Here is a 115,343-nt window from a genome sequence, read left to right on the forward strand (position 1 = left end):
CTTATACGATTGGAATATAAAAAATGGCAGACCATTAGATAAGTATTTAGATTGGATAATTAAGAATAAAAATAATCTTGGCAAGGAGTTAGAGGCAATTATATTTACAAAACTTGTAGGTGAGTTTGGAAAAGGTGCTCCAGGAATAATTTCAGATATACTTACAAATGTTTTGTATGATAAAGAAGTTACAGTTGAAGTGCTAAAAGAAACTCTGGAAAAATATATTAAACTTGATAATGTTTTTGATAAAATGCTAGCTGAATTAAACGATATGAAGGAAAAGTTTGTAAGTGATTTAGAAGATGATGTAGAAAAAATTGAGGATGAAGTAGAGAATGAGTTTTTTGATGGAGAAAATGTTGATTTTATTAATGATATAGAAAGCACAGTAGTGGCAATTGCAGATGAAGGCTCTAAGGCTTTAAGTGAAGAAGTTCAGAAAGTAGAGAGTGTTATAAAAAGAGGTTTTTCAAGTGGTGATGGCATTTATGGTGTGGCATCTATTAGAACGCGCATATATGTGGATTTTGGCAAGCTAAGGGAACATGCAGACAAGCTTCAGCACTTAAGAAGAAGTGCTTGTGACATAGAAGAAAGAATAAATGAATTATATTTTAATGCAGATATAGATTTTAGCAAAAATATATTAAATTTATTGAAATCAAGTTATATGGAATACAGTAGTGATAAATTTAGGGAAAATATAGATTACTTAAATTATGCAGCTGATACATTTCAAAGAGCTGAGAGAACGCTGCTTAATATGGCAAGTAGATAATTTTTAAGAAAGGAAGGCAATTTTATGGATAACACTACAAGACAGAAAGTAGATGGAATAGTAACGGATTTAGACCATTTAATAAAGGAACTTAGAATATTATCATCAAATATATCTAAAGATTTTGAGGGCTTGGGTGAAGAATCATGCTCATCAAGTATAGAATCTATGGCAAATGGATATGAATGCATAAAAAATCAACTTTCAGAAATTAATTAAAAGGATACAGATTTTTAAGCATATCTAATCCAAGAATTTCGTTTATAGAAATGCCATGTAATTTTGCATATATTTATTTTGAAGAATTCGAGACAGTTAGGAAACTTCCTACAAGTAATAAAAAAATAACATTATTTTCAACAAGTTTTACATATGAATTTGGAATTTATCAAAAGGGAATAAAAAAATATGAACATAAATTTGTTTTTTTAATGGGCTGTTGTATTTAGCTAAAAACCGCTAATGCAAAAGCCCTTTTTATTCTTATCTCAAAAATCTTATTTTTTCTTGATTCATGCGTATCAAGAAATTTATTGTCTAGAAATGATTCACCGTAATTTTTAAAATTAATAATATATAAGTAAAGAGAAAGACGAATAATCATATTGAAAAAATAAACTGTTTATGATAACATATTAATAAAAAAGAGCGTAATTATTTAATAAAATGCAAAATTAAACTTGACAAATGGGAGGTTTACATATGAAAATTAAAGCATTATTTACTAATGATTTTGAAAAAGATAAAATAGACAAATTAAAAGATTTAGGATATGAAATAATTATAAATAAGGATCATGAAATAAAGTATTCAGATGAATTAAAGGATATAGAAATGCTATTTACCTATGATGCTTTTAAAAGTTTGGATATCAGTAAAATGAAGAGCTTAAAATGGATTCAGCTTGCTAGTGATGGTATTGATCATGTACCAAAGGAAAAGCTTAGAGGAACTTCTATCACTTTAACAAATAATAAGGATAGTTACAGTATACCTATATCAGAATGGATAGTATCTGCAATTCTTGATATTTTGAAACAAAGTTATAGTTTTTATAGAAATAAGGAGAAAAAACTGTGGAAATTAAATTTTTCACTTAAAGAATTATATAAGAGTACTGTAGGAATAATAGGAACAGGGAGTATAGCAATTGAGACAGCAAAAAGATTAAAAGGATTTGATGTTGAAGTTTTAGGACTTAACACTAATGGAAGAGATGTGTTTTATTTTGATAAATGCTATTCTAATGTTGAAATCCAAGTTATGCTTAAAAAATGTGATATTGTAATTTGTTTGCTGCCTCTTACTAAAAATACAGTTCACTTTATAGGTGAAAAAGAATTTTCGTTTATGAAGGAGGGAGTTGTTTTTGTAAATGCATCAAGGGGTGAGGTAGTCGATGAAAAAAGATTAATCGAAAACATTGAAAATAAAAAGATAGGCGGAGCTGCTTTAGATGTTTTTGAGAAAGAACCCCTTGAAGAGGAAAATCCATTATGGGATTTTGAAAATGTAATAGTGACTCCACATAATTCGTGGACTTCCCAAAATAGGGACAATAGATTGTACGAACTTATTTATGATAATATGGTGAAATATAAAAATGGTGAAGGACTAAGTAATATAGTGAATATAGAAAGAGGTTATTAATATAGAATTTTAGTAATAAATATCCAATGATGGAGTTAATTTTATGCATAAAACATTGATTGATGGTGAGTTTTTGTGTATAATTAATTCAGAAATTGTATAAATACTTAAGCTTAATTTGAATAAAAATGCGACAAGCATATATGAGAACCAGCGGCTTTGAGCTTTTTAAATATACTTATAAGTGGCTGATGGAGGGAGATTATTTTTATGGATTTTGGTTCACTAAATAAGGTGCTGCCAGTACTTTTAAATGGAACTGTTGTAACTGTTGAACTTACTGTCATAGCAATTGTATGTGGATGCATAATTGCACTTATAATTGCTATATTAAAGATTTCATCTAATAAGGTGTTAAATTCTATAGGTGCCTTTTATACATGGATATTTAGAGGAACGCCACTTTTGCTTCAACTTTATGTGTTTTATTATGGACTTCCTGCTTTAGGAATTCAAATTACAGCTATGCAGGCAGCTATACTTGGACTTAGTTTAAATTCAGGAGCATATGTTGCTGAAATAATAAGAAGTGGTATTTTGGCTATAGATAAAGGACAATTTGAAGCTTCGAAGGCACTTGGATTTACTTATTTTCAAACTATGAAAAAGATAATTTTACCGCAAGCTTTCAGAGTAATAATTCCGCCAATGGGAAATGAGTTTATTGCTTTAATCAAAGATACTTCCTTAGTTTCAGTAATAACAATGGAAGAACTTTTAAGAAAAGCTCAGCTTTTTGTATCAGCTTCTGGTGATGCGGTTACTCCATATTTTGCAACAGGTGTTTTCTATCTTATAATGACAACTGTATTTACTTTCTTATTCTCACGTGTAGAAAAGAAATTATCGGTTTATTAAGGGGAGGATTATTATGTTAATGGCAGAAGCTAACGAGATAGCTAGTACGTTAATGATAGAAGCTAAAGGGTTAACTAAAAAATTTTGGAAAACTTACTGTTTTTCAAAATTTGAATGTTAATGTTAATAAAGGAGAGGTTCTTGTTATAATAGGACCTTCTGGTTCAGGAAAAAGTACTTTTTTAAGATGCTTAAATCATCTTGAAGTTCCAGATGAAGGAGCAGTAACTATTGAAGGTGAAACTATAAATTTAAAGGATAAAAAAGGATATAGAAGAATCATAGAAAAGACAGGAATGGTTTTTCAAGGTTTTAATCTTTTTCCACATATGACAGTTGTACAAAATGTTATGGCAGCGCTATTACTGTGAAAAAGGAAAATAGTGCGGTGGTAAGAGCAAGGGCAGAAAAGCTTATTGCAAAAGTTGGACTAAGTGATAAGTTGGACGTTTATCCTTCAAAGCTTTCTGGTGGACAAAAGCAAAGAGTTGCTATTGCAAGAGCACTTTGTATGGAACCAGATATAATGCTTTTTGATGAACCTACATCTGCTCTCGACCCAGAACTTGTTGGTGAAGTTCTAAATGTAATGAAGGGACTTGCAGAAGAAGGAATGACAATGGTTGTTGTTACTCATGAAATGGGCTTTGCAAGAGAAGTTGCGGATAGAGTAATGTTTATGGATGGTGGCAAGATTGTAGAAGAAGCCGCTCCAGAAGAAATTTTTACAAATCCTAAAGAAGATAGAACTAAGGCATTCTTAGATAAAATTTTATAGAAGACTAAGATTATAAGCAAGCACTTGGGTTTAATGGTGCTTGTTTTTTGTGCGTAATGAAGTGAATGTACATTATATAAATATTGCGAAGTAACAGTATCTTGGAATATTAAATAAAATTAATAAATCTAAGCAGCAAATTGTTAAAATCTTAAGAGCTTTCTGGTGCTAGTATAATATTGTAGACACGAAAGACCGAACACATTAAAATATAGATAAGAGAAGGATGTGTTTATATGTTAATAGAGAAAAAGCAATATACAAAAAACCTTCACCTTTGACAAGCAAAGCTATGTCAAACCCTTCACTTTTCACATAAGTGAAAAAAGTTAGTTTTTTAATGAGCAGGGCGAATTAAAAACCCTTCACTCAGCTTGACAAATTGTAATTTATAAGGATAAATTTGACATTGGTAATTTAAACATTTCAGCTTGTTTATCTATATATTTACACAATTTGAAAAGTGAATAATTTAACGTAAATATCAAATGCTAAACAATAGGTAAATGGAAACCGGGGTGAAACTTAATAGTTGAACTGGTATCTATATAATTTATTTGTAGAGGAGAATATTTATGGGAAATGTAAATGACAAATATCTTAAATCCTATTGGATAGAATCAACGAAAGGTACAAATTATCCTTCTTTAAAGGAAGACATAAAGGTAGATGTTGCAATTGTAGGTGGTGGAATTGTTGGAATAACAGCAGGTTTTCTTTTAAGTAAACAAGGAGTAAAAATTGCTGTGCTTGAAGCCAGTAAAATACTTCAGGGAGCTACTGGTTTTACTACTGCTAAGATTACATCACAACATAGCTTAACATACGATAAGTTAATAAATTCCATGGGAGTAGAGCGTGCAAAACAGTATGCTGATGCTAATGAAGCATCTATAAGTTTTATAGAAAACACAATAAAAGAATTAAATATAGATTGTGATTTTGAAAAAAATGCCTGCAGGTGTATACACAAATGAAGATAAATATGTTAAGGATATTGAAAAAGAATTGAATGTAGCTACGATGCTTGGAATAAAAGCAAAAATTGTAGATAATCTTCCAATTAATATTCCTATGAAATCAGCACTTATTTTTGAAAACCAAGCACAATTTCATCCTAGAAAATATTTATTACCATTAGCAGAGAAAATAATTAAAACAGGAAATCAAATATATGAGAATACAGAAGTATTTGAAGTTAGGCCAGGAAATCCGATTGAACTTGTTGTGACTAATGGAAAGAAAATAACCGTACAAAAGGTTATTATTTGTTCTCATTTTCCATGCTACGATGGAATGGGACTTTACCTAACAAGATTAAGACCAGAGAGATCCTATGCTGTTGCGGTTCATATTAAGGAAAAATTCCCAAAGTTTATGCTTATAAATGCAGAGAATCCTACACGTTCTTTAAGAGCTCAAAATGATGGAGAAAAGGAACTTATATTAGTTGGAGGAGAAAATCATAAAGTGGCTCATGGTGATAATTTTGAGGAGCATTATGAGAATTTAGAGAAATTTGCTAAGGATATTTTTACAGTAGATGATATTGCATATAGATGGTCACTTCAAGATTATATAAGCGTCGACAATGTGCCATATATAGGAAAGATAATGAGTTCAAAGGAAAATATATATGTTGCAACTGGCTTTAAAAAGTGGGGTATGACAAATGGAACAGCAGCTGCTAGAATACTCACAGATGAAATTCTAGGGGCAAATAATCCATGGAAAGAGGTATTTGACCCGACGAGGAAATTTACAGCACAGGCATATGGAAAGTTGTTTGCTGAAAATTTCGATGTGGCAAAAGAGCTTATTATAGGAAAAATAAAATCTGGAGAAGACGGAATAGACATTAAAAAGGATGAAGGAAAAATAGTAGAAATAGAAGGTCACAAATATGGAGCATACAGAGATGAAGATGGCAAACTTCATATAGTTAATATTACCTGTACCCATGTTGGATGTGAATTAAAGTGGAATGATGCTGAAAAGTCGTGGGATTGTCCTTGTCATGGTTCTAGATTTACTTATGATGGTGAAATACTTGAGGGTCCAGCTACTCACAGATTAAATCATTATAAAGAAGAAAATAACAAAATAGATTGGAATTTATAAAGAGTTTTATTATGCTTTATAAAAATGATACATAAATTTAAAAAAATAAAGGAATATTCATTGCATTTATAGAATAAAGTTAATTAAATTTGATAAACTAAATAAAATATAACGAATGGAGTGATTTGAATTGTACAATATTAGAATGGCAAATTTAAATGACGAAAATAAGCTTATAAATTTAGTTAAACCAAAGTTGTTAGATGAAAAAACTGACAAGAATGCTAGAAATGTATTAGATGAATTTCTTAATAATAATAAGTTCAGAGTTTTTGTGCTTAGAGAAGATGATGTTTTAAAAGGTTTTTGCAGTATTGAAATTAAGTCAGATGCAGGCGAGAATAAAGAAGAATCAGCAGAAATTGTTATGCTAAATGTTAATAATGATTCAAAAGAAAAAAGTTATAAAAAAATGTTGATGGAATATATTGAAGATTACTTAAAACAAATAGGTATTAAAGGAATGTATTTAAGATTATGGAGAATGGCATACTAAAAATCACTTATTGCTAGTAATCGTATTCAAAAAATACATTTAAATTACAGGGGGTGCAATGTCCCCTGTAATTTTTTTATGGAATTTATACTATAATGCATTATAATGAAAGAGGATATAAAGTATTTAAATACAATAGATTTTTTAACATTATGTTAAATTTTATGAAAATTAAGTTGAGGTGTAAAAGATGGTTGATTTTATAGGTACAGGAAGTGCTTTTAATACAAAGCTTGGCAATAATAGTGCTTTTTTAAAAAAAGGCAGCAGCTTAATTTTAATAGACTGTGGAGGATCTGTCTTTAGCAAGTTAAGAAAACTAAATTTATTAAATGGTGTAGAAAAAATGTATATTATAATTACCCATACACATCCAGATCATGTTGGAAGTCTTGGAGATTTAATATTTTACTCATACTACATTTTAAAAAATAAGGTAAATATATTTTTCCCACAGGAAAGTTTAATAACAAATTTCTTGGCTAACATAGGGGCGAGCAGTGAACAATATAATCTTAATAGTTGTGATAATCCAGAAATAGATGATGTGGAACTTGGAAATATTAATGTGAAATTTTTATCAGTTACTCATACTAAGACAATACCAGCATATGGGTTTATAATGAATTTGGGTAGAAAATCATTTTATTACAGTGGTGATTCAAATAGCATAAGCAGCCAAGTAATTGATAAACTTAAAAACGGAGAAATTGAAATGATTTATCATGATACTTGTGGTCTGGACTATAAGGGCAATCCTCATTTATCTATTAAAAAGCTTTGTGAAGCAGTACCTATGGAACTTAGAAACAAGGTTTATTGTATGCATCTTGATGAAAATATAACAGAGAAGCAAATAATGGATAGTGGATTTAATGTTGTTCATCCATATTTTATATAGTTATTTTGCAATTGAATACTATCTTTTTGAATACTAGCTAACTATAAAGTGCATACTTTAAAAATATGCGATTTATATTATATAATTTTAATAGTACGTATTATATTACTATTTATTAGTATTTAGGAGGCAGGTATTATGAATGAAATAATAAAAGCAATTTTGAGTAGAAGGAGTATAAGAAAGTTTAAGTCTGAACAAATTAGCGATGATGAATTAAATTCAATACTTGAAGCTGGAAAATTTGCGCCAAGTGCAATGAATCAGCAATCATGGCATTTTACGGTAATTCAAAATAAAGAAATAATAGCTAAAGTCAATGAATTATGCAAAAAAATATGAATAGAGCTGAAAATAAGGATTTAAATCTTTTTTATAATGCACCAACGCTTATAATAGTTTCTGGAGATGAGAAGGCAGTGGCACCTGAATGTGACGCTTCACTAGCTCTAGAAAACATGTTTTTGGCTGCAGCATCATTAAATATAGGTTCATGCTGGATTCATTCGCCAAGAGCTTTAGCTTCTTCAGACGAAGGCAATAAATTAATAAGCGAGCTTGGAATACCAAGTGGATATAAAATAGTTGGATCCGGAATTTTTGGATATAAAGCTTCTGAAGCGCCTGCATCTGCTAAGAGAAAAGAAAATTCCGTGAATATAGTAAAATAATGCTTAATTAAAGAATATATCTAGTTAAATTAATGTGAGGTTATAATGATTTAAGTGACTTCACATTATTTTTTTATAAGTGCTACAGTAAAATTATAATTTTATCTCTAAGAAATACTAATAGGTATAATAAGAAATATGTATTATACTTATTAACTATAAAAAGGTATACTATTTATAGAGTTCTGCAATAAGTGTTAGAAATGAGAGTGATATATAGTGAAAAATTTAAATGAAATTTTACTAGAAGAGGTTAAAAGTTTTAGAAAACTCGGACATAAATTCTTGAACGGTGAAGTAAGTAAGATGGATTTTAAGGGTGCTTCTGGAGGAATGGGAGTATATGCTCATAGAAGCGGTAAAGAGTTTATGATAAGATTTAGAATACCATCTGGAATAGCAAATAGAAAAGACTTAGAATTAATTTATGATTTTGCTAAAAGATACGAATTGCAGTGGATACATCTTACAACACGTCAAGCAATCCAACTTCATGGAATTAGTATAGATGAAGTTTGTGATGCTATGGAAGAAGGAATAAATAAGGGATTATATTCAAGAGGGTCAGGCGGAAATTTTCCTAGAAATGTTGCTATATCTCCATTGTCAGGAGTAGATAAGGATGAAGCTTTTGATGTATCACCATATGCTTTGGCAGTTGGTAATTACTTTTTAAATAAAGTGTACACGTATAAGCTTCCTAGAAAGCTAAAGGTTGCTTTTTCAAATAATGACAGAGACTTTCCACATGCAGGAGCTGTTGATTTAGGTTTCTTTGCAGTAAGAGAAGGAGACAAAGAATATTTTAAAGCGTATCTTGGAGGAGGTCTTGGGAGAAATTCAAGGGTTGGTGTAGAATTCCCGGAACTTATAACACCAGAAGATGTTTTGTATCATGTGGAAGCAATGACACAGCTTTTTATAGATGAAGGAGATTACAAAAACAAAAATAAAGCTCGTATAAGATATATAGTTGAAAGAATGGGAAAAGAAGAGTTTATACAATGTTATAAAAAACATCTTGAAGAAGTTACACAAGCTAATAAGCTAAAAATTAGTGTCGAGGAAAAAGTATATGATAAACCTGGAATTGAAACTTTAGTACAAAGTAAAAGATTGGTTGAACAAAAGCAAAAGGGGTTATATAGTGTATATGTTCATCCAATAGGTGGTCAACTATCAATAGGTGATTTTAAGCTCATTTTAGATGAAACAGAAAATATTCAGGATTCAGAAATAAGACTTGCTATGACAGAAGGCTTATATATTAGAAATTTAGATGGAAAAGAAGCTGAAAAGATGCTAGATATTACAGAGCATATTGGAGGAGAAAATAGATTAGAACAATCCATAGCTTGTATTGGAGTGCCTACTTGCCAAATGGGTATTTTAGATAGCCAGAAGGTGCTAAGAGAAATTATAATTTATTTTAGAGAAAAGAATTTTCTTGAAGATGTTCTCCCTATAATACATATATCAGGATGCCCGAATTCCTGCAGTGCTCATGAAATAGGTGGAATAGGTTTTTGTGGAAAGAAGAAAAATGTTAATGGACAGATTCAGGAAGTATTTGAGGTGCATTTAGGAGGAAAACTTGGTATAGGTAAAGCAATACTTGCTGATTACTATGGAGATATATTAAGAGAAAGATTACCAGAATTTTTATATGAAATTGCATTAGAACTTAAAGAAAAAATCAAGATTTTTATGAATGGGTAGAGAGAAATCAATGTGATATGAAAAAATACTATATAAATATAGAGTATAGTATTTTAAAGATATAAAAAGCACTATTTTGAATTTTTTAGGAAAATATTTATCTATAATTATGATAATTCAGGTAGATTTGTATAAACAAGTCTACCTGAATTTTTTATGGTTTTAATTACAGCAAGATCCTGTACCAGTTTTGTTTTTACTTTGAATAACTGAATTTTGAACATTTGAACGTGATTTATTTTTCATTGAGGTATATGCATACAAACTAGCACTTGCCAGCAAAACAACTGCTGCTATAATTGAAATTATAATAATAGATTTTTTCTTATTCATATTTTTTCCGGCTTTCTACTCAATGAAGGTATCTTTTACGAGTTTGTCTATATCTGTGTTTGAATCAAGTATATTCTGCTTCTTCATTGCTTTTAAGGTATTTGTAAAGTCTTGCTTTGCTTTCTTTTTATCTGCAATAAATTCATAATTGCTAATCAATTTGCTATTTTCGAGTTCATCTCCACTACTTACATACTTTTTATCTACGGTTATCTTAGCAGCTTCTTCAGGGTGTTTTTCAACCCAGGCTGTAGCTTCTGCCCATGCATCGGTTATTTCTTTTGCAACTTCAGGATGTTTTTTTGCAAGAGTTCCATTTACCCCTGTATAGCAGCAATAAGTATCCTTAGCAGTATTTTTAACATTATTGTTACCAAATATCTTTCTTGCTTTTCCTGAGTTTACTGCCAATGCACCATAAGGGTCCCAAGCTCCAAAGGCATCTATTTCACCTTTTGAGAGTGCTTGCGCAAGTTGAGCTTGTGGGTATACTCTCCAATCTACGTCTTTCTTTGCATCTATTCCGTATTTACCTAGTTCAATTGATAAAAGTACCATTGGAACACCACCAATAGCATCTATTCCGATTTTTTTACCTTTTAAATCTTTAACTGATTTTATTGAAGAATTTACAGGAACTACAGCTTCAATACATCCTGTATGAATTCCATTTGTAAGTTTTATATTGAGGCCTTGTTGAATTGATTTAAACATTCCAGCAGAAATTTGTGCACCATCTATTTTACCTGATGCAATTCCTTCCTTAAGTGTTTCTGCATTTATATTTACAATTTTAGGTGATAAACCATGTTTTTTAAATATACCTTTTTCAATTCCGATATATAGTGGTGCTTCACATGTACCATTGTAAGTTCCAAGAGTAACTTCTGTTAATCCACTATTAGTTTTCTTTAATGTAGATTTGTTATTGCCACATCCGGCAAGTAATATAGCAGTAACCGCTACAATTGACAATATACTTGTCGCTCTAATAAATCCTTTTTTCATTGCAATTTCCCCTAAATATTTATATTAATTTTTATTCAGTAAAATTTAATATATCTAATATTTTTTTCTTTGATTCTATGAATTCATTACTTTCTCTTTTTCTATTTCTTTCAATATCTATATTGACGATCTCTTCAATTTGACCTGGATGTGGTGACATTACCACAACTCTATCACTCAGATATATTGCTTCTTCTACATCATGAGTTACTAAAATCATAGTGTTTTTTCTTTCTTTCCATATTCTTAAAAGTTCATTTTGCATATGGATACGAGTGAAAGCATCTAATGCTCCTAGAGGTTCATCCAAAAGAAGAACTTTAGGATTATTAACCAATGCCCTTGCTATAGCAACACGTTGAGCCATTCCACCAGACAGCTGATGAGGATATGCTTTTTCAAATCCATCTAATTTTACAAGTTTTATATATTTAGGTATTTCATTTTTTCTTTCCTTATATATTTTTCTTGCTACTAGACCGGTTGCAATATTATCATGTACATTAAGCCACGGAAATAAGGTTGGATCTTGAAATACAAATCCTCTTTCATAACCAGGTCCGTCAATTTTTTCACCATCTAATTTTACGATGCCTTCTGTAGATTTTTGAAGTCCAGCTATTATTCTAAGTAAAGTTGATTTTCCGCATCCGCTTGGACCTACAATAGATACAAATTCTCCTGATTTAATACTTAAGTTTATATTTTTTAGAGCAACTGTATCATTATTGTTATGGTCAGTAAAATTACATCTTATATTTTCTATTTCTATATTGCCTAAATTGTTTACCATTTAATTAACCCTCTCTGCCATATTAATACTTTGTCTCTAACTTTAAATAGTAATGTTATAATTGTTGAGAATATTAGAGACATAACCACGAGACTAGCATATACTTTGCTGTATTCAGCCCATCCTTGTGCCCAGTTGATGTACCAGCCAAGTCCAGCCTTTACTCCTAGCATTTCAGCAACAACAAGTGTTACAAATGACATTCCAAGTCCCATGAAAAGACCTATAAAAATATTTGGTAGTGCTGCTGGGATGGCAACTTTAAATATAAGATATCTTTCTCCAGCACCAAGTGTTTGTGCAACCTCAAAGTATGACTTCCTAACATTTGCAACTCCTGAGCTTGTCATTACAGTTACAGGAAACCATACTGCAAGTGCTAATATGAAGATACTAGCTGTAAAGGTTGTTGGAAATATGGTCATAGCAATTGGAATCCAGGCAGTAGCTGGTATAGGTCCAATAATTTTTTGAAGTGGCGATAACCAATAGTTTAATTTTTTATTCCATCCAATCATAACGCCAGTTATAAGCCCTAAAATTGCGCCAACAAGAAAACCAACTGCAAGTAGTCTTAAAGAGTAGAGTGCACTTACTAAAATCCTATTCCAATCAGTTATAATTGCATCAATTACTTGGCCAGGAGCTGGAAAGTACGGAAGCGGTAAAATTGCAAGCTTTGATGTTAGTATTTCCCAGAAAGATAGTATTAAAATTAAGACTGACATTATTGGAGCCTTTTCATTTAATTTGGTAAACACTTTTTTTATTAATTAATGAAATTATATTTATAATTACAAATACTACTAAAAGTATTATAAGAAAAGGAATCCAAAATTTAGTTCCATATGCTGTAAGTCCATCAGGAACTAATTTACTTATACAAATAGCTATTATGGCTGATACTATCGGCATAATATTTTTTAAAATTGTTTTTTTCATTTATATCCCTCTTTTCAGTTTAAAAATAAAATTTTTAAGTCAATCAATATGTAAACATACTAAAATAATAAGAATAATAGGTATAAACAGCATGTTAACATTTTATTCACAATCTGTCAATTAAGTCATAAAATCAAATTAACTTATATTGAACTTTTTATAATAAAATTTTAAATTAAAACATAATATTCATATTAAATTGATAGGAAAATAACTGTAAAAATAATTAAATTTATACTAATGGACAAATTATTTATTATAGGACTGTCGCACTAAATATAAAAAATTGCAAACTAATTAAAGTGAAAAAAAGAGCATTAGTTTTATTGATGGTGTATTGAAATTAAATAAAATTTGTAGTAACATTTAAACTATAATTGAATACGGTGGTTTTAGGTATTTTTATTTAAAAGGGAAAGTGGTGAAAATCCGCTGCAGCCCCCGCTACTGTATACGGGAACAAATCCATAATTGCCACTGGCATTTTATATAATTTTAATTAGTAATTCATTAGTCGTTCTTATAAAATTTTGAAGTTTCTAAGAATTTTGTGAGAAATAAATAATTTACTTTAAAATTTATATAGCTGGGAAGGTTGGAGGAGAATGATCCGTGAGTCAGGAGACCTGCCTAAAATAACAGTATTGCCTCGGAGGGAGGTATAGTACTATGGTAAAGCGATGAGAAGCTTAATTTTAATGGATTAAAATATAAATTTGTATTGAAATACTTTACCATATATAAAAAGGCTCATTTTATATGAGTTTAGTTTTGTGTACGAAAACTCCGAGAATATCGGGGTTTTATTTTTTGTTTTAGGAGGTTTGGTCAAGTATGAAAAAATTTAAGCAGTGCCTTGCTTCAATAGCACCTGCAGATGTAGAAAAAGAAAAATTAGCAATGAGAAGAATAGATAATTTATCTAAACCAATTGGAAGCTTAGGAACACTTGAAAATATAGTTTCAAGAATAACGGGGATAACAGGGAACTTTAATTACGAAATAAAAAAGAAAAATATCATAGTAATGTGTGCAGATAATGGAGTCGTAGAAGAAGGCGTAAGTACATGTCCTAAAAGCAGTACAGCAGTACTTACAAGTAATTTAACTACAGGTGATACTGGAGTTGTAATTTTATCTAAATTTACAAATACAGAAGTGACAGTTGTGGATATAGGTGTGGATGCGGTGTTCAACAATCCTAAGATTATAAATAAAAAAGTAGCCATGGGAACAAAGAATATTTCAAAGGGACCAGCTATGACTAGTGGACAAGCTATTCAGGCTATTGAAGCTGGTATAGAAATTGTGGACGAGCTTTGTAAAAATGGCTGTGCTATTTTTGGAACAGGTGAAATGGGTATAGGAAATACTACAACTAGCGCAGCAGTTTTAAGTGTGCTTTCAAGTTTATCTGTTGATACAGTAACAGGAAAAGGGGCAGGATTAACAGAAGAGCAATTTGAAAATAAGAAGAAGGTAATTAGAGAGGCCATTTTAGTAAATTCTCCAGATAAAAAGGATATTATAGATGTACTGTCAAAGGTCGGTGGTTTTGATATTGCGGGGCTATGTGGATGTTTTCTTGGTGCTGCAAAGAATAAAAAACCCATAGTAATAGATGGGTTTATATCTGCTGCCGCCGCTTTATGCGCTGTGAGGCTTAATAAATATTCTAAGGACTACATGTTTGCCTCACATTTGTCTGATGAACCTGGAGCAAAATACATGATGAGGGAAATTGGACTAGAACCAATGCTTAATTTACACATGAGACTTGGAGAAGGTTCTGGATGTCCACTTGCCTTTCAAATAATTGAAGCTGCCCTTTATACATTAAATAATATGCCTACTTTGAACAAGCCTCTATTAATTCAAAGGATTATGTGGATATAAGATGATAACTTTGGTTACAGGAGGAGCAAGGAGTGGAAAGAGCTCCTTTGCAGAAGGATTTTATAAAGACAAAAAAGATGTAGTGTATATTGCAACCTCAAGGGCAGAGGATGTTGAAATGAAAGAAAGAGTTAAAAAACATAAAAAATCACGACCTGATTATTGGAGAACTTATGAAGGAACCTATGATATAGCAAAGGCTGTTGAGAGAGAAGAAAATTATATTTTGGACTGTTTAACAGTACTTACCTCAAACGTTATGTTTGATATGTCAGGAACTTTGGAGAGAATAGACAGCGGGCTTGAAAAAGACATAGAAGATAGAATTGTAGAAATAATTGAGAATTTTGTTAAAAAAGCCAAAGATAGAAATGTTGTTATAGTAACAAATGAAGTTGGGAGTTCTATAGTTCCTGAAAATCATATAGCAAGGGTTTTTAGAGATATTGCAGGAAGGGTAAATCAAAGAGTTGCAGCACTTTGCAATGAAGTATATGTAGTTTTTTGTGGAGTGAGCCTTAAAATAAAATGATAAAGGGACTTATTGCAGCACTTCAGTTTTTAACTAGAATTCCCATAAATATACCTGTAGATTTTAACAGTAAAAATCTTTCAAAATCGACTTTTTTCTTTCCGTATGTAGGGATGCTAATAGGTTTAATTTCAGGGGCAGTAGGCCTATTTATGAACTTTATAGGCGGTAGTGAAGTAGGTGCAGCCTTTGTAGTTCTCTCTCTGGTTATTGTTACAGGAGGGCTTCACATAGATGGTCTTTCAGATACCTCTGATGGTTTTTTTCAGCAAGGAAGAAAGATAGAATACTTGAAATAATGAAGGACAGCAGAACAGGCACCTTTGGAGTTATTGCTGTTGTTATGGATTTGCTGCTTAAATTTGTGATTATATCAAGGCTTAATTCATCAATATTTTTACCTGCTGTGGTACTAGCTTCGGGAAATGCTAGGCTTACAGTAGTTATGCTTATGAGCTATACAAAGAATGCTAGACCTGGTGGAATGGGAAGCATGTTTTCAGATGGAAAGCCAAAAAAATATTTTTGTTTTGGGCTTATAACTTATTTGGCGGTTTTAGTTTTTGCTTTTAGCTATAAATTTTTACTGCCTTTAGCAGCAGCTTTTACAGCGTCGGGACTTATAACTTTAAAAGCCTATAAAACTATAGGTGGACTTACGGGAGATGTGTATGGAGCAAATATAGAAATATGTGAAATAGTTAGTTTACTAGCTTTTATGGTGGTGCAGTCATGGATATAGTTTTTACGAGACATGGAAAATCAGAAGGAAATGAAAAAGAGGTATATCATGGAAGATTGGACTTGCCATTAACCTCCGAGGGAAAGAAGGAAGCTATCAAAGCAGCAAATTTAATTGAAAATATTCAATTCGATGAAGTCTATATAAGTTCACTTGAAAGAGCTAGGGAAACTGCAAAACTTCTTGGGTTAAGTGGAAAAAGCGATGATAGAATCTTGGAAAGAAATTTTGGAATTTTTGAAAATTTGAGCTATGACGAAATTTTGAAAGCTTATCCAAAAGAAGCACAAAAGTGGAATAATGATTTTGTAAATTACAGAATACCACAGGGTGAAAGTTTAAAGGATGTATATAAAAGGACCAAGGCTTTTATAAAAGATATGTCTTTAAAGAAAGGTAAAGTATTAGTAGTTACACATGATGGGGTTATAAGGTGTGCACTATCATCAGTTTTTAATGCTCCAGAATACTTTTTCAAATTTAAAATAGATTACTTAAAATTAACACAGCTTTCAATAGAAGAAGGTTACAGCTATATAAAAGCCGTAAATTCTATAAATGTATATTAAATGGAGGCAAAAAATGCCAAAGAAACTTAAAGATAAAAAGCTCATAGAGGATTGTTATTTAGAGAAACCTATGAGAAAAGGATATTTAAAAAAGGACCCTTCAGTGCCTAAAAATAAAGAAGAACTTTTTAAAATGATAAATGGAGGACAGAAAATTGAAAAGAGCTGTACTAGTTGTTAGTTTTGGAACAACCTATGAAGACACCAGAAAGCTTACTATAGAAGCTGTAGAAAATAGGATAAAAAATGAATACAGTGACTATGAGGTTAGAAGAGCATTTACTTCTAAAGTTGTCATAAAGGTACTTAAAAATAGAGATGGAATATTTGTTGATACACCGCAGGGGGCTCTTAAAAAGCTCTATAGGGAGGGATATGAAAAAGTATTTATTCAACCACTCCATTTAATTCCTGGAAGTGAATATAACAATTTAAAATCAATAGTTGAAGAATTTCAGGGAAAAGAATTGTTTAATGAAATTGACCTCGGGACTCCTGCTATATATAAACGTGAAGATTATGAATTGTTAATAGAAGCAGTAAAGGACCTTATAGAGAAAAATAAAACCTTAGTCTTTATGGGACATGGGTCTTATCACTACTCAAATGCATGTTATTCAGAGCTTCAAATGTCTTTAATAGACAGAGGCTACAAAAATGTATTCATAGGTACAGTAGAAGGGTATCCATCTATAGAAAATGTTATGAAATGGATTGAAGAAAACAACATAAAAGAGGTAACTCTTGCTCCTTTTATGTTAGTTGCTGGCAATCATGCAAAAAATGATATGTGTGGAGAGAATGAAAACTCCTGGAAAAGCATTTTAGAAAAGGCCGGTATAAAAGTTAATATTTATTTTCATGGCCTTGGAGAAAATCTTAAATTTCAGGAAATATACTTAAAGCATTTAAAGGAAATTATAGGATAGGTTGGTGATGAAATGTCAGGTATAATGGTACAGGGTACGGCCTCCTCTGTGGGAAAAAGTCTTATTTCAGCTGCCCTTTGCAGAATTTTTTATAAAGCTGGTTACAAAGTATGTCCATTTAAATCTCAAAATATGTCCCTTAATTCTTATGTTACTATGGAAGGACTTGAAATGGGACGAGCTCAAGTACTTCAGGCTGAAGCTGCTGGAATTGAGCCGGCAGCATATATGAATCCAATTCTTTTAAAACCAACCTCTGATAGGAAAAGTCAAGTTATTATAAATGGAAGGCCATATAAAACTATGGATGCAGTAGAGTATTTTGAATTTAAAACTACGTTAAAAAGTATGATAAAGGAGACTTACAGAAAAATTGAAAAGAAATTTGATTTTGTGGTTATAGAAGGTGCAGGTAGTCCAGCTGAAATAAATTTAAAGGATAATGACATTGTAAACATGGGCATGGCAGAAATTGCAGATGCTTCTGTGATTTTAGTTGCTGATATAGATAAAGGCGGAGTTTTTGCAGCTATATATGGGACTGTGATGCTTTTGGAAAAAAGTGAAAGGGAAAGAATTAAGGGAATAATAATAAATAAATTCAGAGGTGACAAGGCTATTCTTCAAAATGGAGTTGATATGATAGAAAAGCTTGTAAATATTCCTGTGGTTGGAATAATTCCTTATATGAATGTGAAGCTTGATGAGGAGGATGGAGCCTCAGAAATAAAAAGTGCTGTAGGTGGAGAAGTGCAAATATCAGTTATAAAGCTCCCAAGGATATCAAATTTTACGGATTTTGATGCTTTTAAATTTGATGAGGATGTGACAATAAACTTTATAACTTCGCCGATTGAAATAGGAGATGCAGACATGCTTATAATACCAGGAAGTAAAAATACCATAGAAGATTTAAGATGGCTAAAAGCTTCAGGCTTCGATGTGGCAATTAAAACCTTTAAAGGTATTGTATTTGGTATATGCGGTGGTTATCAAATTATGGGAAGTAGGATAATAGATGTTGAAGGCTGGGAAGTTGAAAGAGGAGAAGTTGAAGAGGGACTTTCAATTTTTGATACAGAAACTCGTTTTGAAGGGGAGAAGATAACTAAAAATGTTGAAGGTATGGCTTTGGACTGTAAGGTATATGGCTATGAAATACATTCAGGGAGAACAAGTGAGAATAAAAATCCTTTTGTAAATATAAAAAATAACACTGGAGAGACGGCTAATTATTTTGATGGTGATATGGCAGCTGATAAATACTATGGAACCTATCTTCATGGGATATTTGATTCAAATGAATTTAGAGGAAAAATATTAAATAAAATTAGGAAGATAAAAAATATAAAAGAAAAAACAAGTTTGGATTTAAGAGAAAAAAGAGAAGAAGAATTAAATAAACTTGAAAAAATTGTACGAGAAAACATTGACATTGAATATATGTACAAGCTTTTAGGAGAACAGATATGATAGATTTTTTATTGGCAGTAATATTAGATTTTTGTATTGGAGATCCGTATTTTCTTCCACATCCTATAAAACTTATGGGAAATGTAATAAGCTTTGAAGAAAAAAAAAAGGTGAGAAGTACAGCAAAAAATAATAATATGATGAAGCTTCTTGGAGGAATTGTAGTTATCATAAATTTGTTCTTAGCTTTCTTAATTCCTTTTTTAATGCTTAAAGTTTTGAAAAGCTACAGTTTAATCTATCATATTGTAAATACATATTTTTTATATACGTGTATTGCAGCAGGTTGTCTTCAAAGAGAGGGGATGAAGGTAGCTAAGGCATTTGAAAAGGGAATAGAAGAGGCTAGATATAGACTTTCCTTTATTGTAGGACGTGAAACTGGAAATTTAAGTGAAAGTGAAATAATAAGAGCAGATATAGAGACAATAGCAGAAAACACCTCTGATGGAGTTATAGCTCCAATGTTTTACGCAGCAATTGGAGGAGCACCTTTGGCTTTTTTATATAAAATGGTGAATACTATGGACTCTATGCTTGGGTACAAAAATGAAAAATATCTTTACATAGGGCATTTCCCAGCTAAAGCGGATGATGTTTTTAACTTAATACCAGCAAGGCTTACTGGAGTTTTGATGTGTCTTGGCTCTGTACTTAGATTTGATGTTTTAAATGGTTTAAAAGTGATGATAAGGGATAGAAAAAATCACAAAAGTCCAAATTGCGCTTATCCAGAAGGAGCGGCGGCAGGGCTTCTTGGAGTTCAGCTTGGAGGAGACAATGTCTATTTTGGTGAAATTATGAGGAAACCTAAAATAGGAGATAAGAAAAGAGAACTTGAACTTTTGGATATCAAAAAAACTATAGAAATAATGTATAGGGCAGAAATTTTATTTACAGCAGTGTACTTTATTGTATTAGGTGGTGTGTTTAATGTTTCATGGTGGTGATACCTTCACTTATAAAGATGAATTTCAGGGAAAAATAATTGATTACAGCAGTAATATAAATCCAATGGGGCCGCCTAAGGCACTTAAAATTGAGTTTTTAAAGGCTTATGATGAACTTGCATATTATCCAGATATTCAATATAGAGAACTTAGAAAAAATATCTCTAAATATCTAAAGTGCGATTATGAAGAAGTAATAATAGGCAGTGGGGCTATGGAAATCATAAGTAATATGTGTCTTTTGTTTGATAGAATTGCGGTCTTTGTTCCTTGCTTTGGAGAATACATTAAAAGACCTAAAATTTTAGGTAAAGAGGTTGTAAGGTTTAAATTTAATGAAGAATTTAAAGTAGATTGCGGAGAACTTGAAAAAAGTCTAATAAAAGGTGATTTGCTTATTTTGGGTAATCCTAACAACCCTACAGGTTTAAGAATAGAAAGGGAGGTTCTTTTAGAAATCTATAAGCTTGCTTATGAAAAAGGAGCATTTCTTCTTTTGGATGAAGCCTTTTATGAATTTTGTCCAGAAGACTATGATAGCATTGAGCTTTTTAGAGGAAAAGAAAAAGTGTGTATAGTAAGGGCGGCAACTAAGTTTTTTGGTCTTCCTGGTATACGTCTTGGCTATGCGCATGTAAGCGAAAGCTTTAGAAAAAAATATAAAGAAATAGAAAGCCCCTGGAGCGTAAATTCCTATGCAAATGCAGCAGGAAGAATAATATTTAAGGATAAAGCCTATATTAAAGAAACCAAAGAGGAGACAGAGAGAGAAAGGAACTATATGCTGCATGAACTTTCAGATATAAATTGGTTGAAACCTTTTAAAAGCCATACTAATTTTATATTGATAAAGCTTTTAAGTTGGGATGAGGATGAAGTGTTTAGTAAGCTCATTTCAAAAGGCTTTATGATTAGAAAGGCCTCAAGCTTTGAAGGACTTGATAAAACGTATATAAGGCTCGCAGTAAAGGACAGAAAAAGCAATGAAGGTTTAATAAAGGCTCTAAAGGAGATAAAAATATGAAAGGTATTATGATTACAGCGCCAGGCAGCGGCAGCGGGAAGACAATGATAACGCTTGGAATAACAAGAAGGCTCTTGAATATGGGAGTTGATGTATGCGGTTTTAAAATAGGACCAGATTATATAGATACTGCATATTTAAAGTTAGCCTCAAAAAAGGATGCTGGTAATCTGGATATTCACCTTCAAGGTAGAGTTGGAATGAAAACCTCTCTTTCCATGGCAGAAGGAGAAGCTGCAGTCATAGAAGGTGCTATGGGGTATTTTGATGGGATTTACAATACCTTTGACAATTCAAGTTATGACATGGCAAAAGAAATTAAAGTAAATGCAGTGCTTGTATACACACCAAAAGGTGAAATGTTTTCTGCTATTCCTAAAATAAAGGGAATGGCGGAATTTGAAAATTCAACTATTAAAGCTGTGATTTTAAATAAAACTCATGAAAAAATTTATAAAATGTTAAAGCCGCAAATAGAAAAATATACGGACTTAAAGGTGCTTGGTTATATACCTAAAATAGATGATGTGGAAATAAAAAGCAGGCATTTAGGGCTTGTACAAAGCATAGAAATAGAGGATTTAGAAGAGAAGATAAGTATTATGGAAGGCATAGTAGAGAAGAATATAGATATGGAGCTTTTGCTTAAACTTATGAAAAAGATGAAAATTGAAAAGAAAATTGACTGTGTTTATAAGTCAGATATAAAAGTTGCAGTGGCTTTGGATAAGGCATTTTCTTTTTATTATAATGAAAATTTAAAGCTTCTTGAGAGCTACTGTAAGGTTGAGTATTTTTCACCTTTGAGTGATAGAAAGCTTCCAGACTGTGACTTGTTATATCTTGGAGGAGGCTATCCGGAGATTTTTAGAAAAGAACTTTCTTTAAATAAAGCTATGTTAGGTGATGTAAAAAGCTATGCAGAAAGGGGTGGATGCATTTATGCTGAGTGTGGAGGTTTTATGTACCTTATGGGTTATATAGAGGAAAGCAAATTGGTAGGCATTTTTAAGGGGAAAAGCAGTCTAACAAATTCACTTCAAAGATTCGGTTATATAAATGTTGAACTAAAGGAAAGCTGCATGCTTGGAGAAAAAGGAGATACACTAACAGCCCATGAATTTCACAAATCAGTGACAGAAATAAACGAAAAGGCTGTGTTTAATATAAAAAAGACAATGGGAAGCGAGGATTGGGAATGTGGCTACCGATATAAAAATGTTCTTGCAGGGTATCCACACATAAGTTTCTTAGGTAATATGAAGGCTTTTAACAATATGCTTAAATTTGTAGAAAATGCAAAAAGGGAGGGAGAATTGTGTATATAAAAAATCCAGCGTTAATAGAGAAAGTGAGCATGGAAATAATAGATGAAGAGATAAAGAGAAGCAGCTTTAAAGAAGAGGAACTTCCCATCGTAAAAAGGATGATTCATACCACAGGGGATTTTGATTATAAAAATATAATTGATTTTAAAGGTGAAGCTGTAAAAGTTGGAGTGGAGCTTTTAAAAAGTGGAAATAAAATTTTTACGGATACTAGAATGGTTTGGTCTGGAATAAATAAAAAGGCATTAAAGAAGTCTAATTCTGAACTTTTATGCTATATAGATGATGAAAAAACTTCAAAAATGGCAAAGGACATGGAAACTACAAGGTCATCAGTTTGCGTAGATATTGCTGTATTAGAGAAAGCAGAAATTTTTGTGGTTGGAAATGCTCCAACTGCGCTTTTTAGACTTGGAGAGCTTATAACTGAAGGTAGAGCAAAACCTAAACTCATAATTGGAGTGCCTGTTGGTTTTGTTGGAGCAGCAGAAGCAAAAGAATATATAAGAAATTTTGATGTGCCAAGTATAACTACAATAGGAACAAAAGGAGGAAGTAATGTAGCAGCTTCTGTAGTAAATGCACTCTTGTACATGACGGTAGGAAGATGAAAGAATTTTATGTTGTAAAGGAAGGAAAAAGGCTTAGATGTGGCTATACTACTGGAAGCTGTAGTTCTGCAGCAGCTAAGGCGGCTGTAATTATGCTCATAGAAGGAAAAACAATAAAGAGTATCAAAATAGATACACCAGCTAATATACCTCTTGACCTTCAAGTTATGAAGCCTGTAATAAATAATTATTATGCAGAGTGCTGTATAGTAAAGGACAGTGGAGATGATCCGGATGTAACTGATGGAATAGAAATTTACGCAAGAGTTTCAAAGCGCTCTGATAATTTAATTGTCATAGATGGAGGAGAAGGTATAGGAAGAATTAAAAGAAAAGGTCTTTTTGGAAAAATAGGACAAGCTGCTATAAATCCCGTTCCAAGGAAAATGATAGAGGAGGAAATAAGAAAGGTAACGGATAAAGGTTTTGATGTTCTTATATATGCACCAATGGGAAAAATAATTTCTGAGAAAACCTTCAACAAAAATATAGGTATTGAAGGTGGAATATCTATAATAGGAACTTCTGGAATAGTGGAACCAATGTCTGAAAAGGCACTTTTAGATACAATATATCTTGAAATAGAGACTATATTTAATGATGGCTTTCATGAAATAATTTTATATCCAGGAAATTATGGAGAAAAAATGGTGAAGGCTTTAAAATTTAAAGGCAGAGGCGTTAAAATTTCAAATTATGTGGGAGATGCTCTTCTTTATTGTGTTTATAAGGGCTTTAAAAATATAACTCTTATTGGTCATATTGGAAAGTTCTCAAAGCTTTCTATTGGAGTTTTTAATACCCACAGCAAGGTTTGTGATGTTAGAATGGAAGCCTTTGTTTATTATCTTGCTCTTAGGGGAGCAAAAATTAGAAGTTTTGAAGAAAGTCAAGAATTGCATTACCACAGAGGAAGCTCTTGAAGTAGTTTATAAACATGGCTATAAAATTGCGATAGAGGATATGAAAAAGGGAATCGAGGACAGACTGCGTGGTTACATAAAAAATGAAGAAGTAAAATTAAAGATATATATGTATTCAATGAAATATGGGGTGCTTTGATTATGATAAGAGTTATTGGAATGGGACCTGGAAATATAAAGTACCTACCAACTTATGCCTTTGAAATAATAAAAAATTCAAAATGTTTGGCTGCTTTTGGGAGATTTTCGAGGGACATAGAAAAGCTTGGTTTAGAGGTTAAATGCATAGAAAATGTTGGTGAGATTTTAAATATTGCTAAAGAAGCTAGAAATTTAGATATATTAGCTTCTGGAGATCCTTTATTTTTTGGAATAGTTGATTATTTAAAAAGGAATGGTGTAATAATAGATGAAATTATACCGGGCATATCCTCTTTTCAATATATGATGGCAAAGCTTCAAAAAAACTGGCAGAATTTTAAGCTCATGAGCTTTCATGGTAGGGAAGAAAATTTAGAGAAGATATTAAAGAAAGGAACCTTTATTATACTGATGGATGAAAAAATACTCCTAAGGATATATCAAGCAAGCTTTATGCTTTAGGTGTGAGAGGAAAAATTTATGCGGGGTTTAACCTGTCTTACGATGATGAAAAAATAATAATCAGGAGTATTGGAGATGAGATTGAGGACGTTTCAAAGCTTTCTGTGGTGGTGGTAGAAAATGAAGTGGATTAAAGATGAGGAATTTTTAAGAGGAAAGGTTCCTATGACAAAATTTGAAGTTAGAATAGCAGCACTTGCAGTAATGGAGATATGTGAAGAAGATATTTTAGTTGATATAGGAGCAGGGACAGGTTCTATATCCATTCAAGCAGCGCTTTTTGGATCTAAGGTTTATGCTGTAGAGCAAAATGAAGAAGGAGTAAATTTGATTAAAGAAAATAACTTGAAATTTAATACAGAAATTAAAGTTATAGAAGGAAAAGCTCCAGAAAAGCTTTCGGAGGTAAGAAAATTTAACAAGGTATTTATAGGAGGAAGCAAGGGAAATTTAAAAGAAATTCTTAGTTATGTAAATGGGCATATAGAAAAAGGTGGAATTGTAGCAGCAAATTTTATAACTATGAATAACTTAAATACTTTTTTAAATTTTATAAGAGAAAATAGTTATGAAGATATAGTGGTAAAGTTAATTCAAGTATCATACATGGACAGGATGGGGCTTTTGAAGGCGAATAATCCTGTATTTTTAGTTAGGGGGAAAAAGCCGTGAAGAAAATATATGGAGTAGGAGTTGGACCGGGAGATAGAGAACTTATAACACTTAAAGGTTACAGGCTTATAAGAGAAGCTGAAGTTATATTTGTACCCAAAAGTAAAGGAGTAAGTACAGCACTTAAAATTGCAGAGGAATTTGTTTCAGATAAAAAAATAATAGAATTAGAATTTTCAATGGGAGAAGACAATAGCGAAAGCTACAAAAAAGCAGTAGAAATAATAAAAGAAACTTTAGGTGAAGTAGGAATATTTTTAACTCTAGGTGATCCAATGGTTTATAGTACCTTCATACATCTTTTAAGAGAGCTTGATAAAATTGGAGTTTATGCAGAGTCTATACCAGGAATAACCTCCTTTGGAGCAGCTTCAAATAGAACTAAAATTCCAATAGCAGTTAAAGGAGATAATTTTTATCTTTGTGATGGAAAAATTGATGAAAATATATTGGAAAAAAGTGACAGCATAGCGATACTTAAAACCTATAGAGATAAAGAAAAAATAATTTCAAAACTTGAAGAAAATAACTTTGAATATGCTTATGTAAAACGCTGTACTACAGAAAATGAAGCTATTTTATATGAAAAAGATAAAATTTTGGTAGATAAAGATTATTTGTCATTAATAGTTGGAAGGAGAAAAAGTAATGGTTAGTTTTATAGGAGCAGGTCCAGGAGATGTGGATTTAATAACTGTTAAAGGTAGAGAAAAGCTTGAAACTGCCGATGTAGTAATATATGCTGGTTCTCTTGTGGCAAAAGAGCATATGAATTTTTGTAAAGCAGAGGCAGAAATATTCAATAGTGCAAAAATGACACTTGAAGAGGTTATTGAAGTTATGAGGAAAGCTGATGCCTTGGGTAAAAAAGTTGTACGTCTTCATACAGGAGACCCAAGCATATATGGAGCTATAAAGGAGCAGATGGATAAACTTGCATATCTTGGAATTCAATTTGAGGTGGTGCCGGGAGTCAGTTCCTTTACAGCTAGTGCAGCAGCGATAAAAGGAGAATTTACACTGCCAGGAGTAAGTCAAACCGTTATAATAACAAGACTTGAAGGGAGAACTCAGGTACCAACCAGTGAAAGCTTGGAGCTTCTTGCAGCACATAAGACATCAATGGCGATATTTTTATCTGCACAAAGCATTGAAAGTGTAGTAGAAAAGCTGAAAATAGGATATGAAAGAGAAGATGTGCCAGTTGCAGTTGTGTACAAGGCAACCTGGAAAGAGGAAAAGATAATAATTGGAATTCTTTATGATATAGTGGATAAGGTTAAAAAAGCACAAATTAAAAATTTTGCCCAAATTCTTGTAGGAGATTTTATAAATGCGAATTATTATAGATCAAAGCTTTATGATCCTACCTTTACTCATGGCTTTAGAGAGGCTTCAAAATGAAAATTGCAGTTATTTTTTTTAACGGATAAAGGAGAAAAAATTGCAATTAAAATAAAAAAAGCTATGGAGAACGCTGTAATTTTTAAAGGTAAAACTGATATTAAAGATATTTTTGATGGATTTCAAGGAATAGTTTTTATATCAGCTGCAGGTATAGCTGTCAGACTTATTGCGCCATATATAAAATCTAAAACAGAGGATCCAGCTGTTGTGGTTATAGATGATATTGGCAGATTTTCAATAAGTCTTTTATCTGGACATTTAGGTGGTGCAAATGAACTTGCTCTTAAAATTTCAAAATTGATAAATGCTGAGGCGATAATAACGACAGCCTCGGACGGTAGAGGGATAGAAGCTCCAGATATTTTTGCAAAAAGATGTGGATTTTTAATTGAAGACATGGAAGCTTTAAAGAAATTAACCTCGATCATGGTTAATTGCGGAGCTATAGCTTTTAAGTCTGAAATGAAAAAAATGATAAATTACAGCAATATAGTGAAAGAAAATTATGATGGAGCTTTATATGTTACATCAAAGGAAAGAGTAGAGGAAGAAAAGCCATATTGTATTTTGAGACCTAAAAATTTGGTGGTTGGTGTAGGCTGCAAAAGGGGAAAGCCCATGGAGGAGATTTTAAGTTTGATAACCCAAATTTTTAATGATAATAACTTGAGTATGAAATCTATTGGGGCTATATGCAGCATGGATGTAAAGAAAAATGAAAAAGGGATAATTGATTTATGCAGTCAGCTTAAATGTGATTTTAAAACCTTTTCTATGGAAGAGATTAAAGCTGTTGAAGATAAATTTGACAAAAGTGATTTTGTGGCAGCTAAGGTTGGAGTTTCATCTGTTTGTGAGCCGGCAGCATATCTTGGCAGTGGAAAAATAATAGTTAAAAAAACTGCGCAAAAGGGAATTACAATTGCGGTTGGAAGGAGAGAAGAGCTATGGCAAAGCTTTATGTGATAGGAATAGGTCCAGGAAGTATAGAACATATGACTTTGATGGCATTAAAGGCAATAAAAAAATCACAGATTGTCGTTGGATATAGTTTTTATATAGATATTTTAAAGGATATACTTGAGGAAAAGAAGGTAATAAGTACAGGTATGAGAGAAGAGATTGAAAGGTGTAAAATTGCCATTGAAAAGGTTCGTGAAGGCTTTGACACTTCTATAATAAGCACAGGTGATGCAGGGCTCTATGGTATGGCAGGACCAATCTTGGAACTTGCTTCTGGAATTGAGGTAGAAGTAATTCCTGGGGTTACCAGTTCTTTTGCAGCAGCTTCAGAAATTGGTGCACCAATAATGCATGATTTTTGTACCATAAGTTTAAGTGATCTGTTAACGCCTTGTGAACTAATAGAAAAAAGAATAGAGTGCGCGGCAAAAGGTGATTTTGTAATAGCAATCTACAATCCAAGAAGCAAGGGACGTGAAGATTATTTAAAAAATGCAGTAGGTATAATTATGAAGTATAAAGATGCTGATACTCCTGTGGGAATAGTTAAAAATGCAGGAAGAGAAGGCAGGAAAAAGCTTATAACTACTCTTTCAAATATAAATTATGATTTTGTGGATATGAAAACCGTGGTTATTATAGGAAACAAAGAAACCTACATTAAAAATGGAAAAATTATAACTCCGAGAGGCTATAAAATATGATTTGGATAATTGGAGGAACTTCTGAAGCTGTTGAATTCGTAAAAAGGATAAGAGATAAGGAAAAATATGTAGTCACAGCGGCAACAGTGTCTGAAAGAGAATTTTTGGAGGATGAGCATTTAATAATAGGCAGAATGGATGAAAAGTCTATGGAGAAATTTATAACAGGTTACTCTATAGATACAGTTTTAGATATGTCTCATCCTTATGCTGTTGAGGTTACTAAAAATGCAAAAGAGGCTTCTAAAAAGTGCAAGGTAAAATACAAAAGGTATGAAAGACCTAAGACAAAAGTCAAATATAAAAATTGCATTTATGTAAATTCAGTGGAAGCTTGTATGGAATATTTGAAAAGCCTTGGAAAAATAAAAGGCAGTGTGTTTTTTACCACTGGCTCTAAAAATATAAAGGATTTTGAAACTATACGAGGTAATAATAGATTTATTTACAGAGTGCTTCCAGCAGTGGAAAGTATTAAGTTTTGCAGAGAAAGCAAGGTTAAAATGAAGGATATTATTGCAGTACTTGGGCCTTTTAGTGAAGAAATTAACATGGCTTTATTTAAGGAATATGCTGCAAAAATTGTAGTCATGAAGGACAGTGGGAAGCTAGGTGGAACAGTAGAAAAGTTAGAGGCTTGCAGGAAGCTTGATATTACTGGAATTGTAATTGAAAGATAAATAGAAAAATTTTTTCGCAATTGTTTATGATGGTGATTTATGTGATATATAGCAGTTTTTCTAATACATTATTTTATTAATTTTTTGTTGGAAAAAGACATAGTCTGTGTTTCTTCATAGAGTTTACACAGACCATGTTGTATTCTTGCAAGCTAATAATTAGGACGACAGTTTTTTTCTAAATTTTACTCAAGCTTCAATATGCATTTTTGGAAGGGAGACATATTAATAATTAATTTATTAGCTTCTAAATAATAGTTTGTATTATTATATAAATCCATCACTTTAGTGCCAGCAATATTTAGAACAATGCTTTTTTTAGCAGCGTTATTATTAAAAATATTTATTATATTCTCATCTGTTGTGAACCTTTTATATGCATAAACGTTGTCGCTTGCATATATAGTTTTGAATTCACCGTACTTTAAAGCGGCACTATTCTTTCTAATAGATATAAGTTTTTTATAATAATTAAAAAGTTCTTTATTTCCATTTTTAAAATCGATGGTTCTTCTGGAGTCAGGATCATTACCACCTGTTAATCCTAATTCATCCCCATAGTATACCATTGGTATTCCAATAGAAGTCATTTGAAAGAATACAGCCATTTTCAATGACTCTATATTTTCACCTGCTTCATAAAGAAATCTGCTAGTATCATGGCTGCCAATAAGATTTAGCATCTGGTTTCTTATTGGTTTTCTATATCGTGCAAAAAAGGTTATTTATATATGCATCAAATTCATTTATAGTGAAAGAGTTTTTAGCAAAATAATTTATTAAAGCATACATGAAAGGATAGTTCATTACAGAATCATACTGATCTCCATTGAGATAACTTTCAGCACCGTCCCATGCCTCGCCTATTATGAAGGCGTCTGGTTTAACACTTTTGATTTCTTCTCTAAATCTTCTCCAAAATTTATGGTCTATTTCATTGGCAACATCTAATCTCCAGCCATCAATATGAAATTCTTTGATCCAATATTTTGCTACGTTTATAGCATACTCTGCTGCTTCACTGCAAGCAGTATTAAACTTAGGCATATTTTTTGAAGAACCAAAGCACTCGTAGTTATTTTTATCCTTAAAGAGATACCAATTATAGTATTTAGAATTACTTCCTTTTTCGAGTACATCTTTAAAGGCAAAAAAAATTGATTGCTTGTATGATTGAACACAGCATCAAGAATAATTTTAATGTCTTTTTTATGACACTCATCTATTAAAGTTTTTAAGGTCTCTTTGTCACCAAAGCTTTTATCAATAGTATAGTAGTCAACAGTGTCATATTTATGATTGCTTGGTGATGAAAATATTGGGGTTAGATATATGCAATTAACACCTAATTTTTCAAGATAATCAAGTTTGTTTAATATTCCCTTAAGATTCCCACCATAAATATCGTTTGCTGTAGGTAGTTTGTACCAACTTTCATCAATTCCATCCTTGTAAAATCTATCTACAAATATTTCATATACTATCATATCTTTCCAATAATTATATCCCTTGTATATGTCTGCTTTACATATATATGCGAACATAAACAGCTGATTTCGCTCTTTTGGAGGATTATTTAAGAACCTTCCTTGAGATATATAACTTTTTCTTTACCAGATATAAGTTCGAAGTAATATCCTATTTTATTAAAGGAAGGGGTAATTTGAACTTCATAATAATCATACAAGTCATCAGTATAAGTAACATCCATTTCTTTTTTATACATTGTTATTTCTTTGACTGGCTCATATCGATCGCCATAGTATAAATTAACTTCATCCATATCACCTTTTTTAACTCTTATTTTTAAGATCAATGAATATTTGCCTATACTGTAGGCAAACGTGCTGTCACTCATGTGTAAAATTGCTTCTTTTAACATGTTTATTCCTCCTTATTAAGATGTTATTTTAAGCTCCAACTTCTATTTTGTGTTGTCAATATATTCTTGTTCTTTAAACTTAATCGTTTAAGTACATATTTTTAAGCAGATTTTACTCTGCTTGCAGTATGAGATATCTATTTCCCCTGTACTTTTGTTCTAAAAGTTCCTTCATTAATTCCACGGATTTTTCTGCTTTATTTAATATATTAAATTCAAGCAAGTTTATATCTTCAGGCAAAAAGTATGAGTCACCACACGTAGATATAACTGTAAGGTTTTTGTAATCAACATATCTTTCAGCTAGTAAGGCAACATATTCACTTATTACTATTCCCTTATTATCTTTCCTTGTTTTAAGAAAATTTTTTATACCTTCTTTAGATTCCATTATATATAAATTATGCTTTTTTTTATTGAAAGTATTAATTATGGAGTCCATAACTTTAGTACTATTAAATTTTTCAGTTATGAGATAAGCTTCTTTATCATTAATGTCTTCTAAGGCTTTATTTATAGTATACTGAAAATTTGGTAAAATTTTGTAAAATAGATTATCTTCTATAATACTATCTAGAATTATTATTGGAACGGTAAAATTTAATTAGAAATTTTATAAGAAAAATTTTTCATCAACGTCAATAACAAAAACAGCTTCAAGTTCTCTTTGCAAAATAATATTTAAATTTGGTTTATCTGAAGGAACATTAGTTATAAGTAAATGATAGCCTTGTTTATTAAGCAGTCTTTCAAGGGTATTTATATAACTACTGTAAAAGTTTTTTTTCCATGGTCCTTCGGTTTTATAATCTCGTACAACTATAACACCGATAAGTCCAGATTTTTTATTAACTAGAGAACGAGCATTTAAATTTGGAACATAGTTAAGTTCTTTTGCTATTTTAAATATTTTTTCTTTTGTTTCATCATTAATTTTTTCTTTTTCATTATTATTTAGTACATAAGACACAGTAGCTAAAGATACGTCTGCGCGTATTGCAATATCTTTCATAGTAACTTTTTTCATTTTTATCCCACCTGATGATACCTATTTTTATTACTTAAGCGTTTAAGTTAATTCCATTATAGCAGGTTCAATTTAATTTGTAAATATTTTCATAGAAATGTATTAATTAATTATGATTGAAAAGTGATAATGTCTTAGTGTACCACATTTGATTATGTCCTCAAAAACAAAATTTATAGTATAATAAACCTCATTGCTAGAAATGAGGTGTTGGGATGGTTTAAATAAAGCTTTATAAATCTTAGATGATAAATCGTAAAAGTCTTAGAGAATTTAATCTGTTTGAGCGTATGCGAGTTATTAAATTCTCTTAGATTTTTAGGATTTATCGTCTTAGATTTATTAGCTTTATTTAATATCCCAAATCAATATCACCTCGCTAAATTCCAGTTTGTAAGGATAACCTGGATATTTATAATCTTTAAGTCGTCTGTAGTAAAAAGTATCACTTGGTATCTTGCATTATACACTACTAAGTGATATATTATAGTTGTACAAAATAAACAAGGAGAGTAATGATTATGAATACGCAGTTAAAAAAGGGAATCCTGGAACTTTGTGTACTCGCGGTATTGGATAAGAAAGATTGTTATGGATATGAGTTAGTAAATGAAATATCCAAGGACATAGAGATTTCAGATGGAACTATTTATCCTATTTTAAGAAGATTAAGCAAAGAAGGCTATTTTACAACATATTTGCAGGAGTCTACAGAAGGACCTCCTAGAAAGTATTATAGATTAACTGAACTTGGGAAGGAAACGAGAAAAAAGCTTACAGATGAATGGGAAAACTTTGTTGAGAAGGTTAATAATATTTTAAAGGAGGCTGATATTGATGAGTAAAAGGGAAGAATTTATGGATGCCTTGAGACATTATTTAAGCGATTTTGGTAATGATGAAAGGGAAGAAATTCTTTACGATTATGAAGAACATTTTAGAATTGGGATGGAAAGCGGTAAAACTGAAGATGAGCTTATAAAGGAACTTGGAAGTCCAAGGGACATAGCTGCTCAATATAGAAATACAGATGATAATAGTAAAGTTAATTCAAATCAGTCAGTTGGAGGATCTATAGGAATTTTTATTGCATTAGTATTTTTTAACCTTGTATTCATTTTAGGACCGTATCTTGGAATATTAGGGGCACTTATCGGAATGTGTTGTGGAGCCATTGGTGTTTTAGTAGCTGGAGTTGTTACAACTATTTGTACTATATTAAGACCAATATTTCCTGGACTTGTTAGTACGCCTAATGGTATCCCTGACATATCAATATTTTTTGTGGGTATAGGAACAACTGCGTTAGGAATTTTGTTTTGTATAGGAATGTTTTATCTTGTGAAGTTTTTTATGGGAATTACAGTTAAGTACGTTAAGTGGAATATAAAAACAATAAAGGGGGAGTAGGAGGTTATGGATTTTAAGAATAATTTTAATGTAAAAAAAGTTGTTTTGTGCTTGCTTGGAGTAATGTTAGTATCATATGGTATAGCAGCTTTAACATTTTTTTCTTTTGGGAATTTTTCATTTACTACTAATGATAAGCTTGGAGGGCATGGTCTTTTTCAGCTAGCTGGTAACAGTTATAATTATCACGCTAGTAAAAGTATGGATCTTGATGGAATAGATGAAATATCAATTGATTTTTATTCTGGCGATATAAAATTTAATAATGAAGGTACAAATAGTATTAAGGTAAAAGTAGATGGAGAAATAACTGCAAGTAATGCTTATACAGAACCAGAACTTAAATGCTATAAGGAAGGTAAAACTTTATATGTGGAATTAACTAAAAAACATATGGGTTTTTTCTTAAACTATAGCTCGGATATAGTTGCAAATATAAGTTTACCGACTTCATATAAAAATAGTCTAAAGGTAGTATCTTCAGCAGGAGATGTGAATATAAACGGATATGAGCTTAAAAACTTGGATTGTAAACTTAGTGCAGGTAAATTACAAATGAAAAATGTGTCAGCAACTACCTTCACATATAAGAATTCGGCTGGAAATTTAAATGCAGACAATTTAAAAACTAGGAGTTCAAATTTAAGGGCATCAGCAGGAAAAATTCAAATTACAAAGTTTACTGGTGATATAGAGGGATCAAACTCTGCAGGTAATACAGAGATTCAATACGATAAATTTAATAATAATGTTGATTTTTCAGCCTCTGCTGGACGAATAAAACTGACACTTCCTAAAGCTTCAGCATTCAAGTTAGATGCAGAAGCAAGTGCTGGAAGTATAAAAAGCGATTTTTCTAGTATAAATATAAATGGTGAATTCGGTGAAAAAACGGCAAAGGGAGAGGTAGGAAAAAGTAATAATATGATTCAATTAAAGGATAGTGCCGGTAGTATAGAAATAAACAATATTAAAAGCAATTAAGGAAAGCTAAAAATAGCTTTCCTTGATTTTATATTAAAGTATTAAATAGTTTTTCTAATTCTTTAATATCTTTTTGGCTTCTATCGGCATAATCTTCTAATTGGTCTCTTCCAATTTTATTTATTGTAAAGTATTTAGCTTCTTTATTTGCAAAGTACAGTCCGCAAGTACTTGAAACTGGATCCATCATGTAATTTTCAGTTAAGTTAACTCCAATATCTCCTTCTTCGTAAAGCAGCTGAAATAATTTTGCTTTTTCAGCATGATTATTGAGACAAGGATATCCAAAAGCAGGACGAATTCCTCTGTAAGCTCCTTTAAGCAAATCTGGAAGAGATAAGTTTTCTTCTGGTGCGTATCCAAAGTAAGACTTTCTAACTTCAAGGTGAAGTATCTCAGAAAAAGCTTCTGCAAGCCTATCGCATAATATTTTTACCATGGCAGCGCCGTATTCATCACCATTATTCTTTAATTGTTCAGAGTATTCCTTTGCACCAATACCAGTAGTTACAATAAATCCACCGATATAATCCTTTATTCCACTTTCTTTTGGAGCGATGTAATCTGAAAGTGATTTGAAATAATTGTCTTTCAATATTTGCTGCTGGCGAAGCATATTAAAGATTACAGTTTTTTGGTTATGATATACTTCAATGTCGTCACCAATTGAATTTGCAGGAAAGATTCCAAGGACACCATTTGCACTTATTATATTTTCATTTTCAAACAAATCTAACATTTTATTAGCATCATATAGAAGTTTTTTTGCTTCAGCTCCGTATTTTGGATCCTCTAATATTTTAGGATAAACCATTTTCATATCCCAAGCTGTAAAGAAAAAAGTCCAATCTATATATTTTCTAAGTTCCTTTAAAGGAAAATTTATAATCTTTTTTATACCAATGAAGTTTGGAGTTTTAATTTCAGTTTTTTTCCAATCAATATTAAATTTATTTTTTCTTGCCTTTTCTAAAGTTATAAGGTTTGCTTTGTGCTCAGAAAATGTTTTGCGTATATCATCATATTCTTTGTGAATTTTAGTTATATAGTTTTCACTTTTAGAACTCATAAGGTTTTTAGTAACCTCTACTGCATTGGAAGCATCTGTACTATAAATTACTTTTTCATATTTAGTTGCGATTTTTAAAGCTGTATGAGTTTTTGAAGTTGCTGCGCCGCCAACTATAAGAGGAATATTTAAGCCTTGACGTTTCATTTCTTCTGCAACATGACTCATTTCATTTAGGGACGGTGTTATTAAACCACTCAAGGCTATTATATCTGCTTTTTCCTTTATGGCAGTTTCAAGTATAGTTTCGCATGGTACCATGACACCAAGGTCTATAACCTCAAAATTGTTGCAGGAAAGCACTACAGAAACTATATTTTTTCCTATGTCATGGACATCACCTTTTACAGTTGCAAATACAATTTTTCCCGCACTGGTGCTGCTGCCTTTTTCAGCGTTTATATATGGAAGTAAGCATTCAACTGCTTTTTTCATAACTCTAGCGCTTTTAACAACCTGAGGTAAAAACATTTTTCCTTCACCAAATAGCGCTCCAACCTTTTTCATTCCATCCATTAGAGGGCCTTCTATAATCTCTAAAGCACTTTTGTATTCTTTTCTTGCATCTTCTATATCTTCAGCTATAAATTCTACATTTCCTTTAACTAAAGCATGGCTTAGTCTTTCACTGGAATTTTTAGATCTCCATACATCTTCAGTTTTATTTTTAGTTTTTTCCGAACTTTTGTAATCTTGGGCAAATTCGAGGAGTTCTTCAGAGGCATTATGTTTTTTATTTAGTATTACAGCTTCAACTTTAGATAAAAGCTCTTTGTCTATATCATCATAAAGATCAATCATTCCAGGGTTTACTATTCCCATGTCCATTCCTGCATTTATCGCGTGATATAGGAAAACTGAGTGCATAGCTTTTCTTATTACATTATTTCCTCTAAAAGAAAAGGAAAGATTGCTTACGCCTCCGCTTACTTTTGCATAAGGTAAATTTTCTTTTATCCATTTTACAGCTTTTATATAATTTACAGCGTAGTTATCATGGTCTTCTATTCCTGTTGCAATAGCTAAGATATTAGGATCAAAAATAATATTTTTCTGATGGAAAGTTTATTTTTTTAGTTAGGAGTTCATAAGCTCTTTTGCAAATTTCTATTTTTCTTTCAAAGGTCTCGGCTTGACCATTTTCGTCAAACGCCATAACTACAACACCAGCGCCAAAGTTTTTAATTATTTTTGCTTCCTCTAAAAATCTTTTTTCTCCAACCTTAAGACTTATAGAGTTTACAATTGCTTTACCTTGAATTGATTTAAGACCAGTTTCCAAAACCTCAAAATTGGAGGAATCTATCATTACTGGAACCTTTGAAATTTCAGGGTCACTTGCAATGAGACGTAAAAATGTTTCCATCTCAACCGTAGCATCTAAAAGAGCATCATCAAAATTTACATCTATTATCTGAGCCCCATTTTCAACTTGATGTTTTGCTACAGATAAGGCTTCCTCATAATTCTTCTCCCTTATAAGCCTTGCAAATTTTGCTGAACCTGCTACATTTGTTCTTTCACCTACATTTACAAAGTTACTTTCCTTGTTTATTCTTACAGCTTCAAGACCGCAGTAAATTGTTTCTGGTTCTAATTTAGGAATTTTTCTTGGTTTTATGCCATCAACAGCATTACTTATGGCTTTAATGTGATTAGGGGTGGTACCACAGCAGCCTCCAACAATATTGATGTTTCCGTCTAGTGCAAGCCTTTTAACAAGAGAAGCTGTTTGTTCTGGAAGTTCTTCATATTCTCCAAGTGAATTTGGAAGCCCAGCATTTGGATAAAAAGATATATATTTATCTTGAGTATCAGAAAGTTGCTTTATAAAAGGTACGAGTTCTTTTGCACCAAAGGAACAGTTAAGGCCTATGGCAATCACATGCTCATTTTTCATGCTTTCTGCAAAAGCTTCAAGTGTTTGACCAGAAAGAATTCTTCCACTTTTATCCGCTACAGTTCCAGATATTATAATAGGAAGGACACGAGATTTTTTTTCAAATACGCTTTCGGCAGCCAATATAGCGGCTCTTGCATTTAAAGCATCGAATATAGTTTCTATAAGAAGTAAATCTACACCACCGTCTATAAGACCTTCAATTTGTTCGCTGTATGCTAAAACAAGATCATCAAAATTTACATTTCTAAAACCGGGATTTTCAACGTCTGGTGACATGGATAAGGTTCTGTTTGTAGGACCAATAGAACCAGCTGCAAAACGAGGTTTTCCTGGAGTTTTTTTAGTGAAGGCATCAACAGCTTCCTTTGCAAGTTTAGCTCCAGTAAAATTGATTTCGTATATTTTACCTTCCATGTTGTAATCACTTTGAGATATTCTGTTTCCATTGAAAGTATTGGTTTCAATGATGTCAGCCCCAGCTTCAAGGTATTTATTGTGAATAGCTTTTATTACCTCTGGATTTGTAAGATTTAAAATGTCGTTGTTGCCCTTTTGATTTATATGGCAGTGAAGAGATCCGCAAAAGTCATGTTCATTAAGGTTAAAGCCTTGAATACACGTTCCCATAGCACCATCAAGCACAAGAATTTTCTTGTTTAGTAAGTCTACTATATTTGAATTCATTTATTAGCCCCCTTTATATCAGTTCACAATACACAATTCACAGTGCGCGGTTTTGAATAATTTTTTTGTTTTGACAGAAAATCTTAAATCCTCACATAACAAAAACCCGAGAAAAATCTCGAGTAATTACTCTAAGGATTATTCTCATCTATCAGCCTATAAGTATAAAACTTACCTAGCTGCTGGAATTAGCACCATATACTACATGTATAAGTACTGGTTGCCGGGCTTCGAAGGGCCAGTCCCTCAGCCTCTCTTGATAAGATTGTAATTAAAATTTTACTTTATTATATTAGTTAAGATTGTAAATGTCAATAAAATTTTATTTTGTAAAGTTTATGAATATAAATATGAAAAAAAAAATATATATTTTGTATGAAGATTATATTTTATGGCTTGTAATTTTAAATTGCCATTAGGAGGTGCGTTTATGGATTTTAAAGAGATAATAAAGAATGATAGGGAAAACTCAAATAAGATTAAATTTGAAGGTACATTTCTTGAATATCTTGATATAGTTAAAAAAAAATCCCGATGTTTGTAAGCTTGCACATAAAAGGATATATGACATTATAAAGGAAAAAGGATTTGAAGTATTAAAACCAGAAGAAAATCCAAGGACAAGAAAAATATATGGGAACGAACCTATAAAGAAATACAACTTTTTTTAAAGATGACTTTTTTGGAATAGATAAAGTTATAATGAAACTTGTAAATTATTTCAATGCTTCCTCAATGAAAGGGGAAGAGGCAAGGCAGGTACTTTATCTTGTTGGACCTGTTGGAGCAGGAAAATCATCATTAGTTGAAGCTATAAAAAAAGCACTTGAAGCTTCGCAGCCTGTTTACAGTCTTAAAGGATGTCCTATGAGAGAAGAACCGCTGCATCTTATACCTAAGCATTTAAGGGGAGAATTTGAAAAAGAACTTGGTATAGAAATAGAAGGAGATTTGTGTCCTGTTTGTAAGTATAGACTTACACATGACTATAAGGGTGAATACGAAAAATTTCCAATTACAACCAGTGGCTTTTCAATAAGATCAAGAAAAGGTATTGGTGTAGTTCCACCAGTAGATCCTAACAATCAGGATACTTCAATTTTAACTGGTTCCATAGATATATCAAAAATGGATTTATATTCAGAGGACGATCCAAGGATATTCTCCTTAAATGGAGCTTTCAACGTTGGAAATAGGGGTATGGTAGAGTTTATAGAAGTATTTAAGAATGATGTTGAATATCTTCACACAATAATAACTGCTACTCAGGAAAAATCTATACCATCGCCAGGAAAAGGTGCAATGATATATTTTGATGGGCTTATTATAGCTCACTCAAATGAGGCAGAATGGAATAAGTTTAAATCTGATCATACAAATGAAGCTATACTTGATAGAATAGTAAAAATTGAAGTTCCGTATTGTCTTGAACTTAATGAAGAAATAAAAATTTATGAAAAGATACTTAAAAAGAGTAATTTTACAGCGCATATAGCTCCTCATACTTTGAGCACAGCAGCTATGTTTGCAATACTTTCAAGACTTAAGCCTTCCTCTAAAGTTGATATTATAACAAAGCTTAAAATATATAATGGTGAAGACATAGTAGAAAATGGAACAACTAAGAAGGTTGATATAAATGAACTTAGAGAAGAAGCTGGAATAATGGAAGGAATGAATGGAATATCTACAAGATTTATAGTAAAAGCAATAGATAATGCACTTTCTAGTTCTGAATATGACTGCATAAATCCTTTAAGCATAATGGAGAGTATTATAAAATCTGTAAAGGAACTTGATATATCCGAAGATGAAAGAAAGAAATATCTTGGATTTGTTCAAAATGTAATAAGAAAAGAATATAATAAGGTACTTGAAAAAGAAATAACAAAAGCATTTATACAAAGTTACAGAGAGCAGGCAGAAACTTTGTTTAATAATTATCTTGATAATGCAGAAGCATTCGTAAATAAGAATAAAATAAAGGATAAGTCCACAGGTGAAGAACTTAATCCAGATGAAAAGTTCATGCGTTCTATAGAAGAGCAAATTGGAATTTCAGAAAGTTCTGCAAAAGGATTTAGAATGGATGTAACTTCCTATATGTTTTATGTTGTAAGAAATGGTGGAAATATAGCATATGATGCATATGAACCTCTTAAAGAAGCCATAGAAAAGAAGCTCACGGCATCTGTAAAAGACCTTTCAAGGATTATAACTAAATCTAGAGTTAGAGATAAAGAACAAAATGAAAAATACGATTCAATGGTTGAAGAAATGAAAAGAAATGGATATTGTGATTCCTGCTGTGATGTAATTTTAAAGTATGCAGCCAATAATTTGTGGAAGGATTGATGGTATGGCAATATTTAGAGATTACAATATCAATCCAACGGATCATGATAGAACCATAGGAGATAGAAGAAGGCATAGAGAGCTTGTTGAGAAAGCTATTAAGGAAAACTTGGCTGATATTTTATCAGAAGAAGTATCATAGGCGAAGGTGCAAACAAAAAAATTAAGATACCAATAAGAGGACTTAAAGAATATGAATTTATATATGGAAAAAATTCTCCAGCGGTAGGCAGTGGAGATGGAAGTGAAAAAAAGGAGACAGTCTTGGAAAAGAAAGAGTAAAAGCTGGTAAGGGAAAAGGTGGAGCAGGTAACGAAGAAGGAGAAGACATATATGAAACGGAAGTTACCATAGAAGATGTAATAAACTACTTAATTGAAGATATTAATTTGCCTAATCTTGATAAGAAAAAGTATTCCGAAATAGTTACAGAAAGCTCGAAGAAAATGGCAGGTTATCAAAAGTATGGCATAAGGCCAAGACTTGCAAAAAAGAAAACTGTAGTTGAAAAATTAAAGAGAGAGCAGGGGAGGAAAAGAGCCATACGTGAGGCGGAATTAGATGAGAGCAAGGAGAAGGATAGATTTCCATTTAGAGAAGAGGATTTAAGGTATCACAGAATAAAAGAAAAACCTAAAAAGGAATGTAATGCGGCTATAATGTGTATTATGGATTGTTCTGGTTCAATGGATACAACAAAAAAATATCTTGCCCGTTCCTTCTTTTTTATATTGTCAAGATTTATAAGACTTAAATATGTAAGTGTTGAAATAACTTTTATATCTCATTCTACAGTTGGGCATGAAGTAAATGAAAATGATTTTTTTCATAAGGTAGAGTCTGGAGGAACGTATATATCAAGCGGGATAAATAAGGCACTTCAAATAATAGAAGAAAGATATAATACAGAGCTTTGGAATATATATGGTTTTTATGTAAGCGATGGTGACAATTTTACAGAGGATGATGAAAGGGCTTTAAAAGCTTTTAATGATCTTTGTAATGTATGTAACATGGTAGGTTATGCTGAAATTTTACCATATACCTATTCTGGAACTATGAAATATAAACTTGATTCAAATATGAATAAAAATAATTTTATATCTTCAACAATAAAAAATAAAGAAGATTTATGGCCAGTATTAAAAGCAATGCTTATAAAGGATTTGAAGGAGGGAGAGTCATAGAAAATTATACTTTGAAGGATTTAGAACAGTGGAATGAAAAGATTGAGAAAAAAGTACAAGAGGAAGGGCTTGATTATTATGAACAAGAATTTGAAATTGTAAGTTATAATGATATGCTTTCTTATGAAACTTATACTGGAATGCCGTCAAGGTATCCACATTGGAGCTTTGGAAAAGCATATGAAAAACAAAAGACACTGTATAATTATGACCTTGTTGGACTTCCTTACGAAATGGTAATAAACTCAGATCCGTGCCTTGCATATTTAATGAAGGAAAACACACTTTTACTTCAAATATTAACGATGGCACATGTTTATGGTCATAATGATTTTTTTAAAAACAATAGGCTTTTTGCTATGGGGACTGATGCTAGTTATACCATACAAATGTTTAAAAATGATGCTGATATAATAAGGGGATATATAAATGATCCATCTATAGGAAATGCTAGAGTAGAACATATTTTAGATGCAGCTCATGCGATAAGATATCAAACCTCAAGGGTAGTAGGAGTTAAAAGGTTATCTGATAGCCAAATTAAAAGGAATATTATAAATGATTTTAATAAAAAAATTGAAAATAGAAACCAATATGAACCTATAAGAGAAGCTAAAGAACCTGATCTAAATAAAATTCCTATTGAACCAGAAGATGATGTTGTTTATTTTATTCAAAATCATGCTCATCTTGAAGAGTGGGAAAGAAATATAATAGAAATTGTGAGGAAAGAAACTTTTTATTTTATACCGCAAATTGAAACTAAAATAATGAACGAAGGATGGGCAAGTTTTTGGCATTATACCATATTAAATGAACTTGATCTTCCGACAGGGCTTCATCTTGAATTTATAAAGAGGCATAATGATGTAATTGCTCCACTTTTTGGTTCGTTAAATCCATACTATCTTGGATTTATGCTTTTGAAGGATATTGAAAGGAGATATGGAAGAGATAAAATTTTTGAAGTAAGAAAAATTGAAAGAGATGAATCATTTATAAGAAGATATCTTACAAGAGAAATATGTGAAGAACTAAATTTGTTTCAATATTCAAATAAAAATGGTGAATATACTATCGATGATGTAGCTGACGAAGATGGGTGGATGAACATAAGAAATTCAATTTGCAATTCCTGCGGCATGAATAATATACCACTTATACGTGTGATAGATATGTCACTTAAAGACAATACTCTTACCTTGCAACATGTTTATGATGGAAGAGAACTGAATTTAAATTATGCCGAATCTACACTTAAATATATGGTTGATTTATGGAAAGGTAAAGTAATACTTTTAACAAAAGTTAATGGAAAAGAATATAGAATAACTTGTGATGAGACTAAAAGAATTTTTGAAGTATAATTCTTATGCGAGAAAAATTTCAAATCAATAAGTTTATGGATGCCAGGAAATCATTTTTAAAATTGTTTTCTGGCATTTTCTATAATTGTATAATAGTTGAAAACGTAGATGAATTTTATTACACATAATGATATAATTGACATGTGCATAATTGTAAAACAATTATTGAAGGTTTATAAGGGGTTGAAAATTTATATAGAAGGTGACTGGTTAGAAAAAAGTTGGGAGTGTGGTTTATTGTGGTAGGAATAGTAGTAGTTTCGCACAGTTTTGATCTTGCTAAGGACATAAAAAAGCTATGTAAGGAGATAGCCTCTAATGCACATATAGCAGCAGCGGGTGGTACAGAGGACGGTAGGTTTGGAACAGATGTAAAGAGAATTATTGACGCTATAAATGAAGTATATTCTGAAGACGGAGTAATAATAATTTTTGACATGGGAAGTGCATATAATAGCGCAGAAATGGCAGTTGATTGTATTGATGAATGTAAAAAGGATAAGATTGAAATTATTGACACGGCATTTGTTGAAGGATCGCTTACAGCAGCGGTGGAAGCTGGAATAGGAAAAAATATAGACGAGATTAAGAGAATCTTAAATACTATGTGCTTAAATAAGATGCCGTGAATAAAATTAAAATTACAGCTCCACACTGTGTACACAATTATAATGTGTCTGGATTTAGTTTAACTAATACTGAACTATATAATTTGATTTATTTTAATTATATAGTTCAGTATTTTTATAAGCTTTTGCTTTATAACACAGCTTTTTATAAATATTATTTTATTGATAAAGTTAATACTTATGTTAAAAATGTTAATATTGACATTAATTTTATCAATATAAATATAAATATTGATAAATAATTTTAATATAATACTTGAAAATGTTTAATGGCAGTGTTATATTATATTCATAGGAAGGAAGTGATAACTTGGCCTACAAAATTTTAAATAAATGCCCAGTTTGTGGAGGAAAACTTAATATAACAAAACTTGAATGCAGTAAATGCAAAACTGTAATTGAAAATAAATTTGAATTATCAACTAGATTTGAATATCTTACAAGTGACCAGCTAAATTTCGTTGGTGCGTTCCTTAAAAATAGAGGGAATATAAAAGATGTTGAAAAAGAACTTGGAATATCGTATCCAACGGTTAGGGCAAAATTGGATGAGGTTTTAACTGCTCTTGGGTATAATGTTGCTCCTTCCACTTCAAATGTGGATAAAAAGAAAGTTATTGATATGCTTGATAAAGGAGAGATAACTCCTGACGAAGCAATTAAAATGTTAAATGAATAAAATGGAGGAGTTTATTATGAATGAAGAAATATCAAAAATTTTAAAAATGGTTGAAGAAGGAAAAATAACTGCGGATAAAGCACAGGAGCTTATAGAAGCTATAGGTGATAAAAAAACAAGTACCAGCGTTCAGTTAGCTCAAGATGATGACATTATAAATAAAACACTTAAAATAAGAGTTAATTCGCATGAAGGTGATGTAGTAAATGTAAATTTACCAATTAAGTTTATAAAAACTGTGCTAAAAACCTTCGGGAAAATTCCTATAAATACTGATGTTAAGGGGATGGAAAATATTGATTTAAACCTTATAGCAGAAGCGATTGACAATGGGATTTCTGGAAAAATAGTAGATGTAAATAGTGCTGATGGAGATATTGTGGAAGTAACTATTGAATAGGAGTGAGGCATATGCGTGTATATGTTAAAACAAATGGAAGAAGATTTTTTGTGCCAGTTCCATTATGTCTTGCAAATTTAGGTATATCATTGATACAGGCTCCATTTATACAGAAATATATACCTGAAAAGGATAGAAAGTATATGGATATGATTGATTATAGAGCATTAAGAAAATCTATTAATATTTTAAGACATTACAGAGGCTTAAGACTTGTGGAAGTGAAAGCTAAGGACGGAACAGAGGTTACAATAACAATCTAAGGAGATATGGTATGAAGAATAAAAGAAATTTTATATTATATTTGGCGGGAAGATTTATATCGTATATAGGTACAGGCGTGCAGCAAATAGCACTTCCGCTTTTTATACTTGATTTGACGCATTCAGGAGCACTCATGGGAGTGTTTTCTGCACTTAATCTACTGCCAAATCTTATAACATCACCTTTTGCAGGTATATTAGGAGATAGAAAAGATAGAAGAAAGATAATGATTGCATCTGACTTTGGAAGAGGAATTTTAATATGCGTACTTGGATTTTTAGCTTTTGGTGGAAAGATTAATATATATATTCTGTTTGGATGTCAAATTTTTATATCGATTATGGATAGTATATTTAATTCAGCTTCAAGTGCAATTATAGGGGAATTGCTTGATGAAAATGAACTTATGAAGGCAATGTCTGCAAGAGGAGGCCTCGATGCATTTTCTATGGTAATAGGGCCTGCACTTGGTGGTATTATTTATGGTTTTTTTGGTATAAAAGTAGTTTTTCTAATAAATGGCTTATCTTTTATAATATCAGGAATAATGTCTGCGCTCATAATATATGTATGTAAAAATCACAAGCAAGAAAAAATGACCATATCATTATTCTTTAATGAAAATGGAGAAGTGCTTACCTTTATAAAAGGAGATAAAGGACTAATGCAGTTATTTATCTTTGCAATGATATCAAATTTACTTGTAGCTCCATTTGTGGATATAATTATGCCATATGTGATTAAAAAAGCTATTGGTTTTACATCACAGCAGTATGGTTATATTATGGCGACATTTACTGTCGGAATGTTAATTGGAAATATAGCATTAGGTATATTTTCTAAAAAATTAAAAACAAAACTTGTCATGAATTTAGGATTGATTGTAGAAGCAGTGATGTTTTTGACTTTAGCCATAGCTGTTTTCCCAAGTGAAGTTAAATTGCTTGGAGGTCATTCTTGGATATTATTTGCCTTTCTTGCTTTCATATGTTTGATAATTGGAATTTTTAATGCTTGTGTCAATACGCCAATAGGAGCAAATCTTCAAAAAATGGTTCCAAATGATATGCGTTCAAGGTTCTTCTCACTTCTAGGAATATTTTCGCAAGGAGCGGTTCCTTTGGGTTCAATGGTATATGGAATTTTGCTTGATAAGTTTCAATATTATTATATTTTAATTGTGGTGGTAATATTAAATGCTGTGGTTACTGGAAGGTTTATTATTAGAGCAGTTGATGAAGTTTATGAACCCAAAGTAGACGAAGGAACAGTATTTCAAGGTATTAAAGAAAATTAATAAATCTAAGAGACAAATTTTTTGATTTCATGTTTGGAAAAATAAGAAAGCTAAAGGTTCGTAGAGGTAACAAGTAAAATTATTAAGGGGTGCTTTATTTATTAGGGCATCCTATTTTTGATAGCTTTTATGTAATTTTATATGGTAAATAAAATATACACAATGATAACTGCATTTATTAATTAATTTATCAAAAAATAACTATTATATTTGATAAATTATTGACATTGCATTTTGCAAAAAGTATAATAACATTATAAATCTATAAAATGGAACTTGAGTTCCGAAAAACGGAATGAACTAACTTGTGCAAAAATGTATGTTATATTTGGGGGGAAAAACAAATGTATAGTATTGATTTAAATAGTGATTTAGGTGAAAGCTTTGGAATATATAAAATTGGACTAGATGAAGAAGTATTGAAGTATGTTACATCTGTTAATATAGCCTGTGGTTTTCATGCGGGAGATCCTTCCGTGATGCATAAAACAGTGGAAATGGCAATTTTGAATAAGGTGGCAATTGGAGCACATCCCGGGCTTCAAGATCTAATTGGTTTTGGAAGACGAAACATTGTAATTTCACCAAAGGAAGCATATGACATAATGGTATATCAAATAGGTGCTTTGTATGGTTTTGTTAAGTCTGAGGGAGGAACAATGCACCATGTAAAACCGCATGGTGCTCTATATAATATGGCTGCAAAAGATAAAGATTTAGCAGAGGCAGTGGCAGAAGCAGTATACAAGGTTGATTCTGAGTTGATTTTGTATGGACTTTCAGGAAGTGAACTAGTAAAGGCTGGAGAAAAGATAGGTATTAAGACTGCAAGTGAAGTATTTGCAGATAGAACTTACCAAATTGATGGAACGCTTACTCCAAGAAAGCAAATTGATGCAATGGTGACAAATAAAGATGAAGCAGTGTTAAGAGTAGAAAAGATGATTAAAAATAAAAAGGTTATGTGTCAGCAAGGCAAAGAAATAGATATAAAAGCGGATACTGTATGTATTCATGGAGATAGTTCAAATGCTCTTGCATTTGCTAGTAAAATAAATGAACATCTTAGGAAATCTGGAATTTTGATTAAAGCGTTTTGAAGCTGCTATCTTCACTGTACTCCCTACTCTCTACTCTGATTTACAAATCAAGTTTGTCAGGATAAACTTGGAGTTTATAATTTTTAAGTTCCAAGTTGTTCATATATATCTATAAATAAGGGGGCTTTTAAATTGGAAGAATTAAAGGATGTAAGAAATAATGAAGATAAGGTGGTAGGCATAAAAAAACCTAATTGGAGTTTGCTTCTAGGAGCGGCATTTTTGATGGCTACTTCTGCAATTGGACCTGGATTTTTAACTCAAACTACGGTATTTACTCAAAGCTTGGGGGCTAGCTTTGGATTTGTAATTTTGATATCAATATTATTGGATATTGGAGCACAGCTTAATGTTTGGAGAATAATATGTGTTTCAGGAAAAAGAGGACAGGAAATTGCTAATATTATTTTGCCTGGACTAGGCTACTTGGTTTCTTTTTTAATAGTATTTGGAGGAATTGCATTTAATATAGGCAATATTGCGGGAGCAGGCCTTGGAATGAATGTACTTTTTGGAATTTCAACAAAAACAGGTGCTGTTATTAGTGCCGTTGTTGCTGTTTCAATATTTTTATATAAAGAAGCTGGAAAAGCTATGGATATGTTTGCAAAGATATTTGGTGGGATAATGGTTCTTTTGACTATCTATGTTGCCTTTTCATCCAACCCACCTGTAGGGCAGGCGGTTGTAAAAACTTTCATTCCTGATAAAATAAACATACTTGCTATAGTTACTTTAGTTGGTGGTTCTGTTGGAGGATATATAACCTTCTCTGGAGGGCATCGACTCGTTGATGCTGGCTTAAAGGGTAAAGGTGCAGTAAAAGAGGCTACTAAAAGTTCAATTTCAGGCATTTTAGTTACATCAATTATGCGTATAGTATTATTTTTAGCTGCATTTGGCATTGTTGCAAAGGGACTTAAATTGGATGCTGCAAATCCAGCTGCATCAGTATTTAAATTGTCAGTTGGAAACATAGGTTATAAAATTTTTGGTATAGTAATGTGGTCGGCAGCAACAACTTCAGTAATTGGAGCTGCGTATACTTCTGTATCCTTTCTTAAATCCTTTAGTACAAAAATAGATAAATATTATAAGTGGATTATAATAGGTTTTATTGTACTTTCAACTATGGTATTTGTATTAGTAGGACAGCCTGTAAAGGTACTTCTTCTTGCAGGGGCCTTAAATGGTCTTATATTGCCAATATCATTGGGGTCTATTCTTATAGGAGCACACAATAAAAAGGTTGTTGGAGAATACAAGCATCCTAAATGGATGACGGCTTTTGGAGGAGTAGTAGTTGTAATCATGGCAGGTTTGGGAATATATACTTTAATAAATCAACTGCCTTCACTATTTAAGTAGCATATAGAGGTGAAGAAATGAATAAAGATGGAATCAATGCGAAAATGTTTGCTATTAGTGAAACTTCCATTCTAGTGGAGTTTGGAAATGAAATAAATAAATATATACAAAGAAAAGTAAAAGCTTTTGCAGATTATCTCGATAAAAATCCAATTAAAGGGATGATTGAGTATATACCTGCCTTTACAAGTGTAACAGTAAATTATGACCCTATGGAAGTTAAAAATTCATATAAAAAACATGATAAGTTTGCTTATAAAATAGTAGAAGATGAAATTAGTGAAATTTTAAATAATATAGTTGTGGTGTCAGATGATAATTGTAGAATTGTGAAGATACCAGTTTGCTATGGAGGAAAACTTGGACCAGATTTAGATTATGTAGCTTCTTACAATAAAATTTCTATAGAAGAGGTAATTAAAATTCATTCAGAAGGTGAGTATTTAGTATATATGATAGGTTTTGCACCTGGTTTTCCATATTTGGGAGGTATGTCAGAAGAAATATCTACGCCAAGAAGAAAATCACCTCGTACCGCAATACCAAAAGGTTCAGTTGGTATTGCGGGTATGCAGACAGGAGTTTATCCAATAAGTACACCTGGAGGATGGCAGCTTATTGGAAGAACCCCTTTGGAACTTTTTAGACCAAAAGATAATCCTCCAAGTCTTCTTAGAGCAGGAGATGTAGTTAAATTTGTGCCAATTTCCTATGAAGAATATAGAGCATATGAGGAGGGAGAAATTTGAGCATTACAGTTTTGAAACCAGGACTACTTACTAACATTCAAGATTTAGGCAGAACAGGTTATCAGAAGCATGGAATTATAGTTAGTGGCGCTATGGATTCATATTCTCTCCGAATTGCTAATATTTTAGTTGGAAATGAAGAAAATGAAGCAGCAATCGAAATTACACTTCTTGGACCTTCTTTAATTATTGAAGAAGGAACTCTTATTTCTATAACTGGTGCAAATCTATCACCTACAATTGATGGTAAGGCAGTTCCTATGTATAGGCCTATCTATCTGCGAAAAAAGAGTATTCTAAAATTTGGACGATGTAAGTCTGGATGCCGTGCATATTTAGCAGTAGCTGGTGGATATAAGATTCCTAAGGTTATGGAGAGCAAAAGTACATATATTCGTGCTGGTATTGGAGGCTTTAAAGGAAGAGCCTTAAAAAAGAATGATGTTATTGAGCTTAATTTACGGAGCGGTTTATCGAAAAAGATTGAAGCTTACTTAAGTTCAAAGAATTTGGGCAGTGCTTTTACTTATCCAAGCTGGTTTTTAGAGAGGAAAAACTGTGATTCTGATGACTTTATACGAGTTATTCATGAAAGACAATTTAATGAATTTACCTGGGAGAGCCAAGAAAACTTTTTTAATAATAAATTTGGCATTAGCACCCAATCAGATAGAATGGGATATAGATTAGGCGGAAATGAATTAAAATTAAAAAGTCAGCTGGAGATGATTTCAGAGCCAGTTTCTTTTGGAACAATCCAAGTGCCACCAGATGGAAATCCAATTATATTACTTGCAGATAGACAAACTACAGGTGGATACCCTAAAATTGCTAAAGTTGCAGATGTGGATATACACAAAGTTGTTCAAAAGAAGCCAGGAGAGTTTTTGAAATTTAAGGAGATTTCTCTGGAAGCTGCAGAAAGGCTTTATATTGAAAGAGAAAGGTATATTAAAAATCTTAAGGTAGCAGTTAGTTTGAAAATATAGAAAGTGTTTTAAGGGAGTGAAATTGTTGCTGAAATTAGAAGATATAAAAGAAATTATTAAAATGGTAGATGAATCTTCACTGGAAAGTTTTAAGCTTGAACAAGATGGCACTAAAATTGTTATTTCGAAGGGGAACGGCAGAGCACAAAAAAGAATACATACTAATTTAAAATTAGAAGATGATGATTTTGTTCAAGATAAAACTGACTTAAAGGAGGAAGAAGACGAAAACTACAGCATAAAATCACCAATGATAGGAAACTTTTATTTAAGTGAGAAGCCTGGAGAGGAGCCGTTTGTTAAGAGTGGTCAAAAAGTAAATCAGGACACAGTAGTCTGCATTATTGAAACTATGAAGATATACAACGAAGTTGAAGCAGGAGTTAATGGTGAGATTATAGAGGTTCTAGTTCAAGATGGTGATTTTGTAGAATACGGACAACCACTATTTAAAGTTAAAAAAGCTTAAAGGAAGGAGGAGTTTTATTGAAAAAAATACTTATTGCTAACAGAGGGGAGATTGCAGTTAGAATCATAAGAGCCTGCAGGGAAATGGGAATTAATACTGTAGCTATTTATTCAAAAGGTGCAGATGAAGAAGCACTGCATGTAAAAATGGCAGATGAGGCTTACTGCATAGGTGCTGCGCCATCAAAGGAAAGTTACTTAAATATTGCTAATATAATAAGTGCAGCAGAGCATGCAAAAGTAGATGCTATACATCCAGGATATGGTTTCCTTTCTGAAAATGCTGATTTTGCTAGAATATGTGAAGAAAGTGGATTCATTTATGTGGGACCAGTTTCTGAGGCTATAAGAAAAATGGGAGATAAGGCTGAGGCTAAAGAAACTATGAAAGATGCTGGAGTTCCTACTGTTCCTGGTACCGATGGAGCTATTAATGACGAAAAGACAGCTGCTGAGGTTGCGAAGAAAATAGGTTATCCAGTTATAGTAAAAGCATCTGCCGGTGGTGGTGGAAAGGGCATGAGAGTTGCAAGAGATGAAGAGGAGTTAAAAAGCTCCATTCGTAAAGCTGAAAAAGAAGCTGAAGTTTCGTTTGGAAATTCTGAAGTATATTTAGAAAAATATCTTGAAAATACTAGACATATTGAAATTCAAATAATGGGAGATAAACATGGAAATGCTGTATATTTAGGAGAGAGAGATTGTTCAATCCAAAGGCGTCATCAGAAGCTTTTAGAAGAGTCACCATCTCCAGCATTAAGTCAGAAGCTGCGTGAGAAAATGGGTAAAGCTGCAGTAGCGGCTGCAAAGGCTGTTAATTACAGCAGTGCTGGAACTATTGAGTTTCTTTTAGATAAATCTGGTGAATTTTATTTTATGGAGATGAATACAAGAATACAGGTTGAACATCCAGTGACAGAATTAGTAACAGGTATTGATCTCATTAAGGAGCAAATTAATGTAGCTTTTGGAAATGAAATTTCTTTTACCCAGGAAGATGTAAAAATAAATGGTTGTGCTGTAGAGTGCCGTATTAATGCTGAAAATGCATTTAAAAACTTTATGCCTTGTCCAGGAAAAATAAAAAAGTATTTTCCACCGGGAGGATTTGGTATAAGAGTAGATAGCGCAGCTTACTCAGGTTATAAAATAACCCCATTTTATGATTCAATGATTGCTAAAGTTATTGCATGGGGAAGGAATAGAGAAGAAGCCATTGAAAGAATGAAAAGAGCTCTTGATGAATTTGAAATAGAAGGTATAGATACAACTATTCCATTTCATAAAAGATTGCTAGAAAATCAGGCATTTATAACTGGAAAATTCAATACTAATTTTCTAGAAAAAAATAAAATTATATGATAAGTTGTTTTTATTGATTTTTATTGTATAAAGATGTAATATTTATAGTAAAAAACAGTTATGAGGGTATTAGTGTATGCAAGATAAGAATAAAACAGTTGTAAAATCAATGGATATTTTGAAGCTTTTTAGAGAAAATCCTAAGCTTAATTTAAATGAAATAGTAGAATTATCTGGAATACCCAAAACTTCTGTTTATCGTATGCTTGGTTCATTAGAGCAAATGGAATTTTTAAAAAAAGATGATTACGGTAAATATGAGCTTGGGCTTATATTTATGGAATTTGGACAGTTAGTAAAGGAAAGAATGGACATAAGAAAAATTGCACTACCTACTATGTATTTTTTAAGGGATGAAGTTAATGAAGCTGTAAATCTTATTATAAAAGAAGGTAATGAGGCAATATACATTGAAAAATTAGATACCCTTCAACCTGTTAGAGTTTACACTAAAATAGGGCGAAGAGCACCACTATATGGAGGAGCATGCCCAAGAATAATTTTAGCATATCTTCCAGAGGTAGAACGTGAAAAATACATTGATGAAGTTGAGTTAGTTGCATTTGGATTTGGTACTATAACAGATAAAAATAATTTGCGTGAAGTATTAAAAAAGGACAGACAAAATGGATATTCTGTAAGTCATTCTGAGCTTCAAGATTATTCCTCTGCTGTTGCTGCTCCAATTTTTGATTCATCAAACAATATTGTGGCAAGTATTAGCCTTGTAGGACCAAGTATGAGATTTCAAGAAGAGCACTTAGCAAAGCTAATAGATGCAGTTAAAATAGGGGCAAAAGAAATATCTTTAAAATTAGGTTGGAGATGATACATATGTTACTTGTGAAAAATGGTAAAATTCTTACAATGACAGGTAGAAATTATGAAAAAGGATGTGTACTTGTAGATAATGGTAAGATAGTACAAGTTGCTGAAAAAATTGGGGAAACTTCTGATATGGAAGTGATAGATGCCGAGGGATGCATTGTAATGCCTGGTATTATTGAGGCACATTGTCATATTGGTATTCATGAAGAAGATAAAGGCTTTGAAGGAGCAGATGGAAATGAAACAACAGATCCAGTTACACCATATCTTAGAGCACTTGATGCTGTAAATCCAATGGATACAGCCTTTGATGATGCTGTGAAAGCTGGAATTACAAGTGTTATGACTGGTCCCGGAAGTGCTAATGTAATTGGTGGACAATTTGTGTTTATGAAAACTAGTGGAAAATGCATTGATGATATGGTTGTTAAAGAACCTTCTGCTATGAAAATTGCTTTTGGAGAAAATCCAAAAAGAGTATACAATTCAAAGGGGAAAATGCCATCCACAAGAATGGCTACAGCTGCACTTTTGAGAGAAGCTTTAACAAAGGCTAAAGCTTATAAAGCTAAAAAGGAAAAAGCTATTAAAGCTGGTGAATTATTTGAAGAGGATTTTAAATTAGAATCTCTTATTCCTGTGCTTGAAAGAAAAATACCTCTTAAAGCGCATGCTCATAGGCAGATGACATTTTAACAGCTATTAGAATTGCAAAAGAGTTTAATGTAAGGATGACACTTGATCACTGTAGTGAAGGACAATTTATAGCTGATAAAATAAAGCAAACAGGTTTTCCAGCAATTATTGGTCCAACCCTTACAGCAAGATCAAAAATAGAAGTTCAAAATAAAACCTTTAAAACACCAGGAATACTTGCAAAAGCAGGAATCAAAGTGGCCATAACAACAGATCATCCTGTAGTACCAGTACAGTATCTTCCTATATGTGCAGGTTTTGCTGCAAAAGAAGGGCTTGGAATTGAAGAAGCCTACAAAGCTATGACTATAAATTCAGCTGAAATCTGTGGGGTTGATGACAGAGTTGGAAGTTTGGAGGTAGGTAAAGATGCTGATATAGCTATTTTTACAGGAAATCCAATGGAAGTATTTACAGAAACGAAGTACACAATTATTAATGGAAAAGTAGTATACAGTGCGAAGTAACAATACTTTGTAGCGTTAAAAAAATCCTATAAATCTAAGATTTATAGGATTTTTTTAAATCGTTCCTTTAGCATTGTTACTTCGCTCCCACGGTAGTGCAAGGAAAAAATTCCTCCGTACCTACGGAATTTTGGGCATTAGATGATAAAACTTATTCTGCTGGAAGTACTAATTAAATTATGGAAGCAATAAAATTGCTATGCAACATTAGCAATTTTTTTATTGACAAAATTATAGAAAGGTAATACCATTATTTTATGTGGAAACCAATAACACAAATGTAGTTTCTATAGTATAAGATGAGGTGATATTTTTGAAAGAAGATAAAATATTAAGAAATGAAATGATGCCAGTGTTAATGTTGAGCTTAGCTCTGGGTATTAGGCAGATGTCTATGACAATGGTAGCACCATTTATATCAACTTATAGTAAAACACTTAATTTTTATACACCTATGCTAGCGGCGGTGGCACTTGGAATATTTGGACTTACCCAAGCAATTTTTCAATTTCCTTTTGGCATTCTTAGTGATAAATTTGGAAATAAAATTATGATGGTTATTGGGCTTTTTCAAGTCATAATTGGTTTATTTATAGCGTTTTTAGCAAGAAATATTTATATTTTGATTTTTGCAAGGGCTCTTCAAGGAAGTGGAGCTATAATAGGAGTTGGTTACTCTTGGGCTTCAGAAGTAGTTGAACAAGATAAAAGGACAAAAGCCTTGAGCATTGTTGGAACTTTTGTCTCAGCATCAGCAGCATTGGCATTTGCATTAGGGCCGCTTATGCATGAATTTATGTCTGTTAACATGATGTTTTTAGTTTGTGCAATACTGCTTTTAATTAATGGAATTTATATAATTTTATTTTTAAAGGATAATGGAAAAGGTGAAAATATTGAGAAAGAGGTTTCTACATATAAAGGTTTAAAAATATTATTTAGAAACAAAAATTTTATCGTTAATAATATAGCAGCGTTTATTAATAATTTTATGATGATGTCTGTTTTTTACTTGGTTCCAATATATCTTAACAATGTAACTGGAGAAAAAGGTATTTGGAAAGTTTTTTTGCCAGCGATACTTACTGCAGTCATAGCAATGAAAGTTGCTGTTGGATTTGTAGAAAAAGGATATGATAGAGGAGTACTTACAACTGCTTTTTTAATAGCTTCAATAAGTATATGTTTTTATTTTAAAAAGCAGTCTTATGTCTTTTTATTGATTGGAACTATTCTATATTTGAGTGCATATGTAACACTTACGACCATTTTAGCAACTAACGTTAATAATTCTGTAGAAAATAGCTATAGAGGAACTGCAAATGGAATTTTCAATTCATTTCAATACATAGGTAATTTTGTTGGTCCTTTAGTTTGCGGAGCTGTTTGGACACATTCAGAAAAGTTTACATGGGTTGTTGTTATATGTGTTGGTATTCTTGGATTGTTTATGATATCTTTAAATAAAGGCTATGTTTTGAGAGAATGTTGATAACAAAGCCTAAATATAAATCCTCTAAGAAAAAAGTGGCGGTGGAAATATGAAGGGAAAAATATTAGATGTGGCAGCAGAGAAAATACAATTGTATGGCCTTAAAAAATTTACAGTGGACGAAATTGCAGCTGAACTTAAGATTAGTAAGAAGACTATTTATAAATATTTTAAAAGTAAAGATGATATAATTTTGGAGTATTTTAAAACTATCATTTCATCAGATAGGGAAAGTGTTGAAGAAACTTTGAATGGTGATAGTGATTTTTTGGAAAAGATACATAAAATAATTTACTCTAATCATAAATATAAGTTGCCGATTAAGTTAATGAATGAAGCAAGATTATTTTATCCAAGCGAATGGAATCAAGTAAACGAATTGAAAGAATTTAAATTAGAGTCAATGAAAGAACTTTTAGATACAGCATCAGCAGAGGGAAAAATCAGGTCTGATATTAATTTTTCTGTGCTTTGCAAAATGCTTGAGAGAATTAGTGATATATTTGTTGATTATGATTTTTTAATTGCTAGTAAGCTTAAAACAACTGAGGCTATTGACGAAGCGTTTAAAATTATACTGAATGGAATACTAAATAAATAGCTATATTTTAAAACAAAGCTCAACAAATAACCATAAAACTGAGCAAAAAATGTCAGACTTTTATAATTAATATTATATATACTTATATCATGGATATAGATTTACAACTTGAAATGTAGGTTCCAAGTTGTCTATGAATTTTAAGGAGTGATATTATGAGTTTAGTACCAATGGTTATAGAGCAGACAAATAGAGGAGAACGTTCCTATGATATTTATTCAAGATTGTTGAAAGATAGGATAATAGTTTTAAGTGGAGAAGTAAATGACGAAGCAGCAAGCTTGATTGTTGCGCAAATGCTATTTTTGGAAGCAGATAATCCTGATAAAGATATTAGCTTTTATATAAATAGTCCTGGAGGATCTATAACAGCGGGGCTTGCAATTTATGATACTATGAATTATATAAAGTCAGATGTGAGCACAATATGTGCAGGTTTAGCTGCTAGTATGGCCTCCTTTTTACTTGCTGCAGGAGCTAAAGGAAAACGCTTTGCACTTCCCAATAGTGAAATTTTAATACATCAGCCAATAGTAAGTGGAGGAATGCAGGGTCAGGCTACGGATATAAAAATACACACAGAATGGCTTTTAAAAATTAAGGATAAGATGAATAGAATATATAGTGATAAAACAGGGCAGCCGCTAGAAAAAATAGAAAAGGATGTAGAAAGAGATTTCTTTATGGATGCTGATGAGGCTAAACAATATGGTCTAATAGATGAAATACTTGTTAGTAAGTAAAAAGGAGGTTGATATTTGTGGATTATAGTTCTGAAGTTCAAAAAGCAATAGACTCGATTGAGAATAATTTATACGATGATATAAAGCTTTATGATATAGCTAAAAAGAGTCACCTGTCAGAATTTTATTTTCACAGGCTTTTTCATAAGGTGACAGGGGAAACTGTAATGGGTTATGTAAGAAAAAGAAGACTGTCTAAGGCGGCGTATGATTTGAAAAATACTGAGCTTACTGTTCTTGATATTGCTGTAAGATATCAATTTAGTTGTGGAGAGTCTTTTACAAGAGCTTTCAAGAAAATGTATGAAATTACACCATATGAATATAGAAAATCTAATAAAGTTATAAATTTATATAAAAAGATAAATGTATTTAGTAAGCATAATGTTTCTATGAGTATGGCAGCGTAATTCAGTTAATAGTTAGGAGTTATTGAGTTAAAGGAGTTTTTTATGGAAGATATAGAAGATTATTATAAAGGTTATGATGAATGGAATAGACTTGAGAGGCACAAAATTGAATTTGAAATTACAAAACGATATTTAAATACCTATGTAACTGAAGGAGCAAGGGTATTTGATATAGGCGGTGGGCCGGGAAGATATTCAATTTATTTGGCTAAAAGAGGTCATAAGGTAGTGCTGCTAGATTTAGTACAAAAGCATATTGATATAGCAAAAATAAAAGCAAGCGAAAATAATGTTAAAATAGAGAAATATATTTGTGATGATGCACTTAATATTTCTGAATATAATTTGGGCAAATTTGATGTGGTGCTTATAATGGGACCTTTATACCATCTTATTCATGAAGTTGATAGAAAAAAAGTAGTAGAGGATGCTTTAAAGTTTTTAAAGAAGGAGGGAATTTTAATTGCCTCATTTATATCTGCCTATGCTCCTATAATAGATGAATTTAAGTGTTCTGAAAATATCGAAACTGCTGATGAAGTAATGAAATATTTAAAGGATGGAATAAATGATGCAGAAGCAGGTTTTACTTCCGCTTACTTTATTAAGCCAGAGGAAGCAAAGAATTTTATGGAGAGCTTTAATTTAAAAGAACTGAGTTTTGCGGGAATTGAAGGAATTGGAGGACTTATAGAAAATAAATTAAAAGAACTTCCGAGTGAGCAATTTGACAGGGTTATCAATATATTGTATGAATTGTCCAATGATCCTCATATTTTTGGAAGCTCTGAGCATTATTTATATGTTGGAAAAAAAGTTGATAACAATGCAAATGGTGAAATATTCAATGTAGGAGAGGAAGCTTCAAAGAAAATTGATTATGAAAAAGACGATGATATTTTAAAAGAGCTGTAGATAGCATTAAATTAATAAATTAGAAAATCAAATATTTAAATATGGTATTGAAATTTGTAGGGCTTAATATGTCTTGAATTTATGTAAAATATATATGCTGAGGTAAGTGTTTCTTTCACGAATATAAACTTAATGAATGGGTATTATAATATTGAAGCTAAAAAGTTATAGATTTATCTATAACTTTTTAACTTCAATTATAATTTTACCAAAAAGGAGAAGATAAATTATGGATAAGAACAAAAGTGATTTAGAAGAAGCAAAAAGATTAAATAAACAATCAGCTAGTGGAATGACAAGCTCAACAAGCAGCAGTTTTACAAGTTCAGCAAGTGACAGTGGTGCACAAGAAGCAAGACAATTAAATGCAAAATCAAGACAGAATAAAGGTACAGCTGGAAGCGGAATGACAAGTTCAACAAGCAGCAGTTTTACAAGTTCAGCAGCTTCTTCTGATAGCGATTTACAAGAAGCAAAAGAAGCAAATGCAAAATCAAGAGCAAAAAAAGGTATGCAATAACCGATAAAATAAAAATGATAGCATTAGCATTGGTAGTCAATGTCTAATGTTATTATTTTTTGGAATTTGTCGAGCACTATAGTGAAGGGTTTTAACTCACTTCGTTTGTTAAAAGACTAAGGTTTTCGCTATGCGAAAGGTGAAGGGTTTTACGGTTGGATCGATGTCAATATTTTAGACACAAAAAGTCGAACTTTTTATGCAATTTTTCTTGATAGCTCCTCACATTGTTGAGGAGTTATATATCCAATACTTCCATGTATCCTTCTTTTATTGTACCAAGCTTCTATATATGCTAATCTATCTATTGTTCCTACTGAGCTCAACCTCGTTACTGTTCCAACTGCAGCAACTCTTCCAATTGTTGCTACTGATGCTAATCTATCTATTGTGCCTACTGAACTTAATCTAGTTACGGTTCCGACTGCGGCAACTCTTCCAATTGTTGCTACAGAAGCCAATCTGTCTATGGTTCCGACTGAACTTAATCTTGTTATGGTTCCGACTGCAGCAATTCTTCCGATTGTGGCTACTGATGCTAATCTATCTATTGTTCCTACTGAGCTCAACCTCGTTACTGTTCCAACTGCAGCAACTCTTCCAATTGTTGCTACTGATGCTAATCTATCTATTGTTCCTACTGAGCTCAACCTCGTTACTGTGCCGACTCCTGAAACTCTTCCGATTGTTGCTACTGATGCTAATCTATCTATTGTTCCTACTGAACTCAACCTCGTTACTGTTCCAACTGCGGCAACTCTTCCAATTGTTGCTACAGAAGCCAATCTGTCTATGGTTCCGACTGCAGCAATTCTTCCGATTGTGGCTACTGATGCTAATCTATCTATTGTTCCGACTGAACTTAATCTTGTTACTGTGCCGACTGCACTGATTTTACTTATTGTGGCTACCGATGCTAATCTATCTATTGTTCCGACTGAACTTAATCTTGTTACTGTGCCGACTGCAGCAACTCTTCCGATTGTGGCTACTGATGCTAATCTATCTATTGTTCCGACTGAACTTAATCTAGTTACGGTTCCGACTGCGGCAACTCTTCCAATTGTTGCTACGGAAGCCAATCTGTCTATGGTTCCGACTGAGCTCAACCTTGTTACGGTGCCGACTCCTGAAACTCTTCCGATTGTGGCTACTGATGCTAATCTGTCTATTGTTCCGACTGAACTTAATCTTGTTACTGTGCCGACTGCAGCAACTCTTCCGATTGTGGCTACTGATGATAATCTATCTATTGTTCCGACTGAACTTAATCTTGTTACTGTGCCGACTGCACTGATTTTACTTATTGTGGCTACCGATGCTAATCTATCTATCGTCCCGACTGAACTTAATTTTGTTACGGTGCCGACTCCTGAAATTCTTCCGATTGTGGCTACTGATGCTAATCTATCTATTGTGCCTACTGAGCTTAATTTTGTTACTGTTCCAACTGCGGCAACTCTTCCGATTGTGGCTACTGATGCTAATCTATCTATTGTGCCCACTGAACTTAATCTTGTTACTGTTCCAACTCCTGAAATTTTTCCGATTGTAGCTACTGATGCTAATCTGTCTATTGTGCCCACTGAACTTAATCTCGTTACTGTGCCTACTGCACTAATTTTACTTATTGTTGCTACGGATGCTAATCTATCTATCGTGCCTACTGAACTTAATTTTGTTACTGTGCCTACCGTTCCTAATTTGTCCACAGTTCCAACTGTACCTATTCTACTTACTGTTCCCATAGCAGAAACAAGTAGTTTTCCGTCTGCATCAACTTCAACAGGCACAGCTTTACCAGCATTTAAACCATATATCTGTGTTTTCAATTGGCTAGCAGAGTTTTGAAACACTATGCTATTTGCCATAGTTTATCACTCCTTAATCCCGTTACAAATGAAGCAACTTTTAGCTTCATTATATTATACTTATTCACATACAGATGTGTTAAAATATTATTATTATAACAATTCAATATTACATCTATCTGAAATACCGCTAGTTGCATTTCTAGTATCAAAAACACACTTCGAGTACTTTTGTATAAGCTTGTAATCGTATTTGCTATGAGCGGTAGTTATTATTACAAGATCACTATTCTCCAAAACCTCTTTAGTAAGCTCTTTCGCACCACTATATTCTTTTCCATCATATTTATACACAGGAATATATGGATCATAAAAATTTACTACGGCACCTTCTTTTTTGAATTTTTCTATTATCCTAAGAGCAGGACTTTCTCTATAATCATCTATATCACTTTTATAGGCTATCCCTAATATCAAAATTTTTGAATTAACTAGTGCCTTTCCAAACTTATTCAACATTTTTATTGATCTCTCTAAAATATATTGAGACATATAGTTGTTTATTTCACCAGAAGTTTCTATAAGTCTAGTGTGATAATCATATTCTCTAGCTTTCCAGGTAAGATAATAAGGATCTAATGGTATACAGTGTCCCCCAAGTCCAGGTCCAGGATAAAATGCTTGAAATCCATATGGTTTTGTTTTTGCTGCCTCTATAACTTCCCATATATTAATTTTCATCTTATTGCAAATGATTGCCATTTCATTTATTAAACCAATATTAATATTTCTATAGGTGTTTTCGAGAATTTTTTCCATTTCCGCAACCTTTGGACTTGAAACCTTATATACTTCACTTTCAAGTATACTGCTGTAAAATAAAGCTGCTAATTCAGTGCTCTCCTTCCCTATTCCGCCAACAACCTTAGGAGTATTCTTAGTTTTATACACTAAATTACCAGGATCAACTCTCTCTGGGGAAAATGCAAGATAAAAATCACTCTCACATTTCAATGTGGATACTCGTTCCAATATTGGCATAACAAGTTCTTCGGTTGTGCCTGGATAGGTTGTGCTTTCAAGTATCACAAGCATATTTTTGTGCATATTAGCTGCAACAGCCTCGGTTGAAGATTTAACATAACTTATATCTGGTTGTTGATGCTTATCAAGAGGTGTTGGAACACATATCAAAATAACATCTACATTATTTATAAATTTAAAATTAGAAGTAGCTGTAAGTTTGCCACCACTTATTACTTTCTTAAATACTTCATCCTTTATATCATCTATATAATTATCACCTGAATTAATCATATCAACCTTTTTTTGTTGTATATCAAAACCAATTACATTATATCCTTTAACTGAAGTTTGTACAGCAAGTGGCAAGCCTACATATCCTAGACCTATTATACCCACTATGGCTGTTTTATTCTTAATTTTGTTTATTAATTTTTCTTTACTTTGCAAAATAAAGCACTCCTTTAAGCGAATAATTGAAATGATAGCCACGTATTTCGACAAATTATTAGTTTTCATATAAAACATGCTATTACATTATATTTTATCAAATGAAAATTTGTTAAAAAAGCATTACTTATAATTTACTATGATCATCAATATATCTTTCAAATTTCTTTACAAAACTGCTAAAAGTTAATTCTCTACTATCAACCTTCCTACTGCCTTGAACATAATTTCTATAGCTGTTATTCTCTATTAAATTCTTAGCTAGCATAAATAAGGCCTCAAAATCATCTACTTTAGGAAATATTTCATCTGCCTCTTTGTATAAATATGATATGGTGTAATACCCTGCAAGCATTGAGTCAAATACTCTACCATCTTCTTCATTTTCACCAAAAGTTATTATAGGCAATCCTGCATAGTATGCTTCTTCAACCGCATAACCTCCTGGTATATTATGCGAATTCAAATAAAAATCACAGCTTTTTAAATAGGATGAAGCATTTAAATTAAAGCCTAAAAAAAATATGCTTTTATTTAATAAAAAGGTTTCTGGTACATACTTTTTAAATTCGCTATACTCACATCCAAAAACTGCAAAGCATACATTATCTATTTCAGAAACAAGCTTTATTACAAATTTCCAAAATAGTTCACTTTTATACTTCATGCTCCTTCCAACTGATACTATTACCCTCTTATCATTATCAACATGAAGTAGTTCCCTTACATTAAGGCTCCTATCTATCTTATCTGTATTTATAGGTGATATAACATCAAACATATTTTTACAGCAATTACCTTTTTTCATATATGCATATACAAAATCAACTTTTCCGTCAAAATATGGCTCTGGCTGCTGAAACTGCATTAATCCTATTGACTTGCATGTTTTTTTAATAATGGATACAGTGGAACACCTATAGGTGCATAATACATTGATGAATAAACACAATAGTTAATATTATTTTCACTTATAAACTTATAAAATTCCATAAACTTATCTTCTATAGTTTTCCCTTTAGGTACTAACAAATTTATATTTAGTTTTGAAAAACACTCTATGCTTTCATAAGCATTATTAAATTCATCTTTACTTAAAAGGCTTAGCACCGAGTAACTATATTCTGCTTTATCAATTTTTATTTAAATAGTTTATAAAAAATTGAATAACGCTTTGCTTTATATCTAAACCATTTAATATAAAAAGCATATTCTTACTTTTTATATTTTTATCTTTGTTTTTAAAATATAGATCATAGTATTTGGTAAAAAACTCCTCACCAATCAACTCCATTTTCTTATATGCGCTATCATCTATATATTTAAATCTACTGTAACTATTAAATTTTCTATACATATTTCCATAATAATAGTTAAACTTACTAGTATAATCATATCTGCTTCTTACAAACCATTGTGATATATACTTCATATATTTTTTTTCCATATTATTATCAAGTAAGAAATTAAATAGGTTTTCTGAATTTACAATATCGTCACAGTTTGCCTTGAATTTCTCCTTCATCAAACTAACTTGGTCTAATATATCAAATTTTATAATATTTTTAATTTCCTCAACTTGTTTATTTAATGAATAATTATACTGAATAAAATTTCTATATTCTTTAGAATTATATTTATCTTCAGAAATCATTTGAACTGCTTCGCTTATGGTATTCCAGATATATTCTTTAGGATATATTGTTTTAGCTCCCACAAAATTATGCACTATAGGCTTTATACCTTTAGTCATGGCCTGCATAATACTCATATTCTGTGATTCTAAAATACTTGTGCACAAAATATAATTCTTATCTTCCAGCCATTTATCTAAATCGTTTTGCCACCCATCATATATTACATTATTCTCTATTGAGAATTCTTTTATCATCTGCTGAAAATACAAGATATCTCTATAATCCTGAAAGCTTCCTGCAATATACAATTTATATTTATTATTTTTATCGTAAATGGCTTTGAAAGCGTGTAAAAGTAACATTGGTCCTTTTTTATAATTAATATATCCCACATAAGCTATATTAAAGCCAACATTTCTATTCTTGAATTTATATTTTGATAAATCTATTCCATTTGGAATTACTTCAGTTTTACTTTTATTTAAATTAAATCTTTTAATAGAAAAATCCCGTATATGACTAGATACGAATATAAGCTTATCTACATTTTCCCAGTTTACATTTGCAGGATAAGCATTAAATGCTTCATAACTATGCAGCCTACATATAACTTTTTTTTCTTTAGCTACCTCAAGCTTACTTCCATATACTATTAGTTCATCACACCATTCAAACCAACAAACATCTGCCCACTGCATTCCCTCATCAATTTGGTTGTAATTTGTAACAATAGTCTTTCTAACCTCATATTCATCTGAAATTCTTATTATTATATCTGAAAGAAAATTATCTAGCCCTTGTTTAACAAAAAAAACCACTTTTTTTTTTCATTGAACCACACCTTTAATCCTCATTATTAAAGTATTTTATTTTATAGACACCATCTTCATTTACTACCTCACCTACAATTCTTATTGGTGTACCAAAAGCAACACTATTATCTGGTATATTCTTGTTTACAAAACTATTTGCACCTATTATACATTTATCACCTACTATAATATTTTGCTTTATTACGGACATGCTCCCTATATAGGTGTTCTTACCAATATGCACATCGCCCCTTTTAAATGGTACCTTTCCACCACTTACTACGTGCATCGAAGAATCGTGAGTATATATATTAACTCCTGTGCTAATATTACAATTATCACCTATTTCAACCTTTCCATTGATTCCTTCTATCATAGTAAAGGGTCCAATCCAAACATTTTTTCCAATGATAACATTCCCCATAATAACGCTAGTGTCATATATACTGCTTCCTTCTCCACAATTTAAATATTTTGCTTTCTCCCATCTATCAAAAAATAATTCATTAGTTGGCAAAACCCTGTTCCATTTTTTATGCATTTCTTCTCTTTTGCTATGAGTATAGTTTTTAAGTTCCTCTTCAAATTTTATTTTTATCACCCCATAGTATTGATTTTTTTATACAATCACATATAAATTTTATCTCTTTCAAATCAAGTTCATAATACATTGGAAGTGCCAGTCCTTTTTTATATGAATATAGGGAGTTTTGAAAATTTTCATCATTAAGCTTATACTTATTTCTATAATAACTCTGACAGTGTACAGCATAGGCTCCTAAATTACTCTCTACACCATTCTCCTTTAATTTTTCTTTTACAAAATCCCTATTTATGCTATTATGAAGCAGAACATGATACGTTTGATAAATGTGCTTACCATAACCTTTTTCACATGGAATAGTTAGTAAAGTTTCATCTTTTAAAAACTTATTATATTCGTCAGCAATTTGCTTTCTGTAATCCATCATTTCTTTAATTTTTTTCATTTGCGCTATTCCTATAGCTGCTTGAATATCGGTCATCCTATAATTAAATCCAGCTTCAACAAAATCCGCCTTTCCATTTATACTTTTTTCGCCATGATTTCTTAAAATTCTAACTTTTTTGCTATTTCTTCATTATTAGTTGCAATCATTCCACCTTCCCCTGTAGTAATTGGCTTTCTTGCATGGAAGCTAAAACATCCAACTTTCCCTATGGTTCCTACTTTTTCACCTTTATACTCCGTTCCCAAAGCGCACGCTGCATCTTCTACTACCTTTAATTTATACTTACGTGCTATATCCATTATTTTGTCCATATCAGCACTCTGACCAAATTCGTGCACAGGAATAATAGCTTTAGCTTTTTCTGTTATTTTTTCTTCTATTCTATCTGCATCCATACAAAAACTATCCAAGTTTATATCCACAAATTTTGTATTTGCTCCTACAAGTTCTACCGCATTTGCTGTAGCTGGAAATGTAAAATCTGGTACAATAACTTCATCTCCTTTTTTTACGCCTACAGCTAAAAGTGCAAGATGAAGTGCAGCCGTTCCGCTGCTTACAGCTATACAGTATTTCACCCTGAGATACCTTGAAATAATTTCTTCAAATTGTCTTACCTTTTCTCCTTGAACCAAATACCTTGAATTTAAAACTTTTGTTACCTCCTCTATTTCATCCCTTTTTATATACGGAAGCGATAATCTAATCATCCTTCATTCTCCTATACCATTCTATTGTTTTATTTAATCCTTTTAACAAATCATACTTAGGATTAAAACCAAGTAACCTTATTGCCTTTTCTATGCTTGGCACTCTTAATTCAACATCTTCATAATTTTTAGGTACATATATAATTTTTGATTTAGAATTTGCAACCTGCTTTATAAGCTGTGCTAGCATACCTATAGTTATAGTACCTTTAGGATTACCAATGTTAAAAGAATTGCCTATTGCTTTATCGCTTTCAAGGCACAATTTTATTCCATCTATGAAATCATCTATATAACACCATGACCTTATTTGATCTCCATCTCCATGCACTTTAATTGTTTTATTCTTTATAGCTCTTACTATAAATTCATGAATTGCACCTTCTCCTACTTGACCCGGTCCATATATATTAAATGGCCTTACCGTTACAGTTTTAAGGCCATATTCTTTATAGTAACTATTTGTAAGATGTTCAGCCGCAAGCTTACTTACTGAATACGTCCATCTAGCTTCCCCTACAGGTGCTAAATTTGTTGTGCTATTTTCATTTACTTTGTAGGCGTAAACACCAAAAACTTCACTAGTAGAAAAATCAATAAATCGTTCTATACTATTTGAATATTCTTTAATAGCTTCTAATATATTAAAAGTTCCTATCATATTCACCTTCATAGTGTTTACAGGCTCTTTAATTACTGTATCTATTCCTGCTATTGCTGCAAGGTGAATAATAATATTGGGTTTGAATTTATCTACAACTTTCTTTAAAAATGAAAAATCTAAAATATCTCCCTTAACTAAGGTCACATTTCTTTTATTAGTTAAAGGTGTGTTTTTTACTGCATTTCTTTTCAAATTATCATATATTAAAATTTGATTACCTTCTAACAATTCTGTGCATAATCGTGCTCCAATAAATCCTGCTCCACCTGTTAATAATATTTTTTATTTTTCACATTAATCACACCTTAAAAATAATTTTGCATACGTAAATCACTATATTATATTTTAAAATATATTTTTTTGTTGATTTTATATAAAATATAGAGCACATGATAACAAACCACTAAGCTTGCATCATGCGCTCTATACTTTCCTAAAAAGCATTACATAACCACTATATTGTTTTTTCTGTTAGCTCTGTAAAGATAACATGGATTTTGAATGCAAAATATATAAGATTCATTTTCATTCTTGTATTTAACTATACCGTACAAGCCTTTCCATTCATTGTTATCTTCTATTCTAACAATACTGCCAATATCCAACCAAATGCACCTCACTTTATGCGACCTACAAGTATACATATTAACCATAAATGCAAATGTTATACATAACATTTAAATGTATTTTTTAATTGAGTATCTTTCTAACATTACAGCCCACATTTTAACATAATTATACACAAAAATATAGAAAATACACATATATTTATTTTATATGCCCTTATATTGACAAAATACAAGTTAAGCTATAATATTTAAATTGTTGTAAACACATTTTATAATCATCAAATTTCATTTTGATCAAAATTCAAGAGGTGTATTCATATATGTTAAAAAAATTAAAGATATCGCAAAAATTAATTGCTGTAAACATAATAAGTATTTTATTTCTAATATCGGTTGGAATTATAGGAATCATAAATATGAAAGCAATGAACAATAATACAAATAGCCTATACAACAACAACTTGTTAAGTCTTGAATATTTATATTCTATACAAAACAACATAAATTTAGGTTTATCAGACGTAGAGCACAGTATAAATCCAAATTTCAAAGATGATATAAATTCTTCTGAAAATCATCTCCAAGGTCTTACCGATGTAACTAACAGTACCATATCTCAAATTGAAGAGATTGGACATTTGTCTTCTCAAGAAAAAAAAGATTTAGCACAAGTAAAAAGTCTTTTGTCTGAATACAGAGCTACTAAAGATAATATATATAAAGCTGTAGATCATGGAGATTACAACTCTGCATCTAAAATATATTCCGAACAATACAGCGGCATGAGGGAACAGCTTATTTCAGCTTTAAATACCGTAATAAAAGATGATATATCGGTGGCGAAAAACGTTTCAATTTCAAATCATAAGGTCTATATGGATTCATTTGTTGTACAAGTTATAATCATAATAATTGCAGCAATACTTTTGTCAATATTAGGAACAATAATGTCATTATGGCTAAAAAAGAGAATAAAAAATATAATAAATTTTGCTGATAGCTTATCAAAGGGTGATCTCATTCATGAAATAAAAATAAATTATAATGATGAAATTGGGACTATGGGAAAAGCTTTGAATACAGCTACAGAAAATATGAAAAATCTTATTTTAGAACTTGTAAATGATATGAAGGTTTTAGCAAACTCCAGCGAAGATATAACAGCCTCAATGGAGGAAGTTTCAGCTAGCATGTTTAACATAAAAGAATCCACTGAATTAATATCCAGCGATAATATAAAATTGAATTCTTCTACAAGTGAAGTAAGTTCATCTACAAATGAAATTAATAATCAATCTATTGAACTTAGTAAAAAATCTATAGATAGCAACAAAATTTCATCTGAAATTATGAAAAGAGCTGCAAACATCAAAACTAAAGCTGATAATTCATCTAAAAACATTAATAATTTATACTCAATAAAAAAGGCTGAAGTTAAAAAAGCAATTTCTGATATTAAAGTTGTGAATGAAATAAATACTATGGCTCAAGATATTGAAGAGATATCAGAGCAAACAAATTTATTAGCACTTAATGCATCTATAGAGGCTGCTCGGGCTGGTGAGGCTGGGAAAGGCTTTGTAGTAGTTGCCGAAGAAGTTAGAAAACTTGCAGAGCAATCCAACAATATTGTAGCAAAAATAAAAGCAAATGTAGGTAAAGCTACAGCGGTTACAAGCAATTTAGCTGGTCATGCTAATGACATTCTTGAATTTATAAATTCACAAATCATGTCTGATTATGAAATGTTAACGCGCATTGGCGAGCAGTACAAAAGTGATGCTCAGTTTATATCCGAAATGTCTAATAAAATATCAGCATCAACAATTTCAATTAAAAATAATATATCAAAGGTAAATCCTGTTATCTTAAATATATCATCTGCCTCTGAGGAGTCCTCTTCAAATTCCGAAGAAATACTTGCAAGTATTACGGAAACTAGTTCTGCCTTAGAGCATATAGCAAAACAATCTCAAAAGGCCTCTGAACTATCTAAAAAGATAAATGAAATGATTTCTAAATTTCAGGTAAAATAAAACCATGTTATAGATAGGCAACGTGAAACTTGAAAATTTCAAGTTTCACGTTGCCTATCTATATTTATCCAATATCTACAAATACCATGAAATATATCTTGAAGTTTACCATTGTTCCTTTCTATAATTTTTCTAGATGGCATATTGCCTTTAATGCACGTTATAAATACTTTATTTACACCACTTTTTTTTTTGCTTCTTTTAAAAGTTCTTTTAAAAGAATATTGCCATATCCTTTTCTTCTTTCCGAAGGTCTTATAGTATATCCAATATGCCCACCAACTTCTTTTAATCTATCATTTAAATGATGCCTTAGCTTACCAATTCCTACAGGTCTATCATTTATATAAAGCCAATAAATAGTTTGTGGTACATATCTTGAGCTCAAATTCATTCCTCGCGACAATTCGAAATGACCTTCTAAATAACTTTTAAATTCGTCATAGCATATTCGGTATCCTCCATTTATAAAGCCATTTTCTCCCGGTCCAATTTCTTTAATCATTGCAAATATGTCTGTGCCATCATAAATTGACAGCTCCTTTAGCTTAATTTCCATGGATTATTACTTCCTTAAAGTGCTTTATTGTGGTTTTTTAAAATAATATAAATTTCCATCTTCAATAGAATATTCAAGTAAATTCTTGTTGTATAAATATGAAATAAAAGCAGCTACGGAAGCAAGATTTATATAATATTCGTTAAAATCCATAGTTAATTCGTTTAAAACAGCTAAGTTTTCAAGCAGATTTTCCTTAGTAAGCGGCTGGTCAAATAGTTCCATTACCTGTTTTTCATAATTATCTATATTACTTAAATTTTTATCTATAACAGGAATAAATTCTTCTTTTGTGAGTATCTTATCACTATGTCCTATTACAAAATAATCGGCATCGATATCTTTTAAGTAATTTAAAGTCTCTTTCTCTAAGTTTACGTCATAAAGATATGGAAGCGAATGCTTTTTAATATTCTCAACAGAAAAAATGCCGTCTCCAACAAAACAAACTTTTTCATGAGTAATTATTCCTATTAAATCTATTGTATGCCCCTTTAGCTTATAACCTCAATTTTTTCATCGCCTATTTTATTTTCCCCTTCATTTGCAATAAAATCAACCATAAACGGCTTGTTACTTTTATGTATATCCTTCACAGGACTTGCTCCAAAAAGACCATAAGGATACAGATAAGGATTTTCCATACTTATTTTTTCCTTTTCAGAAGCATAAACAATACATCCAGGATATGTATTTTGAAAATAAGCATTGCCACCACAGTGATCCAAATGATGATGAGTATTTATTATATATTTAGGATGAAGTCCATTCTTCGCCAACACTTCATCTATTTTTCTAGCATCACTATTGTCCTTTCCTGTATCTATAAGAAGACAATTTTTGTTTTTAAATACGTATACTCCTATATTAGTTGGAGCATTTATATAATATGTATTACCTTTTATTTTTGTTAGTTCCATAATCTTATTATTAGACAAGTTCTTAGTATTAGTTAAAATGATCACTCAAATATTGTCCAATATTACCTCCCTTTTAATTATTATACTGTTAATTGACCTCAAAATTCAATAACCATTCCAACATTAAACCTTTTGTATTAATATTGTTTTCTTTCACCTAGTCAATCAACTACCTCAATATAATCCAATATATTTTAAATGTGGAAGCGAAGTAACAGCGCTGAAGGAACAATTTAAAAAAATTCTAATAAATCTTGATGAAAAAATCTAAAATACTTAGATATTTCAATTTGTCTGAGCTCTGGGAGTTATTGAAATATCTTAGGATTTTACGATTTTTTCATCTTAGATTTATAGAATTTTTTTAACGTTACAAAGCACTGTTACTTCGCTCTTCCTATATCGTTTCTATAATATATTCCTTCAAACTTAACTTTCTTTATATCACTGTAGGCTTTATCTATTGCGTCATCTAAACTGTTTCCTCTTGCTGAAGTGCAAAGCACCCTTCCACCTGCTGTTTTATAAACTCCATTTTCTAAGGTGACTCCAGCACAAAAAACTTTATCATTTACATCATCTATGCCTGTTATTTCATAACCCGTTTTATAACTCTTAGGATATCCCTTTGAAGCAGCAACTACGCAGCAAGCATTGCCATCATACCATTGAAGATCAAAATCTGATAATTTTTTATCCAAAGCTGAATTTATAATATCTACCAAATCACTCTTCATAAGATAAAGTACAACTTGAGTTTCTGGGTCTCCAAGTCTAACATTATATTCAAGAAGATAAACTCCTTTTTTAGTTATCATGATTCCAAAGAATATTATTCCCGTAAAATCCATATCTTCTTCTTGTATTCCTTTTAAAGTAGGCTTCAAAATATTCTTATCAAAGCTTTCAAGAACTTCTTTTGTACAATATGGATTTGGGGCAATAGCTCCCATACCTCCTGTATTAGGTCCCTTATTGTCATCAAAAATTTGCTTGTGATCCTTAGCTGAAACAAAAGGAAGTATAGTTTTGCCATCTGTTATTGATAAGATAGATGCTTCTACACCTTCTAAATACTCTTCTACTACTACTTTTTTACCTGATCCTTTAAACACATCATCAACCATGAATGATTTTATAGTGTCTTCTGCCATGTCATAGCTTTCGCAAATAACGACACCTTTTCCTGCTGCTAATCCATCTGCCTTTATAACTATAGGATAAGAACATTTTTTTAAGTATGAAATTGAACTTTCTGCATCTGTAAACACTGCATACTCTGCTGTTTTTACATTGTACTTTTTCATAAAATCCTTTGAAAAAGCTTTACTTCCTTCAAGTCCGGCAGCATACTTATTAGGTCCAAATACTCTTAAACCTTCTTTTTTAAAATCATCAACTATTCCATCTACAAGAGGTGCTTCAGGTCCAACCACTGTAAGTGAAATATTATTTTCTTTTGCAAATTTTAAAAGTTCACAATTTTTATGAAACTCTACATTTTCACATTTTGCTTCTTTTGCTGTTCCACCATTTCCAGGTGCGCAATAGATTTTTTCAACTTCAGAATTTTGTGCCATTTTCCAAGCCATAGCATGCTCTCTTCCACCAGAGCCTATAAGTAAAATCTTCATAATAAACCTCCAAAAACCTTAATTAATGTTTAAAATGCCTTATACCTGTCATAACCATAGAAATTCCATACTTATTACATTCATCTATAGATTCTTGATCCCTTATTGATCCACCAGGCTGAATTATGGCTTTTATACCGTGCTTTGAAGCCTCTTCTACAATATCTCCAAATGGGAAAAATGCATCTGAAGCAAGAACTGTAGCTCCCTTTCCTCTCTCCATAGCATCTTGTGCCGGCCAAATTCTATTAACTTGTCCGCCACCTATTCCTTTTGTAGCTCCATCTTGTACAACCACTATAGCATTTGATTTTACATACTTTACAACCTTCATACCAAAAATCATATCTCTTTTTTCCGCTTCACTTGGTGCCTTTTCAGTAACAATCTTCATATCTTCTATAAGCTTATCATCTGCACTTTGAACCAAAATAGCTCCATCAACCTTTGCAAGTTCGAATTTATCTGAAGGCTTTTTAGCAGCTTTTATAACTCTTAAGTTTTTCTTTCTTTTTAAAACCTCCAAAGCATCTGGAGTAAAATCAGGTGCTACTATTATTTCAAGGAATATCTTTGCCATTTCTTCTGCCGCTTCTTTATCAACAGTTTTATTTAAAGCAACTATTCCACCAAAAATAGAAGTTGAATCACAATCATAAGCCTTCTTATAAGCCTCATAAGGAGTTTCTCCCATAGCAACACCACATGGGGTATTGTGTTTTAAGGCACAGCATACAAGCTCATCAAATTCTGAAACTACTTTCCATGCAATGTCCATATCCTTTATGTTATTGTATGAAAGTTCCTTTCCATTAAGCTGATCAAAATCTTTCATAGCTCCGCTTCCTGTTGCTGCTTCATAGAATGCTGCTGATTGATGTGGATTTTCGCCATATCTTAAATCCATTTTCTTTTTATATGGTATAGTTAAATATTCAGGATATTCATCTTCAAGAAGAAATCTACTTATAGCTCCATCATAAGCTGACATTAAGTTAAATACTTTACCCGCAAGCTTTCTTTTTACAGCGTATTCTACTTCTCCATTTTTTCAATCTGTTCCATTACTTCTTTATAATCATTTACATCTGTAAGTACTGTTACATCTTGAAAGTTTTTAGCTGCTGCTCTTATCATTGTAGGTCCACCAATATCTATAAATTCAACTTTTTCTTGAAATGTAATATCACTATCCACTTTATCAAAAAAAGGATATAAATTTACAACTACCATATCTATTGGTTTTATTCCTTTATTCTCAATAGCCTTCATGTGTTCTTCATTTCCTCTTATGGCTAAAATTCCTCCATGTATAAAAGGATGAAGTGTTTTAACTCTTCCATCAAGCATTTCATCAAAACCTGTTACATCTGAAACTTCAACTACAGGAATTCCATTTTCTTTGAGATATTTAAAAGTCCCTCCTGTAGAAATTATTTCTACTCCCTTTTTATTTAAAAACTGTGCAAATTCTAAAACTCCATCCTTATTAAAAACACTTATAATCGCTCTTTTTAACATAATAAACTTATACTCCTTTTCTATATATAAAGTTAATTAAGCCTTTAATGATACATGCCTTCCAACCTTTTTTATTTTTCCCTCAGCTAGAAGTTTAACTGCCATAGGTAAAATTTTATGTTCTTCCACTAAAATTCTCTTTTGAAGAGTTTCAGCAGTGTCATCACAAAGAACCTCCACAGCTTTTTGAAGTATTATTGCTCCTGTATCAGTCCCTTCATCTACGAAGTGAACTGTACATCCAGAAATTTTAACTCCGTATTCTATAGCCTTTTCATGAACCTTAAGTCCGTACATTCCATTGCCGCAAAATGAAGGGATAAGAGATGGATGTATATTTATTATTTTATCCTTAAATTCATGAAGTAAATCACCATTTAATATAGAAAGAAATCCTGCGAGAACTATTAAATCTACTTTGCCCCTAAGTAAATTTAACACTTCATCTGAAACCTTTCCTTTGTACTCTTTTCTATCAAAAACATAAGTTTTTATTCCATGCTTTTTTGCACGTTCTATTCCAAAAGCCCCTTTTTTATCGCTTACGACAGCCTCGATTACTGCGCCCACTATTTCCTTATTTTCAATTGCATCTATTATTGACTGAAGATCTGTTCCACCACCGGATATTAGAACAGCTATTTTAAACATACTCCATTACCTCCAGCTTTTACATATCCTATCTCATATGCCTTTTCTCCCATATCTTTAAGAGAAGAAAGAACATCTTCTGCATCATCCTTAGAGACACATAATACGAAGCCTATCCCCATGTTGAAAGTGTTAAACATATGCTCTTCGTCAACTCCAAGAGACATTATATGTTTAAATATTGCTGGAACTTCAAAGCTATTTTTGTTTACTACAGCTGTAAATTCTCCTTTAAACATTCTAGGCATGTTTTCATAAAAACCGCCCCCAGTTATATGCGCCATACCCCTTATTTCAAAGTTTTCTAAAAGTTTAAGTACTGGTTTTACATATATTCTAGTTGGAGTTAAAAGAACTTCTCCCATTTTCTTTCCGTTAAATTCTTCATCAAAATTAGTTATAAGCTTTCTAACTAAAGAATATCCATTACTGTGAATTCCTGAAGAAGCAATTCCTATGAGCACATCTCCATCCTCAATTTTACTTCCATCAATTATTTTGTTTTTATCAACTATTCCAACAGCAAAACCGGCAAGGTCATATTCTCCTTCTTTATAAAAGCCAGGCATTTCAGCTGTTTCTCCACCTATAAGAGCACACATTGCATCGCTGCAGCCTTCGGAAACGCCCTTTACAAGATCTGCTGCTACGTTTGCTTCAAGTTTACCACATGCTATATAGTCAAGAAAAAATATTGGTTTTGCTCCATGACACAATATATCATTTACGCACATTGCAGTACAGTCTATTCCTACAGTATCATATTTCTTAGTTTCGAAGGCTACTGCAAGTTTTGTTCCAACTCCATCAGTTCCAGATACAAGAACTGGATTTTCATAACCTTTTCCTATTTCAAACATACCTGCAAAACTTCCAAGATTATTTATAACTCCAGGTATAAAAGTTTTTGAAGCATATTCTTTCATTAACTTTACAGATTTATACCCCTCTTCTATATTAACTCCACTGTCTTTATATGTTACCATTCATACACAACCTTTCAAAATATTTATTCTTCAAGTCTATCTTTTGCTGCTTCCATAGGTGCAGATACTGGATAAACTCCATTAAAACACCCAAGGCAAAATGTTCTATCTTTATCAAGCGTTTCTAAAAGTGATTCTATACTTAAATATCCAACACTATCAGCACCTATAAAATCACTTATTTCCTTTACGGTTTTGTGTGAACCTATAAGTTCTTTTCTATAAGGTGTATCTATTCCAAAGTAGCATGGGAATTTTACAATTGGTGAAGAAACTCTAAAGTGAACTTCTACTGCACCTGCTTCTCTAAGCAAATCCACAAGTCTTTTACTAGTTGTTCCCCTAACTATAGAATCATCTATAAGCACAACTCTTTTTCCTTTAATCATTGATTTTACTGGATTGAGTTTTACAGATACAGCTTTCTCTCTAAGTTCCTGAGTTGGGGATATAAATGTTCTTCCAACGTACTTATTTTTAATAAGTCCTAAGCTGTATGGTATTCCTGAAGCTTTCGCGTAACCAAGCGCTGCTGGAATTCCTGAATCAGGAACTCCTATTACAAGGTCAGCTTCCACAGGTGATTCCTCAAAAAGCTTTTCTCCTGCACGTTCTCTTGCTTTATAAACATCAATTCCATCAATTACACTGTCTGGTCTTGCAAAATAAATATATTCAAAGGAGCAAGTCTCACATTTTGTTCTCTCTGCAAAATTAATGCTCTTAAGACCATCTTTATCTATTATTATAATCTCTCCAGGTTTTACGTCACGTACAAATTCCGCTCCAATAGTGTCAAGTGCACAACTTTCAGAACAAAGTACATAGCTTTCATCATATTTTCCAATACAAAGAGGTCTTATACCATTTGGGTCTCTAACTCCTATAAGCTTATCCTTTGTAAGAATAACAATAGCATATGAGCCTTTTACAGCTTGAATAGCATCAACTACGGCATTTTCTATTCCTTTTTTAGCACTTCTTGCTATTAAATTTAATATTACTTCAGTATCTATTGAAGTTTGAAACATAGTTCCACAATCTTGAAGAAGTTCTCTTATTACATCTGCATTCACAAGATTTCCATTATGCGCAATAGCAATAGAGCCAAGCTTGAAATTACTTAGAAGTGGCTGGGCATTTGTAGCATTACTTCCTCCTGTCGTAGAATATCTAACATGGCCTATTGCAGCATTTCCAGGCATAGAATCTAAAATTTCAGTGTCGAATACATCAGATACAAGACCCATTTCCTTATAAACCTTAATTTCATTGCTATCGGATACAGCAATTCCAGCACTTTCCTGCCCCCTATGCTGAAGCGCATATAGTCCATAGTAAGTTAAATGTGCTGCATCAATATCCTTATTAGAAAAAATACCAAAAACTCCGCATTCTTCTTTGAACTTATCGATATCTTCGTGTTCAGCTGTATATTGCATATTTTTCATAGCTATCTCCTTCTTACAATTTATATTTAAGCCTAATATAGACTGAAGTATAAAAATAACTTCAGCCTATGTCAAAACAGATAAGGTAAGCCTCTTTTTATGTATTCTACTTACCACTTATCCTCTTTAATATTTCAATGTATGCTTCCTTGACATTTCCTAAATCTCTTCTAAATCTATCTTTATCAAGTTTTTCGTTTGTCTTTTCATCCCATAACCTGCAAGTATCAGGACTGATTTCATCTGCAAGAACAACTTCACCATGAAATCTTCCAAATTCAATTTTAAAATCTATCAATTTTATTCCTTGTTTATGGAAAAATTCTTTAAGTACATTATTTACAGTTTCAGTCATTGCATAAATTTTCTTTAATTCATCAAAAGTTGTAGCTCCAATTGCTACTGCATGAGTATCATTTATAAGTGGATCACCAAGTGCATCATCTTTATATGAAAGTTCAAAAACTGTTGTTTTAAGTTCTGTTCCTTCTTCAAGACCAAGTCTCTTAGCCATACTTCCTGCTGCTATATTTCTTACTATAACTTCAAGAGGTACTATTGAAACTTTTTTGCAAAGCTGTTCTCTATCATTTAATTTTTCCTCAAAGTGAGTTTTTACTCCATGTTTCTCTAAAAGTTCAAATAACATTGAAGTAATATTATTATTAAGTACTCCCTTTTCATCTATCTGACCTTTTTTTTCTCCGTTAAAAGCTGTTGCATCATCTTTATAATATATAATTACTTTATCCTTATCATCTGTTGCATATACCTTTTTAGCTTTTCCTTCATATAGTAATTCTTTTTTTTCCATATTAAAATTCCACTCCCTCTTCATTGTCTTGTATAAATTTTTCTTTCATATCTTTTCTAAATTGAACAAGTTTTTCTTTAAGTTCTGGATATTTTAAAGCAAGCATCTCAACTGCAAGCATGCCTGCATTATAACTATTATTAATTCCTACAGTAGCAACTGGAATACTTTTTGGCATTTGAACAATTGAAAATAATGCATCTAATCCATCTACTGCAGCATTTATAGGAACTCCTATTACTGGAAGTGTTGTTTGAGAAGCAATAACTCCTGGCAAATGTGCTGCAAGTCCTGCACCTGCAATTATACATTCAAAATTTTCTTTTTCTAATTTACTGATAACTTCACTTAATTTTTCAGGAACTCTGTGAGCTGACAAAACGTATGCTTTATAATCTACTCCAAATTCACTAAGCGCATTAGCTGCACCTTTCATCTTATCGGTATCTGATTTGCTACCAAATATTATAGCAACTTTCATTACAATTGCCTCCTTATATGAATTTCCTTTGTCACTTTAATTTCATGTTAGCATAATATTTTTCATAAGTCAATAACATTATCTACACTTTATTCATTAATGTTCGTACTATATCAACTATACTTATTTTTTTATCTAGTATTGTTCGTGTTTTAAGTTTATCTATGTACAAAAAAGCCACAAAAGAAAACTTTTGTGACTTCTATTTTATTAAACTATGGAAATATCAAGTTCGAGAGTACCACCTATATCAAGGGCTAATGGTATACATATTGTTTGATTATTATAATTCATCTTTGCTTCTGGCTTATTTATCTGCATGATTGGAGGTGTTATATCTATTTTTTTATTTTGATGTGAAAAATGTATTCCGGACTGACCAGCTATCATATTGCAAATCTCAGAAACAGCACTGGCTGTAATCTCATTAAGTTCTTCAACTGGAAACCCTCCCATCATTTTTGATGCAATTCTCATTGCTGTTCCTTTATCAAAGCCTAAAATAATATTACCCTTTACATCGCCTAAAACCCCAATAGTTATAGTAACATCTTTAATTTCTGAAAAACCTTGCTTTAAAAAAAAGTTTTTCTTTATTTACAGTAATATTACATACTTGTTTTAAAATATCAACGCTTGACATAACGAATGGATTTATGTATTCAACTTTCATAATTATATATCACCTCTAACTTAATCATGCTTCATACGGTGATTATATTATATCAGATATTATATCTATATACCAATTTAAATATAAATAAAAAAAAGTAACATTTTTACTGATATTCAATATTATAATATAGTGTATTTAAATTATTTGGAGGTTACTTATGGATTCTGATAACGAGATTAGACATGACAATAAGCACGACCATCATGATAAACACTGTGAACATGATGATGAAGATTTTGAATTTCAACCAATGCCATATTGTCCTTTTATGATGAACAAAAATATGGGACCTATGATGGGTGGATACCCTATGGCAAGTGGATGTCCTATGATGAGCGGTGAAGCTCCTATGACAAGTGAATGTCCTATGATGAGCGGTGAAGCTCCTATGACAAATGCATCATATGATGATGACGATTCTGATTGGGATGATGATAGTGATGATTCCGATGAATATAGACATAAACATCACCGCCGCCGTCGTCCTTATTACCCATGGTTCTATCATAACCATCATAAATATCATAATATGCCTTGGTGGTGGATGTATTAGCACTAATCATCTTCTAAAGAAAATGGGGCTGTCGCACTAAATATATTAAGTCATAATTTATAAAAATTGTGAAGCAATAACTAATTTTTTCGCCTAAAAAGAAGGCGAAAAAGCTAAGAGTGAAGGGTTTTAACTTGCGCCGCTTGTTAAAAAAGTGAAACTTTTTTACCTTCAGTAAAAAAGTTAATGATGATTTTCTTCCGTTCCGCTGCAGAAAAAATCACCTTAACTTTTGGCTTTAGCCGAAAAGTTCACCTTTGACGTGCAATGCATCGTCAAACCCTTCACTCTTCAACATAAGTGAAAAAAAGTTAGTTCTTTTAAACGAGCAAAGCGAGTTAAAAACCCTTAACTCCAATTAATTCGCAATATTTATTAATCATAATTTAACAATTTTTAGTGCGGCAGCCCCATCCTTACGCAAATTACAAAAAATTTAATCTTAATAAGATTCATTAAGCTTTATTACATTTTCAGTTTTTTTATTATCATAATAACGGGAAATGATACAACCAAGGCGGCTCCTGCCGATATAAAACCATTTAAAACTAATAATAAAAGTGTTTTCACTGCGGCATTATAACTTATATGAAATGCATTTGCATAAGCATCTATATACAAAATGTATATCATAGCCAGAACCCCTATAGTATTCGTAAAGGAGCCAGCAACAATTCCTAAAAACACACCTAGTTTTTCAGACTTACGTCTAAATAATACATACACATAATAAGCGGCAACACCAATCAATATTCTTGGCAAAACTGAGACTATTGGATTGAAAAATATAAAAGACGCAGGTGTAGGCGTATTTATAGCTTGTATAATACTAAAAATGCCAAAAAATAATCCTATAAAACCACCAACTATAGGTCCTCCAACTATCCCTCCTATTATAACTGGGATATGCATAATTGTAGTTTTAAAAGGTGGTATTGGTAAAAATCCCAATCCTGTTGCTCCAAGCACAATTGTTACAGCAAACAACATACCTATCATTGTAATTTGTCTTGTTGCAAGCTTCTTTCCACAAATTTTTTCCATCATTTTATTTACCTCGCTCTCATTCCTTATTGGATATAAGTCGAAATTTAAAATATTAATTTTGACTTAAAGTTCAGTTTTATATAAATTAATAAATACTGACTTGTTAAAATTAGTGCACGATGCACAATTTGTGACCTCTTTATTTTCAAAATTTTAGGTAGTATACCTATAAATTCAGCTCACATTATCTATTAAGCTTTTTACATCGATATTCTTTTTAAGCATACCATTTTTCATTAAAAAAGTCTTTAGTATCATTTAAATCTTTTATATCTTTATTGGTAATCTTAGGATTAAAATCATATAAATCATACATAGCTTTAACTTGATCAAGTGATAGCTTTACTTCTTCACTAGTATAGTTATATGCTTTGTCCTTACTATTCTTCATGAAGCTTAAACTTTTATCATGAACCTTTAAATATCTTTTTACTATGTCAGGGTACTTTTTAATGAATTTGCCAGATACACCTATTACTATTGTTGCATCAAGTATGCCTTCTCCTGTAGTTATTACATGTGCACCATTCTTTTTTGCGTTATCTACTGATGCACCTGCTACTAGTGCTGCATCGGCACTGCCAGATAATAGTGCTGATACACCGTCAGGTATTCCCATATTTATAAATTGAACATCACTTGATTTAAGACTATCTTTTTCGAGCGCACCTAAAAGAAGCTGATGGAGTATTGTCCCCTTAGGTCCAACAACCTTTTTCCCCTTTAAATCTTTCATGCTTTTTATCGATGGATCTTTTGCCATTATTGTAAATGCCTTTGGTGCTCTACTATAAACACCTATTATTTTAATATCAACACCGTTTGCTGCTGCCAAAATAACCGAAGTTGCACCTATTGCATTGCAAAAATCAAGCGAACCTGCTGCAACTGCCTCCGTCATTTTAGAACCTTCTGTTATTTGTGGATAAGTAATTTTTATATTGTCTTTTGAAAACTCATTTTCAAAGAGCTTTTCTCTTTTTTCCACTATAGATGGTACATTTAACGGTGATTTTACATAAGATATACTTATGCTTTTGGGAACATTCTTTTGGGATTTCGTCTCGGAATTTTGAGCATTGCCACATCCATTAAATAAAGCTGCTATCATTGAAATTGTAAGTAGCACACTCAATTTTTTTAAAATCTTCATACTTAATCCTCCTCCTTATATTTATATATAAATAAACCACATACAAGCTTTAAGTTAACTATAGAATTTTCGGTAACATTCAACTCTTTGCTCTCTACTCTAGTTAATGCTTTTATAGGTATTTAAAATGCTTTTTTTATATTCTAAAAACTTACTATCTTCAGTATTTCTATAATAATCTAGGTCAATCTGAATTTCTTGCATTATTATTCCGTCATTCATAACAACAACTTTCTGACCTAAATATATTGCTTCTTCCACATCATGTGTCACAAACATAAAAGTTTTACCGCTTTTAACAAAAATGTCCACAAGTTCATTTTGAAGTTTTCTTCTAGTAAAAGCATCTAAGGCTCCTAAAGGTTCATCCATAAGTATAATTTCTGGATCAAAACACAAAGTCCTTCCAAGAGAAACTCTTTGAGCCATTCCACCTGAAATCTGACTTGGATAAGCTTTTTTAAAATCATAAAGTCCTAAAATTTGCAATATGTCTTCAACTTTATCTTTAACATATGATTTATCTTTACACTTTATGAGAGAAAACGCTAGATTCTGTTCAACAGTAAGCCACGGCATAAGTCTTGGCTCTTGAAAAACAATTCCTACTTTCTCTTTGCAATTTGTAAATTCAATATGTCCGCCTGTTTTACTCTCAAGTCCTGCAACTATTCTAAGTAACGTTGTTTTTCCACATCCACTTTTACCAACGACAGTTATAAAACTTTTTTCTGGCACAACAAGGTTAATATCTTTTAGAGCTTGAAATTATTTCATTTTGAAGTTCAAAAACTTTTGATAAATTTTTAACTATCAACCCCGCCATAATCTATTTCCTTTCCATATTTGTTAATTAGCCTTTCTGTTATTTTTATAAGTACATAATCAATAACATAACCAAGTATACCTATAGATAAAATTCCAACTATTACAACATCAGGTCTTGAAAGCTGCTCTGCATCCACTATCATATATCCAATTCCAGATGATGCAGCTATAAGTTCCGCACCCATGAGCGACCTCCAGCTATATCCAAGTCCAAGTTGTACTCCTGTCATTATTGATGGTATTGCTTGTGGAAATATGATCTTTAAAAATTTATCTCTGTTAGTAAAACCAAGTGAATCCCCTACCTCTAAAAGTTTCTTATCATGATTAGTGATTCCATTTAACGTATTAGAGAAGATTGGGAAAAAAGTAGCAAGAAAAATAACAAATAACTTTGAAGCTTCACCTATTCCAAACCATAATATCAGTATTGGTATAGTAGCAATAGGTGGAACATGCCTCATAAATTCCATAAAAGGCTCCACATATGGAATAGCTTTAGGCTTGGCACCAATAAATATAGCCATAGGAAAAGAAATTATGAAAGTTATTATAAATCCTGCAATTACTCTTCCTAAACTTATTATCATATTTTTTGCAAGTTCTCCTGATTTTATCATCTCCAAAGTGGCCAAAAATACCTTTTCTGGAGATGGTATTATGTATTCATTAACTATATGTAATTTGCTTATAATAGCCCATACAAGTATTAGTATTACAGGCAAAATTAAGCCTTTTAACTTTTTCATATTTTTCTCCTAAACCTAATTGTTTAATATTTAACTTGCAGCTATTATCTTACTACTAATACTTTTCTTTGTAAAGTTTCATATACATAATTATAAAATTAATATTTTAATTTAAAATTCTATACAAATTATTTCTAATATGGCATTTTACATAATAAAGAAGCTTTGTTTTTAAATAAGTGTCGACTTTTTACACTTATTTAAAACAAAGCCATAAAAAAAACACTGGTCATTAAACCAGTGCTTAAATATTATATAAGGGAGATCATTCTATACAACGATAGTATTCTAAGCTATTTATCTCTTAGAATGATTTTATTATACCTTAAAAGTATTTATTTTGTGTTTATATTATGCAAATATTTTGTAAACACTTTCTATGTGAGATTATTATTGTATGCATTTTCTTGTGTACTTAAAAAACTCAGCATAATCTTTTGTTTCTTCTTCATAAGGAGTATTATCTACAATAACATTATTTACTTCATTATTGCTAAATTCCATAGTCCCTTCAAATACAAATGTAGCATTCCCTATAAATTCAACCAAATAATTACCATTTTCCTTCTTATGAACTATAGAATTTATCATACCACCATCATTAAATATAGAAATTTTTCGGTCAAAATCCACCTTTCCACTTAAGCAAGCCGCAACACTTGAAGCAGTCATAGCTGTTCCACAAGATTTTGTAAGTCCTACTCCTCTTTCATAGGTTTTAACATATATGTCTTTTTCATCAAATACTTTAACAAAACTTACATTAACCCCTTTTGGTAATACTGACTTTGTGCTATTACCCTTTACACCAACCTCTACAAGCTCATTTGTATCTATTTCATTTACTATAGAGATTAAATGCGGATTTGTTATGCTTATAGCTGCAAATTTTAACTGATCTGATAATTCTGGTACATTTTCAAAAAGAACACTATCCTTCTTTGAGTTCATAGGTAGTGATTTAGGATCAAGAGAAATAGAATCAATGAATATCTTTACAGTCTTTATCCCCTTGTACACTTCTTCTTGTTTTTGAACAAAATATTTTGCTTTCATAGTTTCTATTTGGATTTCATCCTTTTTAAGAATTTCCATAACATATCTTCCAACACATCTTAGTCCATTTCCACACATTTCAGCTTCTGAACCATCTGAATTAAATATTCTCATCTTTGCATCACATATGCTGCTTTTTTGAACAAATAAAATTCCATCACCACCAATGGATTTCTCTCTGTTACATGCTAATATTGCTAATTCTTTTCGTCCCTCTTCACTAAAATTATAATCATTATTATATTCATCAATTAATATAAAATCATTTCCAGTTCCATGGCATTTTAATATATTTATCTTCATATAAAACACGTCCTTTTTCATTAAATATGCATAAAATACTATAATAATAATTATATCATCATCATTAAAATAAAACCACAATATTATATATAGTAAAACTGTATAAAGTCCAAAAATAGTTTATATTTAATTTTCTGCTTCAACATGTATATTTATACTTAAATCACCATCGTCACCATGACTTATATTTACAACATGTTTATATATATTAGAATTTTCAAGATAATTTTTAAAAGAATCCACTATTAAGTATGTCTCACTATTTTCATTAGTCTTAAATGCTAAATCAAGATATGATTCTTCTTTTTGAAGCTTAATTGACATATTGCTAATTTTTCCGCCATCACTTATTTTTTTAGCACTATTTTTAGTTCCTTTTACTGAATTTACAGCTTTAATTGCCTGAACTACCTTATCATTTACATTATCACATACATAATTAACATCACTTACATTATATCTTGTTATTACATCAGCTGCGTTTTCCGAAAGCTTGTCATTGCTAGAAGTTAGTACAATACAATCAATCTTATTAATCTTATAGTTATCAATAGCTTTAAAAATGTAATTAACTTTATTAGAATCCTCTGGAACATCGATTAAAACATTTTTATTGTTATATTGAATTAAAACGCATTCTTCATTTCCAATACTATACACTTTCAATTTCTTTGAATCATAACTTGAAAGGGCTGCTTTTTCATTTTTATTATAACTTTTATTATCAGAAGCATATTTAGGTTTATCCGGAGATACCATGCAAAATCCAGTTACAGCTGTAAATAAAGATAAAACCATTATAGCAATAAATAACTTATTTACTTTTTTCTTTAATATCTTAATTATAATAGCCATCATACTAAAAATTATAAAAATAAGTGAACCAGTTACAAACAAAATTACTGCCATAATCACACCCCTAAATTTGTTAATGTTAGTATGATTATTGACAGTAATTGTTATTTATATTCACTATAGATAGACAACTTGAAACTTTAAAATTGCAATCTCCAAATTTATCCTGATAAACTGGAATTTGTCGAGCACTATAGTGAAGGGTTTTAACTCACTTCGTTTGTTAAAAGACTAAGGTTTTCGCTATGCGAAAGGTGAAGGGTTTTACGGTGCTGTGCACGTAAAAAATTCCGTAGGTACGGAGGAATTTTTTCCTTGCACTACCGTGGGGGTGAAGTAACAATGCTGAAGGAACGGTTTAAAAAAATTCTAATAAATCTTGGTTCAAAAATTGTAAAATGCTTAGATATTTCAATCTGTTTAAGCGTATGCGAGTTATTGAAATTTCTTAGTATTTTACAATTTTTGAGCCTTAGATTTATAGGATTTTTTTAACGGGACGAAGCATTGTTACTTCACAAATTCCAGTTTATCGAGGTAAATTCATTATAGATTTTAGGAGTCTTTCAAGATGATAGTTATAAATTATGCTAATTTCACTATTTTCACATTTCTTATAATGATTTTTTAAGGGAAAAATTTTATTTATAATTTCTGCATTTTTAGCATTTGGTGAACATGTGTTGTCAATTGAGTTGATAATGTTAAGTTCATCATATGCACGTTTTAAATTTTCATAAATTGATGTCATTTCTTGTAATTTTGTTCTCCATATTTTTTTAAAATGAATTTGATCTTTATAGATTGTTAGTAAACCTTGAACATTGTTTATCTGCTTATATAGTGAATCTGTTTTAATTTCTACATGAAAAAAAATTTTAGATTTAACTGCTTTTAAAAGGTCATTATATAAAATTCTTGTATTTTTTATGACTGTAGAATAGGTGGTCAATGAAAGTGCAAGGTTATTAACAGTAGCCGTAATGGCAATTCCAATAAAGGTATCAAGAAGTCTATTAAGGCTGTAGAGCCATACTGTTTCGCCTTTAATTCCTACCATTATTGATATAAATATAAGACAAGCTATTGCGGCTGAGTTTTCCCAATTAATAAATTTACAGGTATAAATAATTATTATAACTCCAATTCCAGTAAGTAACGCATTTGTAGGCCTAATTAAAGCTAATAAAATTCCAATTACTGCTCCTATTGAGCTTCCTATCATTCTGTTTCCGCTTGATTTTATAGTGTCCTCAAGATTTGACGATATAGGCATAACAGCAGGAAGAGCAACGAAAAAAGGATATTTAAGTTTTAGTAATTTTGATACAATCATACAAAGACATACTGAAATGCCAGACCGTAAAGCTTTATTTCCTAACCACACTATAATCACCATCCTAATAATTCAAGTTAATATAAGTTATATTTTTTGTGTTTCTTGGAGAAAATATACATTGTGGAATTAAGGGAACAGAGTAGAGGTGTTAAAGTGAGTATTGATGGAGTTGTGTTGGCAGCCGGATTGTCCAGCAGGATGGGAAAATATAAAATGACGTTGAAATTTAGGCAAAAGACAATCATAGAAAATTGCATAGAAGCTATGTATGAGTGCTGCTCTAATATCATAGTAGTTGGTGGCTATAATTATAATATAATTAACGAACTTTTGAGGCCATATAGAAAAGTGAATGTTGTTTTAAATAAAAATTATATGGACGGGATGTTTAGTTCCATAAAGATGGGGCTTAAAAAAGTTAAAGGAAACCGGTTCTTTTTAATTCCAGGAGATTATCCACTAATAAGAAAAGATACCTATGAAAAAATGCTTAAATTCAAAGCTAATATTGTCATACCCATGTATCAGGGAAAAAAAGGCCACCCTGTACTTATAAATAGTGATTTAATAGATGATATATTGGAGAATGATAATTATGGATCAATGAGGGATTTTATAAACTCACATAACTTCACAACTGTTTCAGTAAAAGATGAGGGAATATTGATGGATGCTGATACTCCAAAGGACTATAATAAAATTAAAAGAGAGGTATAATTTTCAGCGCTGAAAAACTTGCCTCAACTTATAAGTGGCTTTAATCGCTCTTTTCTTTCCGTATAATTCTTCTAATACTGCTTTCTGTTAAGAAATACTGTTCAGATAAAGTTTCAACAGCTACTCCTAGAAGGTATTTATTAAAAATTTCGTTATCTCTTTCCTTTAGATATCGTTTAGTTTCAGTATTTTCTCCCCAGGATTTTTTGTTCTCGTTTTTTCTAGGTATATAAATATATGATCCATCGGTGTATTTTTGAATTATTTCAATTATACTTTCTGGTAGTATATTTTGTGCTTTTTCATATTTCATAAGTCTCGCTCCATTCTATATTTAATTTATAAATGAAGAAGCAAAGACTGAATAAAACATGAATTAATTTCGCTCCAAGCAAAAGTCGTTCATGCTTTACAATCCTTGCATGGAGCGTGGTACATTAGCTAAAAACATAATTAATTCACTTCCTTATATTGATTTAATACTCTCTACTAATTTTATCACATTTTCTTCCTTTGTGGCCCAACTTGTGCAAAAACGAACAGCACTGTGGATGCCGTCTATTCTTTGCCAGTAAGAATACACATAGTTTTTACCTAATTTTTCAAGCACAGTATCTGGCATGATAGGAAACTGTTGATTTGTACTTGATTCTATAAGAAAAGGATATCCTTTTTCTATTAAAGCTTTTTTAATAAGCATAGACATTTCGTCTGCATGTTTTGACATTTTAAAGTATAAATTATCTTCAAATAAAGTGGAAAACTGTATTCCAAGAAGTCTTCCCTTGGCAAGCATACCTCCTTTTTGTTTTATTAAATAGCGAAAATCTTCTTTTAAAGCTTCATTAGAAATTACAACAGCTTCTCCAAATAAAGCTCCTATTTTAGTGCCTCCAATATAAAAAGCATCACAAAGCTTTCCAATAGTCTGCAAATCTAAATCATTATCTTCTGCACAAAGGCCATATCCTAGGCGGGCACCATCCATGTACAGTATAAGATTGTTTTTTTTGCAAGTTTGGCTTAGGGCTGTTAATTCAGCTTTAGAATAAATAGTTCCTATTTCAGTAGGGTTTGATATGTATACCAATTTAGGCTGTACCATATGTTCGGCTGATGGATCATTAAAATGGGTGTCGTATGCGTCTTGTATTTGATTTGCAGTTAATTTACCATTGCTGCTATTAAGAGCAAGCACCTTGTGACCAGTTGCTTCTATGGCTCCAGTTTCATGGACATTAATGTGACCGGTTGTTGCTGCAATTGCACCTTGGTAGGGTCTAAGGGCAGCTGCTATAACTGTAAGATTTGTTTGAGTTCCACCTACTAAAAAGTGAACATCTATGTCCTGACGTCCGCATTTTTCCTTAATTATGCGTTCAGCTTCTTTGCAGTAATTATCTTCGCCGTAGCCTATTGTTTGCTCGTAGTTAGTCATTGATAGTTTTTCTAATATTTTTGGGTGTGCGCCTTCTGTGTAGTCACAATCGAAACGAATCATGAAAATTCCTCCCTTTAGTTAATTAAATTAAGTATAATATAAAGATTAAAAAATTCAAAGCCAAATTTAAAATTAAGAGAGATTTCTTCAACTCATTATTACCTCATTGACTATACGAGTAAATATGACCGTATATGGTGTATTCTTGTTTAAGAATTAAGTAGTAGGTTGTTGTTAAGGAAAGAGTAAGGGATAATATAGATGGAGAGCTTAGAACTTGAAATTTATAAAGTTTTATTTAAACCATCCCAAATCAACATCACTTCACTTAGCCCGAAAAAGCAAGGAAGATACACATATTGGAGTTTGGGCGTAAGCCCATATGATTCATGAACAAAATGTTATGTACTTTCTATACTCCGATTCTCTACGAAAAACACACTGTAAATGATATTTTACAATAAAATAAATGCTAAATTGTTTAAATAAAGTATTATAAATATTCACGTCAAAATTCCGTAGGAACGGTTTAAAAAAATTCTAATAAATCTTGGTTCAAAAATTGTAAAATGCTTAGATATTTCAATCTGTTTAAGCGTATGCGAGTATAAACATACGCGGGGTTTGGGCTTTGCCCATTATCCTTCTAGAACCCAAAGCAACCACTTTTTTTAAATAACCACTTAGATTTATAGGATTTTTTTAACGCGACGAAGCATTGTTACTTCACAAATTCCAGTTTAACAGGATCAATTTGGTAGTAGTCATTTGAAACTTTCAGGCTGTGTATCTATATATTGGAGGAAATAATTATGGAGTATGTAAATATTAATGAGAAGAAATATAAGATTGTTATTGGAAATGGCAAGGATGATAGCTATAGAGGCAGTTTCAATGCTTTAACTGAAAAAACCTTTGGATTTAATTTTGAAAATTGGTATCAAGGTGGATATTGGAGAGGCAAGTATATACCGTATTCACTTATGGATGGAGACAAAGTTGTTTCAAATGTATCAGCTAACTTGATGGATTTAGAGGTTTTTGGTGAAAAGAAAAAATATATTCAGTTAGGAACTGTTATGACGGATGAATTCTATAAAAAACAAGGATTAGCTAGGAGACTCATGGAAAAAGTACTTGCAGATTATAAAGATAAGAGCGATTTGATTTATTTGTTTGCCAATGATTCTGCTGTTCATTTTTATCCTAAATTTGGTTTTACTAAAATAGATCAATATGTTTGCACTAAAGTCATAAGTAAAACAGAAAATGGTGGAGCTTTTAGAAAGTTAAATATGAATGATTTAAATGATAGAGTTTTAGTGTACAATAAGGCAAAAGCAGCTTTTCCTATAGCTCAAATTTTTATGTGTAATAATGGTGAACTCACTATGTTTTATTGCGATGGGTTTATGAAAAATAGTGTCTACTATGTTCCCTGTTATGATGCAGTTGTAGTTGTAGATTTTAATAAAGATGAGCTTAAATTATTTGATATTTTTTGTGAGAAAAAAAAAAAGTTTCTGCAGATGATATAATTAACTGCGTTGTAAATGAAAACATAAAAAAAAGTGAAACTTTATTTTACACCAAAGGAAACAGCTTCTTATGAAGTTAAACGGTTAGAATTGGAAGGTACTTTATTTGTAATGGGAAAAGACAAAGCATTATTTCAAGGAAAGAAATTTATGTTTCCTGAGTTGTCGCATACTTAAAATTAAATGTTTATTTTTCAAACTCTTATGGAATTACTTCAAAGAATGAGTTATACTAATTTGCCTGTTAGGTATGGCATTGTGACAGATGATGATATTGCAAAGCCAGTTGTGGAAATGATTATAAATTTTATAAAAAGTGAAGTGAATTGATTCGAAATATATGATATAATTACCAATAAATAGATAAGCATTAAAATTAAAAATAGGGTACAAAGGGGGGGAGATATGAAACTTCAAGATTTTTATGATGGAAAGTCATTTGATGCATATGAGTATTTTGGAGCACATAAGGAGAATGACACATTTACTTTCCGTACTTATGCGCCAAGTGCAAGAATGGTTACAATTGTAGGGGAATTTAATGGTTGGAATGAGCAAATAATGAATCAGGAAGCTCAAAGTGGTGTTTTTTCTATAAGTGGAATCAATGCAGATTATGGCATGATGTATAAGTATTGTATTTATGGAAGTAATGGAGGGAGGCAAGAGCATTGTGATCCATATGGACTTTTTATGGAACTTAGACCAGGGGCATGCTCTATAATTGCAGATTTAAAATCATACCGTTTTCATGATGGTGAGTGGATGAGTAAGCGCAGTGTTAATTATAACAAGCCGCTTAACATATACGAACTTCATTTAGGATCTTGGAAAAAGGAATCGGAAGAAGAAACTGGGTGGTATTCTTATTCTGGAATTGCAGATTTGCTAGTTGATTATGTTAGAGAAAATGGGTATACGCATATTGAAGTTATGCCATTGTCAGAGCATCCTTTTGATGGCTCCTGGGGATATCAAAATACTGGATTTTTTGCTTCTACTTCAAGATATGGAACACCTGATGAACTTAAAGAAATGGTAGATAAGATGCATAAGGCTGGTATTGGGGTTATTTTAGATTTTGTTCCGGCTCATTTTGCCATAGATGCATATGGATTAAAGGAATATGATGGTACTTGTTTGTACGAATACCCAAGTAGCGATGTAGGGGTAAGCGAATGGGGAAGCTGTAATTTTATATATTCGAGACGGGAAGTTAGATGTTTTGTACAGTCGGCAGCTAATTATTGGCTCAAAGAATTTCATTTTGATGGACTTAGAATGGATGCGGTAAGCCGACTTATTTATTGGCAGGGAGATGAAAGAAGAGGACAAAATGGGCAGTCAATAGAATTTATTAAAGCAATGAATGAAGGTCTAAAAAGGCTTCATCCAACAGCTATGCTGATTGCAGAGGATTCTTCACATTACAAGGGAGTTACTGAACCTGTTTGGATGGGCGGTTTGGGCTTTGACTATAAATGGGATTTGGGCTGGATGCATGATACCTTAGAGTACTTTCAAACAGCCCCGGAATATCGTCATAGGGATTATCACAAATTGACTTTTTCTATGATGTATTTTTACGATGAAAGATATATTTTAGCACTTTCTCATGACGAGGTAGTTCACGGAAAGGCCACAATACTTCAGAAAATGAATGGAGCTTATGATTGTAAATTTCCTCAGGCAAGAGCAATGTATTTATATATGATGATGCATCCGGGTAAGAAGCTTAATTTTATGGCAAATGAGATAGGACAATTAAGAGAGTGGGACGAAAAAAGAGAACAAGATTGGGATATTCTTAAGTTTCCTATTCATGGTGCTTTCCATCAATATATGATAGGTTTGAATAAAATTTATACTCATTATGAAGCACTGCATGATGACTATAATAAGGATAATTTTAGATGGGCAGATTGCAGCCAAAATGACAATTGTATTTATGCTATCAATAGATATGGAGCCAAAGAAACATTATTGGCGATTTTTAATTTTGGAGACAAAGACTTAGAAAATTATAGTGTAGCATTAAAAGAAGGACAAAAATCTAAATTAATTCTTCACAGCAATTGGGACAGATATAATGGTACAGTCTCAGAAGAAGAGGAAATATATAAAATTGATGATAGTGATGGACAAGCTAAATTAACTGTGAAAATATCAGCATTTAGTGGTATGTTATTTGAGATATTTGATGAAGAACAAAATAATTATAGTAAGGAAAATGAAAATATGAATTCAAGTGAAGTAAAACAACAACAAGTAACATTAAAAACTAAAACTAAGCTGGAAAAATTTAATAAGTAAGACGCTAATTTGTTGGAGGGACTGTCATACTTGGTATAACAGTCCTAATATTTTTGGATAATAAGTAACATTACATTGGGTATTTTGAAAGTTTTTTATGTCTTTCATTATCCTGTATATTTGCTTTTTCTCTGGCAAATTCTAAAAATGTATTCATTACATTAGTTATATATTTGTCTTTATGATTAATCGTGTAAAGTTTCCTTTTTATTCTTAAATCCTCTATATAGCTTGCAACTAATTTTCCGTAATTAACTTCATCCTTTATGCATCTTTTAGATATGCATGAAATACCAAGTCCAGCTTCTACGGCTTTTTTTATAGCCTCGGTATGTCCAAGTTCCATGAAAATTTTGTAATCTATGGACTTTCGCTTTAATGCTGTTGTAAAAACTTCTCTAGTACCGCTGCCTTTTTCTCTTAATATCATTTTTTCATTGGCAATATCACTTTTTAATATTTTTTTTGTTTTGGTCCAAGGGTGATTTTTAGCTGTTATAAATACTAATTCATCATCACAAAATTTCTCTAATTTTATTTCATCAGAGTGTGTAGGACCTTCTACAAAAGCTATATCTATTTGATTTTCCTCTATTAGCTTTACGATATTTTCTGTATTCTCTATGATTAAGGATATGTCTATGTTGCTATATATTTTAGAAAAACTGCCTATAATGTCTGGTAATATATATATTCCAATGGTAGTACTTGCTCCAATTTTTAGCTTTCCGCGTTTTAGGGTGTTCATTTCTTTAACAACTTTAATACCTTCATCATATATATTTAAAATTCTTCTAGTGTAATTTAAAAAGATGTCACCTTCATAAGTTAGGTATAGTTTTTTTCCTATTCTATCAAAGAGTTTTACGCCTAAATCCTTTTCTAAATCACTTATTGCCTGGCTTATGGATGGCTGACTTACATATAGTTTTTCGGCAGCTTTAGTCATATTTAATTCTTTACTTACTTCATAAAAAATCCTTAGCTTTTTCTCATTCATTAGAAAAAATGTCCCTTCTCAAATATTCTTGTTATGATTATACCAAATTTATTATTAAAAAAATAATGAAAAACATGATAAAATACTTATAGATGTGCAAGTTAAAATATAGAAATTACAACTTCCAGTTTGTAAAGCTGAATTTGATATTGGTAATTTTAATATTTGATGTTGTTTATTTATAAAAATGTTAAGGAGATTAAATATGAGTAATTTTAAGATATTGCCTGGTGTGTTGAAAAAAAGCAGTAGCTGCGATTTGGGTTTTGTATTTTTTAAAGGAAGCCTGCTTGTAAAAAAATTAGAAGGAGACTTATATATACCAACCTTTGATGAAATTAAAAAGCTAAATATCAATTATGAAAGTGAGTTCTTTTTGGGAGAATTTAAAAAAAAGGCGTGTTTTACTGTGGAAGCTTCAGATGAAACTAATTTATCAGAGGGATTTGAGTTTATTTCTTTACGTGAAATAGGCGCAATTATGGATGAAGAAATATTTGAAGCAGCAGGAAGGGCAAGTGAAATATTAAATTGGGATAGAAATCACAGGTTCTGCGGAAGATGTGGGTCTAAAACAGAAAACAAAAAAGACGAAATGGCAAAGATTTGTCCTAAATGTGGAAATATAATGTATCCTGTAATTTGTCCGGCTATAATAGTTGGAATTACGAATGGAGATAAAATATTGCTTGCCCATAATAGTAATTTTAAAAATAATATGTACAGCTTAATTGCAGGTTTTGTGGAAACTGGCGAAAACCTAAAAAGTGCTGTTAAAAGAGAGATATTTGAGGAAGTTGGAATAAAAGTAAAAAACATTAGATATTACAAGAGCTCCTCATGGCCATTTCCTAATTCACTTATGATTGGTTTTTTTGCGGAGTACGATTCGGGAGAAATAAAGGTTGATGGAAAAGAAATAATGGCTGCGGATTGGTTTACAAAGGACAACTTTCCTAATCTCCCTAAGAAGTTTAGTCTTGCAAGAAAGATAATAGATGAATTTGCCAAGAAGTAAATTTAAGTAAATGTAAAAAATTCTAATAATTTATTAAAAATGCTTGACTTATAGTTAACTTTAACGCTTATAATTGTATTGTTCAATAAAGTTTATTATTACCGGATAATATAATTATAAGTAAGGGGTGTTGTTAATGAAATCGATTAATATAGGTAAAGGAAAAATAAGTAATGCGTCCGAAATTTCGCTTGGATGTATGAGAATTAATGCTCTCACTATACCAGAAGCAAATAAGCTTATTAATACTGCACTTGAAGCAGGAATTAATTTTTTTGATCATGCAGATATATATGGCGGCGGTAAATGTGAAGAGATTTTTTCTGAAGCAATTGATATGAAGCCAAGTATTAGGGAAAAATTTATAATACAATCAAAATGCGGTATTAGAGAGGGATATTATGATTTTTCAAAAGAACATATACTAAATTCGGTGGATAAAAGTTTAAGGAGATTGAAAACTGATTACTTAGATGTACTGCTTCTTCATCGTCCTGATGCACTTATGGAGCCGGAGGAAGTTGCAGAAGCTTTTGATGTATTAAGCAGCAGTGGAAAAGTTAAATATTTTGGGGTTAGCAATCAAAACCCTATGCAAATTGAACTTTTAAACAAATATTTAAATAAAAAAATTATTATTAATCAGCTTCAGTTCGGTATTATGCACACTGGAATGATTGATGCGGGAATAAATGTGAACATGACAAACACTTCTTCAGTTGATCATGATGGAAGTATTTTAGATTATTGTCGTTTAAATGATATAACAATTCAACCATGGTCTCCATTCCAATATGGATTTTTTGAGGGAGTATTTTTAGACAATAATAAAATTTCCAGAACTAAACAAAAAAATAAATGAAATAGCGGAAAATAAGGGTGTTACAAACACGACTATAGCAGTTGCCTGGCTTTTGAGACATCCAGCTAAGATGCAGCCAATAGTTGGAACGACAAATATAAAGAGACTTAAAGAAATTTGTAAAGCATCGGAGATTGAACTTACAAGGCAGGAATGGTACGAGATATACAGAGCGGCAGGAAATAAGCTCCCATAAATTCTTAACTTCTAGTTTGGTATGGTACCCCCATAGAAAGGATAAAAAATTTGCAATACTATTGATAATTTGATAATAATATAATATGATTTTTATATTATGTTGAGTATATTTTCGGGGGATGTTGTAAGTGAAAAAAATTATCCTTTCTATTGTGGTTGTGATCTCACTAATATTGGTATGCCAAGATTTCAATGGTACAAGTATTAAAGCTGTTAAAGTACCTTAAATTTAAAAATTATAATTTTCAGAAGAATGGAAATATAAAAATCAAGGGACAGTTGGAATTATATAATAATAAGCTGCTTAATCCAGATGATTTAAAATATGAAAAAACTGATAAATACTTAACTGTTTCTAAAAGTTTAAAATCACAGTTAAACGGTGAAAATACAGGATATATGACATTACATTTAAAAATATTTGCTAGTGATAATGCTGTTTATGGAGTAAGAATACAAGAAATGTTATCTGCCTCAAAGATTTGGATAAATGGTATTTTACAAGAAAAAGTAGGTAAAGTAGGAACAAGCTATGAAGATGAAAAATCAATATATTTACCAATTTACATGTACTTTGTACCTAAAAATGGAGTTGTTGATATAGTAATTCAAAACGTCAAATTATAGAAATCTTTCTGCTTCGTTAAAATCCATAGAATTTGGACTTAAGGATAAAATCATGAATAAATTCATATTAAATGCAAGTGTGGATTTAACAATAGTAGGAGCATTATTTATTATAGAAATATTATTTTTGTTATTGCATAAAAATTTAAAAAGCAATAAATCCTCTATTTATTTTTTAATTATATGTTTTCTCATACAATTAAGATGTTTATTTTTGAATGAACGAGTTATAGTTCGATTTTTTCAAAGCATGCCCTTTGAGCTTCTTAGTAAAACGGCAGCACTTACATATTATCTTTTAATACCGGCCTACGTGTTATTTCTAAACGAGTTGTTTTCTAATTTTCCCAAAAGAATAATTAAAATATCTGTGTACTTTTCAGGAGTATTTTCTATTATATGCATTGTAACCAATAATATATTTTATGATAAGTTAGGATTTTTGAGCCAAGCAATTTTAAGCATAATTTTGTTTGAAATACTAGTGTTTTTGATAAAAAAAGGTAAGAGAAAAAGAAGAAAATAGTGATATGGTACTTTTGGCCTTTATAATTTTAATGGTAACAGCACTTAATGATATACTTGTAAATAATGGAGTTTTGAATACTAAATATGGGGCTCAAATAGGAATGTTCATCTTCATATTAGTCCAAACATATGTAATTATAATTAAATATTCTCATGAGATAATTAATTCAGAAAAGATAAAGTTGGAAAATAAAATTATATATGAAAAATCGATCAGAGATAATCTAACAAATTTATATAATAGAAATTATATTGAAGAAATATTAGATAAATCCATGGAGCGGTATGTAAATGAAGGTGAAATATTTACTGTGTTGATGTTTGATATTGATTATTTTAAGGCAATTAATGATACTTATGGACATCTTCAAGGGGATAATGTTTTAACTACTGTGAGCAATATAATCATAGAAAGTGTAAGAGATGTAGATTATGTTGGAAGATATGGAGGAGAAGAATTCATAGTTATTTTAAAAGATACAGCTCAGGAAGAAGCAAGAGAAATAGCGGAAAGGATCAGAAGTAATGTTAAGAATTTTCCGTGGGAGAATGGTATTAAGATTACTATAAGTGGCGGTCTATATGAAAACCGTACACATATAAAAAAAGAATGTATAAAAAATGCTGATGATAAGCTTTATGAAGCCAAGAGAAATGGAAGAGATCAAATAGTATATTCTTGTTGACATCAACGCCGTGTATGAGTTTATAATCTTTATCATACAGAAAAAGCGGTAGGTGATATGTGTGAAGGACAAAAAAACAGTGAGTATGCCATCGGTAGTTTTAAAAAGCAGTTAAAGAGGATTAATAGTGAAATTTCAAATCTTAATTATTCAAAGGAAATTTTAAAATCATTTATTAACATTGCTAGCAAAAATTAGTTTGCTGTTTGCGATTTGAGTTTCCAAAGTGCCAGTGCAAAGCTGACTGAGCAAAGCAATGCAAATAGGCCAATCACAAATAATAAACTTTTTAAGTCGATGGATGTTCCTATAATTAGGTTTCTCAGGCAGTTTATAATATGTGTGAAGGGGTTTATCATTACTGCGATTTTTAGACCTCCGGATATATTGTTCATTGGAAACAATGCTGTGCTGGCGAAGAAGATGGATAGTACGATTAGATTCATGATTGTTTCATAAATTACTTCATTGGGTAAACTTAAGCTAATAGCATAACAAAGTCCAGACATAAAAAAGGCTGTAATGAAAATGAGGGGCAGCATTAATAAGAGTCCAATAAATCCAGATGCAATGTGTACGGATAAGAATATAGACAGAATAAGCATAATTGCCACTTCAATGAAGGAAACACAGACGGATTCCAGCATTTGACCTAGGACAATGGAGCTTCGCTTTACGGGTGCTATGAGTATTCTGTAAAAACTGCCTTTAGACTTCATGATGAAATTGATATAACCGCTGCTGCTGCAGCATGCAAGTGTAACAAGTACCATAATACCAGGTAACATAAAGGAAGTATAGTTGCCATGTGATATGCTTTGCATAGATTGACCTGCGATTGCACTGTACAATACTAACCAAATAAGCGGTTGTATAATAGTAAGTGCGATTGAAATAGGGTTTTGAAAGCGCCACTTTATATTGCGCCATGAAATATTCATTGTATCCATTTAATTACCTTCCTTCCATACCAGTTAACTTCAAGAACACATCTTCAAGATTGGGTTCTATAATTTCAATTGATTTAAAATAAATATTATTTTCTAGAAGCCACTTGTTAATATTCTTAAAAATCTTTCGATTGTTTCCGCTATCTGAAAAAATTGAATTTTCACGGACGTTTATTGATGGAAGTATGTGTGCTTTGGAAAGTATACTAGCACATTCTTTGGCCTTTTGTGTATCAGAAAAACCAATATGAAGTATATTTTGTTTTATATATTGTTTAAGACTTTCGGGGGTTCCTTGGATCAATTCGTGTCCTTCCTTCATGATGCAAATTGTATCGCTAAGTACATCTGCTTCTTCAAGATAGTGGGTGGTTAGAAAAATAGTAGTTTTAAAATCCTCTTTGATTTTTTGCATAGTTTTCCACATGGTTTTTCGAGATATAATATCCATACCAACTGTTGGTTCATCTAAAAAAAGTATTTTAGGCATGGATACCATATTCATTGCAATGTCTAGTCGACGTTTTACTCCACCGGAATAGGAGGCAACTGGGTATTTCAAATATTGCGATAGTCCAAAACTATCAATGAGGGTGCTTATTCTTTTTTTTGCTGTGGTATTGTCTACTTTGTAGAGCTTGCTTTGAAACATCATGTTTTCCATAAGAGACAAGTGATCATCGATAGAAACACGTTGTGCAACACAGGCAATTTGGGTGCGGACCCAAGCAGGTTCTTTGTATAAATCTTTACCAAGTACAGTTACGTTTCCAGAAGTAGGTTTATAAAAGGTGGTAAGAATATTAATAAGTGAAGATTTGCCCGCACCATTTGGTCCAAGCAAGGAAAAAATTTCTCCACATTTTACTTTTAAACTTAAATTATCAAGGGCCTTAACGCCATTTTTATACTGTTTAACTAAACTATTAATTTCTATTGCAAGCATTTTATACCCCCTCTTTAATAGGAAATATAATTTCAGTAATGTACTTATTTGGATTACCTTTAAAAAACATTCCAGGTCCTTTTATATAAACTTCTCTGAATGGTGGGTGTAAAGTTAGGCTATTTTGTTGAGCATAGTGATTGATTGCGTCATATGCTAAATTCATAGTTTCATAAGGTCCAATGTGAGTAACACAAACAGCTTTTATTCTAGGGGTTTCTTTTACTGTAATGCCATTATCATTTGGTGTTTCGAGAGTAGGAACACACAGTTCTAGTTCACTAATTTTTGATTTTGGGTCCATCACATAGTAGCAGAAAAATGGGGCTCCGTTTGCTTTGCCACGAATAGATTTAAACACATTAGGAAATACTTTATTTGCTTCAGTGACAACCCCTCTGTATTTCATAAATGCGACTCTAATAGGTTCAATATCTTTAATTTCAATTTGATAATTCATATTTTTCACTTCTTTCTTTAATTTTGGGCTTTAACAGCTATCCAGACTTCTGCATGACCACTTTTCGCTCCAGCTGTGTTAACTGGATAAACTTCTATATCTGGAAGCTCAGCATATTCATAGCCTGAAGTAGGAAGCCACTCTGTGAGAAAGCGCTTAAAGATTGCTTGAATAGATTCCTTAAAGTGACCATTACATTCAAATATCACCCATGTTGCGGCAGGTATCTTAAATTGAACCATGCCGGATGGTACAGGTTTATCCGTTGGAGCAGCAATGTAGTAGTAAATATTTTGTGGATTTATATAGCGGTTACGCCTAAGATACCATTGGGCTCTTTATTTGTAAGTTTGCAGATATCAGAAAACAAAGGATTTTTAAGTACTTTATTCCAAAACACAGGAGCAATTTTTTGGTTTTCCTCCATATCTTCATTAAGAGCTGTTTTAATTCCAACAATTCTAATTGCCTTTTTTGTTTCAATTCTATAGTTCATATTTTCACCTTCTATGATCGAAATTGAAAAACTGATAGGTGGATATGCATTTAACAAGGTTCCCTTCGTACGTGCGGCCGTTGGAGAAACCCCATGAATACTTTGAAATGCTCTGTTAAAAGCAGTTGGTGATTCATAGCCATATTTTAAAGCTATATCCATTACTTTTTTATTAGTTGTCTGCAATTCGAAAGCTGCTTTTGTCATGCGTCTTCTGCGTATATATTCGGATAAGGTAATGCCTGTAATGTACGAAAACATTCTTTGAAAATAATAAGTTGATAAACAAGCAATTTTTGCAGCTTCATCGTAAGAAATATTACCATCTAAATTTTTTTCTATATAATCAATAACCTGACTTAATTGTCTTAGCCATTTCATTTTTGCACCTCCTCTTTAAGTAAAAGTTTAGCACTATATAAATTTTTAATCCTCTCTTTTAGTGTTCTATTTTGTAAACTTAATTGACTATGGATAAATAAGCTTAAAGATTAAAATTGCTAATACCAAATTTATGGGAATGAATTTGGTATTAGCAATTTCAACTTTTTAGCTTGTTTATCTATATATTGATTAAAATATTTCCATTAAATCAATTTTTGCATCAGGAGAAAATATAGAAACATAGTCACTAATATCTTTTAGATGCTTGAAAATAGCATCATCACTAATGCCAGATGGTATGTAAGTGTAGAATAGTGCATTTTTTGTATCAGCTGTGATTCTTGTTCTGTAATCAGGACCATTTAAAATGCTTGATATAACAGAAGTCCTATCTGAAAGCATCATATCATTTTTAGCAAGAGACTGATCTTTACCGGAAATGCCAGTAAAACTCTCAGAACCATCTGCCAAGCTGAGTTTAAGAGGAAAATTTATTTTATCAAGATCATGTCCAGCAGTTAAAAGCAAATTTTTTAATTCAGCTGTGAACATAGCCTCTACTAAGGTAGATACGTTTGGTATGGATTTGCCTTTTAAGACTACTGATTCCAATTCAAGCTGAACAGGGTAGGTCTTTTTAAATTTTTTATAATAATTTTTGTAAAAGCAAATCGGTTCAGTTTTAACAAATTCTTTTCTATTAAAGTTTGGATATTTATTCAATAATTCATTTTGTATTGAAGCTTTAACTTCACTGAATTTTGGATCACTATGTAAATTTTTTACGTTCTTCATCACAAGCATTCCAAATTTGGCATCTGGATAAAGCTCTTTTAAATTTTCTGATATTGTTAACAATCGTCTCACTCCTTAAATTTTATTGTAATATTATGGCTATTATTTTATAATATTACCACATGTAAAGTGGTTTATATAGTTCCAATCTTTATGATTTATTATGGTACCACTTTTGGTTTGGAGATGAAAAAGTATGCAAATTATTATTGATAAAAATAGTGAGTTATCGCTTATAAAGCAGGTTTATAGTCAAATTAAAACCATGATATTGGAAGGGAAACTTCAAGGTGAGGAAAAACTACCATCAACTATAAGACTTTCTTACGATTTAAAAGTTTCTAGAAACGTTATATTAGAGGCATACGAGGAACTTATGGCAGAAGGATATATTGAAAGTAGAGCTGGAGCAGGTACTTTTGTGGCAAAAGAGCTTTATTTTAAAAGAAGTAAATATTTTAGAAGATCCTATTCATTATGGACTTTTAAATGTCATTTCAAAATACGGATATTCAATAAATTCTGTTGAGGTTGATAATAATGGGATGAGGACAGATAAACTCAATACGAATAACGAAGTTGGATTTGTTTATGTGACACCGTCTCATCAATTTCCGCTAGGAAGTGTTCTGTCAATTCAACGAAGAATAGAATTGGTTAAGTTTGCTGAAGAAAAAAATTGTTATATTGTCGAGGACGATTATGATAGTGAATTTCGCTATGGTGGTCAGCCAGTAAGTTCTCTTTATGAATTGGAGCCTGATAGAGTGATATATATAGGCTCTTTTAGTAAGATCCTCGCTCCATCCCTTAGGCTTGGTTATATTATACTTCCTGATGCATTAATACCTAAATATTTAAAGCTTAAAATGTATACCGATGTGCATACGGAGTCTATGTCTCAGCTTGTACTTGCCAAATTCCTTGATGATGGAAAACTTGAAAGACATATTTGGAAAATGAAAAAGGAATACGCTAGAAAAAGGCAAACACAAAAATGAAATAATTTTAGGGTATGGACATCTTAGTGTAAGTGAAATCACAGAAGGCATAGATAGATTAGCTGAAGTTTTAAAAATGTAAGAGTCGAGATTATATAAATAATATTTTTGATACGCTGATTTTATGTATGCGAAAAACATTGTCAATGTAACAAGTGTATACGTTACAATTTGTATATGTGTAAAAATCACAAACATACATTAACAAGTTGTTAATAATGAAATAAACTCGTAGACAATAATCCATAAAAGGGGTAAAAGTATTGTAATAATAGAAATAAGTGAGTGTAAAAGATATTAAATTGATTGGGGAAAATTCAATTTTATTATCAAAGATATTCAACAATAAAAAGGGGGATTTTATAAAATGAGTGGACTTCTAATGATAGGAATCGCTATTGTGGTTCTTGGAGGAGCATACGTTATCTATGGTAAATGGCTTGCTAACAAATGGGGAATTGATCCTAAAGCTAAAACACCTGCCTATGCAAAAGAAGATGGAGAAGATTACATTCCAGCACCTAAGGCAGTAGTTTTTGCTCACCAATTCTCATCTATTGCAGGAGCAGGACCTGTAACTGGACCAATTATTGCAGCAATGTTTGGATGGTTACCAGTACTTTTATGGATTCTTGTTGGAGGCGTTTTCTTTGGGGCCGTTCATGATTTTGGAGCACTTTATGCGTCTGTAAAGAATGAAGGAAAATCTATCGGATGCATTATAGAACAGTATATAGGCAGAACTGGAAAAAAATTATTTTTATTATTTTCATGGATATTTTCAGCATTAGTTATTGCAGCTTTTGCAGATATAGTTACTAGTACATTTAATGGTTTTGGCGCAAATGGAGTGAAAAATACACCTAATGCTGCCGCAGCATCAATATCAATGTTATTTATTGTAGTTGCAGTATTATTTGGATTATTTGTTCGTTATAAAAAGCCAAGTCAACTGCTTGAATTTGTTATGGGTATTATTCTTTTATTAGTAATGTTAGCAGTTGGTATTTCTTTCCCATTGTATTTTAGTAAAAATTTTTGGCTTGTAATTGTATTTGCTTATATTTTTCTTGCTTCTATAACACCTATGTGGCTTTTAATGCAGCCAAGAGATTATTTAAGCTCTTTCTTACTTATAGGAATGATTGTTGGAGCTGTACTTGGGGTGGCTGTTGCTAGACCATCTATGAACCTTGCACCATTTAATGGTTTTGTGGTAAATGGTAAAATGCTTTTTCCAACTTTATTTGTAACTATTGCTTGTGGAGCTGTATCTGGTTTTCACAGTTTAGTTTCATCTGGAACTTCTTCAAAGCAGGTACAAAATGAAAAGGATATGTTAAGCATTGGATTTGGAGCAATGCTTGTTGAATCTCTACTTGCTGTTATTGCTTTAGTTGCAGTAGGTTCGCTTGCTGTAGGAGGGAAAATACCAAAGGGAACACCATTTTCACTCTTTGCGTCTGCTATAGCTGGATTTCTTGGAATTTTAGGTATTCCGAAGTACATTGCTGTATGTGTCATGACCATGTTTGTTTCTGCGCTTGGATTAACAACATTGGATTCTGTTGCACGTATTGGTCGTATGTCCTTTCAGGAATTTTTCATAGATAATACTACTGATAGAAGTAAAATGTCACCTTTTAAGAAGTTAATGACTAATAACTACTTTGCTACTATTATTACGCTTGCAATTGGACTCGCTCTTTCATTTGGAGGATACAACAACGTTTGGCCTTTGTTTGGATCAGCAAATCAGCTTCTTTCAGCGCTTGTTTTAATAGCTTTGTCAGTATTTCTTAAAACAACTGGACGTAAAGGCTTCATGCTTTGGGGACCAATGTGTATTATGCTTGCAGTTACCTTTACAGCATTGGCTCAAGCAATCATTGGTATTGTAAAAAAATTATCAACTGGAAATTTTGTATTCTTAACTGATGGGCTTCAGCTCATATTTGCTGTTTTACTTGCAGCACTTGGTATTATGGTAACTTTATCTTGCTTTAAAAAGCTTTTAGGTAAAGAGGAAATTAGTGCTGAAAAAAATGGATGCATAGAAATTCATAGTTTTCATAAAAAAAGCAGATGGTCTTGCTTAAAAACGAGGCTATCTGCTTTTATTTATATGACTTTAATGTATAATAAAGTAAATAATTAATAATGTTGAAAAATACATTATTAATTTATATTTTTGATCTTGCAAACATTAGTGAAAAGAGGATGTTATGAGTAATAAAAATCTTAATAACAAAGAAAGTCTAAATAACAAGCTTATTAATATAATTGTTTTTATTTCATTGATTGTAATGATATGTATGGGAATAATTTCTGTTATTGCCTGGAAGAAGACAAATGATTTGATTTTTATTATAGCTGGGCCTATTAGTATTTTAGGTATTTTATTTAATATCTACCTTTTATCGAGAGCAAAATCAAAAAAAGTAGTGTACAAGCAAGTACACGAGATATGTTGAGAAGTGATATTTATGAAAAAAACAAAAATCATTATGGCTAAAGCTTTATCTATTATTATGTGTGCTGGTATTTTAGGAACTTCAAAACATTTTACTGGATCTGATGGTTATACCTATTATTATGTTACTGAAGATACTTACAGTACCAGGATAAACGGTACAATTATGTCTGTAGTAACGGGACTTCTGGCACTTATACAAGGTATAGGTTCATTTTATACAGTAATTATTTACATGAGCAAGTTTCTTTTGGAGGTATAAGTATAGATATACATGGAATACCAAGTGTATCATTGAGCCTTTCAAAAGATACAGATCAAGCTCACGTTTATGTTTCTCGATAAAACATATTAAAAATTTATATCATTTTCAACTTTTAAAAGTTTATCCCAATTATCTTTGTTTTGAGGATCATTACTTATAAAATGTAAATATTTGAAAGCAGCTTGTTCTTTTTGCCCAATAGTCTTTAATTTTTCAGTTGTTGTTTTATTAGGGTTTGTTGTTATTAAATACAATTTAGATATTGCATTCATAGAACCTTTTACTTTACCTGGAACATTAGCATAAGAAGTAAACTGTAATATATCTGAAGCTGTATGTAAATTTGAAGATAGCTTTGAAAAATAATAAGTTTTAGTACCTTCATCTATCTTGTCATAGTCAACTCCAAAACAAGAATCAGCCGTATCTATGCAGGTTATAAATATATCATTTGCATTTCTTTTTTTTTGGTTTTGAATAGCAATAGAGTATATATTAAATAATAAACTTAGCACTAATAAGATTATTAATAAGTATTTTTTTTTCACTAAATATCATCCTTTTTTCAACGTTATCTTAGTTATAGAATTATTCTTAAATAATATTAATCCGCGAAAGTATAATATTATGTTTATTTTTATGAAAATGTGATATAATATATTTAAAAGAAGCCGTTGCGGTTTTTTAGTTTGGATGTTTTTATTGGAAAATGTGCTTATGTCAGTAGGCACATTTTATTTTTTTGATTTTTTATCTTCAGCGGTTACTGCGATTTCTGCGTTAATTAAGTCTTTAATGTTTGCTTTGCTCTTTAATTCTAATTTTTTCTTTCTTATAAGTAGAATAGAAAAACATTCCAGCTATTATTAAAGCTGTTATACAAAACATTGCAACAAATACAAGTTTATCACTCAAAATCTGTCACCCCCTCTGCTGCCAATTAACCGCAACGACTCCTTTGCAAGAGAGCAAATCTGGAGGATGACAACTTAAAAACACTTTATTCTCTCATAAATATTATACCATATATTTCTACTAACTTGTAAAATATAATAAGAAAATTATAGTTCGTATTTTTCAGTTTCAGGAATTTCATGAGGCTGTGATCCTGGTATGGAACCTAGTAAAAAACAAAAAAATACTGAACAATATTTAAGGATACCTATAAATATTGTTCGGTAATGTTTGTTTGATGAATTATTACTTATATTTAGTTGCTTGTTTATAGCTTTATATATAACTATTTTAGTGGATTGAAAGGAGTAATTTTGGATAAAATTATTAATTCTCAAATACCAGGATTTTGATAAAAGAAACAGATTGATAATTTTTAAAATAAAGTAATTCCTGTTGCTATTATTCCGTTACTACAAATACTTCTATTAAAATATAAATATATTTACTAATACTATTGTAATACGATGTAATTGGTATTATAATAGTATCAAACATTGATAAGTCAAATTTCAATAATATAAAAATATAAAGAATGGAGGAATTATGAATAAGGAATTATTAAAAGGGAGTATTGATATTCTAATATTAGCTCTTAGTAATAGGAAAGATGTATATGGATATTTAATAGCAAAAAAAATCAAAGATTATACAAACTCTTTATATGAAATGGGAGAAGGAACGTTATATCCAGCTTTGAAAAGACTTGAAGAAAAAAAATTTTTTGAATTCTCATTGGGGTGAAACCGGCAAAGGTGGACGAAGAAAATATTTTTCAATAACAGAACAGGGTAAAAAAGAGTTAAAGGAAAAATTAGATGATTGGAATGTTATTAATAAATTAATTCAGGAATGTATAAAGGAGGATAATAATGATTAATATTGGTCAGTATGTTGACAACTTAGTTAATCCTTTACAAATATCAAACAAGGATAAAGATGAATATAAATTTCAATTTATTGATCATATAAATTCTTTAAAAGAAGAATTTATAAAGAATGGTGTTTCGGAAGATAAGGCAGTAGAATTAGCCATAAAAAGGTTTGGAGATAGTGAAAATATAAAAGAATTTTTAGAAAGTAATAAAGTTTATTTGAAAAGTAGAACCAAAAAGATTATTTTAGTTGCAGCATTTGTATATTTGTTTTTTTTATTTGGTCATTATATAAAAATATCAAGTATTGAACCAAATTCGGGAAAATCTATTATATTAAATAGCTTAATACCTTTTAAATCATTAATTGGAATAATTAATGGAATAAGTTTATATGGTTTCAATATAAATTATATAGATTTACTTATAACCTATACAATTTTATTTATTCCAATTGGGATATTTACTCCGCTTATATTTAATTATTATAATTCGTTAAAGTCTAATATAAAAATGTATATTGTTTTGTGGTTATTATACAAATAATAAAGTTAATATTTATTGGAAAAGTTTTTAATTTTGATTTTGCTATAATGAATTTAGTAGGGTGTATTATTGGATATATTATCTACACTACAGTGTTTAAAAAGAGATTATTCTTTAGTACAGATAACTAAAAGATAAACCAATACTTGTGTATTTACCTTGATTTATCTTTTAGTATATTATTTAGTCATATACTTCACCATAGCTATCTGTTGGAAAATCAACATTTTGATTACTTACTCTTAATTGGTAGCTACTTTGAGAAACATATAATGAACATTGCCTGCCTGAATCTGGGTTATTACCATTTATGTTAATACTATTATATACATGGTCAGAGAATAAACCTCTTTTTACAAGAGCATATTGAATACTAGCTGTTGTGTAGTTTGACCATTGTCTAAGGTTAAGTTTAAGATAACTACCTACGGTTGTACTAAAAGAACTTGAGTATTGAGTATCATGACCGTAAGGATCACTTGAACTTAGTAAAAAATTCCATGTAGCTTTTCTTGAATAAGATGCAGGTGATATTGAATCTGTTTTAACTTTTATTTTTGTACCTTGTTCTAATACTTTAAATTGATCTTTTACAGGTAAATCAGCATTAATTTTAACTTTATAAGTGCCGTTATCTTTGCTCACACGAAATGGTATATAATCTACTTCATTATTTTTAAATTTTACGTTTGCAAATAATATCGTAGAATTATCTTGTTGAAGTTGTCTGTCATCAACTGTAAAAGATTCAATATCTTGATTCTTTATTGATATTAGATAATTAGTTAGTGCAACTTGGACATTGTTAGTTTCAGTAGTTGTAGTAGGTGCAGCATGAACAGGTTTTGGTAAAAGCCCAATTGTTAAAATAAGAGATAAACTCATAATTGTTTTTTTAAAATTATTATGCATTTTTTATTCCTTCATTTGATAAGTTACATTATATATTTCAACATATACTTAAATTATTTCAATAAATTTACTGTATTAAATTAATATTTATTGATAAAATTTCTATTTATATGTAAAATAAGCTATATTATAAGTAACAATCCATAATATAACTCATCTAATGTTTGAAGGTGAAAGAAATCTGGCATTCGCAAATTTTTTACAATCAGTTATAAGTATCTAAAATAACATATTGATAAATAAAAAATCAGCAGAGTATTAATTTGTAGTGATCTGCTGATTTTTTATTCTTAAAATGCGTGTTTAACGTAATTAATTATAAACGGAATAGTATGTTACAGTTATTTATGAAAGTACTAGTTTTAATATTGACTATATTGTATATAAATGTTATATTATGTAAGAGGTGATAGAATGACACAAAAAAAGAAAAAATATTTAATGAATTTTATTATGGTTGTAATTTGTTTTGCTATGTCTGTTTTGCTATGTTTTTTTGTTTTTGATGATATATTTGTATTTATCTCTGGGTCACCTATTGGATTTATAGTTTTGAGAATATTTATAGCAGGTATTCTTTACATATTGCTAAAATGTATAATAAATAAAGAATTAAATGATAAACAGCTTCTATTTTTATTTATTACATATTCATTGCTAGTTATTAGTTTAACTTTATTTAAAACTCATGATTTGTCAACTCCAAGAGGGTATAATTTTAATCCACTTTCAATGTTCAAAGATTTGAATACAGTAAGTGGAGGAATTATGAGTGTTGGTAATGCTATTGCATATATTCCAATAGGTGTGTATATAAGAAAAACTGTAAGTAAAAAAAACAATGTCTTTTTAACTTTAGTTTTTTTAGTATATTGTACAAGCATTGAAATTTTACAGTATATAGCAAGTTGGGGAATTGCGGATATTGATGATATTATTTTAAATACACTTGGTTTTTATTGTGGTATAAAACTATTTGAATTTTATAAAAAACATAAAAAGGGAGATGCGTTATGAAGAGTAAAATTAAGATACTATGCTTAAGCTTATTTTTTGGTTTAGCAGTAATAGGTACTGCTTTTAAAACATATGCGTATAGTGGATTGCTAGATACTTATAAAGCCACAGGTGTTTCTATAGTTGGTTTATGGGAACAAGATTCGTGGACAACTTCTGGACATGCATATGTGGAACATTGGAATGATGAATTTCAATCATATGAAGATGGAACAGTTTTAGCGTTAGAATATCATGGCATGTTTGGTTATAGTTTTGTTAAAAATAGTGAGCAAACAGCAACAGGAGGAGGAGACGATTTAGTATTTAGCTTACCTCAATACGGAACATATAAATTTTATTTTAAAGCAGCACATAACTATAATAAAGTTGATTTCATGGAAAAGTATGGGATTATAGGTAATGCTAATGTCATGTAAAATAATAACGTCAATATCATATAAAATTTTATTAAACAAATGAACCGTTTTTAAGATAAACTAAGCATGAATTTATTATTACGTATATGTTGCAAAATATCAGTAGGACATTATAGTTCTACTGATATTTTTTGTTCTCAATAAGTAATTTAAAGACAGAAAAACTTCATCCTAAAAACTAGAGAGATTCATTTTGTATATATAAATTCTTTCTGGAGATCAGAGGAAACTTCCACGATGTGTATTTCATAAAATCACAATTTAACGAATAATTTCTTGAAATTACAATTTAACAAATATGATGTTTGGACATACATTTTTCTTACTTTACAGCATATATATTATAATAAAAGAAACGTAAAGGAGACGTAACCTATGCCTAAAGTTAAGAAAAAAGCTACTAGGATTTATGTAAGTTTTAAGCAAACAACACGAGATATGAAATTATATACGTATGTTGAAGGGTTAGAGGAGAAAAGTGACTTTGTAAAAGATGCTATAGAATTTTATATTAAGCATTTAAAAAAGTCTAACCAAAGCGGCTAGACTTACTTAAAAACATGATAAAAACAATATACTGAAAGTGCTACACAAGCGATTTCGCCTATAGTTAATGCAGTAATCATAAATTATTCCCTCCACTATATTTTATTTTCTAATTATATTGTTCCCAATATTAAGTAATTTTATAAAGGTGATTAAGTGGACTTTTTAATTATTATTCAAAAAATTTTTATGGTTTACATTAGGATGTTGCGGGATTTATGGTGCATATCTATGTCACACAAGCAGAAATAAACTAGCAACTGCAAAACTAGGAAAAATATTAGAAGGTGAGGGACTTCATATATCTAAAAATGCTTATACGAAAAATCATACTGTTATTGTAGCTCCAACACGAGAAGGTAAAACTACAAGTGTATTTATACCAAACTTGCTTGAAAATAATCTAAAAGGCAGCATTGTTATTGCAGATCCTAAGCAGGAGCTTTACGAAAAAACGCATAAATATCAAGAAAGCATAGGAAGAAAAACAATTCTTTACAATCCATTCGATATGAAAATACAATACAATCCAATTAAAAACTGCAAAAATGACCGAGAAATAATAGAAATTTCTCAAAATCTTTTAATAAATGGAGCACTTTCATATGAACTCCAAACTGGAAAAAAGTCAGGTGGACTAGAATGGATACAGAGCAGCCAAGGATTATTCACTGCGCTGTTATGCTTACAAAAAACATTTCAAAGGCTTTAGATCTTATAATAAGCTCAAATCCAATAGAGCTAGACAGCGTGCTTTCAAATGCCAGTGAGAATATAGCATCTCAATATAACATTTTTAAAACATGTATAGAATCTCCGAAGACTATGGCAAGTATAAAAAGTACATTAGCTAGCAATCTCCAGCTATTTACAGATAAATTAGCAATAAACCGTAGTGATTTTACAGCTCAACAATTACGAGAACAACCAACAGCACTATATGTCTCGTATCCAGAAAACAAATCAAGCTACTTAGCACCGCTTATGGCATGTATTTATAGCCAACTTATTGAGCAGCTTACAGATATAAAAGGACTGTCAATTACATTCCTTATGGATGAACTTGCAAATATAGGATTAATCTCAAACTTTTCTACAATTTTAAGTACTGTAGCAAGTAGGGACATTACATTTTTACTGTGTTTGCAAAGCATTAGTCAGCTCGAACAAATTTATGGTCATTTCAATACACTATCAATATTAAACAATTGTAAAACAAAAGCAGTGTTACCAAGTCTTACAGATCTTCGAACCATAGAATATATTTCGAAATTGTGCGGAACAACGGAAGTAATAATCCAGGATAAAAAAATGACTAAGCAGCTATTTACTCCAGACGAAGTTAGAAGAATTGAAAAGGGTAAGATCTTAATCATTGAAGATAATATGTTACCTTTCGTTGATGAACAAAATATTTATTATGAGCAAGATAAATACATGGAGGCAGCAGATTAAATTAGTTTAAAGGTTTTTTATTTTATAAAACCGTACTAAGTTACGGTTTCCTCTTTGTGTAACGAAGGAAACCACTTGCTAAGCAAGTGGAAGAAAAAAGGCTTATGCCGTTGAGCAGAAAAAACTCCTATGTTAAAATAGAATGCAGGTCTAGCCAACCGCAAATATGAAAACATAGGAGGATGTCTAATGAAAGAAACACAAATAGTTTATCTCATACAACAAAAATATTCCTTAACCTTTTGCCGTGGCAAAAACCTTCACCTTTGACAAGCAAAGCTATGTCAAACCCTTCACTTTTCACATAAGTGAAAAAGTTAGTTTTTTAATGAGCAGGGCGAATTAAAACCCTTCACTCAGCTCGACAAATTCCAGTTTGTAAGGATAAATTTGGTATTGGTAATTTAAATATTTCAGCTTGTTTATCTATATAGATAAACTGCTTCAACTATTGAAATTTCAAGTTTCATGGTGGTTTATCTTTAAAGCAGTTTTTGAATATATTTTGAAAACTGCTTTTTTTTAAACACAACTGGGGGTATTAAAGGAATGTTCTATAAGTGCAAAATGAACAATTATTTAAAATAAAGTCAAATATTAAATCAAATTTAAATAATAATTGTAATAAAATTGTAATAAAATTGCTTTAAATTATTTAATAATTATGTATATGATGTTATAATAGTATTTAATGATGTGATTTTTTATGCTTACGGAATAAAATGTGCAAATTTATATCAAGGGGGAATATAAATGCAAAGTGCAGAAGTGACAAATATGGAAGAATATGCTAAAGGAGATACATATGCACTTACCAAAGATTATGAACGCAGTAGGGTATATTATTTTTTTAAAAGGAGTATGGATATAATTTTTTCTGCTTTAGGAATTATTTTTATGAGTCCTGTCATGATATTTACTATCATTGCAATAAAATTAGATTCTAAAGGGTCAGCTATCTTTAGCCAAAAAAGAATTGGAAAAGGTGGACAAGTCTTTAAGATGTACAAGTTTAGATCAATGGTGGTAAATGCCGAGAATTTACTAGCTGAAATTAAAAACAAAAATGAAATGTCCGGACCTATGTTTAAAATAAAAAAAGATCCAAGGGTGACAAAAGTAGGTAGATTTATAAGAAAAACAAGCATAGATGAGCTACCACAGCTTTTTAACATATTAAAAGGTGAAATGTCTCTTGTGGGACCTAGGCCTAATTTACCCAGCGAAGTGGCAAAATTTGATAATTGGCAAAAACAAAAGTTATTAGTTAAACCAGGTCTCACTTGCTACTGGCAGGTGATGGGGAGAAATGACATAGGCTTTGAGGAATGGATGAAACTTGATATAAAGTACATAAGAGAAAGAAATACACTGCTTGATTTAAAACTCATATTTAAAACATTTTTTGTTTTGTTCGGGGATGATCATGCTAGCTAAACATTAACTAATATAAATACAATATATGTTACATTGAATGGAGGGCTTATTTATGCTGTGTGCATTAATTATGGCAGGTGGCAGGGGTGAAAGATTTTGGCCGCTGTCTACAGACGAAAAACCAAAGCAGTTTTTGAAGCTTATTGGTGATAGAACCATGATACAAATGACGGTGGATAGACTTACAAAACTTATACCACTTGAAAGAATATTTGTGGTTACAGGTAAAAGGTATGTAGAAGTATTAAGGGAACAGCTTCCTAGCTTGCCACTTAGAAATATAATAGTAGAACCTGTAGGGAGAAACACAGCACCCTGCATTGGATTGTCTGCATTTATGATAAATAAATACTATAGAAATTCCTCCATGGTAGTGCTTCCATCAGATCATTTAATAGTAGATGAAGGACAATTTTTAAAGACAATAAAGGCCGCAGAGGAATTTATAAATAAGGAAGAAGAGGCAATTATTACCTTTGGCATGAAGCCAAGTAGACCGGAAACAGGATATGGATACATAAAGTGTGGAGCTAATGAAGAAAACATAAATAGTTATAAAATAAGAAATGTAGAAAAGTTTGTTGAAAAGCCAAATATTGAAACAGCTAAGAAATATTTGAAAGAAGGAAACTTTCTTTGGAATGGCGGCATGTTTATTTGGAAATGCAGCACTGTACTTAAACTTACTAAGATGTATCTATCAAAGACTTATGAAGTTTTAAGTGAAATAGCAGCTTGCCGAGAAAATAGTTTTGAGGAAGTTTTAGAGGAAAAATATCCTGAAGTTGAGAATATATCTGTGGATTATGGAATAATGGAAAAGGCAAAAAACATGTATGTTATACCCTGCGATTTTGGATGGGATGACATTGGAACCTGGTATTCTGTTGAAAGATACAGAGATAAAGATGAAGATAACAATGTTTGCGTTGGTGAAATAAAAAATATAGATGGTAAAAATAATATAGTGGTTGCAAATGGTAAACCTATAGTAGTAGTAGGACTTTCTGATGTATTTGTGCTGGAAAGTGATGATATTATTTTTGTTGGAAAAAAGAAGATGTTAAAAGAATTAAAGAAATTAAGAAAAAAGTTGTAAAGTCATAAAAATTTTTAGAGAGTTAAAATCGTCGCATTGCCGCGTTTTTGATTATCTAAATGCCATAAAGATATAGAATTCACAGTTGAAAAATTTATTTAATTGTGAAATGGCGAAGCCTACCCAAAAGGAGGAAAATTATGTGGTATGCAGTTCAAGTTAGAACAGGAGAGGAAGAAAAGATAAAGCTTATTTGTAACAAG

125 protein-coding genes, 11 pseudogenes and 2 riboswitches (2 of these 138 running past the window's edge) are annotated in these 115,343 nt (G+C 31.2%); of the genes and pseudogenes, 85 read left to right on the top strand and 51 right to left on the bottom strand.

From position 1 onward, the window contains the following. The 11 genes and pseudogenes from AGR56_RS11220 to AGR56_RS11270 form a co-directional block, all read left to right on the top strand. On the top strand, positions 1 to 781 hold the final stretch of the coding sequence (locus AGR56_RS11220) for an Mbeg1-like protein (RefSeq protein ID WP_053242314.1). Its footprint begins 920 nt before the window's first position; only the last 781 of its 1,701 coding nucleotides appear in the window; the start codon falls outside the window, past its left edge; it ends in the stop codon at positions 779 to 781. Positions 782 to 805: 24 nt separating this feature from the next. After that, a complete protein-coding gene (locus tag AGR56_RS11225) occupies positions 806 to 1,000 on the top strand; it encodes a hypothetical protein (RefSeq protein ID WP_053242315.1) in 195 nt (64 codons plus the stop codon). Between the two features lie 483 nt (positions 1,001 to 1,483). Next, a complete protein-coding gene (locus tag AGR56_RS11235) occupies positions 1,484 to 2,431 on the top strand; it encodes a phosphoglycerate dehydrogenase (RefSeq protein ID WP_053242317.1) in 948 nt (315 codons plus the stop codon). Positions 2,432 to 2,641: 210 nt separating this feature from the next. Further along, positions 2,642 to 3,289, top strand: coding sequence for an amino acid ABC transporter permease (locus AGR56_RS11240; protein WP_053242318.1), 648 nt, complete (start codon positions 2,642 to 2,644; stop codon positions 3,287 to 3,289). A gap of 52 nt (positions 3,290 to 3,341) precedes the next feature. Further along, a pseudogene (locus AGR56_RS11245) lies at positions 3,342 to 4,067 on the top strand (amino acid ABC transporter ATP-binding protein). Between the two features lie 575 nt (positions 4,068 to 4,642). After that, positions 4,643 to 6,188, top strand: a pseudogene (locus tag AGR56_RS11250) (FAD-dependent oxidoreductase). A gap of 130 nt (positions 6,189 to 6,318) precedes the next feature. Next, on the top strand, positions 6,319 to 6,684 hold the full coding sequence (locus AGR56_RS11255) for a GNAT family N-acetyltransferase (RefSeq protein WP_053242319.1): 366 nt from the start codon (positions 6,319 to 6,321) through the stop codon (positions 6,682 to 6,684). A gap of 190 nt (positions 6,685 to 6,874) precedes the next feature. After that, positions 6,875 to 7,585, top strand: coding sequence for an MBL fold metallo-hydrolase (locus tag AGR56_RS11260; protein WP_053242320.1), 711 nt, complete (start codon positions 6,875 to 6,877; stop codon positions 7,583 to 7,585). 138 nt (positions 7,586 to 7,723) lie between these two features. Then, entirely contained in the window at positions 7,724 to 7,927 is a 204-nt protein-coding gene (locus tag AGR56_RS23430) for a nitroreductase family protein (RefSeq protein WP_347460467.1), read from the top strand. Next, positions 7,912 to 8,256, top strand: coding sequence for a nitroreductase family protein (locus tag AGR56_RS23435; RefSeq protein ID WP_347460468.1), 345 nt, complete (start codon positions 7,912 to 7,914; stop codon positions 8,254 to 8,256). The genes AGR56_RS23430 and AGR56_RS23435 overlap by 16 nt, the downstream gene beginning before the upstream one ends. 219 nt (positions 8,257 to 8,475) lie before the next feature. After that, a complete protein-coding gene (locus AGR56_RS11270; RefSeq protein WP_157055744.1) occupies positions 8,476 to 9,975 on the top strand; it encodes a nitrite/sulfite reductase in 1,500 nt (499 codons plus the stop codon). 162 nt (positions 9,976 to 10,137) lie between these two features. Here the strand turns inward: AGR56_RS11270 and AGR56_RS20290 are convergent, their stop codons facing one another. Genes AGR56_RS20290 through AGR56_RS11290 form a run of 5 tightly spaced genes read right to left on the bottom strand, consistent with a single transcriptional unit; the run spans position 10,138 to position 13,051 of the window. After that, complete coding sequence (locus AGR56_RS20290; protein ID WP_157055745.1) at positions 10,138 to 10,308, bottom strand: hypothetical protein; 171 nt, start codon at positions 10,306 to 10,308, stop codon at positions 10,138 to 10,140. A gap of 15 nt (positions 10,309 to 10,323) precedes the next feature. Next, entirely contained in the window at positions 10,324 to 11,316 is a 993-nt protein-coding gene (locus AGR56_RS11275) for an ABC transporter substrate-binding protein (RefSeq protein ID WP_053242321.1), read from the bottom strand. A 31-nt stretch (positions 11,317 to 11,347) separates the two neighbouring features. Beyond that, positions 11,348 to 12,109 (bottom strand): ABC transporter ATP-binding protein, encoded by a 762-nt coding sequence (locus AGR56_RS11280; RefSeq protein WP_053242322.1) that lies wholly within the window; start codon positions 12,107 to 12,109, stop codon positions 11,348 to 11,350. Further along, positions 12,103 to 12,837: an ABC transporter permease subunit gene (locus AGR56_RS11285; protein ID WP_053242323.1), complete on the bottom strand. Its 735-nt coding sequence runs from the start codon at positions 12,835 to 12,837 to the stop codon at positions 12,103 to 12,105. The genes AGR56_RS11280 and AGR56_RS11285 overlap by 7 nt, the downstream gene beginning before the upstream one ends. A 13-nt stretch (positions 12,838 to 12,850) precedes the next feature. Next, positions 12,851 to 13,051: a hypothetical protein gene (locus AGR56_RS11290; RefSeq protein WP_053242324.1), complete on the bottom strand. Its 201-nt coding sequence runs from the start codon at positions 13,049 to 13,051 to the stop codon at positions 12,851 to 12,853. Positions 13,052 to 13,428: 377 nt separating this feature from the next. After that, a riboswitch (cobalamin riboswitch) is annotated at positions 13,429 to 13,700 on the top strand. Positions 13,701 to 13,885: 185 nt separating this feature from the next. Between AGR56_RS11290 and cobT the strand changes: the two genes are divergently transcribed. The 21 genes and pseudogenes from cobT (at position 13,886) to cobK (ending at position 29,057) form a co-directional block, all read left to right on the top strand. Beyond that, entirely contained in the window at positions 13,886 to 14,947 is a 1,062-nt protein-coding gene (gene cobT, locus AGR56_RS11295; protein ID WP_053242325.1) for a nicotinate-nucleotide--dimethylbenzimidazole phosphoribosyltransferase, read from the top strand. A gap of 1 nt (position 14,948) precedes the next feature. Further along, positions 14,949 to 15,479, top strand: a complete 531-nt coding sequence (gene cobU / locus AGR56_RS11300) for a bifunctional adenosylcobinamide kinase/adenosylcobinamide-phosphate guanylyltransferase (RefSeq protein ID WP_053242326.1) — start codon at positions 14,949 to 14,951, stop codon at positions 15,477 to 15,479. After that, positions 15,476 to 16,221: pseudogene (cobS, locus tag AGR56_RS19545) on the top strand (adenosylcobinamide-GDP ribazoletransferase). Before cobU ends, cobS begins: the two are co-directional and overlap by 4 nt. Further along, the gene (locus tag AGR56_RS11315) at positions 16,212 to 16,790 is read left to right on the top strand and encodes a histidine phosphatase family protein (protein WP_053242329.1); all 579 of its coding nucleotides are present in this window, start codon (positions 16,212 to 16,214) and stop codon (positions 16,788 to 16,790) included. Before cobS ends, AGR56_RS11315 begins: the two are co-directional and overlap by 10 nt. Positions 16,791 to 16,803: 13 nt before the next feature. Continuing rightward, positions 16,804 to 16,971 carry a hypothetical protein gene (locus AGR56_RS20295; RefSeq protein WP_157055746.1) on the top strand — a complete coding sequence of 56 codons (168 nt, stop codon included), beginning with the start codon at positions 16,804 to 16,806 and terminating at the stop codon, positions 16,969 to 16,971. Further along, positions 16,946 to 17,719: a sirohydrochlorin cobaltochelatase gene (locus AGR56_RS11320; protein ID WP_053242330.1), complete on the top strand. Its 774-nt coding sequence runs from the start codon at positions 16,946 to 16,948 to the stop codon at positions 17,717 to 17,719. Before AGR56_RS20295 ends, AGR56_RS11320 begins: the two co-directional genes overlap by 26 nt. 12 nt (positions 17,720 to 17,731) lie before the next feature. Then, the gene (locus AGR56_RS11325; RefSeq protein ID WP_053242331.1) at positions 17,732 to 19,192 is read left to right on the top strand and encodes a cobyric acid synthase; all 1,461 of its coding nucleotides are present in this window, start codon (positions 17,732 to 17,734) and stop codon (positions 19,190 to 19,192) included. After that, positions 19,189 to 20,142 carry an adenosylcobinamide-phosphate synthase CbiB gene (gene cbiB, locus AGR56_RS11330; protein WP_053242332.1) on the top strand — a complete coding sequence of 318 codons (954 nt, stop codon included), beginning with the start codon at positions 19,189 to 19,191 and terminating at the stop codon, positions 20,140 to 20,142. The genes AGR56_RS11325 and cbiB overlap by 4 nt, the downstream gene beginning before the upstream one ends. Then, positions 20,126 to 21,166, top strand: a complete 1,041-nt coding sequence (locus tag AGR56_RS11335) for a histidinol-phosphate transaminase (RefSeq protein WP_053242333.1) — start codon at positions 20,126 to 20,128, stop codon at positions 21,164 to 21,166. Before cbiB ends, AGR56_RS11335 begins: the two co-directional genes overlap by 17 nt. Next, on the top strand, positions 21,163 to 22,494 hold the full coding sequence (locus AGR56_RS11340; RefSeq protein WP_053242334.1) for a cobyrinate a,c-diamide synthase: 1,332 nt from the start codon (positions 21,163 to 21,165) through the stop codon (positions 22,492 to 22,494). The genes AGR56_RS11335 and AGR56_RS11340 overlap by 4 nt, the downstream gene beginning before the upstream one ends. Then, positions 22,482 to 23,105 (top strand): precorrin-8X methylmutase, encoded by a 624-nt coding sequence (locus tag AGR56_RS11345; protein ID WP_242851561.1) that lies wholly within the window; start codon positions 22,482 to 22,484, stop codon positions 23,103 to 23,105. The genes AGR56_RS11340 and AGR56_RS11345 overlap by 13 nt, the downstream gene beginning before the upstream one ends. Beyond that, positions 23,102 to 24,028, top strand: a complete 927-nt coding sequence (gene cbiD / locus AGR56_RS11350) for a cobalt-precorrin-5B (C(1))-methyltransferase CbiD (protein WP_242851415.1) — start codon at positions 23,102 to 23,104, stop codon at positions 24,026 to 24,028. The genes AGR56_RS11345 and cbiD overlap by 4 nt, the downstream gene beginning before the upstream one ends. Next, positions 23,985 to 24,167 carry a hypothetical protein gene (locus AGR56_RS21840; RefSeq protein WP_242851416.1) on the top strand — a complete coding sequence of 61 codons (183 nt, stop codon included), beginning with the start codon at positions 23,985 to 23,987 and terminating at the stop codon, positions 24,165 to 24,167. The genes cbiD and AGR56_RS21840 overlap by 44 nt, the downstream gene beginning before the upstream one ends. 2 nt (positions 24,168 to 24,169) lie before the next feature. Continuing rightward, a complete protein-coding gene (cbiE, locus tag AGR56_RS11355) occupies positions 24,170 to 24,631 on the top strand; it encodes a precorrin-6y C5,15-methyltransferase (decarboxylating) subunit CbiE (protein ID WP_053242335.1) in 462 nt (153 codons plus the stop codon). 2 nt (positions 24,632 to 24,633) lie between these two features. Beyond that, positions 24,634 to 24,765, top strand: a complete 132-nt coding sequence (locus AGR56_RS22815) for a hypothetical protein (RefSeq protein ID WP_278279618.1) — start codon at positions 24,634 to 24,636, stop codon at positions 24,763 to 24,765. Then, a complete protein-coding gene (gene cbiT / locus AGR56_RS11360) occupies positions 24,752 to 25,303 on the top strand; it encodes a precorrin-6Y C5,15-methyltransferase (decarboxylating) subunit CbiT (RefSeq protein ID WP_053242336.1) in 552 nt (183 codons plus the stop codon). The genes AGR56_RS22815 and cbiT overlap by 14 nt, the downstream gene beginning before the upstream one ends. Continuing rightward, on the top strand, positions 25,300 to 25,959 hold the full coding sequence (locus AGR56_RS11365) for a precorrin-2 C(20)-methyltransferase (protein WP_053242337.1): 660 nt from the start codon (positions 25,300 to 25,302) through the stop codon (positions 25,957 to 25,959). Before cbiT ends, AGR56_RS11365 begins: the two co-directional genes overlap by 4 nt. After that, positions 25,952 to 26,707 (top strand): precorrin-4 C(11)-methyltransferase, encoded by a 756-nt coding sequence (gene cobM, locus AGR56_RS11370; RefSeq protein WP_053242338.1) that lies wholly within the window; start codon positions 25,952 to 25,954, stop codon positions 26,705 to 26,707. Before AGR56_RS11365 ends, cobM begins: the two co-directional genes overlap by 8 nt. Positions 26,708 to 26,710: 3 nt before the next feature. Beyond that, positions 26,711 to 27,676 (top strand): cobalt-precorrin 5A hydrolase, encoded by a 966-nt coding sequence (gene cbiG, locus AGR56_RS11375; RefSeq protein ID WP_053242339.1) that lies wholly within the window; start codon positions 26,711 to 26,713, stop codon positions 27,674 to 27,676. After that, the gene (gene cobJ, locus AGR56_RS11380) at positions 27,658 to 28,377 is read left to right on the top strand and encodes a precorrin-3B C(17)-methyltransferase (protein WP_053242340.1); all 720 of its coding nucleotides are present in this window, start codon (positions 27,658 to 27,660) and stop codon (positions 28,375 to 28,377) included. Before cbiG ends, cobJ begins: the two co-directional genes overlap by 19 nt. Further along, positions 28,374 to 29,057 carry a precorrin-6A reductase gene (cobK, locus tag AGR56_RS11385; protein ID WP_053242341.1) on the top strand — a complete coding sequence of 228 codons (684 nt, stop codon included), beginning with the start codon at positions 28,374 to 28,376 and terminating at the stop codon, positions 29,055 to 29,057. The genes cobJ and cobK overlap by 4 nt, the downstream gene beginning before the upstream one ends. Positions 29,058 to 29,242: 185 nt before the next feature. Here cobK and AGR56_RS11390 read toward each other — a convergent pair whose 3' ends face one another. The 6 genes and pseudogenes from AGR56_RS11390 to AGR56_RS11415 form a co-directional block, all read right to left on the bottom strand. Next, complete coding sequence (locus AGR56_RS11390; RefSeq protein ID WP_053242342.1) at positions 29,243 to 29,740, bottom strand: alpha-amylase family glycosyl hydrolase; 498 nt, start codon at positions 29,738 to 29,740, stop codon at positions 29,243 to 29,245. 19 nt (positions 29,741 to 29,759) lie between these two features. Next, entirely contained in the window at positions 29,760 to 30,215 is a 456-nt protein-coding gene (locus tag AGR56_RS22820) for an alpha-amylase family glycosyl hydrolase (RefSeq protein ID WP_084756974.1), read from the bottom strand. After that, positions 30,200 to 30,601, bottom strand: a pseudogene (locus tag AGR56_RS22825) (alpha-amylase family glycosyl hydrolase); the annotation flags it as partial. The pseudogene AGR56_RS22825 and the gene AGR56_RS22820, both read right to left, overlap by 16 nt. A 32-nt stretch (positions 30,602 to 30,633) precedes the next feature. Next, the gene (locus AGR56_RS11405) at positions 30,634 to 30,939 is read right to left on the bottom strand and encodes an alpha amylase N-terminal ig-like domain-containing protein (protein ID WP_053242345.1); all 306 of its coding nucleotides are present in this window, start codon (positions 30,937 to 30,939) and stop codon (positions 30,634 to 30,636) included. A 112-nt stretch (positions 30,940 to 31,051) separates the two neighbouring features. Next, positions 31,052 to 31,330 carry a hypothetical protein gene (locus AGR56_RS11410; RefSeq protein WP_157055749.1) on the bottom strand — a complete coding sequence of 93 codons (279 nt, stop codon included), beginning with the start codon at positions 31,328 to 31,330 and terminating at the stop codon, positions 31,052 to 31,054. A 222-nt stretch (positions 31,331 to 31,552) separates the two neighbouring features. After that, complete coding sequence (locus AGR56_RS11415) at positions 31,553 to 31,966, bottom strand: LacI family DNA-binding transcriptional regulator (protein ID WP_053242347.1); 414 nt, start codon at positions 31,964 to 31,966, stop codon at positions 31,553 to 31,555. A 521-nt stretch (positions 31,967 to 32,487) separates the two neighbouring features. Here AGR56_RS11415 and AGR56_RS11420 point away from each other — a divergent pair. Genes AGR56_RS11420 through AGR56_RS11430 form a run of 3 tightly spaced genes read left to right on the top strand, consistent with a single transcriptional unit; the run spans position 32,488 to position 34,360 of the window. Further along, a complete protein-coding gene (locus AGR56_RS11420; protein ID WP_053242348.1) occupies positions 32,488 to 32,811 on the top strand; it encodes a PadR family transcriptional regulator in 324 nt (107 codons plus the stop codon). After that, a complete protein-coding gene (locus tag AGR56_RS11425; RefSeq protein WP_053242349.1) occupies positions 32,804 to 33,376 on the top strand; it encodes a DUF1700 domain-containing protein in 573 nt (190 codons plus the stop codon). The genes AGR56_RS11420 and AGR56_RS11425 overlap by 8 nt, the downstream gene beginning before the upstream one ends. A 6-nt stretch (positions 33,377 to 33,382) precedes the next feature. Then, entirely contained in the window at positions 33,383 to 34,360 is a 978-nt protein-coding gene (locus tag AGR56_RS11430) for a DUF4097 family beta strand repeat-containing protein (protein ID WP_053242350.1), read from the top strand. 28 nt (positions 34,361 to 34,388) lie between these two features. Here AGR56_RS11430 and metH read toward each other — a convergent pair. Continuing rightward, positions 34,389 to 38,016: pseudogene (metH, locus tag AGR56_RS11435) on the bottom strand (methionine synthase). Between the two features lie 141 nt (positions 38,017 to 38,157). After that, a riboswitch (SAM riboswitch) is annotated at positions 38,158 to 38,282 on the bottom strand. Positions 38,283 to 38,446: 164 nt separating this feature from the next. Here metH and AGR56_RS11440 point away from each other — a divergent pair. The 22 genes and pseudogenes from AGR56_RS11440 (at position 38,447) to AGR56_RS11550 (ending at position 58,902) form a co-directional block, all read left to right on the top strand. Further along, a pseudogene (locus tag AGR56_RS11440) lies at positions 38,447 to 40,371 on the top strand (PrkA family serine protein kinase). 4 nt (positions 40,372 to 40,375) lie between these two features. Continuing rightward, a pseudogene (yhbH, locus tag AGR56_RS11445) lies at positions 40,376 to 41,558 on the top strand (sporulation protein YhbH). Further along, on the top strand, positions 41,504 to 42,925 hold the full coding sequence (locus AGR56_RS11450) for a SpoVR family protein (RefSeq protein ID WP_053242351.1): 1,422 nt from the start codon (positions 41,504 to 41,506) through the stop codon (positions 42,923 to 42,925). The pseudogene yhbH and the gene AGR56_RS11450 overlap by 55 nt, the downstream one beginning before the upstream one ends. 239 nt (positions 42,926 to 43,164) lie before the next feature. After that, positions 43,165 to 43,554, top strand: a complete 390-nt coding sequence (dhaM, locus tag AGR56_RS11455; protein ID WP_053242352.1) for a dihydroxyacetone kinase phosphoryl donor subunit DhaM — start codon at positions 43,165 to 43,167, stop codon at positions 43,552 to 43,554. Between the two features lie 310 nt (positions 43,555 to 43,864). Further along, positions 43,865 to 44,233: a DUF2089 domain-containing protein gene (locus tag AGR56_RS11465; protein ID WP_053242354.1), complete on the top strand. Its 369-nt coding sequence runs from the start codon at positions 43,865 to 43,867 to the stop codon at positions 44,231 to 44,233. Positions 44,234 to 44,249: 16 nt separating this feature from the next. After that, the gene (locus AGR56_RS11470) at positions 44,250 to 44,633 is read left to right on the top strand and encodes a hypothetical protein (RefSeq protein WP_053243322.1); all 384 of its coding nucleotides are present in this window, start codon (positions 44,250 to 44,252) and stop codon (positions 44,631 to 44,633) included. Between the two features lie 11 nt (positions 44,634 to 44,644). Continuing rightward, the gene (locus AGR56_RS11475) at positions 44,645 to 44,896 is read left to right on the top strand and encodes a hypothetical protein (RefSeq protein ID WP_053242355.1); all 252 of its coding nucleotides are present in this window, start codon (positions 44,645 to 44,647) and stop codon (positions 44,894 to 44,896) included. 11 nt (positions 44,897 to 44,907) lie between these two features. Beyond that, a complete protein-coding gene (locus AGR56_RS11480) occupies positions 44,908 to 46,194 on the top strand; it encodes an MFS transporter (protein ID WP_053242356.1) in 1,287 nt (428 codons plus the stop codon). 344 nt (positions 46,195 to 46,538) lie between these two features. After that, the gene (locus AGR56_RS11485; protein ID WP_053242357.1) at positions 46,539 to 47,294 is read left to right on the top strand and encodes a 5-oxoprolinase subunit PxpA; all 756 of its coding nucleotides are present in this window, start codon (positions 46,539 to 46,541) and stop codon (positions 47,292 to 47,294) included. Between the two features lie 132 nt (positions 47,295 to 47,426). Next, positions 47,427 to 48,662, top strand: a complete 1,236-nt coding sequence (locus AGR56_RS11490; protein WP_053242358.1) for an NRAMP family divalent metal transporter — start codon at positions 47,427 to 47,429, stop codon at positions 48,660 to 48,662. Between the two features lie 17 nt (positions 48,663 to 48,679). Next, on the top strand, positions 48,680 to 49,411 hold the full coding sequence (pxpB, locus tag AGR56_RS11495) for a 5-oxoprolinase subunit PxpB (RefSeq protein WP_053242359.1): 732 nt from the start codon (positions 48,680 to 48,682) through the stop codon (positions 49,409 to 49,411). Beyond that, entirely contained in the window at positions 49,408 to 50,400 is a 993-nt protein-coding gene (locus AGR56_RS11500) for a biotin-dependent carboxyltransferase family protein (protein ID WP_053242360.1), read from the top strand. The genes pxpB and AGR56_RS11500 overlap by 4 nt, the downstream gene beginning before the upstream one ends. 25 nt (positions 50,401 to 50,425) lie before the next feature. Next, positions 50,426 to 50,869, top strand: coding sequence for an acetyl-CoA carboxylase biotin carboxyl carrier protein (gene accB, locus AGR56_RS11505; RefSeq protein ID WP_053242361.1), 444 nt, complete (start codon positions 50,426 to 50,428; stop codon positions 50,867 to 50,869). Between the two features lie 17 nt (positions 50,870 to 50,886). After that, on the top strand, positions 50,887 to 52,230 hold the full coding sequence (gene accC / locus AGR56_RS11510; RefSeq protein WP_053242362.1) for an acetyl-CoA carboxylase biotin carboxylase subunit: 1,344 nt from the start codon (positions 50,887 to 50,889) through the stop codon (positions 52,228 to 52,230). A gap of 76 nt (positions 52,231 to 52,306) precedes the next feature. After that, positions 52,307 to 53,059, top strand: coding sequence for an IclR family transcriptional regulator (locus tag AGR56_RS11515; protein WP_053242363.1), 753 nt, complete (start codon positions 52,307 to 52,309; stop codon positions 53,057 to 53,059). A gap of 5 nt (positions 53,060 to 53,064) precedes the next feature. Next, positions 53,065 to 54,221 (top strand): annotated as a pseudogene (locus AGR56_RS11520) (amidohydrolase). A gap of 313 nt (positions 54,222 to 54,534) precedes the next feature. Continuing rightward, positions 54,535 to 55,713 carry an MFS transporter gene (locus tag AGR56_RS11525; protein WP_053242364.1) on the top strand — a complete coding sequence of 393 codons (1,179 nt, stop codon included), beginning with the start codon at positions 54,535 to 54,537 and terminating at the stop codon, positions 55,711 to 55,713. Positions 55,714 to 55,762: 49 nt separating this feature from the next. Next, on the top strand, positions 55,763 to 56,314 hold the full coding sequence (locus tag AGR56_RS11530; RefSeq protein ID WP_053242365.1) for a TetR/AcrR family transcriptional regulator: 552 nt from the start codon (positions 55,763 to 55,765) through the stop codon (positions 56,312 to 56,314). Positions 56,315 to 56,469: 155 nt separating this feature from the next. Further along, complete coding sequence (gene clpP / locus AGR56_RS11535) at positions 56,470 to 57,057, top strand: ATP-dependent Clp endopeptidase proteolytic subunit ClpP (protein WP_053242366.1); 588 nt, start codon at positions 56,470 to 56,472, stop codon at positions 57,055 to 57,057. A 17-nt stretch (positions 57,058 to 57,074) separates the two neighbouring features. Next, a complete protein-coding gene (locus tag AGR56_RS11540) occupies positions 57,075 to 57,467 on the top strand; it encodes an AraC family transcriptional regulator (protein WP_053242367.1) in 393 nt (130 codons plus the stop codon). 42 nt (positions 57,468 to 57,509) lie between these two features. Further along, positions 57,510 to 58,382 (top strand): class I SAM-dependent methyltransferase, encoded by an 873-nt coding sequence (locus AGR56_RS11545; protein WP_084756976.1) that lies wholly within the window; start codon positions 57,510 to 57,512, stop codon positions 58,380 to 58,382. Between the two features lie 229 nt (positions 58,383 to 58,611). After that, positions 58,612 to 58,902, top strand: a complete 291-nt coding sequence (locus AGR56_RS11550; RefSeq protein ID WP_053242368.1) for a hypothetical protein — start codon at positions 58,612 to 58,614, stop codon at positions 58,900 to 58,902. 197 nt (positions 58,903 to 59,099) lie between these two features. Here the strand turns inward: AGR56_RS11550 and AGR56_RS20300 are convergent, their stop codons facing one another. The 10 genes from AGR56_RS20300 to AGR56_RS20785 all read right to left on the bottom strand — a co-directional run bounded on the left by AGR56_RS20300 (position 59,100) and on the right by AGR56_RS20785 (position 67,606). Beyond that, positions 59,100 to 60,773, bottom strand: coding sequence for a hypothetical protein (locus AGR56_RS20300; protein WP_053242369.1), 1,674 nt, complete (start codon positions 60,771 to 60,773; stop codon positions 59,100 to 59,102). A gap of 93 nt (positions 60,774 to 60,866) precedes the next feature. After that, a complete protein-coding gene (locus AGR56_RS11560; RefSeq protein ID WP_198150037.1) occupies positions 60,867 to 62,186 on the bottom strand; it encodes a nucleotide sugar dehydrogenase in 1,320 nt (439 codons plus the stop codon). Between the two features lie 127 nt (positions 62,187 to 62,313). Further along, positions 62,314 to 63,054: a glycosyltransferase gene (locus AGR56_RS11565; RefSeq protein WP_053242370.1), complete on the bottom strand. Its 741-nt coding sequence runs from the start codon at positions 63,052 to 63,054 to the stop codon at positions 62,314 to 62,316. 5 nt (positions 63,055 to 63,059) lie between these two features. Next, a complete protein-coding gene (locus tag AGR56_RS11570; RefSeq protein WP_053242371.1) occupies positions 63,060 to 63,296 on the bottom strand; it encodes a hypothetical protein in 237 nt (78 codons plus the stop codon). A 22-nt stretch (positions 63,297 to 63,318) separates the two neighbouring features. Continuing rightward, positions 63,319 to 64,641, bottom strand: a complete 1,323-nt coding sequence (locus AGR56_RS11575) for a glycosyltransferase family 4 protein (protein WP_053242372.1) — start codon at positions 64,639 to 64,641, stop codon at positions 63,319 to 63,321. 25 nt (positions 64,642 to 64,666) lie between these two features. Beyond that, entirely contained in the window at positions 64,667 to 65,236 is a 570-nt protein-coding gene (locus tag AGR56_RS11580; RefSeq protein ID WP_231016708.1) for an acyltransferase, read from the bottom strand. Beyond that, a complete protein-coding gene (locus tag AGR56_RS21850) occupies positions 65,217 to 65,732 on the bottom strand; it encodes a DegT/DnrJ/EryC1/StrS family aminotransferase (protein WP_347460532.1) in 516 nt (171 codons plus the stop codon). Before AGR56_RS21850 ends, AGR56_RS11580 begins: the two co-directional genes overlap by 20 nt. After that, positions 65,726 to 66,337, bottom strand: coding sequence for an aminotransferase class I/II-fold pyridoxal phosphate-dependent enzyme (locus tag AGR56_RS21855; protein WP_242851417.1), 612 nt, complete (start codon positions 66,335 to 66,337; stop codon positions 65,726 to 65,728). Before AGR56_RS21855 ends, AGR56_RS21850 begins: the two co-directional genes overlap by 7 nt. Then, complete coding sequence (locus AGR56_RS11590) at positions 66,330 to 67,280, bottom strand: GDP-mannose 4,6-dehydratase (RefSeq protein WP_053242373.1); 951 nt, start codon at positions 67,278 to 67,280, stop codon at positions 66,330 to 66,332. The genes AGR56_RS21855 and AGR56_RS11590 overlap by 8 nt, the downstream gene beginning before the upstream one ends. A 164-nt stretch (positions 67,281 to 67,444) precedes the next feature. After that, positions 67,445 to 67,606, bottom strand: a complete 162-nt coding sequence (locus tag AGR56_RS20785) for a hypothetical protein (protein WP_198150039.1) — start codon at positions 67,604 to 67,606, stop codon at positions 67,445 to 67,447. Positions 67,607 to 67,890: 284 nt separating this feature from the next. Here AGR56_RS20785 and AGR56_RS11595 point away from each other — a divergent pair, with 284 nt between their 5' ends. After that, positions 67,891 to 69,606 carry a methyl-accepting chemotaxis protein gene (locus AGR56_RS11595; protein ID WP_053242374.1) on the top strand — a complete coding sequence of 572 codons (1,716 nt, stop codon included), beginning with the start codon at positions 67,891 to 67,893 and terminating at the stop codon, positions 69,604 to 69,606. A gap of 175 nt (positions 69,607 to 69,781) precedes the next feature. Here the strand turns inward: AGR56_RS11595 and AGR56_RS11600 are convergent, their stop codons facing one another. From AGR56_RS11600 to AGR56_RS21860, 10 genes and pseudogenes are all read right to left on the bottom strand, one after another. Next, positions 69,782 to 70,165, bottom strand: coding sequence for a GNAT family N-acetyltransferase (locus tag AGR56_RS11600; RefSeq protein ID WP_198150041.1), 384 nt, complete (start codon positions 70,163 to 70,165; stop codon positions 69,782 to 69,784). A gap of 24 nt (positions 70,166 to 70,189) precedes the next feature. Further along, positions 70,190 to 71,085 (bottom strand): annotated as a pseudogene (locus AGR56_RS11605) (MBL fold metallo-hydrolase). A 383-nt stretch (positions 71,086 to 71,468) separates the two neighbouring features. Then, entirely contained in the window at positions 71,469 to 72,719 is a 1,251-nt protein-coding gene (gene purD / locus AGR56_RS11610) for a phosphoribosylamine--glycine ligase (protein WP_053242375.1), read from the bottom strand. Positions 72,720 to 72,741: 22 nt separating this feature from the next. Then, positions 72,742 to 74,240 (bottom strand): annotated as a pseudogene (gene purH, locus AGR56_RS11615) (bifunctional phosphoribosylaminoimidazolecarboxamide formyltransferase/IMP cyclohydrolase). Between the two features lie 36 nt (positions 74,241 to 74,276). Next, positions 74,277 to 74,891 (bottom strand): phosphoribosylglycinamide formyltransferase, encoded by a 615-nt coding sequence (purN, locus tag AGR56_RS11620; protein ID WP_053242376.1) that lies wholly within the window; start codon positions 74,889 to 74,891, stop codon positions 74,277 to 74,279. Continuing rightward, entirely contained in the window at positions 74,879 to 75,877 is a 999-nt protein-coding gene (gene purM / locus AGR56_RS11625) for a phosphoribosylformylglycinamidine cyclo-ligase (protein WP_053242377.1), read from the bottom strand. Before purM ends, purN begins: the two co-directional genes overlap by 13 nt. Before the next feature lie 23 nt (positions 75,878 to 75,900). Next, the gene (gene purF, locus AGR56_RS11630) at positions 75,901 to 77,328 is read right to left on the bottom strand and encodes an amidophosphoribosyltransferase (RefSeq protein WP_053242378.1); all 1,428 of its coding nucleotides are present in this window, start codon (positions 77,326 to 77,328) and stop codon (positions 75,901 to 75,903) included. A 106-nt stretch (positions 77,329 to 77,434) separates the two neighbouring features. Continuing rightward, complete coding sequence (gene purC, locus AGR56_RS11635) at positions 77,435 to 78,142, bottom strand: phosphoribosylaminoimidazolesuccinocarboxamide synthase (RefSeq protein WP_053242379.1); 708 nt, start codon at positions 78,140 to 78,142, stop codon at positions 77,435 to 77,437. A 1-nt stretch (position 78,143) separates the two neighbouring features. Next, positions 78,144 to 78,623, bottom strand: coding sequence for a 5-(carboxyamino)imidazole ribonucleotide mutase (purE, locus tag AGR56_RS11640; RefSeq protein WP_053242380.1), 480 nt, complete (start codon positions 78,621 to 78,623; stop codon positions 78,144 to 78,146). A gap of 210 nt (positions 78,624 to 78,833) precedes the next feature. Continuing rightward, complete coding sequence (locus AGR56_RS21860) at positions 78,834 to 79,220, bottom strand: chemotaxis protein CheX (protein WP_347460533.1); 387 nt, start codon at positions 79,218 to 79,220, stop codon at positions 78,834 to 78,836. A gap of 236 nt (positions 79,221 to 79,456) precedes the next feature. Between AGR56_RS21860 and AGR56_RS11650 the strand changes: the two genes are divergently transcribed. Then, positions 79,457 to 79,852: a hypothetical protein gene (locus AGR56_RS11650; protein ID WP_053242382.1), complete on the top strand. Its 396-nt coding sequence runs from the start codon at positions 79,457 to 79,459 to the stop codon at positions 79,850 to 79,852. 465 nt (positions 79,853 to 80,317) lie between these two features. Here AGR56_RS11650 and AGR56_RS11655 read toward each other — a convergent pair whose 3' ends face one another. The 7 genes from AGR56_RS11655 to AGR56_RS11685 all read right to left on the bottom strand — a co-directional run bounded on the left by AGR56_RS11655 (position 80,318) and on the right by AGR56_RS11685 (position 87,230). Further along, positions 80,318 to 80,899 (bottom strand): ECF transporter S component, encoded by a 582-nt coding sequence (locus AGR56_RS11655; RefSeq protein WP_053242383.1) that lies wholly within the window; start codon positions 80,897 to 80,899, stop codon positions 80,318 to 80,320. Between the two features lie 217 nt (positions 80,900 to 81,116). Next, on the bottom strand, positions 81,117 to 82,052 hold the full coding sequence (locus tag AGR56_RS11660; protein WP_084756987.1) for an NrtA/SsuA/CpmA family ABC transporter substrate-binding protein: 936 nt from the start codon (positions 82,050 to 82,052) through the stop codon (positions 81,117 to 81,119). 99 nt (positions 82,053 to 82,151) lie between these two features. Continuing rightward, positions 82,152 to 82,790, bottom strand: coding sequence for an ABC transporter ATP-binding protein (locus AGR56_RS11665; RefSeq protein WP_242851419.1), 639 nt, complete (start codon positions 82,788 to 82,790; stop codon positions 82,152 to 82,154). 68 nt (positions 82,791 to 82,858) lie between these two features. Next, positions 82,859 to 83,629: an ABC transporter permease gene (locus AGR56_RS11670; protein WP_053242384.1), complete on the bottom strand. Its 771-nt coding sequence runs from the start codon at positions 83,627 to 83,629 to the stop codon at positions 82,859 to 82,861. 390 nt (positions 83,630 to 84,019) lie between these two features. Beyond that, the gene (gene dapF, locus AGR56_RS11675) at positions 84,020 to 85,009 is read right to left on the bottom strand and encodes a diaminopimelate epimerase (RefSeq protein ID WP_231016696.1); all 990 of its coding nucleotides are present in this window, start codon (positions 85,007 to 85,009) and stop codon (positions 84,020 to 84,022) included. Between the two features lie 105 nt (positions 85,010 to 85,114). After that, positions 85,115 to 85,897, bottom strand: coding sequence for an MBL fold metallo-hydrolase (locus tag AGR56_RS11680; RefSeq protein WP_053242386.1), 783 nt, complete (start codon positions 85,895 to 85,897; stop codon positions 85,115 to 85,117). 475 nt (positions 85,898 to 86,372) lie between these two features. Beyond that, positions 86,373 to 87,230, bottom strand: a complete 858-nt coding sequence (locus AGR56_RS11685; protein ID WP_053242387.1) for an aromatic acid exporter family protein — start codon at positions 87,228 to 87,230, stop codon at positions 86,373 to 86,375. 72 nt (positions 87,231 to 87,302) lie between these two features. On the opposite strand from AGR56_RS11685, the gene AGR56_RS11690 reads away from it, so the two are divergent. Beyond that, positions 87,303 to 87,899: a nucleotidyltransferase family protein gene (locus tag AGR56_RS11690; protein WP_242851420.1), complete on the top strand. Its 597-nt coding sequence runs from the start codon at positions 87,303 to 87,305 to the stop codon at positions 87,897 to 87,899. A gap of 40 nt (positions 87,900 to 87,939) precedes the next feature. Here the strand turns inward: AGR56_RS11690 and AGR56_RS11695 are convergent, their stop codons facing one another. Then, entirely contained in the window at positions 87,940 to 88,212 is a 273-nt protein-coding gene (locus tag AGR56_RS11695; RefSeq protein ID WP_053242388.1) for a CD3324 family protein, read from the bottom strand. A gap of 153 nt (positions 88,213 to 88,365) precedes the next feature. Then, positions 88,366 to 89,400, bottom strand: a complete 1,035-nt coding sequence (locus AGR56_RS11700) for a low specificity L-threonine aldolase (protein WP_053242389.1) — start codon at positions 89,398 to 89,400, stop codon at positions 88,366 to 88,368. 752 nt (positions 89,401 to 90,152) lie between these two features. Between AGR56_RS11700 and AGR56_RS11705 the strand changes: the two genes are divergently transcribed. The 3 genes from AGR56_RS11705 (at position 90,153) to glgB (ending at position 93,191) form a co-directional block, all read left to right on the top strand. Then, positions 90,153 to 90,878 (top strand): GNAT family N-acetyltransferase, encoded by a 726-nt coding sequence (locus tag AGR56_RS11705; RefSeq protein WP_242851421.1) that lies wholly within the window; start codon positions 90,153 to 90,155, stop codon positions 90,876 to 90,878. A 204-nt stretch (positions 90,879 to 91,082) separates the two neighbouring features. Next, a complete protein-coding gene (locus tag AGR56_RS22830; RefSeq protein WP_269144148.1) occupies positions 91,083 to 91,208 on the top strand; it encodes a hypothetical protein in 126 nt (41 codons plus the stop codon). A 75-nt stretch (positions 91,209 to 91,283) separates the two neighbouring features. Next, entirely contained in the window at positions 91,284 to 93,191 is a 1,908-nt protein-coding gene (glgB, locus tag AGR56_RS11710) for a 1,4-alpha-glucan branching protein GlgB (RefSeq protein WP_084756989.1), read from the top strand. 70 nt (positions 93,192 to 93,261) lie between these two features. Here the strand turns inward: glgB and AGR56_RS11715 are convergent, their stop codons facing one another. Then, complete coding sequence (locus AGR56_RS11715) at positions 93,262 to 94,191, bottom strand: selenium metabolism-associated LysR family transcriptional regulator (RefSeq protein WP_053242390.1); 930 nt, start codon at positions 94,189 to 94,191, stop codon at positions 93,262 to 93,264. A gap of 205 nt (positions 94,192 to 94,396) precedes the next feature. On the opposite strand from AGR56_RS11715, the gene nudC reads away from it, so the two are divergent. The 6 genes and pseudogenes from nudC to AGR56_RS20320 all read left to right on the top strand — a co-directional run bounded on the left by nudC (position 94,397) and on the right by AGR56_RS20320 (position 98,308). Beyond that, positions 94,397 to 95,209: an NAD(+) diphosphatase gene (nudC, locus tag AGR56_RS11720; protein ID WP_053242391.1), complete on the top strand. Its 813-nt coding sequence runs from the start codon at positions 94,397 to 94,399 to the stop codon at positions 95,207 to 95,209. 136 nt (positions 95,210 to 95,345) lie between these two features. Next, positions 95,346 to 96,267, top strand: a pseudogene (locus tag AGR56_RS11725) (aldo/keto reductase family oxidoreductase). 194 nt (positions 96,268 to 96,461) lie between these two features. Further along, on the top strand, positions 96,462 to 96,896 hold the full coding sequence (locus AGR56_RS20305; protein WP_157055750.1) for a hypothetical protein: 435 nt from the start codon (positions 96,462 to 96,464) through the stop codon (positions 96,894 to 96,896). A gap of 52 nt (positions 96,897 to 96,948) precedes the next feature. Then, the gene (locus AGR56_RS20310; protein ID WP_157055751.1) at positions 96,949 to 97,422 is read left to right on the top strand and encodes a 7TM diverse intracellular signaling domain-containing protein; all 474 of its coding nucleotides are present in this window, start codon (positions 96,949 to 96,951) and stop codon (positions 97,420 to 97,422) included. 13 nt (positions 97,423 to 97,435) lie between these two features. After that, entirely contained in the window at positions 97,436 to 98,110 is a 675-nt protein-coding gene (locus tag AGR56_RS20315) for a GGDEF domain-containing protein (protein ID WP_198150049.1), read from the top strand. Between the two features lie 57 nt (positions 98,111 to 98,167). Continuing rightward, the gene (locus AGR56_RS20320) at positions 98,168 to 98,308 is read left to right on the top strand and encodes a hypothetical protein (protein WP_157055753.1); all 141 of its coding nucleotides are present in this window, start codon (positions 98,168 to 98,170) and stop codon (positions 98,306 to 98,308) included. Here AGR56_RS20320 and AGR56_RS11735 read toward each other — a convergent pair. From AGR56_RS11735 to AGR56_RS11755, 6 genes are all read right to left on the bottom strand, one after another. Further along, positions 98,305 to 99,060, bottom strand: a complete 756-nt coding sequence (locus AGR56_RS11735; RefSeq protein ID WP_053242392.1) for an ABC transporter permease — start codon at positions 99,058 to 99,060, stop codon at positions 98,305 to 98,307. The two genes, AGR56_RS20320 and AGR56_RS11735, sit on opposite strands and share 4 nt — an antisense overlap. Positions 99,061 to 99,064: 4 nt before the next feature. Beyond that, positions 99,065 to 100,006, bottom strand: a complete 942-nt coding sequence (locus tag AGR56_RS11740) for an ABC transporter ATP-binding protein (RefSeq protein ID WP_053242393.1) — start codon at positions 100,004 to 100,006, stop codon at positions 99,065 to 99,067. Position 100,007: 1 nt separating this feature from the next. Continuing rightward, the gene (locus tag AGR56_RS11745) at positions 100,008 to 100,466 is read right to left on the bottom strand and encodes a GyrI-like domain-containing protein (RefSeq protein WP_053242394.1); all 459 of its coding nucleotides are present in this window, start codon (positions 100,464 to 100,466) and stop codon (positions 100,008 to 100,010) included. 17 nt (positions 100,467 to 100,483) lie between these two features. Continuing rightward, entirely contained in the window at positions 100,484 to 100,708 is a 225-nt protein-coding gene (locus AGR56_RS23440; RefSeq protein ID WP_347460469.1) for a GyrI-like domain-containing protein, read from the bottom strand. Between the two features lie 59 nt (positions 100,709 to 100,767). Then, positions 100,768 to 101,343, bottom strand: a complete 576-nt coding sequence (locus tag AGR56_RS11750) for a helix-turn-helix domain-containing protein (RefSeq protein ID WP_347460470.1) — start codon at positions 101,341 to 101,343, stop codon at positions 100,768 to 100,770. Between the two features lie 192 nt (positions 101,344 to 101,535). Beyond that, the gene (locus tag AGR56_RS11755) at positions 101,536 to 102,204 is read right to left on the bottom strand and encodes a phenylalanine--tRNA ligase beta subunit-related protein (protein ID WP_053242395.1); all 669 of its coding nucleotides are present in this window, start codon (positions 102,202 to 102,204) and stop codon (positions 101,536 to 101,538) included. 133 nt (positions 102,205 to 102,337) lie between these two features. Here AGR56_RS11755 and AGR56_RS21865 point away from each other — a divergent pair, with 133 nt between their 5' ends. The 5 genes from AGR56_RS21865 to AGR56_RS11780 all read left to right on the top strand — a co-directional run bounded on the left by AGR56_RS21865 (position 102,338) and on the right by AGR56_RS11780 (position 105,877). After that, positions 102,338 to 102,670 (top strand): winged helix-turn-helix domain-containing protein, encoded by a 333-nt coding sequence (locus AGR56_RS21865; RefSeq protein ID WP_053242396.1) that lies wholly within the window; start codon positions 102,338 to 102,340, stop codon positions 102,668 to 102,670. Then, positions 102,561 to 103,142 (top strand): PLP-dependent aminotransferase family protein, encoded by a 582-nt coding sequence (locus AGR56_RS21870; RefSeq protein WP_231016839.1) that lies wholly within the window; start codon positions 102,561 to 102,563, stop codon positions 103,140 to 103,142. The genes AGR56_RS21865 and AGR56_RS21870 overlap by 110 nt, the downstream gene beginning before the upstream one ends. A gap of 367 nt (positions 103,143 to 103,509) precedes the next feature. Then, positions 103,510 to 105,300 carry a carbon starvation protein A gene (locus tag AGR56_RS11770; protein WP_084756991.1) on the top strand — a complete coding sequence of 597 codons (1,791 nt, stop codon included), beginning with the start codon at positions 103,510 to 103,512 and terminating at the stop codon, positions 105,298 to 105,300. A 67-nt stretch (positions 105,301 to 105,367) separates the two neighbouring features. Continuing rightward, entirely contained in the window at positions 105,368 to 105,616 is a 249-nt protein-coding gene (locus AGR56_RS11775) for a hypothetical protein (protein WP_053242398.1), read from the top strand. Positions 105,617 to 105,649: 33 nt separating this feature from the next. Then, on the top strand, positions 105,650 to 105,877 hold the full coding sequence (locus AGR56_RS11780; protein WP_157055754.1) for a hypothetical protein: 228 nt from the start codon (positions 105,650 to 105,652) through the stop codon (positions 105,875 to 105,877). Positions 105,878 to 105,966: 89 nt separating this feature from the next. On the opposite strand, the gene AGR56_RS11785 is transcribed toward AGR56_RS11780, so the two are convergent. Further along, positions 105,967 to 106,428, bottom strand: coding sequence for a hypothetical protein (locus tag AGR56_RS11785; protein WP_053242400.1), 462 nt, complete (start codon positions 106,426 to 106,428; stop codon positions 105,967 to 105,969). Positions 106,429 to 106,672: 244 nt separating this feature from the next. After that, entirely contained in the window at positions 106,673 to 106,795 is a 123-nt protein-coding gene (locus AGR56_RS22835) for a hypothetical protein (protein ID WP_278279621.1), read from the bottom strand. Between the two features lie 585 nt (positions 106,796 to 107,380). Between AGR56_RS22835 and AGR56_RS23445 the strand changes: the two genes are divergently transcribed. Genes AGR56_RS23445 through AGR56_RS11795 form a run of 3 tightly spaced genes read left to right on the top strand, consistent with a single transcriptional unit; the run spans position 107,381 to position 108,255 of the window. Continuing rightward, entirely contained in the window at positions 107,381 to 107,578 is a 198-nt protein-coding gene (locus AGR56_RS23445; protein WP_347460471.1) for a PadR family transcriptional regulator, read from the top strand. After that, positions 107,559 to 107,714, top strand: a complete 156-nt coding sequence (locus AGR56_RS23450) for a PadR family transcriptional regulator (RefSeq protein ID WP_347460472.1) — start codon at positions 107,559 to 107,561, stop codon at positions 107,712 to 107,714. Before AGR56_RS23445 ends, AGR56_RS23450 begins: the two co-directional genes overlap by 20 nt. Further along, positions 107,707 to 108,255, top strand: coding sequence for a hypothetical protein (locus tag AGR56_RS11795; RefSeq protein WP_053242401.1), 549 nt, complete (start codon positions 107,707 to 107,709; stop codon positions 108,253 to 108,255). Before AGR56_RS23450 ends, AGR56_RS11795 begins: the two co-directional genes overlap by 8 nt. 183 nt (positions 108,256 to 108,438) lie before the next feature. On the opposite strand, the gene AGR56_RS11800 is transcribed toward AGR56_RS11795, so the two are convergent. Continuing rightward, positions 108,439 to 109,167 (bottom strand): hypothetical protein, encoded by a 729-nt coding sequence (locus AGR56_RS11800; RefSeq protein WP_053242402.1) that lies wholly within the window; start codon positions 109,165 to 109,167, stop codon positions 108,439 to 108,441. A gap of 414 nt (positions 109,168 to 109,581) precedes the next feature. Between AGR56_RS11800 and AGR56_RS11805 the strand changes: the two genes are divergently transcribed. The 8 genes from AGR56_RS11805 to loaP form a co-directional block, all read left to right on the top strand. Then, complete coding sequence (locus AGR56_RS11805) at positions 109,582 to 110,184, top strand: VanZ family protein (protein ID WP_053242403.1); 603 nt, start codon at positions 109,582 to 109,584, stop codon at positions 110,182 to 110,184. After that, entirely contained in the window at positions 110,181 to 110,603 is a 423-nt protein-coding gene (locus AGR56_RS11810) for a hypothetical protein (RefSeq protein WP_053242404.1), read from the top strand. The genes AGR56_RS11805 and AGR56_RS11810 overlap by 4 nt, the downstream gene beginning before the upstream one ends. Before the next feature lie 375 nt (positions 110,604 to 110,978). Beyond that, the gene (locus AGR56_RS20790; RefSeq protein ID WP_198150050.1) at positions 110,979 to 111,149 is read left to right on the top strand and encodes a hypothetical protein; all 171 of its coding nucleotides are present in this window, start codon (positions 110,979 to 110,981) and stop codon (positions 111,147 to 111,149) included. A gap of 337 nt (positions 111,150 to 111,486) precedes the next feature. Continuing rightward, on the top strand, positions 111,487 to 111,861 hold the full coding sequence (locus AGR56_RS22840; protein ID WP_278279696.1) for a type IV secretory system conjugative DNA transfer family protein: 375 nt from the start codon (positions 111,487 to 111,489) through the stop codon (positions 111,859 to 111,861). Continuing rightward, on the top strand, positions 111,792 to 112,604 hold the full coding sequence (locus AGR56_RS11820; protein WP_084756995.1) for a type IV secretory system conjugative DNA transfer family protein: 813 nt from the start codon (positions 111,792 to 111,794) through the stop codon (positions 112,602 to 112,604). The genes AGR56_RS22840 and AGR56_RS11820 overlap by 70 nt, the downstream gene beginning before the upstream one ends. A 777-nt stretch (positions 112,605 to 113,381) precedes the next feature. Continuing rightward, a complete protein-coding gene (locus AGR56_RS11825; protein ID WP_053243326.1) occupies positions 113,382 to 114,041 on the top strand; it encodes a sugar transferase in 660 nt (219 codons plus the stop codon). A 52-nt stretch (positions 114,042 to 114,093) separates the two neighbouring features. Beyond that, positions 114,094 to 115,140, top strand: a complete 1,047-nt coding sequence (locus AGR56_RS11830; protein ID WP_053242407.1) for a mannose-1-phosphate guanylyltransferase — start codon at positions 114,094 to 114,096, stop codon at positions 115,138 to 115,140. 140 nt (positions 115,141 to 115,280) lie between these two features. Further along, a protein-coding gene (loaP, locus tag AGR56_RS11835; RefSeq protein ID WP_053242408.1) for an antiterminator LoaP crosses the window boundary here: on the top strand, positions 115,281 to 115,343 show its start. It continues 444 nt past the right edge of the window; the window shows 63 of its 507 coding nt (coding positions 1-63); its start codon is at positions 115,281 to 115,283; the stop codon falls past the right edge of the window.

The sequence above is a fragment of the Clostridium sp. DMHC 10 genome, assembly GCF_001270375.1.
Taxonomy (GTDB): domain Bacteria; phylum Bacillota; class Clostridia; order Clostridiales; family Clostridiaceae; genus Clostridium_S; species Clostridium_S guangxiense.

What these genes read in the sequence shown, in the direction of transcription:
- AGR56_RS11225 (WP_053242315.1), top strand. Translation starts at nt 806, where the DNA reads ATGGATAACACTACAAGACAGAAAGTAGATGGAATAGTAACGGATTTA.
- AGR56_RS11235 (WP_053242317.1), top strand. Translation starts at nt 1,484, where the DNA reads ATGAAAATTAAAGCATTATTTACTAATGATTTTGAAAAAGATAAAATA.
- AGR56_RS11240 (WP_053242318.1), top strand. Translation starts at nt 2,642, where the DNA reads ATGGATTTTGGTTCACTAAATAAGGTGCTGCCAGTACTTTTAAATGGA.
- AGR56_RS11260 (WP_053242320.1), top strand. Translation starts at nt 6,875, where the DNA reads ATGGTTGATTTTATAGGTACAGGAAGTGCTTTTAATACAAAGCTTGGC.
- AGR56_RS23430 (WP_347460467.1), top strand. Translation starts at nt 7,724, where the DNA reads ATGAATGAAATAATAAAAGCAATTTTGAGTAGAAGGAGTATAAGAAAG.
- AGR56_RS23435 (WP_347460468.1), top strand. Translation starts at nt 7,912, where the DNA reads ATGCAAAAAAATATGAATAGAGCTGAAAATAAGGATTTAAATCTTTTT.
- AGR56_RS20290 (WP_157055745.1), bottom strand. Translation starts at nt 10,308, where the DNA reads ATGAATAAGAAAAAATCTATTATTATAATTTCAATTATAGCAGCAGTT.
- AGR56_RS11275 (WP_053242321.1), bottom strand. Translation starts at nt 11,316, where the DNA reads ATGAAAAAAGGATTTATTAGAGCGACAAGTATATTGTCAATTGTAGCG.
- AGR56_RS11280 (WP_053242322.1), bottom strand. Translation starts at nt 12,109, where the DNA reads ATGGTAAACAATTTAGGCAATATAGAAATAGAAAATATAAGATGTAAT.
- AGR56_RS11285 (WP_053242323.1), bottom strand. Translation starts at nt 12,837, where the DNA reads ATGTCAGTCTTAATTTTAATACTATCTTTCTGGGAAATACTAACATCA.
- AGR56_RS11290 (WP_053242324.1), bottom strand. Translation starts at nt 13,051, where the DNA reads ATGAAAAAAACAATTTTAAAAAATATTATGCCGATAGTATCAGCCATA.
- cobT (WP_053242325.1), top strand. Translation starts at nt 13,886, where the DNA reads ATGAAAAAATTTAAGCAGTGCCTTGCTTCAATAGCACCTGCAGATGTA.
- cobU (WP_053242326.1), top strand. Translation starts at nt 14,949, where the DNA reads ATGATAACTTTGGTTACAGGAGGAGCAAGGAGTGGAAAGAGCTCCTTT.
- AGR56_RS11315 (WP_053242329.1), top strand. Translation starts at nt 16,212, where the DNA reads ATGGATATAGTTTTTACGAGACATGGAAAATCAGAAGGAAATGAAAAA.
- AGR56_RS20295 (WP_157055746.1), top strand. Translation starts at nt 16,804, where the DNA reads ATGCCAAAGAAACTTAAAGATAAAAAGCTCATAGAGGATTGTTATTTA.
- AGR56_RS11325 (WP_053242331.1), top strand. Translation starts at nt 17,732, where the DNA reads ATGTCAGGTATAATGGTACAGGGTACGGCCTCCTCTGTGGGAAAAAGT.
- cbiB (WP_053242332.1), top strand. Translation starts at nt 19,189, where the DNA reads ATGATAGATTTTTTATTGGCAGTAATATTAGATTTTTGTATTGGAGAT.
- AGR56_RS11335 (WP_053242333.1), top strand. Translation starts at nt 20,126, where the DNA reads ATGTTTCATGGTGGTGATACCTTCACTTATAAAGATGAATTTCAGGGA.
- AGR56_RS11340 (WP_053242334.1), top strand. Translation starts at nt 21,163, where the DNA reads ATGAAAGGTATTATGATTACAGCGCCAGGCAGCGGCAGCGGGAAGACA.
- cbiD (WP_242851415.1), top strand. Translation starts at nt 23,102, where the DNA reads ATGAAAGAATTTTATGTTGTAAAGGAAGGAAAAAGGCTTAGATGTGGC.
- cbiE (WP_053242335.1), top strand. Translation starts at nt 24,170, where the DNA reads ATGATAAGAGTTATTGGAATGGGACCTGGAAATATAAAGTACCTACCA.
- cbiT (WP_053242336.1), top strand. Translation starts at nt 24,752, where the DNA reads ATGAAGTGGATTAAAGATGAGGAATTTTTAAGAGGAAAGGTTCCTATG.
- cobM (WP_053242338.1), top strand. Translation starts at nt 25,952, where the DNA reads ATGGTTAGTTTTATAGGAGCAGGTCCAGGAGATGTGGATTTAATAACT.
- cobJ (WP_053242340.1), top strand. Translation starts at nt 27,658, where the DNA reads ATGGCAAAGCTTTATGTGATAGGAATAGGTCCAGGAAGTATAGAACAT.
- cobK (WP_053242341.1), top strand. Translation starts at nt 28,374, where the DNA reads ATGATTTGGATAATTGGAGGAACTTCTGAAGCTGTTGAATTCGTAAAA.
- AGR56_RS11390 (WP_053242342.1), bottom strand. Translation starts at nt 29,740, where the DNA reads ATGCTAAATCTTATTGGCAGCCATGATACTAGCAGATTTCTTTATGAA.
- AGR56_RS11405 (WP_053242345.1), bottom strand. Translation starts at nt 30,939, where the DNA reads ATGTTAAAAGAAGCAATTTTACACATGAGTGACAGCACGTTTGCCTAC.
- AGR56_RS11410 (WP_157055749.1), bottom strand. Translation starts at nt 31,330, where the DNA reads ATGGAATCTAAAGAAGGTATAAAAAATTTTCTTAAAACAAGGAAAGAT.
- AGR56_RS11415 (WP_053242347.1), bottom strand. Translation starts at nt 31,966, where the DNA reads ATGAAAAAAGTTACTATGAAAGATATTGCAATACGCGCAGACGTATCT.
- AGR56_RS11420 (WP_053242348.1), top strand. Translation starts at nt 32,488, where the DNA reads ATGAATACGCAGTTAAAAAAGGGAATCCTGGAACTTTGTGTACTCGCG.
- AGR56_RS11425 (WP_053242349.1), top strand. Translation starts at nt 32,804, where the DNA reads ATGAGTAAAAGGGAAGAATTTATGGATGCCTTGAGACATTATTTAAGC.
- AGR56_RS11430 (WP_053242350.1), top strand. Translation starts at nt 33,383, where the DNA reads ATGGATTTTAAGAATAATTTTAATGTAAAAAAAGTTGTTTTGTGCTTG.
- AGR56_RS11450 (WP_053242351.1), top strand. Translation starts at nt 41,504, where the DNA reads ATGGCCAGTATTAAAAGCAATGCTTATAAAGGATTTGAAGGAGGGAGA.
- AGR56_RS11470 (WP_053243322.1), top strand. Translation starts at nt 44,250, where the DNA reads ATGAATGAAGAAATATCAAAAATTTTAAAAATGGTTGAAGAAGGAAAA.
- AGR56_RS11475 (WP_053242355.1), top strand. Translation starts at nt 44,645, where the DNA reads ATGCGTGTATATGTTAAAACAAATGGAAGAAGATTTTTTGTGCCAGTT.
- AGR56_RS11480 (WP_053242356.1), top strand. Translation starts at nt 44,908, where the DNA reads ATGAAGAATAAAAGAAATTTTATATTATATTTGGCGGGAAGATTTATA.
- AGR56_RS11485 (WP_053242357.1), top strand. Translation starts at nt 46,539, where the DNA reads ATGTATAGTATTGATTTAAATAGTGATTTAGGTGAAAGCTTTGGAATA.
- pxpB (WP_053242359.1), top strand. Translation starts at nt 48,680, where the DNA reads ATGAATAAAGATGGAATCAATGCGAAAATGTTTGCTATTAGTGAAACT.
- AGR56_RS11515 (WP_053242363.1), top strand. Translation starts at nt 52,307, where the DNA reads ATGCAAGATAAGAATAAAACAGTTGTAAAATCAATGGATATTTTGAAG.
- AGR56_RS11530 (WP_053242365.1), top strand. Translation starts at nt 55,763, where the DNA reads ATGAAGGGAAAAATATTAGATGTGGCAGCAGAGAAAATACAATTGTAT.
- clpP (WP_053242366.1), top strand. Translation starts at nt 56,470, where the DNA reads ATGAGTTTAGTACCAATGGTTATAGAGCAGACAAATAGAGGAGAACGT.
- AGR56_RS11545 (WP_084756976.1), top strand. Translation starts at nt 57,510, where the DNA reads ATGGAAGATATAGAAGATTATTATAAAGGTTATGATGAATGGAATAGA.
- AGR56_RS11550 (WP_053242368.1), top strand. Translation starts at nt 58,612, where the DNA reads ATGGATAAGAACAAAAGTGATTTAGAAGAAGCAAAAAGATTAAATAAA.
- AGR56_RS20300 (WP_053242369.1), bottom strand. Translation starts at nt 60,773, where the DNA reads ATGGCAAATAGCATAGTGTTTCAAAACTCTGCTAGCCAATTGAAAACA.
- AGR56_RS11565 (WP_053242370.1), bottom strand. Translation starts at nt 63,054, where the DNA reads ATGCAGTTTCAGCAGCCAGAGCCATATTTTGACGGAAAAGTTGATTTT.
- AGR56_RS21855 (WP_242851417.1), bottom strand. Translation starts at nt 66,337, where the DNA reads ATGATTAGATTATCGCTTCCGTATATAAAAAGGGATGAAATAGAGGAG.
- AGR56_RS11595 (WP_053242374.1), top strand. Translation starts at nt 67,891, where the DNA reads ATGTTAAAAAAATTAAAGATATCGCAAAAATTAATTGCTGTAAACATA.
- AGR56_RS11600 (WP_198150041.1), bottom strand. Translation starts at nt 70,165, where the DNA reads ATGGAAATTAAGCTAAAGGAGCTGTCAATTTATGATGGCACAGACATA.
- purD (WP_053242375.1), bottom strand. Translation starts at nt 72,719, where the DNA reads ATGAAGATTTTACTTATAGGCTCTGGTGGAAGAGAGCATGCTATGGCT.
- purN (WP_053242376.1), bottom strand. Translation starts at nt 74,891, where the DNA reads ATGTTTAAAATAGCTGTTCTAATATCCGGTGGTGGAACAGATCTTCAG.
- purM (WP_053242377.1), bottom strand. Translation starts at nt 75,877, where the DNA reads ATGGTAACATATAAAGACAGTGGAGTTAATATAGAAGAGGGGTATAAA.
- purF (WP_053242378.1), bottom strand. Translation starts at nt 77,328, where the DNA reads ATGAAAAATATGCAATATACAGCTGAACACGAAGATATCGATAAGTTC.
- purC (WP_053242379.1), bottom strand. Translation starts at nt 78,142, where the DNA reads ATGGAAAAAAAAGAATTACTATATGAAGGAAAAGCTAAAAAGGTATAT.
- purE (WP_053242380.1), bottom strand. Translation starts at nt 78,623, where the DNA reads ATGAAAGTTGCTATAATATTTGGTAGCAAATCAGATACCGATAAGATG.
- AGR56_RS11650 (WP_053242382.1), top strand. Translation starts at nt 79,457, where the DNA reads ATGGATTCTGATAACGAGATTAGACATGACAATAAGCACGACCATCAT.
- AGR56_RS11655 (WP_053242383.1), bottom strand. Translation starts at nt 80,899, where the DNA reads ATGATGGAAAAAATTTGTGGAAAGAAGCTTGCAACAAGACAAATTACA.
- AGR56_RS11660 (WP_084756987.1), bottom strand. Translation starts at nt 82,052, where the DNA reads ATGAAGATTTTAAAAAAATTGAGTGTGCTACTTACAATTTCAATGATA.
- AGR56_RS11670 (WP_053242384.1), bottom strand. Translation starts at nt 83,629, where the DNA reads ATGAAAAAGTTAAAAGGCTTAATTTTGCCTGTAATACTAATACTTGTA.
- dapF (WP_231016696.1), bottom strand. Translation starts at nt 85,009, where the DNA reads ATGAAAAAGGACGTGTTTTATATGAAGATAAATATATTAAAATGCCAT.
- AGR56_RS11680 (WP_053242386.1), bottom strand. Translation starts at nt 85,897, where the DNA reads ATGGCAGTAATTTTGTTTGTAACTGGTTCACTTATTTTTATAATTTTT.
- AGR56_RS11695 (WP_053242388.1), bottom strand. Translation starts at nt 88,212, where the DNA reads ATGAAATATGAAAAAGCACAAAATATACTACCAGAAAGTATAATTGAA.
- AGR56_RS11700 (WP_053242389.1), bottom strand. Translation starts at nt 89,400, where the DNA reads ATGATTCGTTTCGATTGTGACTACACAGAAGGCGCACACCCAAAAATA.
- AGR56_RS11705 (WP_242851421.1), top strand. Translation starts at nt 90,153, where the DNA reads ATGGAGTATGTAAATATTAATGAGAAGAAATATAAGATTGTTATTGGA.
- AGR56_RS22830 (WP_269144148.1), top strand. Translation starts at nt 91,083, where the DNA reads ATGGAATTACTTCAAAGAATGAGTTATACTAATTTGCCTGTTAGGTAT.
- glgB (WP_084756989.1), top strand. Translation starts at nt 91,284, where the DNA reads ATGAAACTTCAAGATTTTTATGATGGAAAGTCATTTGATGCATATGAG.
- AGR56_RS11715 (WP_053242390.1), bottom strand. Translation starts at nt 94,191, where the DNA reads ATGAATGAGAAAAAGCTAAGGATTTTTTATGAAGTAAGTAAAGAATTA.
- nudC (WP_053242391.1), top strand. Translation starts at nt 94,397, where the DNA reads ATGAGTAATTTTAAGATATTGCCTGGTGTGTTGAAAAAAAGCAGTAGC.
- AGR56_RS20305 (WP_157055750.1), top strand. Translation starts at nt 96,462, where the DNA reads ATGGTACAAGTATTAAAGCTGTTAAAGTACCTTAAATTTAAAAATTAT.
- AGR56_RS20310 (WP_157055751.1), top strand. Translation starts at nt 96,949, where the DNA reads ATGAATAAATTCATATTAAATGCAAGTGTGGATTTAACAATAGTAGGA.
- AGR56_RS20320 (WP_157055753.1), top strand. Translation starts at nt 98,168, where the DNA reads ATGTGTGAAGGACAAAAAAACAGTGAGTATGCCATCGGTAGTTTTAAA.
- AGR56_RS11735 (WP_053242392.1), bottom strand. Translation starts at nt 99,060, where the DNA reads ATGGATACAATGAATATTTCATGGCGCAATATAAAGTGGCGCTTTCAA.
- AGR56_RS11740 (WP_053242393.1), bottom strand. Translation starts at nt 100,006, where the DNA reads ATGCTTGCAATAGAAATTAATAGTTTAGTTAAACAGTATAAAAATGGC.
- AGR56_RS11745 (WP_053242394.1), bottom strand. Translation starts at nt 100,466, where the DNA reads ATGAATTATCAAATTGAAATTAAAGATATTGAACCTATTAGAGTCGCA.
- AGR56_RS23440 (WP_347460469.1), bottom strand. Translation starts at nt 100,708, where the DNA reads ATGGTTCAATTTAAGATACCTGCCGCAACATGGGTGATATTTGAATGT.
- AGR56_RS11750 (WP_347460470.1), bottom strand. Translation starts at nt 101,343, where the DNA reads ATGAAATGGCTAAGACAATTAAGTCAGGTTATTGATTATATAGAAAAA.
- AGR56_RS21865 (WP_053242396.1), top strand. Translation starts at nt 102,338, where the DNA reads ATGCAAATTATTATTGATAAAAATAGTGAGTTATCGCTTATAAAGCAG.
- AGR56_RS11770 (WP_084756991.1), top strand. Translation starts at nt 103,510, where the DNA reads ATGAGTGGACTTCTAATGATAGGAATCGCTATTGTGGTTCTTGGAGGA.
- AGR56_RS11775 (WP_053242398.1), top strand. Translation starts at nt 105,368, where the DNA reads ATGAGTAATAAAAATCTTAATAACAAAGAAAGTCTAAATAACAAGCTT.
- AGR56_RS11780 (WP_157055754.1), top strand. Translation starts at nt 105,650, where the DNA reads ATGGCTAAAGCTTTATCTATTATTATGTGTGCTGGTATTTTAGGAACT.
- AGR56_RS23445 (WP_347460471.1), top strand. Translation starts at nt 107,381, where the DNA reads ATGAATAAGGAATTATTAAAAGGGAGTATTGATATTCTAATATTAGCT.
- AGR56_RS11795 (WP_053242401.1), top strand. Translation starts at nt 107,707, where the DNA reads ATGATTAATATTGGTCAGTATGTTGACAACTTAGTTAATCCTTTACAA.
- AGR56_RS11800 (WP_053242402.1), bottom strand. Translation starts at nt 109,167, where the DNA reads ATGCATAATAATTTTAAAAAAACAATTATGAGTTTATCTCTTATTTTA.
- AGR56_RS11805 (WP_053242403.1), top strand. Translation starts at nt 109,582, where the DNA reads ATGACACAAAAAAAGAAAAAATATTTAATGAATTTTATTATGGTTGTA.
- AGR56_RS11810 (WP_053242404.1), top strand. Translation starts at nt 110,181, where the DNA reads ATGAAGAGTAAAATTAAGATACTATGCTTAAGCTTATTTTTTGGTTTA.
- AGR56_RS20790 (WP_198150050.1), top strand. Translation starts at nt 110,979, where the DNA reads ATGCCTAAAGTTAAGAAAAAAGCTACTAGGATTTATGTAAGTTTTAAG.
- AGR56_RS11820 (WP_084756995.1), top strand. Translation starts at nt 111,792, where the DNA reads ATGGATACAGAGCAGCCAAGGATTATTCACTGCGCTGTTATGCTTACA.
- AGR56_RS11825 (WP_053243326.1), top strand. Translation starts at nt 113,382, where the DNA reads ATGGAAGAATATGCTAAAGGAGATACATATGCACTTACCAAAGATTAT.
- AGR56_RS11830 (WP_053242407.1), top strand. Translation starts at nt 114,094, where the DNA reads ATGCTGTGTGCATTAATTATGGCAGGTGGCAGGGGTGAAAGATTTTGG.